Origin of the sequence: Croceicoccus sediminis, from assembly GCF_007570835.1 — a bacterium.
GTDB classification, from domain to species: Bacteria; Pseudomonadota; Alphaproteobacteria; order Sphingomonadales; family Sphingomonadaceae; genus Croceicoccus; species Croceicoccus sediminis.
In genome coordinates this window covers 400331-513577 of sequence record NZ_SUNC01000003.1, presented here as the reverse complement: position 1 = coordinate 513577, position 113247 = coordinate 400331, and the positions used below count along the sequence as shown (strand labels likewise).

Genomic DNA, 113247 nt, shown 5'->3' with positions numbered 1-113247 from the left:
TCGGTGCGCGGGTTGTTGTAACCGTTGTCACCTTCGTCGTCGGGGTTGGCATAGCTTTGCGAAAGCTCTTCCTCGCTTGGCCGTGTGCCGACAGTGGCGTTCACGGTCATGCGCTTGCCGTTGCGGATGATCTCGACCGGGATGCGTGTGCCCGGTTCGACATTCGCGACGATATAGGACAGCGTCTGTTCCGGCGTGATGTCCTTGCCCGCGATGCGCATCACGACGTCACCCGCCTGCAGCCCGGCCTTGGCCGCGGCCTCGCCCGGAACGACAGACTGGATGAATTCGCCCCGGTTGTGGTCGATCCCCAGCGATGCGGCAAGGTCTTCGCTGACGGGCTGGATCTGGATGCCCAGATAGCCACGCTCGATCGCCTCGCCCGCGATCAGCTTGCGCACGATCGGTTCGGCGGTTTCCGCCGGGATGGCAAAGCCGATGCCGACGCTGCCGCCGGTGGGCGAGAAGATGGCGTTGTTGATGCCGATGACGTTGCCGCCCATGTCGAACATCGGGCCGCCCGAATTGCCGCGGTTGATCGCCGCGTCGGTCTGGAGATAGCGGTCGTAGGCCGAACCGGACCCGGTGGCGCGATATACGGCGGAGATGATCCCGCTGGTCACCGTGCCGCCAAGGCCGAAAGGATTGCCGATGGCGATGATCCAGTCACCCACGCGCGCCTGCCGGCTGTCGCCGAAATTCACGAAGGGAAACGGCTTGGCACGCTCGATCTTCAGCACGGCAAGGTCCGACTGCGGATCGGTGCCGATCAGTTCGGCATCATATTCGGTGCCGTCGGTGGTGGTCACCGTGATCGCCTCGATCGTGCCGTTGCGGCCCTGGGCCGAGACGACGTGATTGTTCGTCACGACATAGCCGTCCGCGCTCATGATGAAGCCGGAGCCCAATGACTGCGCTTCACGCGTGGTGGGCTGGCCGCCGGGGCCGCCGAACAGGCCTTCGAAGGGGGTCCCGGCAAACGGGTTCTGCCCGCCGCCGTTCACCTGCACGCGCTGGCGGGTGGAGATGTTGACCACCGCGGGCTGAAGCTGTTCGGTAAGGTCGGCAAAGCTGGCCGGGGCACCGCTGCGCGGCACCACGCGGGCCATCGTCGAATCGTCGTTCTGGGCTACCTGCGCGCCGGCGGGATAGCCGGTGGCCAGCGAAACCGCGGCTCCGCCCAGAAGCAGCGCGGTTGTGAGCGTATAGGCGTAACGCACGTTCTGATTTCCTCTTCACATCATTCCGTCATGGTGCCGCACCCCATCCCGAGGGTCCGGCCAAAGACCGTGCAGGCGGCGGGCCTGCCGGTCCGGCGAGTATGTCCCGCCCCATTCCAGCCGTTCGGGGCTTAACGCGGATTGAATGGGCATTGCCCTTTTTACGCGTTTCGCCCCTTGCGGCTCCCAAACCTGCTCAGCGTCCCGTTCCCCTGAACTGGCGCAGGTATTCGTTGTCGGGCGACAGGATGATCGAGCTGTTGTCGTCCTCGCCCGTGAACACCGCGTCATAACTCTGCATGGCGCGGTAGAAGTCGTAGAAGTTCGGGTCCCGGTTGAAGGCCGCCGCATAAGTCTGCGCGGCCTCGGCCTCGGCCTCGGCGCGGATGATCTGGGCCTGTTTCTGGCCCTGCGCGCGGATCGTGTCCGATTCCTGCTTACGCGCGGTCTGCATCCGGGTGTAGGCGGTTTCCAGCGGGCGTCCGGCGGGAAGGTCGGCGCGCTTGATGCGCACGTCGAGGACCTGCACGCCATATTCGCGCGCTTCCTTGTCGAAGCCTTCCTTGATTTCCTTCATCGCGACGCCGCGTTCGGCGGTCAGCAGCGCCTGGAAACTGCGCGTGCCCAGACGCTGACGCAGGACCGAGTTCAGGATCGGCCGCAGCTGTTCCTCGACCCGCTCGGTCGAACCGGCGGTCTGGACCAGCCTGGTCGGATCGATCACCCGGTAGCGTGCATAGGCATCCACCTCGAGGCGGCGCTGGTCGCGGCTGAGCACTTCCTGACGCTGCATGTCGACGGCAAGGATCTGGCGCGAGACGAAGACGACCCGGTCGATCAGCGGGATGCGGTACCAGATGCCCGCGCCCGAATTGCCGAAATCCTCGTTCGGTCGGTACTTGTTGACGATGGTGAGCGGCTTGCCGTTGCGCAGGATCACGGCCTGCTCGGTCTCGGGCGTGACGAACACGGTCGAAAGCGCGGCGACGACGAAGAGCCCGCCTGCGATGATCCACGCCTTATAACGTTGCCAGACGTGTTCCATCACTGGTCTCCTTCGCTGGAGGAGGACGAGTTCTTGCGGCGCACTTCGGGCAGCGGCAGGTAGGGCACGACGCCGTCGGCTTCGATGATGGTCTTGTCGGTCTGTTTCAGGACACGTTCCATGGTTTCGTAATACATGCGGCGCTTCGTCACTTCAGGCGCGAGGCGGTATTCGTCGTAGACCTTGTTGAAGGCGGTCGCCTCACCCTCTGCGCGGGCGGTGACCTGTTCGGCCCATGCGCGCGCGCGGTTGATGTCGGACTGCGCATCCTGTTGCGCGGCAAGGACTTCGCGGAAAGCATCGACCACGGCTGTCGGCGGGTCGGCCTTCTTGATTTCCACGCCCTGAACGGCAACGCCGGCGCCATAGGCGTCGAGGAACGCCTGCATGCGCGACCGCACGGCCTGTTCGACTTGCGCACGCCCCGAACCGGACAGCGCATCGTCAAGCGTCACTTCCGCGATAGAGGCGCGCATGGCGGCTTCGGCCACTTCCTTCACGGTCTGATCGGGGTTGTCGATCTGGAAGGTGTATTTCTTCAGGTCCTTGATGTTCCAGCGCACGATGTACGACAGGTCGACAAGGTTCTGATCCCCGGTCAGCATCAGCTTCTCGGCCTCGCCCTCGGGGATGGTGTCGGTGCGGATCGAGGTCACGTCCTCGATCTCCACGTTCTGGATCGGCCAGGGCAGCGTGAACTTGAGGCCCGGCCCCATCGTGCGCGAATAACGACCCGCCGTGGTGACGAGCCCTTCTTCCTTCGGCCCGATCTGGTGGACGCCGGAAATCAGCAGCCAGAGCGCGACCACGCCGATTAGGATCAGCGGGGTCCAGCTTTTCCCGCCGGGCGCCTGCGGCATACGCGGAAAACCGCCGCCGCCACCGCCGCCCATGCGGGCCTGCCGGTGTTTGAACAGGTCTTCGATGTTTGCGGCCTTGCGCGGGCCGGAGGCATTTTCCTCCCCGCCCGGAAGCCAGGGGTTGCGCGGCTTGCTGCCCCCCTCGGACACCGGCGGAGGCGTTGCGCCACCGTCCGGTCCCGCACCGTCGTTATCGTCGCCGCCGGGCGCGGAGCCCCACGGGCTCTTACCGGCCATGGCCAAAATGCCGTCCTTCAAGGACCCACCCTTTTTCGTCATGCATCTCTTATAGGTATCGTCACGGGCAAAAACAGGGGGTTCGGCATTGGATTTTTGCGTCAATGGTGCAAGAGGCCCATTGAGGTATCCCGCAAAGGCCGCGGGGAACGCCCATTACCGAGCACAAGGGCCACAATGGCCGACTGGACGCAGCGATGACTTCCGATGAAACCGCAATCCGCAAGGCACTGGAGGCCGCAGCAGGCGACAGGCTCGCCAGCTTCCGGCTGGGCAAGGACGCGACGACGATCGTGCTGGAGGTCGGCGGGCTGGACCAACTGGGCCGTGACAAGCTGGAGATCGCGGTGCGCGGTGCGGTTCGCGGTTTCGACCTGCCGCCGCTGCGCATCGCGCAGATGGCGGAACGCGGCGACGGCCCGCCGCCAAGGCGCGGGCCCCGCATCATCGCGGTGGGTTCGGGCAAGGGCGGCGTGGGCAAGTCGACCGTGTCGGCCAATATCGCCGTCGCGCTGGCGCGCATGGGGGTGAAAGTCGGGCTGGTCGATGCCGACATCTACGGCCCGTCTCAGCCCCGCCTGATGGCGAGCGAGGGCGAACGCCCGCAAGCCAAGGACAAGAAGCTGATTCCCGTCGCCACCCGTTACGGGGTGCCGATGCTGTCGATGGGGCACCTTGCCGAACCGGGTCAGGCCATCGCGTGGCGCGGGCCGATGGCGGGCAATGCGCTGGCGCAGTTGATCGACGCGGAATGGGGCGACGTCGATACGCTGATCGTCGACTTGCCGCCGGGCACCGGCGACGTGCAGCTGACCATGATCCAGCGGTTCAAGCCCGATGGCGCCGTCATCGTTTCCACCCCTCAGGACCTGGCCCTGATGGACGCCACCCGCGCCATCGGCCTGTTCGACAAGGCAGATGTGCCAGTGATCGGGATGGTCGAGAACATGGCCGGGTACGTGTGTCCCCATTGCGGAGAGGAAAGCGATCCTTTCGGCAGCGGCGGCGCCGAAGCGGCGGCAAGGACGATGGGTTACGATTTCCTGGGTCGCATCCCGCTTACCATCGATATCCGCACCGATAGCGACGCGGGCCGTCCGCCTGCCGCCGGTGACGGCCCGGTTGCCGACAGGTTCACCGATATCGCGCGTCAGATCGCCGAAAAGGCGGAGATCGTGGAGACTGCCGGAGCATGAAGGTTTCGCGGCGCAAGCTTCTGATCGGCGCCGCGGCCGGCGGCGGTTTGATCGCGGCCTATGCCCTTTTGCCGCGCGACTATCCGGTGCCGCTTTCGGCCGGAGAGGGTGAGCAGGCCTATAACGCCTGGATCAAGATCAACCGGTCCGGCGTCGTCACCGTCGCCGTCCCGCAGCTGGAAATGGGGCAGGGCATCACGACCCTGCTGCCCCGCATCGCGGCCGAGGAACTGGGCGCCGACTGGCGGCAGGTCGCGGTAGAGCCTGCGGCGATCAGCCCGGCCTATGCCGATCCGGTGCTTGCCGCGCGGTGGGGCGGATTGCGCGATACGTGGCTGCCGTCCTTTGCCGACGATCCCGACGATTTCCTTGCGAAGAACTTCGCCAACCAGACGCGCCTGATGGCAACGGCCGAAGGCACCGCCATCCCCGCCTATGAAATGCCGATCCGCGAAGCGGCTGCCGGGGTGCGCGCGGTTCTGGCCATGGCGGCGGCCGAACGCTGGGGCGTGGCGTTCGAGGAATGCGAGGCCCGCGACGGTTTCATCGTCCACGGCGAAAAGCAGCTGCGCTTTGGCGAACTGGCGGACGAGGCGGCACAGTTTTCCCCGCCCAGCCCGCCGATCCTGCGCCCTGATCCGATGAGCGATGCCTCACCCGATCTTGCCGCCGCGGTCGGCTCTTACCCGCGCCTCGACGGACCGTCCAAGGTCGACGGGTCGTTTCGTTTTGCCGGTGACATCCGCCTGCCCGGCATGGTCTTTGCGGCTATCGCGCACGGCCCTCTCGCCGATTCCGCGCTGGACGTTTTCGACGCGGACGGAGGCAAGGGCGTTACCGGCTATATCGGAAGGGTCGAGGGCGATTCCTGGCTTGCCGCCGTGGGGTCCAGCCAATGGGCCGCCGAAAAGGCGCTGCGCCGGATGAAGCCGCGGTTCAAGACCGGGCGCGGGCTGCCCGACGATGCGACCATTGCCGAAGGGCTTGAACGCGCAGTGGCTGAAGGAACCGCCGAAACGATGTTCGAGCGGGGCGAGACTGATGTCGCGCTGGAAGGGCTGGGCGCGATAGAGGCGCGCTACTCCATCGCGCCTGCGCTGCACGGCACGATCGAAACCGCGACCGCGACCGCGCGGTTTCAGTCCGGCAGGCTGGAAATCTGGGCCCCGTCGCAGGCCCCCGAACAGGCGCGCGAACATGCCGCCGCCGCCGTCGGCCTGCCGGTGGAGGATGTCGTCCTCTATCCCGTGGGCGCGGGCGGCAGTTTCGATGCCCGCCTCGATTGCCGCATTCTGCGCGAAGCCGCCGCGATCGCGCGCGCGTTGGGCCGCCCGGTCCAGCTGACCTATTCGCGCTGGCAGGAACACCTGACCGCTCTGCCGCGCCCGCCCGCCGTGGCGCACGTGAAGGCGATCACCGGCCCGCAGGGGACGATCCACGCATGGCACGGCCGCTTTGCCTGCCAGCCCGGCGCGCGCGAGATGTATGCACGCCTTTTCGAGGACATGACGCCCGAACGCGCGATGGACGCCAGCGAAGGCCAGAACGATCCGGCCAACCTGTTCGGAATGTCTCCGCCCTATGCGATCGACAACGTGCGTATCGAAAGCCTGTCCGCCGATACCGGCCTTCCCGCCGGGCGCTTGCGCGGCAATGCCGAGGCGCGGGCCTGTTTCGTCACCGAAAGCTTTTTCGACGAAGTGGCGGGTGCGGCGGGTGAAGAACCGCTGGCCTATCGCATGGCGATGCTGGGCGGAAATCCCCGCATGGCCGAATGCCTGCAGGGCGCGGCGCAACTGGGCGAATGGGACGGCGGCGGCGAAGGCACGGCGCAAGGCATCGCCTGCTGGCAGATGGTCGATCCCGCAGGCCGCGAAGGCGGCGGCGGGCGCATCGCGGTTGTCGTCAGGGCCCGGCCCGGCGAAAACGGGGTGGAAGTATCGTCCATCGCCGCGTGGTGCGACATCGGGCGCATCCTGCATTACGAAATCGCGCTTCAGCAGATCGAGGGCGGATTGCTGTTCGGCATGAACCAGGCATTGGGCATGGGTGTGTCCTACAAGGGCGGGCTGCCGCAGGAGCAGACGCTGGCCTCGCTCAGGCTTGCCGGGCTGTCACGGCTTCCGGAAATCAGCGTCGGTTTCGCCCAGAACGACGCGCCGCCCTTCGATCCGGGTGAAATCGGCATGGTCGCGGTCGCCCCGGCGATCGCCAATGCCTTGCGTGCGGCCACCGGCACGCGGTTCCGCGACCTGCCGATCCCGCTCGCGCAGACGACACTGGCGCCGATTCCGGCGCCCAGCGAGGCCCCTGCGCCCGAGGCGACAGAGGCAGCGGAAGGGGGCGATGCCGCAGGCGTGCCCGAACCCGAACCGTCGGAGCTTCCCGACGGTACGCTTGCGGAATAGGGAGCGAACATGGACAGTAAACCCGGCACCCCGATGAACCGGCCCGCCGACCACCCCGCAGCGCCGACCGGCAAAGTCGCGGTCCTGCTCGTCAACCTGGGCACGCCCGACGCGCCCGATCCCGGCGCGGTAAAGCGCTATCTCGGCGAATTCCTGTCGGACCGCCGCGTGGTCGAAATTTCCCCGCTCATCTGGCAGCCGATCCTGCGCGGTATCATCCTCAACACCCGTCCGAAGAAGTCCGCCCACGCCTATTCGCAGGTATGGGACGAGGAAGGCTCGCCGCTGGCCGCGATCACCGCGCGCCAGGCAGGGGCGCTTCAGGAACGGCTGGGCGAGGGGGTGAAGGTCGACTGGGCCATGCGGTACGGCAATCCCTCGATCGCGGCGAAAGTGACCGCGCTGAAGGACGAAGGCTACGACCGTATCCTGTTCGCGCCGTTATACCCGCAGTATTCGGGCGCGACGACGGCCACGGCGGTCGATGCGCTGGGCAAGGCGCTGGCCGAAATGCGCTGGCAGCCCGCCGTCCGCACTTTGCCGCCTTACCACGATCACCCGGCCTATATCGCAGCGCTAAAGGACGACATCACGCGCCAGTTGTGGAACACTTCGCCCGCGCCCGATGTCCTTCTACTCAGCTTTCACGGGATGCCCGAACGCACGCTGCACCTGGGCGATCCCTATCACTGCCATTGCCGCAAGACCGCGCGCCTGCTGGCAGCTGCGCTGGCGCCGGAATTTCCGAACATGCGCGTCGACACGACGTTCCAGTCCCGCTTCGGCAAGGCCAAGTGGCTGGAACCTGCGACCGACCTGATGATCGAGGCGGAGGCGAAGGCCGGAACGCGGTCCATGGCCGTGGCGATGCCCGGTTTCTCGGCTGATTGCCTCGAAACGCTGGAGGAAATCGCGCTGCAGGGCCGCGACACGTTCTGCGACAACGGCGGTGAAAACTACGTCGCGCTGACCTGCCTAAACGATACGCAGGCCGGGATGGACATGCTGGAAACGCTGATCCGCACCGAACTGGGCGGCTGGATCTAGACGCGACAAGGGACGATTTTCGCTGAGAGGCCGCCCGAGGGGAAATCCCCTCTTACTCTTCCAGTTCGATGTCCCAGTAGAGCCAGTCCCGCCACGTTTCGTGCAGGTAGTTGGGCGGGAATCCCTTGCCGCGTTCCTGCAGTTGCCAGCTGGTCGGCCTGATCGGCGGAACCTGCAGGGCCATGTGCGCCTGTTTCGGTGTGCGCCCGCCCTTCTTCATGTTGCACGGCGCGCAGGCGGTGACGATGTTTTCCCAGCTGGTGACCCCGCCTAGACGGCGCGGGATGACGTGATCGAAGGTTAGGTGATGCTGGCTGCCGCAGTACTGGCAGGAAAACCGGTCGCGCAGGAACAGGTTGAAGCGCGTGAAGGCGGGAAATTCCGACGGCTTCACATATTGCTTCAATGCGATCACCGACGGGATCTGCATGTCGAGCGAGGGCGAGTGGACCTGCCGATCGTAGCTGGCGACGACATCGACCCGGTCGAGGAAGATCGCCTTGATCGCGGTCTGCCATGGCCAGAGGCTTAGAGGGTAATAGGACAGCGGCGTGTAGTCGGCATTCAGAACCAGAGCCGGGCAATTGTTGAGCTTGCGTGTCGGATCGCCGTCCGCACTCGACAACCTTGCCCTGGATTCTATCAGACCGGACTGGAACATCGCCGTATTCGCCCCCCTGTCAGCCGCGTCATGCCGGCAGGGCCAGGGATACTGCAAACCCCAATGGGGTCGGCAGGGGCACCGCCGTTTCGGTTCGCGCTTTCGCAGGCGAGCATGACCGGTTGATGACGCATCGCATCAGGAAATCAGCATGAAGGGACGATTTGGGCAAGAGGGTCGCGCACAGGCTATCCACAGTCCTGTTCACAGGCTTGTCCGCAGATTGCCCACAGGCTGTTCCACAGCGGCCATGGGCGCTAGATCACGGGGCATGGAGACCGTCACCCGCTTTGCGCCGAGCCCGAACGGACCGCTGCACCTTGGCCATGCGTTTTCCGCGATCGTCGCGCATGACATCGCGCGGGCTAGGGGCGGGCGGTTTCTCGTCAGGATCGAGGATATCGACGGGGCGCGCAGCCGGGCCGAATTTGCCGAGGGTGCGCTGGCCGACCTTGCGTGGCTCGGCCTCGACTGGGACGGCGAAGCGATTCGCCAGTCGGACCGCATTGCCAGCCATGCCGAGGCGCTGGACCGGTTGAAGGGGATGGGGCTGGTCTATCCCTGCACTTGCACCCGCGCCCAGATCGCGGCGGCCGCGGTCGCGACCGGACCCGACGGGCCGGTCTATCCCGGCACCTGCCGTCATGCCGCTATCGATCCCGCTGTGCCCGCCGCGTGGCGGCTCGACATGGCGCAGGCGATGGCGCGCACCGGTCCGCTGACGTGGACCGACGAACTGGCGGGTGAACAGCAGGCGCGGCCCGACCTGTTCGGTGATGTCGTGCTGGCGCGAAAGGATGCGCCGGGCAGCTATCACCTCGCCGTGACCGTCGACGATGCGCGCGACGGGATCACGCTGGTCACGCGTGGGGCGGACCTGTTCGCCTCCACGCACGTGCACCGCCTGCTTCAGGCGCTGCTGGGCCTGCCGGTGCCGCGCTGGCACCACCATGCGCTTCTGGTCGAGGCGGACGGCGAGAAACTGGCCAAGCGGCGCGGCTCGCCCGCGCTTTCGGACCGCCGCGCGGCGGGGCAGGACGGACTGGCACTGGCCGCGGACATCAGGGCGGGGCGTTTCCCCGAAGACCTGTCACTTTCGGGACTCGAAATCTCCACGAAAAACCCCTAACTGGGTAGACATGAAGTACATCCTCATCATCGTGCTCGTGGCCCTTGTCGCCATGGTTGTCGTCTCTTTGGTTCGCGGCATCGTCGCATTCCTGCAAAGCACGAAAATGGATCTCGAGGGCGGTGACGAACGCGTTCAGGAAATGCAGCTTCGCCAGAACCGGGCGATGATTTCGCGCATCAAGTACCAGGCCGCGGCGATCGTTGTCGCGATGGTCCTGCTTGCAATCGCGTCCTGATTTCCACTCCGTGGTAAAGCTCAACAAGATCTACACCCGCACGGGCGATGACGGGACGACGGGGCTCGTCGATGGGTCGCGCCTTCCCAAACACGCCGCGCGCATGGACGCGATCGGCGCGGTTGACGAGGCGAATTCCGCCATCGGCCTTGCCATCGCCGCGCTGGACGCGGGCGAAGTGCATGACGTGCTGACCCGCGTTCAGAACGACCTGTTCGACCTGGGCGCCGATCTGGCGACACCCGGCGAAGACTTCACGCCCGGCGAAATGACCCTGCGCGTTGTGCCCGATCAGGCCGACTGGATCGAAAGCCGTATCGACGCGGCGAACGAGACTATAGAGCCGCTGACCAGCTTCGTCCTTCCGGGCGGGAGCGAGGCTTCGGCCCGGCTTCACGTCGCGCGCGCCACGGTCCGCCGGGCCGAACGCGCGGTCGCCGCACTGGGCGCGGCAGAGCCGGTCAATCCGGCCGCGCTGACATACGTCAATCGCCTGTCGGACCTGCTGTTCGTACTGGCCCGCGGGGCGAACGAGGGCGGGAAGCGCGACATCTTGTGGGTGCCGGGCGCCTCGCGCGGGTAGGACCGGCCCGCCAGTACATCCTTTCAAGGCTGCGAAGCCGGGTCGCAATCGCATCGCTGACACACGTGTCAGGGAACCAGAGCGGCTTGCATCCGTAGGTCAGGCAAGACCGAACGAAAGGAAATACCGATGGCGAAGAACAGTGAACTCGCCCCAGAAAACTTCAACGACGAGCAGCATGACGAAGATGCGCAGGCCCAGACTTTCGCCAATCAGGCGATCGGCCGCGCGGTCAGCAGCTTTGGCACCGAGGACGGCGAAAAGCCCGAAGGTTCGATCACTTCGGACGACGATACCGAAGACCTCGTCGATCACATGAAGCAGATGACGAAGGGCGGCATCGACATGAGCGCCTATCGCGGTGAGCCGAACATGGACGACAATACGTCGAAGTACGGCAAGTCGAACGTCATGAAGGACGAGCCCGGCAACTCCGACAGCTGAGCCGGAACAGCCACTGACCCCCGCTATTGATCGCGGGCGGATATCACGAGGTCGAGCAGGTTGCGCGCAGCTTCCCGTTCGGCCTCGTTTTCGAATGCCTTGTCCAGATCGGGTTCCGCTCCGTTCATGGCCAGCAGCACCCAGATCACGAACCGCTTTGCCGGATCACGCTCCAGCCCGAAATCGACGCGCATCCTCTCCACCCCGGCCTCGCGGGCGGGGGGCGTGATGGCGGTCATGTCGGTCGTGCCGAAATACCGGAGGAGGAGGTCGTCAAACTGCATGACGGGCCCTTATCTCGTTCAGCCGATCAGGGGAACAGCGGCATCGCGCATCAGCCAGATCGCGACGGCGAGGATCATCGACCCGGCGGCGACGGCCCAGGCGACATAGCGCAAGTGCGGCGCATCGGGCGCATCGACCGAATGGGCCTTCATCCGGCTGACGGCGCGGCAGGCGCGCCGTTCCGCGGTAACCGCAAGAAACGCGGCAAGCAGGATGAAGATCGTGGCGATCACACGGGCTAGCCAGGGCGGGTCCAGCTCGCCGAAAAGCGCCTTGAAGGCCAGTCCGATACCGATTGCGGCAAAGGCAGTGCGGATCCAGCCTGCAAAAGTACGCTCGACCGCCATGATCGTGCGGTCTTCCGCCAATTCGTTGCGGTCGAATTTTTGCTGTTCGCTCATCTCAAGGAAACTAACCGGCCAGAACGGTCAAGGGTTCCGAAAAGCCGCACAGCGCCTTAAGCCGCGTCCTCGCCCGCCTCGCGCTTCAGCGAATAGAGCATGTCCAGCGCCTCTCGCGGGGAAAGGGCATCGACGTCGATCCCGCGCAGCGTTTCGCGCAAAGTGTCGCACTGTTCCTCTTGTGCCTCGGCCGCAGCGGCGAACAGCGGCAGGTCGCCCAGTCCCGCGCCCAGCCCGCCGGTTTCGGCGCGGCCCTTTTCCAGCTTGTCGAGGATCGTCTTCGCCCGCGCGATCACCGGTTTCGGCAGGCCCGCCAGCCGCGCGACGGCAAGGCCATAGCTGCGATCGGCAGGCCCTTCGGCCAGTTCGTGCAGCAGGACCAGATCGCCCTTCCATTCGCGCGCACGGGCATGGTGCAGCGACAGCGCATCGCAGGTTTCGGCAAGGCGCGAAAGTTCATGGTAATGCGTCGCGAACAGACAGCGGCAGCGCACGGTTTCGTGCACCGATTCCGCCACGGCCCAGGCCAGCGCCAGCCCGTCGTAGGTACTGGTCCCGCGTCCCACTTCGTCCAGGATGACAAAGCTGCGGTCGGTCGCCTGGCTCAGGATGGCGGCGGTTTCCACCATCTCCACCATGAAGGTCGAACGTCCGCGCGCAAGGTTGTCCGACGCGCCGACGCGGCTGAACAACCGGTCGACGATGCCGATGCTGGCCGCCTCTGCCGGGACGAAACCGCCCGCCTGCGCCAGCAGCACGATCAGCGCGTTCTGGCGCAGGAACGTGGATTTGCCGCCCATGTTCGGGCCGCCGATCAGCCAGAGCCGGTCGCTGTTCGACAAGGCGCAATCGTTCGCGACGAAACGTTCGCCGCCCGCTGCCAGCGCCGCCTCGACCACTGGGTGCCTGCCGCCGGTGACGACAAGAGCGTTGTCATCGCGGATTTCGGGCAGGACCCAGCCGCCCTCTGCCGCGCGCTCTGCTTGCCCTGCGGATACGTCGATGCGGGCCAGCGCCTGCGCGGTGGCGGCGATCGCTTCCTTCGCCTCTACCGTGCGGGCGACGAGTTCCTCGAAGTGCGATTCCTCGGCGGCCAGCGAACGTCCGCCTGCCTCGGCAATGCGGCTTGCCTCTTCATGCAGGGCCAGCGCGTTGAAACGCACCGCGTCCTTCATCGTCTGGCGATGGGTAAAGCCGCTTTCGGCCTCCATCAGCTTGTCCGCGTGGCGCGCGGGCACTTCGATGAAATAGCCCAGCACGCCGTTATGCTTGATCTTCAGCGTCGCGATGCCGGTTTCGTCGCGGTACTTCTGTTCCAGCGCGGCGATCGCGCGGCGCCCGTTCTTCGAAATCATGCGAAGCTCGTCCAGCGCGGCGTCGTACCCTTCGGCGATGAAACCGCCATTGCCGCGCTCGGTCGGCGGAGCGGCGACGAGCGCGCGGGTCAGAAGTTCGCAAAGCGCGCCGTGCCCGGACAAGTGCGGTAAAAGCCGCGTGAAAAGCGCGGGCAGGCTGTCATGCCGGCCCAGAAGGTCGTGCAGCGTCCGCGCTTCGCCCAGACCGTCGCGCAGCTGGCCCAGGTCACGCGGGCTGCCGCGCCCGGCGACGACACGGCCCAGCGCGCGGCCGATATCGGGCAGGGCGCGCAAGGCCCGGCGCAGATCTTCGCGCAGCAGGGCATCTTCGAACAGCCACTCGACCGCCTCCAGCCTTTCGCGGATCGCGCCCGCATCGGCCAGCGGTGCGGACAGATCCTCGGCGAGGAGCCGCGCGCCCGCGCCGGTCAAACAGCGGTCGATGCAGTCGATCAGGCTGCCTTTGCGCATCCCGGTCGACGACTGAACGATCTCAAGGCTGCTGCGCGTCGCCTCGTCCATGGCGAGGTGGCCCTGCGCTTCGCGAAGGCGCGGCGGCAGGACCAGCGGCATCGTCCCGCGCCCGACATGTTCGAGATAGGCGACGAGCCCGCCCGCCGCGGCAAGGTGCGCGCGGCCGAAAACCCCGAACGCATCGAGCGTCGCTACACCGTGCAGGGACTTGAGCCGCGCTTCGCCATCGTCGCTGGAAAATGTGCTGCGCGGGCGTTCTATCGCGTCTGTCGGGGCATCGCCGTAGTTTTCGGGCCAGCCTTCGGGCACAATCACTTCGGCAGGGCCGATCCGTGACAGGGCGGCGGTTACCCCTTCGGGCGCGACGCGTTCGAGCGCCATTTCGCCGGTGGAAATGTCGATCGCGGCAATGCCCACTTCGTCGCGCAGCGGGGCCAGCGCGGCCAGCACGTTGGCGCGGCGCGATTCGAGCAGGGTGTCTTCGGTCAGCGTACCGGCGGTGACGAAGCGGACGATATCGCGCTTGACCAGTGCCTTCGATCCGCTGCGGGCCTTCGCCTCTGCCGGGGTCTCCACCTGCTCTGCAATGGCGACGCGGCAACCGGCGCGGATCAGGCGGGCGAGGTAATTGTCGGCGGAGTGAACCGGCACGCCGCACATCGGCACCGGTTCGCCCGCGTTCTCGCCCCGCGTGGTCAGCGCGATGTCCAGCACGCCGGCAGCCTGCTTCGCGTCGTCGAAGAACAGTTCGAAGAAGTCGCCCATGCGATAGAACAGCAGGCAGTCCCCCGCCTGTTCCTTCAGGCTGAAGTATTGCTGCATCATGGGAGTCGAGCCGCCGGCCATGGGCGGGAGCGTTAGCGTATGGGCCGCCGATTCGGCAAAGCATGTGCGAACGATTGTCCCCGATCCATAAAACCGCGCCTTTGCCCCTATCGCTTATGATAGGAGGCGTTATAGGCGAACCCATATCAGCGATGGCAAGGAGGACGCGGTGTCGGACGAGGAAAACAACACGAGAGCCAGCTTTACCGAGCGCGAGGCCCTGTTTTACCACGAGACGATCCGCCCCGGTAAGATCGAGATCGTCGCGTCGAAGCCCATGGCGACGCAGCGCGACCTGTCGCTTGCCTATTCCCCCGGCGTTGCCGCTCCGGTCGAGGCAATCGCCAGGAACCCCGCGGACGCGGCCCGCTATACCGCGCGTTCCAACCTTGTCGCCGTCATTTCCAACGGCACCGCGATCCTCGGTCTCGGCAATCTCGGCGCGCTGGCGTCGAAGCCGGTGATGGAAGGCAAGTCGGTCCTGTTCAAGCGGTTCGCCGACGTCGATTCCATCGATATCGAGCTCGACACAGAGGATCCCGAAGCCTTCATCAATGCCGTCGCGCTGATGGAGCCGACTTTCGGCGGCATCAACCTTGAAGATATCGCTGCACCTGAATGCTTCATCATCGAGCAGGCCCTGCGCGAAAAGATGAACATCCCGGTGATGCACGATGACCAGCACGGCACCGCGATCATCGCTACGGCCGGGCTCATCAATGCCTGCCACCTGACCGGCCGCAAGATGGACGAGATCAAGATGGTGGTGAACGGCGCGGGCGCCTCGGCGCTGGCGTGTACCGCGCTCATCAAGGCGATGGGTGTGCGCCACGACAACGTAATCGTGTGCGATCGTTCCGGCCCGATCTATCCGGGACGCGAAAACGTCGACCAGTGGAAGAGCGCGCACGCCGTCCCGACCGAGGCGCGCAGCCTTGAAGAGGCGTTGCAGGGCGCCGACGTGTTCCTGGGCCTTTCGGCTGCCGGTGCGCTCAAGCCCGAGTGGGTGCGCAACATGGCCGACAGCCCGATCATCTTCGCGATGGCCAATCCCACGCCCGAAATCACGCCCGACGATGCCCATTCGGTGAGGCCCGACGCGATCGTGGCGACCGGGCGTTCGGACTATCCGAACCAGGTCAACAACGTGCTGGGCTTCCCCTTCATCTTCCGCGGCGCGCTGGACGTCCAGGCCACTGCTATCAACGAGGAAATGAAGATCGCCGCCGCCCGCGCCATCGCCGAACTGGCGCGTGAACGCGTGCCCGAGGAAGTGGCGGCTGCCTATGGTGTGAACCACCAGTTCGGGCGCGACTACATCATCCCTGCGCCTTTCGATCCTCGCCTGATGGAAGTCGTGTCCTCCGCCGTTGCCAAGGCGGCGATGGATTCGGGTGTCGCCAAGGCCCCGATCGCGGACTTCGACGAATATCGCCACCGGCTGAAGGCCCGCCTCAATCCCACGACTTCGGCCCTGACCAGCGTTTACGAACGCGCCAAGGCAAATCCGAAGCGGGTCGTCTTCGCCGAAGCGGAAGAGGAAGTCGTGCTGCGCGCGGCGATCCAGTTCCGCGACTTCGGCTATGGCGAGCCGATCCTTGTCGGCCGCACCGAGAAGGTGAAGCAGCGGCTGAAGGAACTCGGCGTCGAGGACATCGAAAGCTACGAGATCCAGAACTCGGCCCAGAGCGAATACATCCCCGAGATGGTCGATTACCTCTACGAGCGGCTGAAGCGTCGCGGCGCGACGGAACGCGACGTGCGCCGCATGGTCAACCAGGACCGCAACGTCTTTTCCTCGCTGCTGCTGGCGCTGGACAAGGGTGACGCGATGATTTCCGGCCTGACGCGCCCGTTCGCGCAGACCATCAAGGAAGTCGGCCTCGTCCTCGACCAGAAGAAGGACGAAGTGCCCTTCGGCATCCACCTGATGGTGGGCAAGAACTACACCGTGTTCCTTGCCGACACGACGATCAACGAACGGCCCGATTCCAAGATGCTGGCCCACATCGCGAAGGAAACCGCCAAGGTCGCCCAGCGGCTGGGCCACGAACCGCGCGTCGCGTTCCTGTCCTATTCGACCTTCGGCAACCCGCCGGGCCGCTGGCTGGAAAACATCCGAGAGGCTGTGCACATCCTCGATGCCGAGGGCGTGGACTTCGAATACGAAGGCGAAATGGCCCCCGATGCCGCGCTGAACCCCACGGTGATGAAGCTTTATCCCTTCAGCCGCCTGTCCGCGCCGGCCAACGTGCTGGTCATGCCGGGCCTGCAGTCGGCGAACCTGTCGGCAAAGCTGCTGCGCGAACTGGCCGGGGCGACGACGATCGGCCCGATGCTGATCGGCATGGAAAAGCCGGTCCAGATCGCCCCGATGACCGCGATCGCGCCCGACGTCCTGACGCTTGCCGTGCTGGCGGCGGCCGAAGTGGCCGGCTGACCCGCAACGCCGGGCCGACGGCGCGGCGATTCAACGTTTCGCGCCAAGGGGCGTATCTTTCCGACTCGCGGGGCCGACGCGCCCCGCGTTTCCGGGGGGAAATCGCATGAAACGTCTTAAGGTCCTGTCACTCGGCATTGCCGCGTCCGCCGCGCTGCTATCCGGCCCGGCGCTGGCGAAACCGCAAGTCGGCGACATCGTCGCCGGTCTCTACATCTGCACCTTCAAGTCCGGCACTACCGGCCTTCAATCGCAGGCCGCCGCTGCCGCAAGGGAAGCGGGCGGGCGCGTCACGCATGTCTATTCGCGCCTGTTCAGCGGCTTTGCCCTGCGCGCATCGGCGGCAGGCAAGGATCGCATGGTGATGAACCGGGCGCAGGTGTCGTCCTGCGTCGCGGCGCGCTGGGTCGGCCTTCCCGAAGGCGAAAGCCAGACCACGGCGCGTTTCAATCCCGGAAGGCCCGGCGGAGGTGACGGCGGTGGCGGTGGCGGTGGCGGTGGCGGGGGCAAGCCCGACAAGGGCGGCTCGTCCGAAACCGTGCCATGGGGCGTGGCGAAAGTCGGCGTCGGGACGGCCAGCAGCGCCACCGTCTGGGTGCTGGATACCGGCATCGATATGGACAACCCCGATCTGACTGTTTCGCCGAGTACCGCCAATGGCGGTCTCAGCACGTCTTTCCTGACCAGCGATACCCTGGGCGGTCTCGCCTCCGGCCCGTTCAACGTGCCGGACGATTACAACGGCCACGGGACGCACGTGGCTGGAACCATCGGGGCGAAGCAGAATGGTATCGATGTCGTCGGCGTTGCACCGGGGGTGCAGCTGGTCTCGGTCAGGGTGCTCGATTCCGTCGGTGTGGCTCCGGATGCCGTGGTTCTAGACGGGCTCGATTACATCGCGGCCAAAGCCGGCATCGGTGACGTGGTCAACATGAGCCTCAGCGCCGATCCCGGCTCGACCATTCTGAATGCGGCGGTGCTGAACCTTGCGAACAGCGGTGTTTATGTCGTCGTAGCGGCAGGCAACGATTCCATCGACGTCGATGCGAGCGCGGTCTCGCCTGCCAATCAGAACGCCTCGATGCTCTACACCGTATCTGCGATAGACAAGCGGGACCGGATGGCATCGTTCTCGAACTACGGCCTGTCCGTAGATTACGCAGAGCCGGGCGTGGGGATCGTGTCGCTCGCCATTGGTGGCGGCACGGCGAAAAAGGACGGCACGTCGATGGCTGCGCCGCACCTGTCGGGCATTCTGGCCACGACGGGGAACGGCAATGTCGGAGACGGCGGACTGATCAAGGGCGACAAGGACGGCAATCCCGACACGATCGGCGTGCTGCCGTAAAGGCTGACCAAGGTGACGCCGTGTCACCCATTGCAAACCCCGCGCAAGGCATGGCCCGGCGCGGGGTTTTGCTTTTGAGGTGCACGGCGACGATGTCGCCGCGAAAGGGCGACGATCTAGCGCAGGTAATTGACGTAGATGCCGTGGATCAGGCCAGGCAGGAACAGGATGATCGTCAGGATCAGGTTGATCAGGAACGTCTTGCCGATCCCATGCTTGAGCGCAACGCCCAGCGGCGGCAGCAATATCGTGGCAATCAGGGTAATCAGAGCCATCATCGGCATATCTCCTTTACCTGGGACAATCCGGCACCGGCGGGCTTGTTCCTTGGGAGAGGGGTATCGATGCTACGCAAAGGCACTGCGGCCTAGCCGCCATTCCATCGGGATCTCATCACCCTCGTCCGCTTTCAGGCAATTTCGGAATCGCCCGAAAGGCTGGAATTGGGGTGGGAAGCTGACGCGCGACCCTAAAGATTTGGCAATTGTATCTTTTGCAAACACGCTCAGCCCAAAAAGATGAAGAGCACTCCGATCGCAGCCGCAAAGGCCCATAACGATACGAAAAACCAAAACGAGCCAGGCTCATCGGCCTTGCGAATGCCAGACTGTGGCCAGTATGTCGGGGTGCAGCCGTGGTAAAGGCTCTGGCCTATGACTACAGTCGCTAGAATCGATATGGCGCCGCCGAATATATCAGCGTTCGTCATTCCGGCTTTTCCAGCTTGCCCTTGGCGACCTTCTTCAGCCGCTTATCCCCGTGAGGCTCGTCCATAATTCATGGCTATCTTGCTTTGGTAAAGTCCGCAATTGGGTCGTTTGCTGAAATTCCGCTTTTGGGGTGAGGCGTGGCTTAGTCGACCTCGACAATCATGTCGTCGTGTACGGCGTGGACGGCGTCCACACCCTGTTCGGCGTGGAGCTTCAGCTTGGCGCAGGCATTGTGGAGGGCCATCATCATCTGCGCCACTTCGCGCTTGTAGACCTTCTCCTTCATCGGAAACTTGAAATTCGCATCGACGATCAGCCGCAAGAGAGAGCCGCTGCCTTCCGCCGGTTCGATCTCGTAGCGTTCCTGCGTGGAAATGAGCGCGCCGGGGCCTTCGGGCAGCTTGCCGTGAAAGGCATAGACCTTGTTCGCCGCCGCCTCCGTCACGGTGATGTCGAACGTCAGATCGCCAAGGTCGGGGTATGAGGCCAGCACCAGTTCGAACGCGCCTTCGCGCCCGGCGACTTCGCGCACGGTTTCGCCCAGCTGCCGCTTTGCATTGCGCGAGTCGGCAAAGTCGATCAGCGGATAGATCTCGTGTGCCGGGGCATCGATCTCGATCTCGTATTCGAGCGTGACCGGCCCTTCGGGCGCCATCTTCGGTTTGAACCATGCCAGCATCTGTATTCCCCCAAAAAAACAGTCCGGCCAAGGACCCGCCTTATCGGGGTGAGGCCTAGTCCCGATTGCCTAATATTTCCTCTACCCAGTCGGGCACAATGCTGCTTGCCGGGCCAAGCCGGGTTTCGTCGAACCAGTGGCTGCCCTGGCTGCGTTCAAGATTGAGTTCGAGCGTTTCGACCCCCAGCGATTTCGCATCCCGCACGAAACCGGCCGCAGGATAGACCGCGCCCGAAGTGCCGATGGACACGAACAGGTCCGCCTCGCGGATCGCGGTGAAGATTTCGTCCATGCGATAGGGCATTTCCCCGAACCAGACGATGTCGGGGCGCAGCGCGGCCTCTCCGCACTCGGGACAGGCGGGTCGTTCGATCAGTGTCCCGGTCCAGCGCGATCGCACGTCGCAGGCGGTGCACCACGCGTTGAGATGCTCGCCGTGCATGTGAAGCACACGCCGCGCGCCCGCGCGTTCGTGCAAGTCGTCGACGTTCTGCGTGACGATCAGCAGCTCGCCGCTCCATTCCCGGTCCAGCCTTGCCAGCGCATCGTGCGCGGGGTTCGGCTCCTTCGTCTGGATCGCTTCCCTTCGCATGTCGTAGAACCGCAGGACCAGTTCGGGATCACGCTCGAACGCTTCGGGCGTGGCGACGTCTTCTACCCGGTGCTGTTCCCAAAGGCCGCCGCCGTCGCGGAAGGTGTCGATCCCGCTTTCGGCCGAAACCCCGGCGCCGGTCAGGATCACGATGTTGCGGATGCCATTGCTCTTGCCGTTCATGTCCCCCATGAAGCACGCCCGCAATTCAGGGTAAAGACCAGGGGAAGACACAGCGTATGGCACGCATCGGTATCGTCGGATCGCACGGACGCATGGGCGCCGCTCTGGCAGAGGCGATAAAGGCCGCCGGACACGAACATTCGGGCGGGGTCGACCGCGGCGAAGGCGATGTGGCCGAGCTTGCGGGAAAGAGCGACGTATTGGTCGATTTCTCGGCCCCCGCCGCGCTTCAGGCAACGCTGGAGGCGTGTCTTTCGGCACGCATTCCGGTGCTGATCGGGACCACCGGGCTGGAGGACGAACACCACGCCGCCATCGACGAGGCGGCAAAGACCATCCCGGTGCTGCAGACGGGTAATACCTCGCTGGGCGTGACGATGCTGGCGCACCTTGTGAACGAGGCGGCTTCGCGGCTGGGCGACGACTGGGACATCGAGATCGTCGAGATGCACCACCGCATGAAGGTCGATGCGCCCTCGGGCACCGCGAAACTGCTGGGCGAAGCGGCGGCCGAAGGGCGCGGCATCGACCTTGCCGCCAACACCGAAAGCGGGCGCGATGGTATTACCGGCAAGCGCGCGGACGGCGCGATCGGCTTTGCGGCGCTGCGCGGCGGCACGGTGGCGGGAGAACACACCGTCTATTTCGCCGGACCGGAAGAACGGCTGGCCCTGACGCACCTTGCCGAAAACCGCATGATCTTCGCCCGCGGCGCGGTGAAGGGCGCAAGCTGGCTGCTGGAAAAGGACGCGGGCCGCTATACGATGCCGCAAGTGCTGGGGCTCTGACGCTGACGCGATGACCAAGGACGAGATCTTTGAATTCTTCCGCCTTCTGGCAGAAGACAATCCCGAGCCGGAGACCGAGCTGGAATATGGCAATGCCTATCAGCTCGTCGTCGCGGTGGCCTTGTCGGCGCAGGCGACCGACGTCGGCGTCAACAAGGCGACCCGCAAGCTGTTCGCAGAGGTGAAGACCCCGCAGGACATGCTGGACCTGGGCGAAGACGGGCTGAAGGAACACATAAAGACGATCGGCCTGTTCAATTCCAAAGCGAAGAACGTCATCGCGCTGTCGCAGCTTCTGGTCGACGAATATGGCGGCGAAGTGCCGGGCACGCGTGAGGACCTGGTCCGCCTGCCCGGTGTCGGTCGCAAGACGGCCAATGTCGTTTTGAACTGCTGGTTCGGGCAGGAAACGTTCGCGGTCGACACGCATATCTTCCGCGTCGGCAACCGCACCGGCCTTGCCAAGGGCAAGACGCCTGAACAGGTGGAGGCGAAGCTGGAAAAGCGCGTGCCCGCACCGTTTCGCATGGGCGCGCATCACTGGCTGATCCTGCATGGCCGCTACGTCTGCAAGGCGCGCACGCCCGAATGCTGGCGTTGCCCGGTGGTGGACTATTGCAGCTATCGCAAGAAGGTGCTGGAAAAACCGCAGCGGAAGGCGTGATGGCCAAGCGGGAAGCGTAATGGAAACCGAGCGATCCCAGATCATGGACGGCGATCAGGCCGCGCTGCGCACTGCGGCGCGGGGCGATGCGGCGCTGTGCACCGTGGTCGGGCTCGACGGCAGCTTTTCGCGCAGGCTGGGCGCGCAGATCGCCATCCTTCAGGACGGGCGCTGCGTCGGCAGCCTTGCCGACGGGTGCCTCGAACGCGAACTGGCTGCGCAGGCCAACGAGGCGCGGGCACAGGGCAAGCGGCGGATCGTGCGCTATGGCGAAGGCTCGCCCGTCATCGATTTCCGCCTGCCGTGCGGATCGGGTCTCGACATCCTGATCGACCCCGCGCCCGACCGGCGTACCTTGCGCGAAGTGGTGGAGCGGCTGGACGCGCGCGAACCGGCCTCGCTCGCGCTTCCGGTGAATGAGGGTTTCCTGGCGGAACGGCGCTATATTCCGCCGCTCAATCTCACCCTTTTCGGCGAAAGCCTTGAGGCGGGCGAGTTGCAGCGCCTGTCAGAGGCGTTCGGCGTTTCGGCGGCGAAGCTGGTGCCGGGCAAGGGCCTGTCGCTGGGCCAGCGGCCGGATGCGTCGGCCGATGCGTGGACCGCGGTGGTGCTGCTGTTCCACGACCACGAATGGGAAGGACCGATCCTCGACTGGGCGCTCGACACGCCGGCCTTCTACATCGGTGCGATCGGCGGCATGAACACGCGCGAGGTGCGGCGGGCGCAACTGGAAGACCTGGGCCGGGACGAACGGGAAATCGCGAAAGTGCGCAGCCCGGTCGGCCTTATCCCCCATACCCGCGACGCGCGTACGCTGGCGCTTTCGATCCTTGCAGACGTCGTGGCCGAATACGAACGGCTGCGGCCCGAATAACGCCCCCCTTTGCCCCGCCGCGCCACAGGAGAAGTATTCCATGTCCGATATCGTGAAGCTTGAAATAGACGGCGCGTTCGCCATGCTGACCCTGACCCGGCCCGATGCGATGAACGCGCTGGGCGAGGAAGGCGATGGCACCGCGATTGCCGCCGCCTGTGCCGAGATCACGCGCGACAAGGGGGTGCGCGCGGTGATCCTGACGGGCGATGGCAGGGCCTTTTCGGCGGGCGGAGACCTGAAGGCGATGCTGGCGCGCGAGGGCAATTTCGCGGGCGATCCGGCAGACATCCGCGAAGGGTATCGCGGCAACATCCACCTTGCCCTGCGTTCGCTCTACGGCCTTGACGTTCCTGTCGTGGCGGCTGTCAACGGCCCGGCGATTGGCCTCGGCTGCGACCTTGCCTGCCTTGCCGACGTGCGGATCGCATCGACGCGGGCAAAGTTCGGGGTGACGTTCCTGAAGATCGGGCTGGTCCCCGGCGACGGCGGGACGTGGATCCTGCCGCGTGTCATCGGGATGAGCCGCGCGGCAGAGCTGTTCTACACCGGCCGCGTGATCGACGCGGCACAGGCGATGGACTGGGGCCTCGTGTCCCGCGTGGTCGAACCGGACGTGCTGATGGACGAAGCGCGCGCGCTGGCCGAAGAGATCGCGGCCCAGCCCTCGGCGCAGCTGCGCGCGACGAAGGCGATGCTGCGGCAGGGGCAGGCGATGACTTACGACGGCGCGCTGGAACTGGCGGCGTCGACGCAAGGGCTGATGCACCACACGTCAGAGCATGAGGAAGGCGTGCGCGCCGTGCTGGAAAAGCGGGCGCCGAACTTCGGATAGGCGCTGACGGCGCCGGGTCGTTGCCTTCAGAAAAAGCTGAATTCCTCGACGTCGGGGTCTTCCTTGCAGGCGCTCTGCAGGGCGGAAAACTCTTCGTCGGTTAGCGCGGGCTTGTAATTCTTGCCCTCGATCACCGCGTCGCGGAAGGCCTGTTCGCGTTCGGCGGGCATCGGGTGGCTGGCGACCCAGCCGACCCATTCGGGGGAATCGCCGCTTTCCTCTTTCAGGTATTCGAAGAATTCGGCCGTCCCGACGGGCGATATGTCCGCGGCGGCAAGCTGCTTGCGCGAAAACGCGTCGGCCTCCCGCTCTGCGTCGCGCGAATAGCTCATCGACGCGATGCCAAAGATCGAACTGCCCAAATCGGAATTGATCCCGCCCAAAAGGACCGAGAGACCGAACTGGCGCAGCAGGGCCTGCATGACGTGCCGTTCGCGCACGTGGCCGATTTCGTGGCCGACGACACCGGCCAGTTCGTCCGCGCTGTCCGCTTCCTGCAACAGGCCGTTGAAGATCAGCACTTGCCCGCCGGGAAGCGCGACGGCGTTGATCATGTCGACATTGGCGATGCCGACGCGGGTAACGGGGCGGTCGGGGTCGAGATGGTCGACCAGTTTGGCCAGCGCGGCATCGGCCTTGGGCGTGTGGCACAGGCGGTTGCCCAGGTCGCCGATCATGGCATCGCCCATCTTGCGCTCCCAACTAGTGGGAACGCGTGGGCCCAGCCAGGTCGGCGCGGTCAGGACGATGGCGACCAGCGCGGCGCTGATCACTGCGAACAGCGCCGCCGCCTTGGGCAGGCCAAGCCCGTCGATCCACTTGCCGAAGTTCTGGCCGCGGGGCAGGCGATGGGCAAGGTCTTCGGGAACAGGGCCGGTGAAAGACAGGCGGAACCCGTCATCGGCCTTGCGCGAATAGGACCCGTCCATCACCCCGCGTTCGACGAAGATGAGATCGCCCAGCGCGACGTCCATAGTCTCGCCGTCGTCAGCGCGAAGCCGCAGCGTGTCGCCGCCGCTCCACACCGCCACACCCTCGTACCGGCGGGCGCTTATGCCGTCGTACCAGAAGGCGGGGACTTCGCAGGTGCCGTGCATGGCTATCAGATCGCCCCCATGTCGAAGGCGTCCAGCAGACCCTCGCCGTGGCGGGCGCGTTTCGTCGTGGACTGCGTCAGGTCATCGACATTGACTTCGCCAAAGGCCTGCATGTGGATCACGAAGAACTTCCAGTGGCGATAGCCCAGGAACACGAAGCCGAGCCCCAGCGTGAGGACCAGCAGCGCAACGTCGCCAAGGCCCAGCTTGATCCAGTCCTTCGTCTTGGCGTCGAATTCGAATTCCAGGTCGCCCAGCGCCATGTGCCCCACGACCACGCGATAGAACTTGGCAAAATAGATCAGCCAGATGAAACCCAGCACGAAGTAGAACAGCAGAACCGAGACGATGATCGCGGCGAAGAACCCGATGGGCGGGTTTTCGGGGTCGAAGCCGCCGCCGCCGTCGAAATCGATCGCAAAGCCCAGCGCAAGGGCGAACATGGCCCCTGCCGCCACGATGATGGCCAGGAACGGGCTGAGGTAGAACAGCAGGTATCGTTTCATCAGCGGCGAGAAATCCGCGCTGCAGGTAAATTCCATCGGCCCGAAGCTCATCGCGCGCCAGCGCTGGTTCCACAGCGATACCATGGCCCATGGCACGCCAAGCCCGAACGCGAGGTAGCCCAGCGTCGTCTTCCACATGTAGGACCAGCCATAGCGGAAGCCATTGTCGTTGCTGCCTCCGCGAATGCCGCGCCAGTTGGTGCGGCCAAGGCGATAGCGAATGGCGCGAAAGCGCGCGACGCCCATCAGGTAGAAGATCGCCAGCAGCGGGATGACCGTCAGCGTGACACCGATCGCGGTCTCTCCGCGCAGGATCATCGCCTGCGCGACTTGCGTCATCACGATATAGGGCAGGATGAACAGCAGGACGACGACGACGCCGCCCAGGAACAGTTCAAGCCCCGTGCCGGTCCATTCCAGCCGCTCGTCTATGAAGCGCGTCCGGCTCCACAAGTAACGCCTTTCGCGTGCCTTGGCCCAGAACCGGTAGATGCCCAGCGTGACGATGATCAGCAGCAGGTTGGTGAACGCGATCGGCGCGAATTCCCGCCATGTACCATGAAATCCAAAGGCGGATTGCGCCTGATCCTCGTCCATCTTTGTCCCGCGACCCCTGAGTAAACCCGCCGTCATGGTTCCCAGCGCATGGAAGGGAAGTCAAGGCGTGCAGGCTTCTTGTCAGCGGGGCATGAAGATTTCCTCAATCCGGGTGCCACAGGCCGCTGCGTGGCGGGTGAATGCTGGACCGGCGGGCGGGGCGTGTTAGTCATGTGCGCGTGACCGATCCTGCCCATATCGCCTGTATCCTTCTTGCCGCCGGACAAGGGCGGCGTTTTGGCGGCGGCAAGTTGTGTGCCGATCTCGATGGCAGGCCGCTTGGCCTCCACGCGGCGTCGATGCTGGCGGGAATCCCGTTCGGCGCGCACTTGGCGGTCGCCGGGCCGGATGCGCCCGATTTCGGCGGCGCGGGTTTCGCAACGATCGCGCCCGATGCCCCTGCGCCCGCGCTCTCTGCCTCCATCGCGGCAGGCGTTGGGGCGATTGCCGATCGCGGATTTCGCGGCGTGCTGATCGCGCTTGCCGATATGCCCCGCGTTCCGGCCACGCATATCCGCGCGCTTCTTGCGCGGTTCGACGGCGAACTTATTGCCACGCTGGTCGCGGGAAGGGCCCAGCCTCCGGCCCTGTTCGGGCATCGGCATTTCGCCGACCTGACCCGATTGACAGGGGATCGCGGCGCACATTCCCTGCTACGCCATGCACGAAACGTGGAACTTTCCGGCGACGCAGCGTTAGACGTCGATACGCAGGCGGACTTGCAAGGACTGGCATCCGCCCACCACGCACCGAACCCAATTTCGGGAGAATAATTCTGATGACAGGCCAATCCGCGACCATTCCGACAGTGGATGTCAGGCTTACCGTCAATGGTGAGGACAAGACCCTGATCCTCGACACGCGGACCACGCTTCTCGATGCCTTGCGCGAACACTTGCACCTGACGGGTACGAAAAAGGGTTGCGACCATGGCCAGTGCGGGGCCTGCACGGTCCTGGTAAACGGGCGGCGCATCAATTCCTGCCTGTCGCTGGCCGCCATGCACGACGGCGATGATGTGACCACGATCGAAGGGCTCGGCTCGCCCGAAGACATGCACCCGATGCAGGCCGCTTTCGTGAAGCACGACGGGATGCAGTGCGGATATTGCACGCCGGGCCAGATCTGTTCGGCGGTCGCGGCCCTGGCCGAACTGGCCGAAGGGCGGGCCAGCCATGTCACGGACGACCTGTCGACCCCCGCGCTGACCGACATGGAACTGCGTGAGAGGATGAGCGGGAACCTGTGCCGCTGCGCCGCCTATCCCAACATCATCGATGCCATCCGCGAAGTCGCCGGAGAAGGCGCATGAAGACTTTCACATACGACCGCGTGACGAGCGCAGAGGAGGCTCTTGCCAACGGTGCGGGCGCAAGCTTCGTCGCGGGCGGGACCAACCTGCTCGACCATATGAAGCTTCAGATCGTGACGCCGGAACGGTTGGTCGACATCAACCGTGCGGGCATGGACGCGATAGAGACGACGGCCGATGGCGGGCTGAGGATCGGGGCGCTGGTGCGCAATTCCGACCTTGCCGCCGACGCGCGGGTGATCGCTGGCTATCCGGTGCTGGCCCGCGCGATCCTGGCGGGCGCATCGGGCCAGATCCGTAACCGGGCCACGACTGCGGGCAACCTGATGCAGCGCACGCGGTGCCCCTATTTCTACGACACCGCGCTTGCCTGCAACAAGCGTGCGCCCGGTTCGGGCTGCAGCGCACAGGACGGGCACAGCCGCACGCTGGCCGTTATCGGGACCAGCGACTTGTGCCTGTGCCAGAACCCCGGCGACATGGCCGTGGCGCTGCGCGTGCTGGACGCGGTGGTCGAAGTGGCCGGACCGTCGGGCAAGACGCGCACGATCCCGATTGCACAGTTTCACCAGTTGCCCGGCGACACGTTGCCGATCGCGGAATTCGCGCTTGATCCCGGCGAGCTGATTACCGCCGTCACGCTTCCGCCGCCGCCCGGCGGGGCGCATTTCTATCGCAAGGTGCGCGACCGCTCGTCCTATGCCTTTGCGCTCGTCTCCGTCGCTGCGGTTATCCATGGCGACGGCACGGGCCGGATTGCGCTGGGCGGCGTCGCGCCGCGACCCTGGGCCAGCGAAGCTGCCGATGCGGCGATCTCCAAGGGGGCCAGGGCGATTGCCGATGCGCTGTTCGAAGGCGCGCGTCCGCAAGAGGATAACGCATTCAAAATCGATCTCGCCACGCGGACCATTGCCGCCGTGCTCGCCGAAGCGAAGGAGGCCCGCACATGAAGTTCGATGCACCCATCGGCGATACGCCCATCGATAACGGCCGCGTCGTCGGTCGCCCCCATTCGCGCGTCGAAGGCCCGCTGAAAGTCACCGGCCGCGCGACTTATGCCGCCGAATGGCACGAAGACCTGCCGGCCATGCTTTACGGCGCAATCGTCCCCGCGACGATCGCCAAGGGCACGGTCAAGGCGGTAGACCCGCAAGCGGCGCGGCAAAGCCCGGGCGTCGTCGAAGTCCTCACGTTCGAGGACATCGACATCCACGGAACGTCTTCGGGCAGGACCGTGAAGATGGTCGGCGGGCCGGAGGTTCAGCACTATCACCAGGCGCTGGGCATCGTGATCGCAGAGACATTCGAACAGGCCCGCGCCGCAGCGGCGCTGGTCCACTTCGAATACGAGGTCGGGGCCGGAAGCTTCAGCCTCGACGGCGGCCGCGCCGACGCGAAAGTCTGCGGCGCATACGGCGGGCCGGGGGAAACCCGGCTGGGCGATTTCGAGGCCGCGTTCGAAGCGGGCGAGGTCCGCTTCGATGCCGAATATCGCACCGGTGCCCATTCGCCCGCGATGATCGAACCGTTCGCCAGCATCGCGCAGTGGCAGGGCGATGACCTGATGCTCTGGACCTCGAACCAGATGATCGCCGGGACGCGGGGCAGCATGGCGTCGATGCTGCGGCTGGACGAGGAGCGCGTGCGCATCTTCTCGCCCTACGTCGGCGGCGGTTTCGGGGCGAAGCTATGGGCCAATGCCGATGCGATCCTGGCCGCCATCGCCGCGAAAAAGGTCGGCCGCCCGGTCAAGGTCGTCATGCCGCGCGGGCTGATCTTCAACAACACCATCAACCGGCCCGAAACGATCCAGCGATTGCGCATCGCTGCGCGCGCGGACGGCACGATAGAGGCCTTCGGGCACGAGGGGTGGAGCGGGAACGTCAAGGGCGGCAACCCGGAATCGACCGTCATGGCCAGCCGTTCGGTCTATGCCGGGCCGAACCGCCTCATGGCCGATCACATGGCCCATCTCGATCTGCCCGAAGGCAACGCAGTGCGCGCGCCGGGCGATGCGGTGGGCTCCATCGCGGTGGAGATCGCGATGGACGAAATGGCGGAAAAGCTGGGTCTGGACCCCATCGAATTCCGCGTCATCAACGACAGCCAGGTCGATCCCAGCAAGCCGGAAAAGACATTCACCAACCGCCACCTCGTGCGCTGTCTGCGCGACGGGGCCGAACGCTTCGGATGGGGCGACCGCATGGCCCCCGGCACGCGGCGGGACGGCAAATGGCTGATCGGAATGGGCGTTGCGACGGCCTATCGCGCGGCCTTGCGCCACGCATCGGGCGCAGCGGTTCGGCTGGAGACGAACGGGCGCATCACGGTCGAAACCGACATGACCGACATCGGCACCGGCAGCTATACCATCCTGGCCCAGACGGCGGGTGAGATGTTGGGCGTTTCAGTGGACCGTGTCGACGTGCGCCTTGGCGATTCGCGCTTTCCGGTATCGGCGGGTTCTGGCGGGCAGTGGGGCGCGTCCAGTTCGACGTCGGGTCTCTACGTCGCCTGCGTCAACTTGCGCCGTTCGATTGCCGAACGGCTGTCCATGGACGCCGAAAGGGTCGAATTCGAAGGCGGCGAAGTGCGCTCGGGCAACCGTGTCTGTTCGCTGCTGGACGCAGTTGCGGGCGGCCCGGTCGAAGCCGAAGGGAAATTCGATTTCGCGCAAAGCGACACCAAGGCCTTCGGCACTTTCGGCGCGCATTTCGTCGAAGTCGGCGTCGATGCCTATACGGGCGAGGTGCGGGTGCGCCGGATGCTGGCGGTCTGTTCGGCCGGGCGCATCCTCAACCCCGTTTCCGCCCGGTCACAAGTGATCGGCGCGATGACGTGGGGCGTGGGCGCCGCGCTTTCCGAAAAGCTGGAGGTAGACGAACGCTACGGCTGTTTCCTCAACCACGATCTCGCGCTTTACGAAGTGCCGGTCCATGCCGACATCCCGCATCAGGACGTGGTGTTCCTCGACGACCTCGACCCGCACGGCAACCCGATGAAGGCGCACGGCGTGGGCGAATTGGGCCTGTGCGGCGTGGGCGGCGCGATCGCCAACGCGGTCTACAATGCCACCGGCACACGCCTGCGCAAGGTTCCGATGATGGTCGAAGACATCATTCCGCACCTGCCGGAGCCGGTGTGACCGCAAGGGGGATGGAAAGGTTCATTCCCGGCGGGAATGGTGGGCGCGGCAGGGATTGAACCTGCGACCCCACCCGTGTGAAGGGTGTGCTCTACCACTGAGCTACGCGCCCGTTCGCGGGTTACTGGTGGGCCGTGAATCGCCCCCGTCCGCCAACAGAGGCGCGCCTTTGCCAGAGCGCAGGGCGATTGACAAGCGCGTGCTTGAGATTAGAGCCCTCAGACCATGAGCGAAGACGAAAACACGCCCGTAGAGAGCGCCCAGGCCGCAGCCGAAGTCGCGCCCGCCGCGGACGACGTACCGCCCGATCGGCTGGCCATCAGCCCGCGCAGCCCTTTTTTCGATGCTGAAAAGCTTCAGCGCGGCGTCGGTATCCGCTTCAAGGGCGCGGTTCGCACCAATATCGAGGAATATTGCATTTCCGAAGGTTGGGTGCGCGTACAGGCCGGCAAGTCGATGGACCGCAAGGGTAACCCGCTGACCATCAAGCTGAACGGCCCGGTCGAAGCCTGGTACGAAGACCTGGGTGACGAACCACCGGTCGCCAAGGCCTGATCGGAAGGCGACTCATTCGGGCAGGAGCGCGGCGCGCTCCCGCTTGACGAGGCGCAGTAGCCAGTTTCGGAAAACCTGCACGCGTTCGAGCTGGTGCGTATCGCGGTGCGTCACCAGCCAGTAGGTGCGCGTGATCCTTTCCTCCGGGAATACCGGTACCAGTTCGTCGTGCCTGTCGGCGGCAAAACAGTGCAGCACGCCCAGCCCCGCACCGGCAACCACGAGGTTGTGCTGCGCATTGATGCTCGACGATCGCAGCGTCGGTTCAAGCCCCGGATGCAGCCTGTCCAGGTGGCGCAGTTCGGGCATGTGCAAGAGGTCGGGCACATAGCCGACCAGCCGGTGCCCCCGCGAAAGGTCTGACGGTTTTGACGGTGTACCATGCCGCGCCAGATATTCGCGCGAGGCATAGAGCCTGAGCGCATAGTCCATCAGCTTGCCCGCGATGAGCGGCCCCGATCGCGGACGCGACAGCACGATGGCGACGTCTGCCTCTCGCTTGGTAGGGCTTAACAGGCCCGGCGTGACGGCAAGGTCCACGGTCAGCCGCGGATGCGCCTGTGCGAATTCCTCCAGATGCCAGGGCAGGAACGAGGAGGCGAAACCTTCAGGCAGGGCGAGGCGAAGCGTGCCGGTCACGCTCTCCCCGTGTCCTGCTGCAGGTTCGCCTATACCCGATGCCGCGCGCTCCATCGCCTCTGCCCTGACGAGCAGCGCCTCTCCCGCCTCGGTCAGGACTTGTCCCTCGCGCGTCTGTTCGAACAGGCGCTGGCCGAGCGATCGTTCCAGCCGGCGCAGTCGCCGCCCCATCGTCGTGGCGTCGACGCCCGAAGCCTCTGCCGCCGAGGCCAGCTTTCCCGCCCGCGCGATCGCGAGGAAATCCTGAAGGTCGTTCCAGTTCATCGTAGTTCGGCCACGTTACGTCCCAAGCTGCAAAAACGCAGGCTACTGTTGCACAAGTGGTCATTGCCTGCAATTTCGCTTGAGAGTAAATCCGCAGCGAAGGATGGACCGCGGGTGCCTATTTCCGCGGCCACGGCAAGAGAGGATCATCCCCATGCGCCTTATCGATCATTTCATCACTGGCGGCGCTGGCGGCGCGGCAGGCCGCACCAGCGACGTCTACAACCCCTCGACCGGTCAGGTTCAGGCCCAGCTCAAGCTTGGCGATGCGGCCCTGCTCGACAAGGTCGTCGCCACTGCGAAGGAAGTGCAGCCCGCATGGGCCGCGACCAACCCGCAGAAGCGCGCCCGCGTCATGTTCCGGTTCAAGGAACTAATCGAACAGAACATGGACGACCTGGCGCTGATGCTCTCCAACGAGCATGGCAAGGTGATCGACGACGCCAAGGGCGACGTTCAGCGCGGTCTTGAAGTCATCGAATACGCCTGCGGCATTCCGCAGGTGTTGAAGGGCGAATATACGCAGGGCGCAGGTCCGGGCATCGACGTCTATTCCATGCGTCAGCCGCTGGGCATCGGTGCGGGGATCACCCCGTTCAACTTCCCGGCCATGATCCCGATGTGGATGTTCGGCATGGCGATCGCGGTCGGCAACGCCTTCGTGCTGAAGCCGTCGGAGCGTGATCCCTCGGTCCCCAACCGGCTCGCCGAACTTTTCCTTGAAGCGGGTGCGCCCGAGGGCCTGTTGCAGGTCATCCACGGCGACAAGGAAATGGTCGACGCGATTCTCGACCATCCCGATATCGCCGCCGTCAGCTTCGTCGGTTCGTCCGACATCGCGCACTATGTCTACAAGCGCGGCGTTGCCGCCGGCAAGCGCGTCCAGGCCATGGGCGGGGCGAAGAACCACGGCATCATCATGCCCGATGCCGACCTCGACCAGGCGGTCAACGATCTCATGGGCGCGGCCTATGGTTCGGCTGGTGAACGCTGCATGGCGCTGCCCGTCGTCGTTCCCGTCGGTGAAGACACGGCAGAGCGCCTGAAGGAAAAGCTGATCCCGGCGATCGACGCGCTGCGCCCAGGCATCTCCACCGATCCCGAAGCGCACTACGGCCCGGTCGTGACGAAGCAGCACAAGGAAAAGGTCGAGGCCTGGATCCAGAAGGGCGTCGACGAAGGCGCGGAGCTGGTCGTCGACGGTCGCAACTTCTCGCTTCAGGGTTACGAGGAAGGCTTCTTCATCGGCCCGTCGCTGTTCGACCATGTCACCACCGACATGGAAAGCTACAAGGAAGAAATCTTCGGCCCGGTCCTGCAGATGGTCCGCGCCAAGGATTTCGAGGAAGCGCTCTCGCTTCCCAGCCAGCACCAGTACGGCAACGGCGTCGCCATCTTCACCCGCAACGGTCATGCCGCGCGTGAATTCGCCAGCCGTGTCAATGTCGGCATGGTCGGCATCAACGTGCCGATTCCGGTGCCGGTCAGCTATCACAGCTTTGGCGGGTGGAAGCGTTCGGTGTTCGGCGACACGAACCAGTACGGCACCGAAGGCCTGAAGTTCTGGACCAAGATGAAGACCGTGACCCAGCGCTGGCCCGATGGCGGCGGCGACGGTTCGAACGCCTTCGTCATTCCGACAATGGGCTGATCCGGGCGGACTGGCCGCGGTGTCTAAGACGAATTGGTCAGCTATCGGCGGGGACACAACGGGGCTATCAAGCGTTGCGTCCGGTATGACCGGACGAACTGAAAGGTAACGCTGATGCGCTTTGCTTTCCCCGCCGCCGTTGCAGCCGTCTCGCTGCTCGCTCTTGCCGCTTGCGGCGAAACGAGCGCGCCTGACGGCGTCAACACGCAAGACGCCAACGCCGCGACCGACACCGCCGACGTGGCCGTGGCGGCTGCGTCCGAAGAACTCGAAAAATCGATTCCCGCCCCGCTGCGTGGCACTTGGGGCATGGTCGATGCCGATTGCACGTCGCAGGCCGGCGATGCCAAAGGCCTGCTGAAGATCAATTCCAACTCGCTGGTCTTCTATGAAAGCGTCGGCAGGCTGGACCAGGTGATGGAGCGTGAGGCTGACCGGCTGGTCGCGAAATTCGCCTTTACCGGTGAAGGCATGGAATGGTCGCGGACCGAGACGCTGACGCTCGACGGCACGACACTGACCCGATCGACCGATGCGGGCGACGCGCAGGGGCCCTTTACGTACCAGAGGTGTGGCTGATGATCCGTCTTGCACTGCTTGCCGCCCCCGTCCTTCTGGCGGGCTGCGCGACCACGACGACCGAGATGTCGGAGCCAGTTCGCATCGGTGCCGACGGCGCCTGCGATGCATCCGATGCACAGGCGATGCTGGGCATGACCGCTTCGGCCGAGGTGGGTGCGCAGCTGCTGGAGGCTACCGGCGCGCGCACTTTGCGGTGGGCGCCGCCGCGCTCTGCAATGACGATGGATTTCAGGCCCGACCGCCTGACCGTGTCCTACGATGACGATATGAAGATCGACCGGATCAGCTGCGGCTGACCGGGCCGGAGAGAAGAGGATTAGCATGAGCGACCAGTTCGGTCTTAGCGAGGATCAGCTTGCCATCCAGGAGATGGCCCAGCGTTTCACCGCCGACAACATCACCCCCCATGCCGCCGAGTGGGACGAGGACCACGTCTTCCCGCGCGACACGATCAAGCAGGCCGCCGAACTCGGCTTCGCCTCGATCTACGTGTCCGAGGAATCGGGCGGGATCGGGCTCGGCAGGCTGGACTCGGCGCTCATCATGGAGGCGATGGCCTATGGCTGTCCTTCGACCAGCGCTTTCATCTCGATCCACAACATGGCCTCGTGGATGATCGACGCCTATGGCTCGCAGGAGGTGAAGGACCGCTATCTTCCCGACCTGATCACGATGGACCGAATGGCCTCGTACTGCCTCACCGAACCGTCCTCGGGATCGGACGCGGCGGCGCTTCGCACCAAGGCGGTCGACAAGGGCGATCACTGGGAAGTGACCGGTTCGAAGCAGTTCATTTCGGGCGGTGGCGAGAACGAGATCTACGTCACCATGGTCCGCACCGGCGTGGATGGCCCCAAGGGTATTTCCTGCGTCGTGATCGAAAAGGACATGGAAGGCGTGTCCTTCGGCGCGCAGGAAAAGAAGCTGGGTTGGAATTCTCAGCCGACCGCGGCGCTGATCCTCGACAACGTGAAAGTGCCCAAGGCCAACCTCGTCGGGGCAGAGGGGCAGGGCTTTTCGATCGCGATGGCAGGACTTGACGGCGGCCGTCTCAACATCGGTGCCTGTTCGCTGGGCGGTGCACAGCGCGCGCTGGACGAAGCGATCGCCTATACCAAGGATCGCACGCAGTTCGGCAAGGCGATTGCCGATTTCCAGAACACGCAGTTCACGCTGGCCGAAATGGCTGCCGAACTGGAGGCGGCCCGCGCGCTGCTCTACATGGCGGCGGTGAAGGTCACCGAAGGCGCGCCCGACAAGACGCGGTTTGCCGCGATGGCCAAGATGATCGCGACCGAGACCGGATCGAAAGTCGTCGACCGCGCGCTGCAGCTGTTCGGCGGCTACGGCTACCTCAAGGAATACCCGATCGAGAAGCTGCTGCGCGATCTGCGCGTCCACTCGATCCTTGAAGGCACCAACCAGATCATGCGCATGATCGTGGGAAGGGACCTGGTGAAGTCATGACCGAGAACATCCACATTCACCGCCATGGCGCGGTCGGCCACTTGTCGCTCAACCGGCCCAAGGCGATCCATTCGCTGACCCTCGACATGTGCGAGGCGATGATCGCCGCGCTGACCGAGTGGAAGGACGACGATGCCATCAAGGCGGTGATCGTCGATCACGCAGAGGGTCGCGGGTTCTGTGCAGGCGGGGACGTCACCCTGCTGCGCAAGTCCGCGCTTGAGGACGAGGGCGCCAGCGGACGTCACTTCTTCGATGTCGAGTACAAGCTGAACCACCTGATGTTCACGTACCCCAAGCCCATCGTCGCCTTCATGGACGGCATCACGATGGGCGGCGGCGTCGGCATATCGCAGCCTGCGAAGTATCGCGTCGCGACCGAGAACACGAAGTTCGCGATGCCCGAAACCGGCATCGGCCTCATCTGCGACGTCGGCGGCGGCTGGTACCTGTCGCGCCTTCGCGGACGGCTGGGCCAGTTCCTGGGCCTGACCGGCGCGCGGCTGGACGGGGCCGAATGCCTCGCGGTCGACCTTGCGACGCATTACGTGCCGCACGAACGCCTGGCCGAGGCGAAGGCCCGCATCATTTCGCACCCCGACGATATCGAAGGCACGCTCGAAGGGCAGTCCTTCGCCCCGCCGCCCGCGCGGATCAGCGGCAATCTTGAACTGATCGACCGGCTGTTCGCCTCAAACCGGCTGGAAGACATTATCGCCGCGCTTGAAGCGGATGGCGGCGAATGGGCGGGCAAGGAGCTGAAGACGCTTCGTTCGAAAAGCCCCTCGGCCTGCAAGAACGTGCTGAAACAGCTCGAACTGGGCGCCGCGTGCGAAACCTTTGCCGACAACATGGCGCTGGAACTGCGCGGGGCATCGCGCGCCATCACCCGCCACGACTTTTCAGAAGGCGTCCGCGCGCTTCTGGTGGACAAGGACAACAACCCGCAGTGGCAACCCGCCACGCCCGAAGAGGTGAGCGAGGAGAGCGTCGAGAGCCTCTACGCCCCGCTGCCCGCAGACCAGGAATGGAAACCGCTATGAGCTACGAAACGATCCTCACCGAAACGCGCGGCGCGGTCACGCTGATCACGCTGAACCGGCCCAAGTCGCTGAACGCGCTGAACTCGACCGTTCTGGCCGAACTGACCGACGCGTTCGGCAAGTTCGAGGCGGACAAGTCGCAGCTTTGCGCGGTGCTCACCGGCAGCGGCGAAAAGGCCTTTGCCGCGGGCGCAGATATCAAGGAAATGTCGGACAAGCCTGCCGCCGACTTCTACATCGAGGATTTCTTCGCCGGCTGGACCGCCGATATCGTCAAGAAAGTCCGCAAGCCGTGGATCGCGGCCGTCAACGGCTTTGCGCTGGGCGGCGGGTGCGAACTGGCGATGATGGCCGATTTCATCATCGCGGCCGACACGGCGAAGTTCGGGCAGCCCGAAATCAAGCTGGGCGTTGCCCCCGGCATGGGTGGCTCGCAGCGCCTGACCCGCGCGGTCGGCAAGGCGAAGGCCATGGAAATGTGCCTGACGGGCCGCATGATGGACGCCGAGGAAGCCGAACGGTCGGGCCTCGTCACGCGCATCGTGCCGCTGGCCGACCTTGTCGAAGACGCGATGAAGACTGCTACGACCATCGCCTCGATGCCGCCGCTGGCCGCGATGATGAACAAGGAAATGGTCAACACCGCGTTCGAAACCACGCTGGACCAGGGCCTGATCGCCGAACGCCGCATGTTCCAGGTGCTGACCGCGACCGAGGACAAGGCCGAGGGCATGGCCGCTTTCGTCGAAAAGCGCGCGGGCAACTGGAAGGGGCGCTGAGGCGCACCCCTTGAGAGGAAAACAGACATGAAAATCGCATTCATCGGCCTTGGCAACATGGGCGGCGGCATGGCCGCGAACCTGGCCAAGGCAGGGCATGACGTGTCCGCCTTCGACTTGTCCGAAGAGGCACTGGCCCGCGCAAAGGAAAACGGCTGCAAGCCCTTTACCAACGTGCGCGAAGCCGTGGCAGATGCCGAAGCGGTCGTCACCATGCTGCCCAACGGCGCTATCGTGAAATCCGTACTGACGAACGACGTCATCGGCCATGCGCCCAAGGGCGCGCTGATCCTCGATTGCTCCACCATCGACGTCGCCACCGCGCGCGAGATGGTCGAGACCGCGACGGCGGCCGGTTACGAAATGGTCGACGCGCCGGTTTCGGGCGGCATCGCGGCGGCCAATGGCGGGAACCTCACCTTCATGGTCGGCGGCACCGACAGCGCCTTTGCCAAGGCCGAAACCGTGCTCGAACCGATGGCCAAGGCGGTGATCCGCGCTGGCGAGGCGGGGGCCGGACAAGTCGCCAAGATGTGCAACAACATGCTCCTGGCCGCCCACATGATCGGCACGTGCGAGGCGATGAAGCTGGCCGAACGCAATGGCCTCGATCCGCAGACGTTCTACGACATCAGCTCCAAGTCGACCGGATATTGCTGGTCGCTCAATGACTACACCCCGGTTCCGGGTGTCGGCGCGGCCAGCCCGGCCGACAACGATTACGCCGGTGGTTTCGCCGTGGCCCTGATGCTCAAGGACTTGCGCCTTGCCATGGCCGCCGCCGATGCGAGCGATGCGCAGGTGCCGCTGGGCCGCAAGGCAGCCGAAATCTACGAGGAAGCCGACAAGGCCGGTCTGGGCGGCAAGGACTTCGGTTCGATTTTCACGACGCTCTAGAGAGGCTTCAGACCGCTCATTGCAGTCGCTGCGCCCGGCACGCCAAGTCGCCGACTCTCTAATTTCCTTGCGAAATGCGCGCCAAGTCGCCACTTGGCGCGCATAATGCTTCCACAAGTCGTCATCATAGGTCGCCCCAACGTGGGCAAGTCGACCCTGTTCAACAGGTTGGTCGGCAAGAAGCTCGCGCTGGTCGACGACCAGCCGGGTGTGACTCGCGACCGCCGAATCGGCGATGTCGAACTGCTGGGCCTGAAATTCCAGATCGTCGATACCGCTGGCTGGGAGGACGAGGACGCCGCTTCGCTGCCGGGCCGGATGCGCCAGCAGACCGAGGCCGCCCTTGTCGGTGCCGCCGCGGCACTGTTCGTGATCGACAGCAGGGTCGGGCTGACCCCGATGGAAGAGGAAATTGCCCGCTATCTGCAGCGTTCGTCGGTGCCGATCACCGTCGTTGCCAACAAGGCCGAGGGCAAGGCCGGCGACGCAGGCATTTACGAGGCCTTTTCGCTCGGCTTCGGCGATCCCGTGGCGATGAGCGCGGAACACGGTGAAGGCGTTGCCGACCTGTTCGAGGCGCTCTTGCCGATCCTCGAGCCGCTGCAGCCCGAAAAGGAAGAGTTCGAGCCGTTTGAGGACGACGAGGACAGGCCGCTCGGCCCGCTGCAGCTGGCCATCGTGGGCCGCCCCAACGCGGGCAAGTCCACGCTCATCAACCAGTTCCTGCAGGAAGATCGCCTGCTGACCGGGCCGGAAGCCGGGATTACGCGCGATTCGATCGCCATCGACTGGACTTGGCACGACCCGAAAACGGGCGAGGACCGCGCGGTCAAGCTGATCGACACCGCCGGGATGCGCAAGCGCGCGAAAGTGACCGACAAGCTGGAAAGGCTGGCCGTCGCCGATGCACGTCACGCGATCGACTATGCCGAAGTCGTCGTGCTCCTGCTCGATGCGACCAAGGGGCTGGAAGTGCAGGACCTCAAGATCGCGAGCCACGCGATCGAGGAAGGCCGCGCCCTGATCATCGGCATCAACAAGTGGGACGTGGCAGAAGACCCAAGCGGGCTTTTCAACGGCATCCGTGCCGCACTGGAAGAAGGCCTGGCGCAGGCGCGCGGCGTGCCGCTGGTCGCGGTATCGGCGCGGACCGGCAAGGGGCTGGACAACCTGTTGAGCGCCGCGTTCGAAACGCGCGAAATCTGGAACAAGCGCGTGCCTACCGCCGCCTTGAACCGCTGGTTCGACGATGCGATGGGCGCCAATCCGCCGCCAGCACCGGGCGGCAAGCGGATCAAGCTGCGCTATATCACGCAGACCGGCGTGCGCCCGCCGCGCTTCGTGGTCTTCGGCACGCGGCTCGACGACTTGCCCGAATCCTATCGCCGCTATCTCGTCAACGGGCTGCGCCGCGATCTCGGTTTCGGATCGGTGCCGGTGCGCCTGATGCTGCGTAGCCCCAAGAACCCCTTCGCGAAAAACTGAGGCGATGACACACGACGTCATCGTGCTCGGCGCCGGGGCGGCGGGCCTGATGTGCGCTGCCCGCGCGGGGCAGCGCGGACGCCGGGTCGTGCTGATCGAACATGCCGACGCACCGGGGAAGAAGGTCCTGATTTCCGGCGGCGGACGGTGCAATTTCACCAACCTCGATGTCGCGCCCGATCGTTACCTGTCCGCCAATCCGCATTTCGCAAAGTCGGCGCTGGCCCGATATACCGCGCGCGACTTTCTGGCTCTGGTCGAGAGTTATGGCATCGCCTGGCACGAAAAGACGCTGGGCCAGCTGTTCTGTGACGGTTCCGCGCGCCAGATCGTGGACATGTTGCTGGACCAATGCGCGAAAGGCGCGGTCGACCTGCACTGCGGCGAAAGTATTGCCAACGTGCGGCATGGCGAGGGCGGTTTCACGGTTGAAACCCCCGGCGGGACTTACACGGCACCTGCTCTGGTCGTCGCGACCGGCGGGCCGTCTATTCCCAAGATGGGCGCGACGGGCTTTGCCTATGACCTTGCGCGCCAGTTCGGCCTGAAAGTCATCCAGCCGCGCCCCGCGCTGGTCCCGCTGACGCTGGGCGGGGAAGACCTGCTGTTCCGCGAACTGTCGGGCGTTTCGACCGAGGTCGTGGCCGGGGCGGGCAAGGCGAAGTTCCGCGAGGCCGCGCTGTTCACCCATCGCGGCCTGTCCGGCCCCTCGATCCTGCAGGTCTCGTCCTACTGGACCCCCGGCGCGCCGGTGACGGTGGACTTCCTGCCCGACGCGGATGCCGAAATCCTGATCGCGGCAAAGGCCGACAATCCCAGGGCCACGGTGCGATCGACGCTGGGCGCGCTGATGCCCGACCGGCTGGCCGGCGAACTTTCCGACCGCATCGGCATCGCGGTTCCGCTGGGCGACGTAAAGGACAAGGCCCTGCGCACCGCGGGCGAGAAGCTCAAACGCTGGACCTTTCATCCCAACGGCACCGAAGGTTTCGCCAAGGCCGAAGTGACCGTCGGCGGCGTTGCCACGGCGGAGCTTTCGTCGAAGACGATGGAGGCCGGAAAAGTACCAGGACTTTATTTCATCGGAGAGGCCGTGGACGTGACCGGCTGGCTGGGCGGCTACAACTTCCAGTGGGCCTGGGCGAGCGCGGTCGCCTGTGCCGAGGCGCTCTAACCGCTTCCTGCTGCAAAACCGCGCAAAACGGTGCCGAATGCGCATCGGCCTTGCACAATTGGCATAGCGGGCACTGCCGCGCGTACTAGGGTCCGGGGCCAAGGGTTGTCGCATGGCCGGCAGCCAGCGCGCAGGCGTTCAAACCATTTCAAGGCCACCCTACTGGCCCGCCCCTGCATCGGACGCGGGGGCGGGCCTTTTTTGCGCATTGCGGACAGATACGTCCAATCGCGGTTTGACAGGGTCGTACAGGTGGCCAAGCATCGCCGCCTGGCAAGACGCGACGGGACAGGCTGATGACGAACGGAGCGGGTTACACGGACCGGGCCGGATTCAAGAGCTGGTACGTCGTCATCATCTGCATGCTGGCGTACATATTCTCTTTCATCGACCGGCAGATCCTGGCCCTGATGATCGACCCGATCGAACGCGACCTTCAGATCAGCGATACCCAGTTCGGCCTGCTTCACGGCCTTGCCTTCGCGATCTTCTACGCCACCATGGGCATCCCGCTCGCCAGTCTGTCGGACCGGGTGTCGCGCCCGGCGGTGATTTCAGCAGGCATCGCAATCTGGAGCGCGGCGACCGTGTTGAGCGGGTTTACCCGCAGCTTTGCGCAGCTATTCGTGGCGCGCATATTCGTCGGCGCGGGGGAGGCAGCCCTCTCGCCCGCGACTTATTCGCTGATCAGCGATCTTTTCCCGCGCGAAAAGCTGGGCCGGGCGGTTGCCGTCTATTCGATGGGGTCTTTTCTTGGCGTGGGGCTCGCGTTCCTGGCGGGCGGCGCGGTGTCGGCGCTGGTGGGGGAAAGCGGCTCTTTCTCGATGCTGGGCATGGAAATGCGCGCATGGCAGGCGGTGTTCGTGATCGTCGGCGCGCCGGGGTTTCTCCTCGCGCTCGTCATGATCGCGACGGTGCGCGATCCGGGGCGCAGCGGCGCACGGTCCGAAGTCCTGCCGATTTCCGAAGTCCTGCGCCACATGGCGCGGGAAAGGGCGATCTACATCCCGCACATAACCGGGTTCACCTTTGCCGCCGCGGCGCTGTTCGCCGTGCTCGGCTGGGCGCCCGCGGTCCTGATCCGCGGGTTCGACCTGGGGCCGGCACAGGCAGGCGTCTGGCTGGGCGGACTGGCGCTGACCGCCGGGGTTGGCGGCGTGGTGTTCAGCGGCTGGGCCGTCGATGCCCTGACGCGGGCGGGAATGGCCGCCTCTCCTTTCGTGACGGGCATGATCGGCGCGGTCGGAACGCTGCTGTTCGCCGCTGCCTTGCCCTTTGCCGAAACCCTGTATGCCTGTCTTACGATCATGGCGGGTTTGTTGTTCTTCGCCTCGTTTCCCATGCCGCCTTCGACCGCCGTCATGCAGATCGCGGCGCCCCCGGCCATGCGCTCGCGCGTGTCGGCGCTGTTTTTGTGCAGCAATTCGCTGATCGGATCGACGCTGGGCGCGCTTTTGGTCGGCGTGTTCAACGATACCCTGTTCGGCGGTGCCGGAGTCGCTCTTTCGCTGGGCCTCGTGGCGGGAGGGGCGGCCATGCTGTCCGCGATCATCCTGGCCTTCGGGTGCAGGCCCTTTGCACGTTCTTTCGCCTGAGGGCGCGATTGCTGCGGATTTCGGACCCCGCGTTCCGATAGCGAATAGAGGGGCATCGGGCCCGGCTGCATAAAGCTTCCCGACAAGGAACCAAGGGGATTGCAATGCGGGTTGCCGTACTGGGCGGAGGACATGGTTGTTATGCCGCAGCCGTAGAGATGAGCGAGCGGGGTTTCGAAACCTGGTTCTGGCGCCGTGATGCAAAGGCTTTCGGCCCGGTTCTCGAGAACGGAGCGATCCGGGTGAAGGACTTCAAGGGCACGCGCGAAGTCGTGGTGGCCCATCCGACCACGTCGCTGGAAGAGGCGATCACGAATGCCCAGCTGATCGTCATCCCTTTGCCCGCCACCACGCACGACGACTTGGCCCGCCAGTGCGCGCCGTACTGGAAAGACGGTCAGGTCGTGTTCCTGCCGCCCGGCACGCTCGGTTCGCTGGTCTTTGCGAGGGCGGCAAAGGATGCGGGCAATACTGCCGACGTGACTTTCGCGGAAACCGGCACGCTGCCCTATCTCGTGCGCAAGCACGGCCCGGCCGACATCGTGGTCAGCGTCTATGCCACCCGCCTGCCGACCGGCGTCTTTCCGGCGAAGAACGCAGGCCATGCTTTTGAAGTGCTGAAACAGGCATATCCCTCGGTCGAGCCGATCGAGGACGCGCTGTCGGGCGGGTTGATGAATGCCGGGCCGATCATCCATCCCCCGCTCATCCTGATGAACGCAGGGCCCCTAGAGCATTTTCCTTCGTGGGACATTCACAATGAAGGGACGCAGCCTTCGATCCGGGCGGTCACCACCGCGCTGGACAACGAACGTATCGCCGTTCGCGAGGCGCTGGGTTATGGCGCGCCGCACTTTCCGCTGGCCGATCACTACGCGGCCGACGGCGACGAATGGATGTATGGCCGCGCCGCGCACGAAAAGCTGACCGACAGCGGCGACTGGCGCGAGAAGATCGACCTGCACACGCATCGCTACATGCTGGAGGACACGCGCCTCGGCCTTTCGATGATCGTGTCCATCGGTCGCTGGGCGGGCTGTCCGACCCCGGTTGCATCGGGTCTTCTGGCCGTCGCCAGCGCGGTGACGGGCAGGGACCTCTACGCAGAGGGGCGGACGCTGGAAAGCTTCGGTCTCGACGGTCTTGACCGCGCGGGGATGGACAAGTTCCTTGCCGAAGGGTTCTGAGATGACGGGCGGCGGTGACAAGACCAAGGGTCTGGTCGCGGCAGTCGGCGCAGGCCGGATGGGCCGGGGCATCGCCATCGCCTTTGCGGCAACCGGCCGTGACGTGGCGCTCGTCGACGTGAAACCGAGAGAGCCCGAGGCGGCAGCCGCGCTGCGCAAGAACGCGATGGACGAGATCGAACGCGACCTCGACTTTCTCGTCAGGCTCGGCCTGCTGGACGACAAGGGCGCAAGGAAAGCGGCAGGCCATGTCCGCTTCGCCGACAGGGACGCAGCTCCCGCGATCTTGGCGCAAAGCGCGATCGTGTTCGAAGGCGTTCCCGAAACGCTGGATGCAAAGCGCGCCGCCTTCGCCTTCGTTTGCCAGTACGTGCCAGACGATTGCATCATCACTTCCACCACGTCCACGATCGACCCGGAAGAACTGATCGGCTTCGTGGACAGGCCTTCGCGCTTCCTCAACGCGCACTGGTTGAACCCGGCCTACCTGATGCCGCTGGTCGAACTCGCCCCGGCGACGGTCACCGATGAAGATGTTGTCGGCAGGACACGGGCGATCCTGTCGGCAGCAGGCAAAGTGCCGATCGTGTGCCGCGGGGCGCCGGGTTATATCGTGCCGCGCATCCAGGCCCTTGCCATGAACGAGGCAGCGCGCATCGTCGAGGAAGGCGTCGCCAGTGCAGAGGACGTGGACCTTGCCGTGCGGACCGGTTTCGGCATTCGCTTCGCGGTCCTGGGCCTGCTCGAATTCATCGACTGGGGCGGCGGCGACATTCTGTATCATGCCAGCGATTTCCTTTCGGAAAAGGTCGATCCGGCCCGTTTCAAAGCGCCTGAGATCGTTGTCGACAACATGCGCGAAGACCGGCGCGGCCTGCGCGACGGCAAGGGTTTCTACGACTACGCAGGTATCGATGCCGATGCCTATCGGGCGCAGCGCCTGTCGGAGTTCGTCGAGATGCTTCGTTTGCGCGACTTGGTTCCCCCGTTCGCGCAAGGGGACGCCGACTGATGTTGGCCGAGCGGCTGGCCGAAATCGTGGGCCCGGGCAACGCCTTTGCCCCCGACATGATCGAGCCCCGCTATCTCGAGGACGAGACCGCAGGGGCGAGCGGCCGGCCATCGGGACTGGTCCGCCCGGCCACGACCGGGGAACTGTCGCAGGTCATCGCCCTGTGCCACGAAAACGGATGGCCGGTGGTGGTCCAGGGCGGAAGGACGGGCATGACGCGCGGGGCATTGCCGCGTGACGGCGAGCTGATCGTCTCGCTCGAAGGGATGAACGCAATCACGGACATCGACCCGGTTGCCGGAACACTGGTCGCCGGGGCGGGCGTCCCGCTGGAGACCGCGCAGAGAGCGGCGGCAGATGCCGGGTGGCAGCTGGCGGTGGATATCGGTTCGCGTGGCAGCTGCACGATCGGCGGGATGATCGCCACGAATGCGGGCGGCACGCAGGTTTATCGCAGCGGCATGATGCGCGAACAGGTGCTCGGGCTGGAGGCGGTCATGGCCGACGGGACGGTGATCTCGTCGATGCAGCCGATGATCAAGAACAATGCAGGATACGACCTCAAGCAATTGCTAATCGGAAGCGAGGGCACGCTCGGCATTGTCACGCGGGCGCTCCTGCGCTTGCGGCCCGCCGTGTCCGGGCACGAAACGGCGCTTTGCGGTCTGCCGGACTATGGTGCGGTCTTGAACCTGCTGAGCGTTCTGGAAAGGCGCTGTCCGGGCAAGATTGCCGCGTTCGAAGTGATGTGGCGCAATTTCTTCGACGCGGCGGTCGCACCGGGCGCATTGCCCGATCCTTTCGACCGGAAGCACGAATTCTACGTCCTTGTCGAGACCGAGGGGTTCGAGGACGGCGTGCTGCCTGCGACGCTTGCCCTGGCGCTGGAAACCGGGACGATCGAGGACGCGCTCGTCGCGCGGTCGGGCACCGATCGGGACCGGTTCTGGGCCTATCGCGACCATATCGGGGAAATCACCCGTTCGATGGCAGTCGTCGAACCGTTCGACGTCGGCGCACCGCTCGCGCGGCTAGGAACCCTTGTCGCAAGGATCGAGCGTGAATTCGCCGAACGCCTGCCTGGCTGCCGGTCGGTCTTTTTCGGTCACATCGCCGACGGCAACCTGCATGTCGCGATCGAACTGGGAAGCGAGGACCAGAGGATCGTTTCCGAACGCATCGTCTATGACGCGGTGCGCAAAGTCGGCGGTACGGTTTCTGCCGAACACGGCATCGGCATATTGAAACGCGACTGGCTCAGCCATTCTAGAAGCGAGGCCGAGATTGCGATGATGCGCCGCCTTCGCGCGGCTTTCGATCCCGGCGGCATCCTGAACCCCGGCCGTATTTTCGAACAGGAGAAACCTGCATGATCAATCCAATCCGCGGGCTGGCTGCGGCCGGAATCTTGGCACTTGCCGCGCTTGCCGTCCCGCAACCGGCGCTTCACGCGGCGGACGGCGCGGCAAAGATGCCATCGGGCGAGGCGCTGTTTCGCGGGCGGGCCTGCGCTGCGTGCCATTCGGTCAAGCCCGGGCAGAACCGGGCGGGGCCGTCGCTTGCCGGGATCGTCGGGCAGCCGGTCGCGGCGGCGAAAGGATACAGCTATTCCCCCGCGCTGAAGCAGGCGGGCGGCAAGTGGGACGAAAAGAAGCTCGACGCGTGGCTTGCCGATCCCAAGGCTGTCGTGCCGGGCACGAAGATGGTCACAAAGGTTCCGTCGGCGCAGGACCGTGCGGCTATCATCGCCTATCTCAAGGCGAACTGATTATCCCACCCTTCGCGTGCGAAGGGTCTCGGACGGGCTGCAACCGTACTGCTGGCGATAATATTGCGCATAGCGGCCGAAATTCACGATCCCGCAGTCGAGCATCTGTTCGGTCACGCTCGCCTGCGGATCTCCGGTCGACAACGCATTGTGCAGCCGTTCCAATCGGTGTCGGCGAACGTATTCGACCGGGGTCATGCCCAGGAACTGCTTGAAGCCGTTCTGCAGGCTGCGCACGCTGACGCCGATCCGGACGGCGAGGTCTGCCACCGATATGCTGTCGTCGAGGGAATCGTGGATGATTTCACGCGCGCGGCGCACGTGCCAGGGGGCCAGATCGTTGCCGCGAAGGGCGATCTGTTCCGAATAGGTGTTGCAGTAGTGGTTGAGCAGCATTTCCACCATCAGCATCGCGTATTGCCGCTGGGTATTGGCGTTGGCCATGAGACCGGGGCCCATTTCGGACTGCATGATCAGGTGTGACAGGAGGTTGCGCCAGACTTGCGGCAATTCGCGCCCGCGTTCGCTGTCGCTGAAGAACTCGACCGGCCGATTGACCGGGATGTGCAGGCACTGCGTCAGGTAATCCTCGAAGGCACTTGCCGCGATCCTGACGGTCAGGTGGCGGCATTCCTTCGACATCCGGATGCGGGTGCTCTTCCCGGGACAGGTGATGTAGAGGTTGTCGGGCCGGATAAAGCCTTCGACGCCGTTGGACCGGACAGAGGTCGATCCCTGTAGCGAGGCGTGGATCAGGAAATGCGAATCGAGATCGATCGGATCGATCGTGACTTCCGATCCGTACTGGATGTCGACCAGTTGCGCGCGGGCGAAATTGAAGCAGGCCAGCTTGACCGACATGGCGGCAGGATTGCGCATGTCCATGCCGTGCGGTGCCAGTCTTCTGCCGACGAAATCAATGACTTCGTCAGGGTCGCTGGACTGGAACGTCCGCACTGGACGCCCCGAGTTTTCCTGGCTTTGTTGAAGCAAGTGACCCCCTTTCGCCCGTTTGCGGGCTGCTCGCGTCCGTGCCTTCTTCCTTTGACTTTTTTTTGTAAGAGATGCTGGATTAGCTGAATTGTCAAGTAATTCCAGAATCGTGCGCCTGGCCGCAAAAGGCGGGCCGAAACCTGCCAAATGCGTACCCTTGCTACGCGTTCTGAATAGCGGACGGCGTTGCCGGGCCCATACTCTACGCCAGTGAATTACGCATTTTCCGGAGAGTTTATGTCCGAAGTCATCGACGATCAGCGCAGCCATCTTTCGCCGGCCGCGAAGCAGTTCGTGTCCAGCCCGCTCAAGATGCTCATCGACGGTGAGTGGGTGGATTCGCAAAGTGGCCGCACCATCGCGGTCACCGACCCGGCGACCGGCAGGGAAATCACGACCGTCCCGGCTGGCTCTTCCGCGGACGTCGACCGCGCCGTTGCGGCCGCCCGCCGCGCATTCGAAGGCAGCTGGGCCGCGGTGCGCCCCGTTGCGCGCGAAAGGATGCTGCTCAAGCTGGCCGACTTGCTGGAGTCTGCCGCGGACGAGTTCGCGGAGCTCGAAACGCTGGATAACGGCAAGATCCTGATGATGTCGCGCCATGCCGATCTCAATCTTGCGATCGATTCGCTGCGCTACATGGCAGGCGCTGCGACCAAGATCGAGGGCACGACCATCGACCCGTCGTTCGCCTATGTTCCTGACATGCGTTTCACGTCCTATACGCTGCGCGAACCGGTCGGCGTCGTTGGCCAGATCATCCCCTGGAACTTCCCGCTGGTCATGGCAGTGTGGAAGATCGCGCCTGCGCTGGCTGCCGGTTGCACCGTCGTGCTCAAGCCTGCGGAAGACACGCCCATCACCGCGCTCCGCCTTGGCCAGCTGATCGCGGAGGCCGGGATTCCGGGCGGCGTCGTCAACATCGTGACCGGCGATGCGGAACCGGGCCAGGCGCTGGTCGATCATCCGGGCGTCGACAAGATCGCCTTCACCGGATCGACCGAAGTGGGCAAGATCATCCAGCAGCGCGCGGCCGCAACGATGAAGCGCCTCTCGCTCGAACTGGGCGGCAAGTCGCCTGTCGTCATCCTCAAGGATGCGGACGTGAACATGGCGATCGCGGGCGCGGCCCAGGCGATCTTCTTCAACCACGGGCAGGTCTGCACGGCAGGTTCGCGCCTGTTCCTCGATCGCAGCATCTACGACGCGGTCATCGACGGACTGGCGCAGGTCGCCGATGGTTTCAAGGTCGGTTCCGGTTTCGATCCCGACGTGCAGATGGGGCCGCTGGTTTCGGCGGCGCAGCGTTCACGCGTGCAGGGCTATCTCGACAAGGGCGCGTCCGAGGGCGGGCGGCTGGTCACTGGCGGAGGGACGATCGAGGGCGCCGGTCACTTCCTGCGCCCGGCGGTTTTCGCCGACGTCACGCCCGACATGACGATTTATCGCGAGGAGATCTTCGGCCCGGTCCTTGCCGCGACGCCTTTCGACGATCCAGCAGAAGCCATGAAGCTCGCCAACGACACCAGCTATGGCCTGGGCGCCAGCATCTGGACCAATGACCTGCAGCAGGCGAACCGGTTCATTCGCGGCATGAAGGCGGGTAGCGTCTGGGTAAATGCACACAACCTGCTCGATCCGGCTGTGCCGTTCGGCGGTTATCGCATGTCGGGTTACGGGCGTGAGCTGGGTCATGCGGTCCGCGATCTCTACACCGAATCGAAGTCGGTAACGATGGCCCTCTCCTGAGGCTCCCCACCATCGAAGCCCGAAAGGGGCGCGTTCCGTACAGGGACGCGCCCCTTTCTTGTCTGCGCGCCCGTCCTTCGCACCATGGCAGGTTCGGTCGCAGCCATCGGGTCACGGCCAACCCTGTCATTTTTCCTACACAAGACGAACAATCGCTTCGCAATGCGGATAGCTGGCCGCCGCTGCTGATGACAGCTTCCGATACCAAGGTCGGCAAGAAAAAGACCGCCGCAATCGCAGGGCTACGTTCTCACGGTTCTCAAGGGGGTATCTATGATCAATTCCAAATCGTGGTCGGGCCGGATTGCGGCCTGTCTCGCCGCTTCGTGCGCCATTGCCGGTTTCGCCACGCCCTCGCTCGCCCAAGATAGCGAAGCGGAAGAAAACGGTCTCGAGGTCATCACCGTCACGGCGCGCAAGCAGACCGAGGATCTCCAGTCGACCCCGATCTCGATCACCGCGTTCAGCGCCGAACGGCTTGAGGCGCAGGGCATCACCCAGGTCAACCGCATCCAGGACTTCACGCCGAACCTGACGTTTGCGAACATCCCGTCGAACAGCGGTATCGCGTCGAACGCTGCGGTCTATATCCGCGGCATCGGCCAGAACGACTTCGCCCCCACGGTGGAACCGGGCGTGGGTATCTATATCGACGGCGTCTATCTTGGCCGCACCGCGGGCGGCGTCTTCGACCTGATCGACGTTGCCTCGGTCGAAGTGTTGCGCGGGCCGCAGGGCACGCTGTTTGGACGGAACACGATCGGCGGAGCGATCAACATCACCACGATTCAGCCCGACGACATGCTGCAAGGCAAGTTCGACCTGAAATACGGGACGGACAACCTGGTCGTGGCGCGCGGCATGGTTTCGGGCCCGCTGACCGATAGTCTCTTTGCCAAGATCAGCGCCGGGATCACCAGCCAGGACGGCTATGTCGATGCGCCCGCGCTGGGCACGAAATTCGGCAACCGCGATTCCAAAACGGTGCGCGGCGCCCTGCGCTTTGCGCCGTCCGGCAGCCCGATCGACGTGACGCTGGCTGCCGACTATTCGCGCGACAAGAGCCACGGCGCGCCGGTCGTTATCACTGGTATCGACGAGACGGCGATGGGCAGCTTCGTCACGCTTCAGAATCTGATCGCGTCGGGCATGACCAGCCCCTTCTTCTGCCTTCAGGCCGACCAGATCGCCAACACGGGCTGCTATAACGCCCGCCTTTTCAGCGACGACACGAACTATTCGACCACGGATACGTTCTCCGACCTCGAAATCTGGTCGGCCTCGCTCACCATCGGGTATGACCTTGCCGACGACATCGAGTTCAAGTCGATCAGCGCACTTCGCCGGATCAACGGGAAATTCGCCCAGGACCGCGATGGGTCCAACCTCGCCATCAACGAGGTTTACGATGACTTCTCACAAAAGCAGTTCAGCCAAGAATTCCAGATCGTCGGCACGGCGCTGGACGATCGGCTCAACTGGGTCACCGGCCTCTACTATTTCGAAGAAAGCGGCGGCGACATCAATCCGATCGACTTCCTCGTCGTCAGTGCCCAGTCGGGCGGCTATTACGACTACGAGAACTGGGCCGCTTTCGTGCAGCTCGGCTTCGAAGTGGTCGATGGCCTGACCGTCACGGGCGGCCTGCGCTATACCGACGACAAGAAGACGTACCTTCCCGACCAGTACGTGATCGACACGCTGGAGCCGTTTCTCGTCCTGCCCGCCGGCACGCGCCTTGCCCCTTACGAGGACGCCAAGACGCGGGTGAAGAAATGGACCCCCATGATCAACCTGTCGTGGGAAGCGACGCCGGACTTCATGGTCTATGCGACCTATTCCGAAGGGTTCAAGGGCGGCGGCTATACGCAGCGCGTGTTCCCGCCCGAACCCTCGCTGCCCAGTTTCGAGCCGGAGACGGTCAAGTCCTACGAGGCGGGTTTCAAGCTCATGGCGCTGGGCAATTCGGTCCGTCTGAACGGTGCCGGTTTCTATACCGACTACAACCAGATGCAGCTGCTGGTTGCCGATTCCACGCGTGTCGGACCGTTCATCACCAACGCCGGCAAAGCGCGTATCCAGGGACTGGAACTGGAAACCAACATCGCACCGGGCGGCGGCCTGCGCATCAACGGCGCGGTTGGCCTGACCGATGCGAAATTCAAGGAACTGGACGCCGGGGTGCAGGGCCTGACCCTCGATTCCGAATTCGTTTACGTATCGAAATGGACGTTGAGCGCATCGGCCGAAAAGGAATTCTATCTCGGCACTTCGGGGATGATCACGCCGCACGTCGACTGGTCGTACCGCTCCGGCTTCTTCACCAACGCCAACGGCATCAACACGCCCGAACTCTATCAGCCCGGTTACAGCGTGTTCAACGCGAACCTGCGCTGGGAGGACGAGGACGAACAACTCAGCGTGACGCTTGGCGTCGACAACATCGCCGACAAGAAGTTCCGCACCTTTGGCGACTACCAGCCCTCGTTTGGCTTCTACATGCAGGCGTTCGATCGCGGGCGTCAGTATTACGCCAAGCTCGGGTATTCGTTCTGATGCCGGGCGGTATGCCGGGACTGGCCCTGTCGCGCCGGGCCTTGATGGGAAGGATGGCCGTCTGTGCCGCCCTTTCCGGCATGGCCACGGCCGCGCGCGCGGCCGAGGCGGGCGTCGCGACCCTTGCGCCGCAAGTGCGCTCGACCGCTGCGCTGATGCACGTGGCATTCCCGCATGAACGGCTCGACGCTCAGTTTTATGCCCGTGTCGCGCTCGACTATCTGGCGGGGATCGAGGGCACGCCCGCTTCGGACGAGCATGAACGCGGGCTCGCGCTCCTAGATGGCTCGCACATCGCGCCCTTTGCCAACCTGCCCTGGCCGATACAGCGTTCGATGGTCGCGAAATACGACCAGGAGCCGTTCTTCAAGATGCTGCTGATGCGCGGCGCAGAGCTGATCTACCGCGACAAGAAGGTCTGGGACATGGTCGGGTACGAAGGCTCCTCGCTCGAATACGGCGGATACCTGCACCGCGGCTTTGACGACATCGACTGGCTTCCGGCGACCGGAGACGTGAATTGACGACTTATTCGCTCGACGACAGCTCGGTCTTCGTCGTCATCGGTTCGGGCGCCGGAGGCGGCGTCCTTTCGAACGAACTTGCGCAGAAGGGGCACAACGTGATCTGCCTCGAGGCCGGGCCCCGGCTCGGCTTCGGCGACATCGTCAATGACGAGGCCGAGATGTTTGGCAAGCTCACGTGGCTCGACCCGCGCATGGCGACGGGCAAGCCGGACCCCAACTTCCCGGTCTGGAACTGCAAGACGGTGGGCGGCACGACGATGCACTGGACCGGCGCCTGCCCCCGGTTCGAGCCCTATGAAATGCAGGCCCGGACCACGTATGGCGAAATGTCCGACACGACGCTGGTCGACTGGCCCATGCCGCCCGAAGCGATCGCGCCGTGGTACGACAAGGCCGAAATCCGCATGGGCGTGACCGGGACCCAAGGCTATCCGCACCTGCCGCCGGGCAACAACTACAAGGTGCTGGAAGCCGGCGCGCGAAAGTGCGGCTATAGCGACATCGACACCCACAACATGGCGATCAATTCGATCGATCGGGACAACCGTCCATCCTGCCATCAGCTCGGCTTTTGCACGTCGGGCTGTGCGGTCGGGGCGAAATGGTCGACGCTTTACACCGAGATTCCGGCAGCGGAGGAAACCGGCCGTTTCGAACTGCGCCCTGGCGCCATGGTCGTGGCCATCGAAATGGACGACGACAACCGCGTATCGGGCGTGACCTATCTGCAGGACGGCAAGCGTATCACGCAAAAAGTGCGCGCCGTGGCGGTGGCGGGCAACGTGGTCGAGACGACCCGGCTCCTGCTCAACAACAAGAGCGAGCGGCATCCCGACGGCCTTGCCAATTCGAGCGGGCTGGTGGGCCGCAACTACATGCGCCACTTCACGATCCAGGTCATGGGCGTGATGCCGGGCAAAGTGAACTTTCACCGCCAGACGCACCTTGCCGGTGTCGTGCGCGATGAACGCAAGCATGATCCGTCACGCGGATTTGCGGGCGGGTTCTTGATCTCTACCGTGCCCTTTACGCCGGAGATACTGGCCAAGAACATGCTGGTTGGCGGCTGGGGCCGCGATCTCACCTCGGTCCTCGACAAGTACGACCAGCTGGCGGGCATGCTGCTGACCGGCGAGGATCCGCCGCAGCTTTCCAATCGGATCACGCTGCACCCGGAAGCACGCGACGATTACGGCCTGCCGGTCCCCGTCATCCATTACGAGGACCATCCCAACACGATCGCGATGAAGGAATATGCCTGGAAGGTCGGGCGGCGTATCTACGAATCCCTGGGGGCGGAACAGGTGGTGGAAATGGGCGACTACATTCCCGCGACCCACAACATGGGCACCGCGCGGATGGGCGACGATCCGACGCAAAGCGTCTGCACCCCCTTCGGGCGCACGCACGACGTGGAGAACCTGTTCATTTCCGACGGTAGCCTGTTCCCTACTGCGGGCGGCTGCAACCCGACCCTGACGATCGTTGCCCTGGCGCTACGCCAGGCGGAGCATATCGACGGCGAAATCCGTGCGGGCAGGCTTTGACGCGTTCAGCCCGCTTCGGCCAAGCGCGCGTTGATCAGGGCGCGCAGGGCCGGGGGTGAGGGCGGCTTGATCATCCGGCTCGCCCCGATCCGCTCTGCCGCGGCCTTGGTTTCGGGGGTGTCTTCGGCGGTCAGCAGGATCGCGGGCGGGTGCACGCCCCATTTCGCGCAGAGCCGATCATAGGCAGCATCGCCGGTCAGCCCGTCGTCGAGGCGATAATCCAGCACCAGCAGATCGGGCGCGGCAGGCAGATCGATCCCTTCGGGTCCGGTCGCGGAATGGACCTCAAAACCCCACCTTTCCAAAAGTGCGGTCACCGCGCCGAGGCCGCCTGCGTCGTTGTCGATGCACACCACTTCGCGCCGGTCGGCGGCAGGGGCGGGGCTGCCCGGCTTGCTGACGGGGCGAGTGGTCTCTCCGGCCTCCACCAGCGGCAGGCGGAAGCGGAACGACGTGCCCCGGCCAACGGTAGAGCGGGTCCTGACCTCGGTGCCCAGCATGGCCGCGATCCGGCGCACGATGGCCAAGCCAAGGCCCAGCCCCTCGTCGCTCCCGCGTTCGCCCAGCCGGGTGAATTCCTCGAAAATGCGGGGCACGTCTTCTTCCGCGATGCCGCGGCCCTGGTCGGCTACGACGATCTCGGCCATGTCCCCGCGCTTGCGAGCGGCGACGAGGATGCGGCCTTCGTCGGTATAGCGCACGGCATTGGTTACGAAGTTCTGCAGAACCGACATGAACAGGCCCCTGTCGGTGCATATCCAGAGGCCCGACCGGCGTACGATCAGGCCAAGGCCCTTGGCCTCTGCCTGAAGCGCGAATTCGTTCTCGATCTCGGCGAACGCGGTGTCGAGCGAGAAGCGTTCCGGTTCCACTTGCGCCTTGCCGCCATCGAGGCGGGAGATGTCGAGCAGGGCGCGTAGCAGCCGGTCTGCCGTTTCGATCGATCGGTCGATCTGGGCCAGCAGCGTCGCCTCGTTCGCGCGCTTGGGGCCGATTTCTTCTGAAAGCGCGCTGGCGAACAGGCGGGCGGCGTTCATCGGTTGCACTAGATCGTGGCTGGCGGCGGCAAGGAAGCGGGTCTTTGACTTCGTCGCGGCCTCCAGCGCGCGGTTCGCTTCTACCAGCTGCAGCGTGCGTTCGCGCACTTTTGCTTCCAGCGCGGCCTCTGCCTCGCGGTCAGCGGTAATGTCGGTGTAGCTGGTGACATAGCCGCCACCCGGCGCGGCATTGCCGAGGATGCGCAGCACGCGCCCGTCGGGCAGTTCGCGCTCGGTCGAATGGCGGCGGCCCGCGCGCAAGTGGTGGAGCCGTTTCGATACCTCGTGCTCGACCGCGGCTTCTTCGTGGCCCAGCTGGCGCATGTTGAACCGGATCAGGTCGGCGATGGGGCGTCCCACCTCGACCAGTTCGGCAGGCAGGTCGAACATTTCGCGATAGCGGTTGTTCCACGCCACCAGCCTCTGTTCGGCGTCGACCACCGAAATGCCCTGGTCGATATTCTCGATCGCGATCTGCAAAAGGTCCGATCCGAACTGCAGGCGCTGGCTCGTTTCGTCGAACATGGCGACGACGTGTTCGATGCTGACGGGTTCGCCTTCCAGCGTGGACTGAATCAGCGCGCGTGCGGAAGAACTGCCGATGATCGAGGAGATCATGCGTTCGGACATGTCGATCAACGGGTCGTCGGGTTCGTCCGCGTCGTGATAGGGACGCGCGGTGACGAGGCGCAGGCGGTTCAGCGCATCGCGCGCCGTGCTGGCGCCCATGAACTGTTCGAGCAGCAGGCGGAAATCGGCGACGCGGGTGTTGGTGGCAATGCGCGAGCGGCCAAGGTCTGCCTCTGACTGGTCGATGAAGGCGACCGATTGCACACGGTCCAGCAAGTTGGGTTCTGCCGCGAAGCTGAAGACCACGAACAGGAGCAGGTTTGCAGATAGCGAGAGGACTACGCCCGAAACCAGCGGGTCCGATCCCAGTACGGGAGGCACGATGTGCGGGCCGAAGACCGGCATCGCCAGCAGCATCAGCCACATCGCGAAACCGCCGGTCAGCCCCGCGATCATCCCTGCCCGGTTGGCCTTGCGCCAGTAGAAGCCGAGCAGCAGTCCCGGCGCGAACTGGGCCGCTCCTGCAAAGGCGATCTCGCCAAGGCCCGCGAGCGTCGCCCCGCTGCCCACCGAGCGGTGATAGGCATAAGCGAGCGCCAGCAGCACCGCGATGACGAGGCGGCGCACGTTGATCAGCGCGTTGCCGATCATCTGGTGTTCGCCGCGGCGCCGGATCTGGCTGCGGAAGAACAGGGGCACGATCAGGTCGTTGGTAATCATGCTCGACAGCGCGATGCTGGTGACGATGATCATGCCCGTCGCCGCCGAAAAGCCGCCGATGAAGGCCAGCAGCGCCAGCCAGTCGGCCCCGAACGTCATCGGCAGCTGCAACATGTGCATGTCGGCCGGCGCGCTCGCCGGAAGCAGCGCCTTGCCCGCGATCAGCACCGGCAGGACGCAAAGCGAGACGATCACCAGGTAGGCGGGGAACAGCCAGCGTGCGGTGCCGACAAGGCGGCTTTCGCGCGCCTCGACCACGAGCATGTGGAACTGGCGCGGCAGGCACAGGACCGCCATGGCGCCAAGGAACGTCATGACGACGAACCGCGCGTCGAGCTGCGCGGTCGAGAACGTCGATTCGAGGGCCTGTGTCACGGTGCCGCCGGGCACTTGCCGCGTTAAAAGAACGAAGGCGAAGACCGCCACGGTGACCAGCGCGACGAGCTTTACCAGCGCCTCGAACGCGATGGCGATGACGACGCCGCGGTTCTGCTGTGTCAGGTCGATCCGGCCGGTGCCGAACAGCATCGCGAAAGCGGCCATCGCACCTGCCACGGTGATCGGCACTTCCTCTCCGCGCAGCAGGCCCATCAGTTCGGGCGACAGCGCGGTCATCGTCTGGCTGACCGATTTCAGCTGCAGCGCCATGTAGGGCAGGGCGCCGAACAGGGCGATGATCGTGACCATCGCGGCGACCCATGCGCTTTTGCCGTAACGGGCCGAAAGGAAGTCGGCGATGGACGTCGAATGCTGCGTCTTGCCGGTCTGCAGCACGCGGGCGACAAAGCCGCCGAAGACGGTGAACATCAGGATCGGGCCAAGGTAGATCGGCACGAACTGCCACCCGCCCGTCGCCGCCGTGCCGACCGCGCCGTAGAACGTCCAGCTGGTGCAATAGACCGCAAGGCTGAGCCCGAAGATCGTGCGTTTGTGCCGGCTTGCGAACGCGGCCATGCGGTCGTCGTCGCCCAGATGCGCGACGAGAAAGAGCAGTGCGCCGTAAAGCACCGCGAGCATGGGCATGACGAGTAGCGACATGGGCGTTCCGGCAAGTCCCCTCGATCCAGAAGAGGCGTTCTAGGATAAAGTTCGCCGCGCACAAAGCACGGGCCAATAAATAGCGGGGACGACAGCTGATGCCGCCGCCCCCGCCGAGGGACCCCCAGGAGGGGGGAGCCTTTTGGCGCAGTGCCCTTAGTGGGCGTGCGCGTCGCCTGCACCGCGCGGCACGCGGATCGATTCGACCAGGCGGCCGATCTCTGCCGGGGCCGGCGCAGTCATCTTCATGACCACGATCGCAACGATGAAGTTCAGCACCATGCCGATCACGCCAATGCCTTCGGGCGAGATGCCGAACAACCAGTTGTCGGCATTGTTCGCGGCCGGGTTCCACAGCTTGAAGTAAGCGATGTAGAGGAACGTGAAGCCAAGCCCCGTGACCATCCCCGCAATCGCGCCTTCCTTGTTCATCGTCTTGGAGAAGATGCCCATGAAGATCGCCGGGAACAGCGATGCCGCCGCCAGACCGAAGGCGAAGGCCACGACCTGCGCCACCCAGCCCGGAGGATAGATGCCGAGGATACCGGCGACCACGATGGCGCAGGTTGCCGCGACGCGAGCTGCAAGCAGCTCTCCTTTTTCCGAGATGTTCGGCTTGAAGGTTGACTTCAGGAGATCATGGCTGACCGCCGTGGAGATCACCAGCAACAGGCCCGCCGCCGTCGAGAGCGCGGCGGCAAGACCACCGGCAGCGACAAGAGCGATGACCCAGCCGGGCAGGTTCGCGATCTCAGGGTTCGCAAGAACCATGATGTCGCGGTCGACGTAGACTTCGTTGGCGCTTTCATCGTTCGGCGCGTTGGCAAGCAGACGCTCACCGTTCTGTCCGGTTTCGCCGGTATATTCGGGCGATCCGGCAAAGGCGTCGCCCGATGCGACCTGCATCACGCCATCCCCGTTCTTGTCCTGGAAGGCGATGAGGTTGTTCTTCTCCCAGTTCGTGAACCAGCCCGGAGCTTCCGAATAGGCGGTCTGGTTGACCGTATCGTTGAAGTTCAGGCGAGCGAACGCCGCGACCGCAGGGGCCGTGGTGTAAAGCAGCGCGATGAAGATCAGCGCCCAGCCAGCCGAACGACGCGCGTCCGATGCCTTGGGAACGGTGAAGAAGCGGACGATGACGTGCGGCAGGCCTGCCGTACCGATCATCAGCGCCGCGGTGATGCAGAACACGTCGATCATCGACTTCGAACTGGACGTGTATTCGGCAAAGCCCATCGCCTGAAGCGACGAATCGAGCTTCTGCAGAACGTACATCCCGGACCCGTCGTTCACCGTCGAACCCAGGCCCAGCTGCGGGATCGGGTTGCCGGTGACCAGCATCGAGATGAAGAACGCCGGGACCATGTAGGCGAAGATCAGGACGCAGTATTGCGCCACCTGAGTATAGGTGATGCCCTTCATCCCGCCCAGCACGGCATAGACGAAGACGATGCACATGCCGATGATGACGCCCAGTTCGACCGAAACGTCGAGGAAGCGGGAAAAGACGATCCCGACCCCGCGCATCTGGCCCGCGATATAAGTGAAACTGATGAAGATCAGGCAGATCACCGCCACCGTGCGCGCGACCTTGGAATAATAGCGTGTGCCGATGAAGTCGGGCACCGTGAACTGGCCGAACTTGCGCAGGTAGGGCGCAAGCAAGAGTGCCAGCATCACGTAGCCGCCCGTCCAGCCCATGAGATAGACCGAACCGTCATAGCCCATGAAGGCGATGAGACCGGCCATCGAAATGAACGAGGCCGCGCTCATCCAGTCGGCCGCCGTTGCCATGCCGTTTACGATCGGATGGACACCGCCGCCGGCCACGTAGAATTCCTTCGTCGAACCGGCCCGCGTCCAGATGGCGATGCCGATGTACAGCGCGAAGCTGATGCCGACGAAGAGATAGATCAGGTTTTGTGTAGACATCTGCCCCTCCTCAATCGTCGAGATCGAATTGGCGTTCGATCTTCTTCATCTTCCATGCGTAGTAGAAGATCAGCACGACGAAGACGTAGATCGAACCCTGTTGCGCAAACCAGAAACCGAGCGGGAAACCGCCGATCATGAACTGGTCGAGAAAATCGCGCAGCAGGATGCCGAAGCCGAACGACACGATGAACCAGATGGACATCAGTGTGATGAGCAGGCGGATATTCTTTTTCCAGTACGCCCCCGCCGATGCGGACGTATCGGGTTGTTCTTCGGACATGGCGTCCTCCCCTCTTGTGGTCGTTGCAAGACCGCAAAACCGTCTATGCGGACGATCAAACGTTACAGAGGGGCGGCCAAGCGCACACGCGCGACATTAGTCGTATGGGTGTTGAAGCAGGCGGCAGGCGCCCTATCGGCGCAGGATATCGCCCAAAGTCGGGCCGCTGTTGCGCAGCGCAAGCTGGGCGATCAGCAATTCGCCGCAGGCCAGCGCGTCGATTAGCCCGTCGTGCCCGCGATAGGCCGGAAGCCCGTATTGCGCGCGCAGCTTGGCAAGGCGAAGGCCGTCCGCCGCGCGGGGGCGAGGGAACCAGCGGTTTTCAAGCGCCATCGTGCACACGAAGGGGGCGATGAAAGGCGTGCCGTAGACCCGCCTGCACGCGGCATCGAGAAAGCCGGTCTCGATCTCGGCAAAATGGGCGACGAGCACCTTTCCCGCAAGGAGCGGCAGAAGCTCTGCAAGTGCCGCTTCCTCGTCCAGCGCGTCCTTCAACGCCTCGTCGGTGATGCGGTGGATGACGACACTTGCCTCCGACAAGGCGGCGGGCGGGCGGATGCGGATGCGTTTCCCGGTCCCGGCGAAGATCCGGTCGTGGCGCATCGAAACGAACCCGGCCTCAAGCAACGCGCTGTGATCGAAATCCAGCCCGTCAGTTTCGAGGTCGATCGCGATCAGGTCGAGGTCTTCGACCGGCGTCGCGAAGGCGGGGTGGCCCGCATCGTAGAAATCGCGCAGCGGACCTTCGGGCGCGGCCCGGCGCGCGGCTTCGAACCGCCGGGAAAAGCGCCAGGCACCAAAAGGCGGCACCATCATGTCACTCCGCCCGCGAACTGGCTGCGCAGCTTGTCCAGCTGGTCGCGGATCAGCCGAAAGGCGTCGCGCAGATGCTCCCGGTCAAAGCGAGAGAGGATGGCCGGATCGAGCTTGTTCGACGGGGCCTCGCCGCGGGCGATCTGCTCCGCCTGATGGCGAAAGCGCACGTCGCGCACGAATTCGAAGCAGGCGGCAAGATCGCGGGCGGCATCGCGCGACATCGATTCGCAGGCCGCGGCGCCCGCCAGACGCTCTGCCGTATTGGTGGCGACCAGCTTTCTGGCCAGTGCGTGGGTGCGGGCAATGTCGACGATGGGTGCGATGGCCTGAGTCTTGAGGTCCAGAACCCGGCCTTCGTCGGCATCGTCCTGAAGCAGGAAGTTGCGGAAAAAACCCAGCGGCACACGTGTCGTCGCGGCGGCGCGGGCGATGAAGGACAGGAATATCCCGTTTTTTGCAGCAGCGGCGAAGACTTCGCGCCGCAGCCCGTCGACCAGCGATTTTTCGCCAGACAAGGCGCGCATGTCGAAGAATATCGTGCTCTCCAGCACCGCTTGCGGGTTGGGGCTTTCGATCCAGCCACGAAAGATCGTGGCCCATTCGTCGGCGGTGCGGCGATAGGTCGGATTGGTCGCCATGATGTTGCCGGGGCAATAGCGATAGCCCGCCGCGTTCAGCCCGTCGCACAAGTGGCGTGCCAGTTCGGCGAAATAGGCGTCATGCCGCGCAGAATCGTATCCCTCGCCAAGGATGAATCCATTGTCCTGGTCCGACCCCAGCGCCTGTTCCGACCGGGCGAGCGAGCCAAAGCAGACCAGCGCATAAGGAACTGGCGGCGGGCCCAGTTTTTCCTCGCCCAGCTCCAGAATTCGGCAATGTGCCCCTTCGCCGATGGTCGACACATAGCGCGAGACATGGTCGGCATCGACGCCTGCCGCGACAAGGCCCGTCAGCGCCTGCGGAAGCTGCGATGTGGCATCGGCGACCTGTCCCGAATTCGCGGCGGCCGAAATGGCCTTGGCAATGTGCAGCGCGTTCGATCCCAGCCGGGACAGGATGTCGTTGGACGAGACGATCGCCACCACGTCGCCTGCCGGGTCGAGGATCGGCAGGTGGTGGATCTGCCGTTCGGCCATGGTGATCAGCGCGGTGAGGATCGGCGTATCGGGAGAGGCGGTAACCGGATCGGCGGTCATGATAGCGCTCAACGGGCTCGACAGGTCCAGCCCGGCGCCCAGCACGCGGCGGCGCAAGTCCTTGTCGGTGACGATCCCCACCAGCCTGCCGCCCGCACAGATCGGCAGGGTGGATACGTCCTCCTGCGTCATCAGCGTCGCCGCCTGCGACACCGTCATCGCCGGATCGCCGGTGACGATGCCGGTGCGGCGCACCAGCGATCCGATCGCGGCATGGGCACCCAGCGTGTCCGCCGATCCTTCGCGGCCCATGCCGGTCTGTCGCATCCGGTCCACCGCGCGGCGCAGGCGGGCGGCTTCGTCCACTTCGAAAAAGGCGCGGAATTCGGGGTGCCCGCTTACCGTGGCAAGAAACGCGGGCTTGGCGATGCGGTAGACCAGCGAATCTTCCAGCGCGACCGCCTCGTTCTGGGCCGAACCGTTGCGAAGCAGGGAGGGGTATCCGAAGCATCCGCCTTCGCCCAGCCGGGCGTTGAGATCACTGCCGCCCAGCCGCAGTTCCACGGCACCCGAACGGACGACCGAAAACCACGCGTTTTCTTCGCCCGCCGTCGTGATCGTCGTCCCGCGCCGGTAGTATCGCACCTCCAGCGCGCGGATCAGCGCGGCCAGTTCCGCATTCGACAGGCCGCCGAAGGGCGGGTGCTGCCGAAGGAATTCGGCGATTTCCAGGGTTTCGGGCGCATCATCCATGGCTTGTCGGGCAATGTTACTCCTCGGCAAGGCCCGGTGCCACTGCGACTTAGGTCGAGAGCGGGGCGGGCCGTGACAATGTCGGAGAGAAATTGTGCACCTGCTCAAAATCCCTCGCTTTTGTGTAAATTACCTATATCACCCGCGCAGCGTAGGGTTTCAGGGGCTTTCAGGGGGTTTTCGATTGGCTTACGAGCGCCTTTCCGCGCACGATGTCCGCGCCGGTGAACGGTGGCGCGGTATGGCGTTCGGGCGCATCCAGTCCGGTCCCTTTGCCGGGCGGGTGATCTCCGTCGTCGAATTTTCCGAAACCGGCTGCCGCATCCGCGACCACGAAATGACGTGCGAGCCGGGTGATGTCTTTCACCTCATGCTCGAAGACGTCGGGCCGATGGTGGCCGACGTGCGCTGGAAGAACGGGGCCTTCTTCGGTGTCTCGTTCCGCGTGCCCCTGCGCACGGTCGTACTCAATCATTTGCGCGACGAAACCAGCAAGCCCTTGCAGGACCGGATGGCGCGCCTGATGGACCGCGGGCCGAAGCTTTAGGGCACCGCGACGATCCCCCCTGTTGCAACCGCGAGATTTGCGCTAGCCCGATGGACGAAACCAATGGCCGGCCATAGCGCCCAGCAACGGAAATCGTTCGCCTTTCCATGACCGAAACGCTCGCAATCACGCTTGTCCAGTGCAACCAGCTGGTCGGGGACATCACTGCCAACGCCGATGCCATGCTGGCCGCGCGCGAACGGGCGGCCCGGATGGAAAGCGATCTCGTCGTCTTTCCCGAAATGAACCTCATCGGCTATCCGCCCGAAGATCTGGTCCAGAAGCCCGCCCTGATCGAACGCGCGGCAGCGGAACTGGAGCGGCTGGCCAAGGCGACGGAGAAAGACGGGCCGGCCATGCTGGTCGGGTCGGTCTTCGTGCGCGACGGCGCGCTGCACAACGGGGTCGCGCTGCTCGACGGGGGGCGCATCACCGCGACGCGGTTCAAGCACGAACTTCCCAATTACGGCACATTCGACGAGGCGCGCCTGTTCAGCCCCGGCGACTTGCCCGATCCGGTCCTGTTCCGCGGCGTCATGCTGGGCCTGCCGATCTGCGAGGATATCTGGCACCCGGCCGTTTGCCGCCATCTTGCCGAACAGGGTGCGCAGATCTTCGTGTGCGTCAACGGCAGCCCCTACGAGATCGAGAAGGACGTGCTTCGCATCGAGGGCGTGGCCAAGCGCCGCGCGATCGATACCGGCGTGCCGATGGCCTACCTGAACCGCGTGGGCGGGCAGGACGAACTGGCGTTCGACGGGGCGAGCTTCGTCATCAACGGCGACGGTACGCTTGCCGCCCAGCTTCCCGACTGGGAAGAGGTCGAGGTCACGACCCGCTGGATCAAAGGCAAGAACGGCTGGTCCTGCGTGCCGGGCGCGCTGCACCGACTGGCCGACCATCCCGAGGACATTTATTGCGCGATGGTCGTGGGCCTTCGCGACTATGTCGACAAGAACGGCTTTCCCGGCATCGTGCTGGGCCTGTCGGGCGGGATCGACAGCGCGATCTGCGCCGCGATCGCCGCCGATGCGCTTGGGCCGGACCGGGTCTGGTGCGTCATGCTGCCCAGCCGCTTCACCAGCCAGGAAAGCCTGGACGATGCCGCCGAATGCGCGCGGATGATCGGGTGCCGGTTGTCCACCATCCCGATCCAGCCCGCCGTCGCCGGTTTCGACGAAATGCTGGCCGACGATTTTGCCGACATGAACGTCGACATCACCGAAGAGAACATCCAGTCGCGCATTCGCGGCGTGACGCTGATGGCGTTGTCGAACAAGTTCGGCCCGATGCTGGTCACCACCGGCAACAAGAGCGAGATGAGCGTCGGCTATGCCACGATCTATGGCGACATGTCGGGCGGCTACAATCCGCTGAAGGATGCATACAAGACGACGGTGTTCCGCGTTTCGGAATGGCGCAACCATCACAAGCCGAAGATCGGCCTGGGCCCTGCCGGGCCGGTCATCCCGCAGAACATCATCGACAAGCCGCCCAGCGCGGAACTGCGCCCCGATCAGAAGGACAGCGATTCGCTGCCGCCATACGACGTGCTCGACGGAATCCTGCTGGGACTGGTGGAGCATGAAAAGAGTGTCGACCAGCTGGTCGGCGAGGGGTTCGACCGCGACACCGTGATCCGCATCGAACGCCTGCTCCACGTCGCCGAATACAAGCGGCGGCAGGCCCCGCCGGGCGTAAAGCTGGGCGCGCGCAATTTCGGGCGCGACCGGCGCTATCCGATCACGCACCGGTTCCGTTCGGCGTGAGGGCGCTCGCCGCCTTAGCTTGCGCGGCGCTGGCCGCCTGCGGGCCTGCGCTGCCCGAACCGGAAGAGCGTGAGCATCCGATGAGCGATCCGCGCGCCGCAGCCGAAGGCCGCATCATTGACGAGTTTCCCGAGCCTGCCGACCCCTGGCCCGAAACCATTCGCGGCCAATGGCGACTGGCCGGGGTGGACGGCCAGCCGTTCGATGCCGACTATGGCGTGGCCATTTCGATCGGGCAGGACCGGATCGAATTCGACAACTGTCAACAGATCGCGTGGAATTACACTTACGAAGCGGGCAAGATCACGACGCAGCGCACGCCCGCGATCACCATCGATATTGCGCCCAAACCGCTGCCCTGCACCGCGCCCCTGCCGCCCGAACTGGCCGGCATGGTCACGGCCATCGACGCGGCAAGCGAAGCGCAGCGGACGCCGGAAAAAGGCGTTCGACTATCGGGCGGCTCTCATTCGGTGACGTTGTTCAGCCAGTAAGCGGGCCGTGTTTCGTCAGTGCCGCAAGGCGGCGCGCGGCGTGATGGCTTCGGAAAAATCGGACAGTTCCGGGTGGCCCTCCCACGACAGGGGAATGGCGCGTTTGCGGCGCATGTCGTCGTCCAGCGTATAAAGCTTGGCCAGGACGCTGCGGGCGGACCAGATGTGTTCGGGCCGGCAACTGGTGATGCGGGTGGTGACGTGCGATTCGTCGCAAGTCGCGCATTGGTATCCTTCGCGGACATATTCGAACGGAATTGAGCCGGTATCGTAATTCGCAACGAATGCCTGCGAAGGATCGCTCATGATCCGTTTCGCCTGGCCCCACGTCCTGCAGCGGGGGCACCACCGGACCTGTGTCGTTCCAACCATCCGCACCTCTTGTTTTTATGTTTCTTTTATTGTGTCCGAGGCAGGTGTCCGGCCTGCCCTGTAGGGCATTATGCTGCGCAGCATGGTCCCCGGCAAGTCTCATTAATGCAGAATTAACCATGCGCCCCGCGACCGTCCGGCAAATCGGCCCTTTTCCCTCCGGTTTCCGGCACTATAGCGGGCGGCATGACGATTACGCGCTTCGCTCCTTCGCCCACCGGGCTTCTTCACGTCGGCAACATTCGTACGGCGCTGCACAACTTCCTGCTGGCCAAGGCCGCCGGGGGGCGTTTCCTGTTGCGGATCGACGATACCGATGCCGAACGATCGAAAGAGGAATATGTGGATGCGATCCGCAAGGACCTGGCCTGGCTGGGCCTGACCGTCGATGGCGAGGAACGCCAGTCGCAGCGACTGACTGTCTACGAGGAGGCGTTCGAAAAGCTGAAGGCGTCGGGCCGCGTCTATCGCTGCTATGAAACGTCGCAGGAACTGGAACTGCGCCGCAAGGTGCTGCTGGGCCGGGGTCTGCCGCCGATCTACGACCGTGCGGCGCTGAACCTGACCGAGGCGGACCATGCCGCGAAAGAGGCCGAAGGCATCGCTCCGCACTGGCGCTTCCTGATCGACCGCGACCAAGAGATCGCATGGGACGACGGCATTCGTGGGCCGGTCAGGTTCGAGGGCGACCGGCTGTCCGACCCGGTGATCCGCCGCGCCGACGGATCGTGGCTCTACATGCTGCCCAGCGCGGTGGACGACATCGCTATGGGCGTGACCGATGTTCTGCGCGGGGAGGATCACGTTTCGAACACCGCGGTCCAGGTGCAGATGTTCACCGCGCTTGGCGCGACACCGCCGCGTTTCGCGCACGAGGCGCTGCTGACCGGGAGCGAGGGCAAGCTGTCGAAGCGGCTGGGGTCGATGGGCGTCGAGCATTTTCGCGAACAGGGGCTGGAGCCGATGGCGATCAACTCGCTGCTCGCCCGCATCGGCACGTCGCAGCCGATCGTGGCCGAACCGTCGATGGAGGCGCTGGCCGCCGGGTTCGACCTCGCCACTTTCGGACGCGCGCCCGCGCGTTTCGACGAAGCGGAACTGTTGCGGCTCAATGCCCAGATCGTGCACGGCATGGATTATGCGCAGGTCGCGGGACTTCTGCCCGAAGGCATGGACGAGGCCGCGTGGCTGGCCGTGCGCCCGAACCTTGAGAAGGCGAGCGAGGCGCACGAATGGTGGCAGGTCATCGCAGGCGACGTGACGCGCCCCGATATGCCCGACGATGACCGCGCCTTCATCGCCATGGCCGCCGATGCCGCCGAGGCGATGGCATGGGACGATGCGGCGTGGAAGACGCTGACCCAGAACCTGAAGGACGCGACAGGCCGCAAGGGCAAGGCCCTGTTCCTGCCCCTGCGCCAGGCGTTGACCGGCATGGACCACGGGCCGGACATGAACACGCTGCTGCCGCTGATCGGCAAGAATCGCGCCGTGGCAAGGCTGCGCGCCGCCGCGTGAAGGCGAGTGCATGAGCGCTTGCGAATCCCCATGCGATAAAGGCAGCCGATCGGTCACCTGACACCTGCGCCGGGCGGAGAATGTGGCAATCGCTTCGCGGAAAATGGCTTTTTTGTGGCGACAGGATTAACGGTTCGTCGCACAATGGGCTCCCGTCGGCAGCACAGTGCCGCACCTAACGGTTATTGTTAATGTGCCAGCAAGGGCGGGGTGAACAACGACATTTTCGCGTTCATGCGTGGCCTTTCGCCGCGCGTTTTTTCGAAGAGGGGTTAAAATTTTTCGGCAGCCCGACAGGCCATCAGGGGGACGGCGGCTTCATGTCACCGTGCAGATGCGAGGGTCGGGCCGAGCAATTTTAGGAGTATGATGATGAAAACCGTTTCCAAGACTTCGAAGGCCCTGCTGCTTGCAGCCACGCTGGCCGTCCCGGCCACCGGCGCATTTGCACAGCAGGTCACCGATTCGTCGGCGAATGGCGTCCTTGCGACCGTTAATGCCGATCGCCTTCCCAGCCGCGCCGAAATGACCGAAGGTCCCGAGGTCGAAGGCATCATTTCCGCCCGTTCGGGCGACCGCATGCAGGTGACCGCATCGGACGGCACCCGCACCGTCATCACCATCGACGATGAAACCGAGATCAAGAGCAAGGGCGGCTTCCTTGGCCTGTCGAGCAAGGAACGTGCGGCCTCGTCGCTGTTCAACGGCCTGCCGGTCAAGGTGAAGACCATGCAGTACGCCAACGTGCTGGTTGCCGACGAAATTCGTTTCAGCAACGACGATCTTGAAACCGCGGCGATGATTTTCAACGGCACCGACCAGCGTTTTGCCCAGAACGAAGCCGCCACCGAGGCCCTGCGCGGCCGCATGGGCGACATCGACAAGTACAACATCAAGTCGACGACCAACGTTTATTTCGACACCGGCCGCTGGAACCTGTCGCCCGAAGCCGAGGCAGAGCTGTGCACCGCTGCTTCGCAGGCCGAGAGCATGGACAATGCCCTGCTGCTCGTCGTCGGTTACACCGATGCCGACGGTAGCCAGGACTACAACCAGGAGCTGAGCGAGAAGCGTGCCGGCCGCGTCGTCAACTACCTGCAGCAGGCCTGCGGCTGGAAGCCGTACCGCATGCTGACGCCGACCGGTATGTCCGAAGCCGATCCGGCCGCCGACAACGAGACTGAGTACGGCAAGGCACAGAACCGCCGCGTCGCGGTGAACGTGCTGGTCAGCAAGGGTCTCGACGGCCTTTGATCGTGACCGGGGCGGGCCACGGGCCTGCCCCGCGCCATGACGCCAACATATGAACGGGGCGGGATGTGACAGGAATTGCCTGTCCGTCCCGCCCCGTTTTCGTGTGTGCGTCAGGCGGCAATCAGGCCGCCGCTTCCTCCGTCGCTTCGACCGCTTCGAGTAGTTTCTTCTCAAGCGACTTCAGGCGGGCTTCGCTGGTGATCTTGTCTCCGATCAGATCGGTAACGTAGAACGTGTCGGCCGCCCGCTCGCCATAATTGGTGACATGGGCCGAATTCACGATCGTCTTCGCCTCGAACAGGGCGCGTGACAGGCGGTTCAACAGGGCCGGGCGGTCGCGCGCGTTCACTTCGACGACCGTGAACTTGTTCGATGCATCGTTGTCGAAATTGACGCGCGGGCGCACGTCGAAGGCATGGGCGCGGCTGCGCGCGGTGGGGCGGGCGGCCAGTTGCGGCACCAGCTTCACCTTGTTCGCCAGGGCATCCTCGATCCCCTTGACCAGCCGCTGCATCTGGTTGTCTTCCATGAAGGGGCGGCCCAGCGGGTCCTGCACCAGGAAGTTGTCGACGGCCAGGCCATTGCGTGTCGTGTGGATGCGTGCGTCGATGATGTTGCCGCCCGCCAAGTGGATCGCGCCGCAGATGCGCGAAAACAGTCCGGGGTGGTCGGCGGACATCGCGGTGACCAGCGTTGCGCCGCGCGCGGCGTAGTACTGCGTGTCGATCGACAGGGGCTGTTTGCCCATCGCGTCCATCTGGCGCAGGTTCGAGGCGATGACGTCCTCGGCCTCCGCGATCCAGTAGGACGGCTGCATCTTCTTGCCGAATTTCTCCACCAGCGCGCCGCCGTCTTCGAGAATGTCGGTGACGAGCTGTTTCTTCATCTCGATCCGAGTATCGCGCCCGTGGACCTTGTGGCCGAGGCGAATGCGTTCTTCCGCCGCGAAGTAGAGATCGGACAGCAATTGCCCCTTCCAGCTGTTCCACGTGCCGGGGCCAACCGCACCGATGTCGACCACGGTCAGGATCAGCAGCTGGCGCAGCCGTTCGAGCGACTGAACCACTTCGACGAAATCGATGATCGTCTTGTGGTCGGCCAGGTCGCGCTTGAACGCGGTCGCGCTCATCAGGAGGTGATGGCGGACCAGCCAGGCGACCAGTTCGGTCTCGGTCTCGTCCAGCCCCAGACGCGGGCAGACCTTTTCGGCCAGCTCCGCGCCCAGGACCGAATGATCGCCCCCACGGCCCTTGGCGATGTCGTGCATCAGCGTCGCGACATAGAGCGCGCGGCGATGCTTCAGTTTGGGCAGCAGCTGCGTCGACAGGGGATGGGTGTCATTCATCTCCCCGCTCTCGATCCGGGCGAGGGTGCCGATGGCGCGGATCGTGTGCTCGTCCACCGTATAGTGGTGGTACATATCGAACTGCATCTGCGCGACGACGCGCCCGAATTCGGGCATGATCCGGCCGAACACGCCCGCCTCGTTCATCCAGCGAAGGGCCAGTTCGGGATTGTCGTGGCTGGCCAGCAGGTCGAGGAACAGGGCATTGGCCTTGGCATCGTTGCGAACCGCCTTGTCGATCAGCACGGCGTCGCGGTCGGCGGCGCGCAACGCCTCGGGGTGGACCTCGACCCCTTCCTGGTTGGCGAGGGTGAAGATTTCGACCATCCGCTTCGGGTCCTTCTGGAAGAAGGTGTCGCTGGGGATATTGATCCGCCCGCCCGAAATCTCGAACCCCTTGATCGTACGCTTCCGCTCTCGCAGGCGTGACAGGATGTTGCGGCTGGCCCGCTTGGCGAACTGCTCGTCCAGCTGGGCCAGGAACACGCCGGTCAACGATCCGACACGTTTGGCCTGGAGGAAGTAGAACCGCATGAAGCGTTCCACCGCGCTCTTGCCCGGACGGTCGACGAAATTCATCCGTTCGGACACTTCGCGCTGAAGGTCGAAGGTCAGGCGGTCTTCCTCGCGCCCGGTGATCATGTGCATGTGGCACCGGACGGCGAGGAAGAAGTTCTCCGCCCGGCGAAACGCGCGGTATTCCGATTGCGACAACAGCCCCGCGCCGACCAGTTCCGACGCGCTTTGCACGCGGTGGATGTACTTGCCGATCCAGTAGAGCGTGTGCAGGTCGCGCAGGCCGCCCTTGCCTTCCTTCACGTTGGGTTCGACGACATAGCGCGAATCGCCCATGCGCTTGTGGCGCGCGTCGCGTTCCTCCAGCTTGTCGGCGACGAACTGGCGCTCAGTGCCCTTGACCACTTCTTTCCAGAACCGGTCCCGCGCTTCGTCGTAAAGGTCTTGGTCGCCCCACAGGAAGCGCGATTCCAGAAGGGCGGTGCGGATGGTCAGGTCCTGTTTCGCCATGCGGACCATGTCATCCAGCGTGCGGCTGGAATGGCCGACTTTGAGGCCCAGGTCCCACAGGTAATACAGCATCGCCTCGGCCACCTGTTCGCACCAGGCGGTGTTCTTCATGGGCGTGATGAACCCGATGTCGACGTCGGACTGCGGCGCCATTTCGCCGCGCCCGTATCCGCCGACCGCCACGATCGACAGGCGCTCCCCGCTCGACCGGTTGGCCAGCGGATAGACGTGGGTGATCACGTGGTCGTGAATGATGCGAATCAACTGGTCGATCAGGAAGGACTGCGCCGCGGCCGCCTTGTGCCCGGCAGCGGGCTCTTCCATCAGGCGATCGGCGATTTCCTCGCGGCCCTTGTCGAGCGCGCCGCGCAGCAGCTTCACGATCGGCTTGCGGTCGAACGTGTCCATGCCCTCGACAAGTTCGTCGAGCCTGGCGACGACCTTGCGGCGATCGATGATGGCACGCTGGTTCGGGATGCGCGGTGCGGCCAAGTCTGTTCCTTCCTTCACGCGCGGCCAACCCGCGCGTCTGTTCCTTGGGTCTTATATGGGCAGCGTCACGGCGCAAGGGAACCGGCAGCCGACGTTACGCGATGACCTTTGTTCAGCCCCCTACCATCGCAATGCTCCCTGTGCCAAAAGCGCGCGCAATACGCCGGGGTTCCTGCCGGCCAAGACGGAAAGTTGTAGTCAATTGCTGGAAATGCTTGCTGCCGCCGCTCAGACGGCAAACGCCCCGATCCACTGGGCCGATCTTGGGCTGAGGCCGGGAATCGACCTCGGCTTCTTCACGCTGCGCTTTTATTCGCTGGCCTATCTGGCCGGTATCGTCATGGGCTACTGGCACCTGACCCGGATGCTGAAACAGCCCGGTGCGCCGATGGCGCAGCGTCATGCCGAAGACCTGTTCTTCTGGTGTACGCTGGGCATCATCCTTGGCGGGCGGCTCGGCTATGCCACGTTCTACGAACCCTCGCTCTGGGCCCATCCGGACCAGCTGGTGCAGCTGTGGAACGGGGGGATGAGCTTCCACGGCGGGGTCATGGGCGTGCTTCTGGCGATCGCGTGGGTCGCGTGGCGCAACAAGCTCAATTTCATCCGCATGTGCGACTACATCTCGGTCAACGTCGCCTTCGGGATGCTGTTCGGGCGGCTTGCCAACTTCATCAACGGTGAACTGTGGGGCCGCCCCACCGACGTTGCCTGGGGCATGGTCTTCCCCCGCGCCGGACCGCTGCCGCGCCATCCCAGCCAGCTCTACGAAGCCGGGCTGGAAGGGCTCGCCATGATCGTCATCATGCTCTCGCTCTTCTGGTTCACGCGGGCGCGCTATCGCCCCGGTTTCCTTGTCGGCGTCTTCACCGCAGGGATCGCGCTGGCCCGTTTCACGGTCGAATTCTTCCGCGAACCCGATGCCCAGCTTGCCGAATTCGCGGCCAGCACCGGCCTGTCGATGGGCCAGTGGCTGACCCTGCCGATGATCGCGGTGGGCGTGGGTATCGTCATCTGGTCGCTGATGCGCCCCGCCATCGGGCAGGCCAAGGCTCCGGCTGCCGATCGGGCCGCCGATCCGGCCTGAGGGGCGGGTCATGGCCAGGCGCGACCTTTCGGACCATTTCGCCGACCTGATTCGCAATTTCGGGCCGATCCCGCTTGCCCAGTACATGGCAGAGGCGAACGCCCACTATTACAGCGCGCGCGACCCGCTGGGCGCGGCGGGCGATTTCATCACCGCGCCCGAAATCAGCCAGATGTTCGGAGAGATGATCGGCGGCTGGCTGGCCGATTTCCGTGCAAGGGGCGTGGCCGCGGGCCTGCCCGACGCGGCGGCTGCGACCTATGTCGAACTGGGGCCGGGGCGCGGCACGCTGGCGCGCGATGCGCTGCGCGTGCTGGGCATGACGGGCGGGGTGCCGCGCGTGCATCTTGTCGAAGGATCGCCTGCCTTGCGCGGCGCGCAGGGCGACCTGCTGGCGGGCGCGACGTTCCACGACGACGTTTCGACCCTGCCCGAAGACCGGCCGCTGCTGATCGTCGCCAACGAATTCTTCGATGCCCTGCCGATCCGGCAACTGGTGCGAACGGCCGAAGGATGGCGCGAGATGACGGTGGCGCTGGCGGGCGACCGATTCGTGCCCGCGCCTGGTGACAAGCCGATGGACGCCGCGGTTCCGCCGGACCTGCGTGACAGCGCCGAGGGCACTTTGATCGAGACCTGCCCCGCCGCAACGGCGATCATGCGGGACCTCGCCGAACGTGTCGCAAGGCAGGGCGGGGCGATTCTCGCCATCGATTACGGCCACCTTGGCCCACGCACCGGCTCGACGTTCCAGGCCGTGGCCCGCCACGAACGGGCCGATCCCTTCGAAAAGCCGGGAACCGCGGACCTTACCGCCCACGTCGATTTCGCCGCCCTGGCCGAGGCGGCGCGTGCCGGCGGGCTAGTCGTGGACGGCATGGCGGGGCAGGGGCCGTTCCTGATGGCGCTGGGCATCGGACAGCGCGCAAGTGCGCTGGCACGCGCGAATCCGGCGGCGGCAGGCGACGTTCTGGCGGCGCTCAAACGGCTGGTGGACCCCGATGCCATGGGCGATCTGTTCAAGGTTATCGCCCTTCGCAGCGCCGCATGGCCCGAAGGTGCAGGCTTCGCAGATGCGGAAACAGCGTAAAATGCCTGTTGGAAATTTCGCGTACCGTGTCTATGAGGCGCGCCAAGACGGGTCCTGCGCGGGGCGAATTGCCTCGTGCTGTCACGATTCCGTTCGGGTCCGGAGGCGGGCAGCTTTCCGGAAAGTCTGAAAACCTTCCTGCCCGGTATTCGCCGGGCGGCCAGATCAGGGATGGCCACGCATGGCAGAGGCTACGATCGACAACACCGCGGTTGCGGATGGCGATGAAGGTGGCGTTCGTCGCCGCGATTTCATCGAAATCGCTGCGGTAAGCTTCGGAGGCGTGGGCGCGCTCGCGACGCTCTATCCCCTCATCAGCCAGATGGCGCCGTCCAAGGACGTGCTCGCCGAAAGCTCGACCGATGTGGACATCTCCGCGATCCAGCCCGGCCAGGCCGTGAAGGCCGTCTTCCGCAAGCAGCCGCTTTTCGTGCGCCGCCTGACGGAAAAGGAAATGGCAGAGGCGAACGCCGTGGATATCTCCACGCTGCGCGATCCGGCAACACTGGCCGAAATGACCAAGGAAGGGCATGAAGACATGCTCATCACCATGGGCGTTTGCACCCACCTCGGCTGCGTTCCGCTGGGCGCGGGCGAAGGCGAAGTGAAGGGCGAATTCGGCGGCTATTTCTGCCCGTGCCACGGCTCGCACTACGATACCGCTGCACGCATCCGGAAGGGTCCCGCTCCGTTGAACCTGCAGGTTCCGGAATACGAGTACACCTCCGATACCACCGTCACAGTCGGCTGAGGATAAGAGACGATGAGCTTCCCCTGGGCGAACCAATACCAGCCGACGAACCCGTTCATGCGGTGGATGGACGAGAAGCTGCCGCTTCCCCGTTTCGTCTACAACGCCGTCGGTGCCGGATACCCGGTCCCGCGTAACCTGAATTACTGGTGGAACTTCGGCGTTCTCGCCGGCTTCTGCCTGATGATCCAGATCGTCACCGGCATCATCCTTGCCATGCACTATGCGCCCAACGCGCTGGTCGCATTCGATTCGACCGAGCACATCATGCGCGACGTCAACTGGGGCTGGATGATGCGCTATGCCCACGCGAACGGCGCGTCCGCGTTCTTCGTCGTGGTCTACATCCACATCTTCCGCGGCTTCCTGTTCTCCTCGTACAAGGCGCCGCGTGAAATGATCTGGCTGCTGGGCGTGGTGATCTTCCTGCTGATGATGGCCACCGCCTTCATGGGCTACGTGCTGCCGTGGGGCCAGATGTCCTTCTGGGGCGCCAAGGTCATCACCGGCCTGTTCGGCGCGATCCCGCTGGTCGGCGAACCGCTTCAGATCTGGCTGCTCGGCGGTTTCGCCCCCGACAACGCCGCGCTGAATCGCTTCTTCTCGCTGCACTTCCTGCTGCCCTTCGTGATCCTGGGCGTGGTCATCCTCCACATCTGGGCGCTGCACATCCCGGGTTCGTCGAACCCCACGGGCGTCGAAGTGAAGCAGGAATCGGACACGGTTCCGTTCCACCCCTACTACACCGCGAAGGACGGTTTCGGGCTTGCCGCGTTCCTCGTGATCTACACCGCGTTCGTGTTCTTCATGCCGAACGCGCTGGGTCACCCGGATAATTACATCCCGGCCAACCCGCTCTCGACCCCGGCGCACATCGTTCCCGAATGGTACTTCTGGCCGTTCTACGCGATCCTGCGCGCCTTCACGTTCGACTTCTTCTTCGTGCCCGCAAAGCTGCTCGGCGTGCTTGCGATGTTCGCAGCCATCCTGGTCTGGTTCTTCCTGCCCTGGCTCGACAACTCGCCGGTCCGTTCGTCGCGGTATCGCCCGCTGATGCGCAAGTTCTGGTGGTTCGGTTTCGTGCCCGCCATGGCCGCGCTGTTCTACCTGGGCGGTGCCCCGGCCGAAGAACCCTACGTCATGTTCAGCCAGCTGGCTTCCGCGTACTACTTTGCGCACTTCCTGATCATCCTGCCCATCGTGTCGATGATCGAGAAGACGAAGCCTCTGCCGAACTCAATCACTGAAGCTGTGCTCGCCAAGAACGGCGCAGCAGCAGCCGAATAACCGGCCGGAATAGGGAAACAGACAAATGGTCCGTCTTATCGGTATCCTCGTCGGCATCTTCTTCAGCGGCTGGCTCCTCGTGACTCTCGCGGTCGGTTTCTTCACCTGGGCGAGCGAGCCCAAGGTGGAGACGGCAGAGCACGTCTTCCACAAACATCCCAAGGCGCTGCACCTTGCCAGCGACGGTCCCTTCGGCCACTTCGACCTTCAGCAGGTCCAGCGTGGCTACAAGGTCTACAAGGAAGTCTGCTCGGCCTGCCATTCGCTGCGCCACGTCGCTTTCCGCGATCTGGAACAGCTGGGCTACACCGAAGCGCAGGTTAAGGCCGAGGCCGCGACCTGGATGGTTCCGGGAATCGATCCGGTGACGGGCGAGGACACGATGCGTCCGGGCCTGCCGACCGATTACTTCCCCAAGCCGTACCCCAACGACGTCGCCGCACGCGCCGCGAACAACAACGCGATCCCGCCGGATCTTTCGCTGATGGCGAAGGCTCGTCACGACGGTGCCGCCTATGTCTATTCGCTGCTGACCGGCTATCAGGAACAGCCCGCGGCCCTGCTCGAGGAATTCCCCGAGGCGAAGACCCCGGACGGCCTGCACTACAACCCGTACTTCGCAAACCTGAACCTCGCCATGGCACCGCCGCTGTCCGACGGGCAGGTGGACTTCGACGACGGATCGCCGAACGATCTCGATGCGCTGGGGCACGACGTGGCCGCGTTCCTGGTGTGGACGGCAGAGCCGACGCTGACCAAGCGTAACGCGACGGGCTGGCCGGTGGTGCTGTTCCTCGTCTTCCTGACGGTTCTGGCCTACCTTGCCTATCGCAATGTCTGGCGGAACAAGGAGCACTGAGCTTCCTGACGCGAAAGCGAACACGAAAAGGGCCGCCGGATCGAACCGGCGGCCCTTTTTCTTTGCGCTGTTCCTGCCTGGCGCGGCGCCGTCTCGTTCAGCGCGTGCGAATTCCGAAGATCTCTTCCGCGATAATCCCGTCGTTGCCATAGATGTTCTGGCTTCCGGTAACCGCATGGCAAAGCACTTCGGCCCCCGCGATACCCGCATCCTCCAGGTGCCCGCCCATCGCGCGATAGGGTTCATCGTTGAGGTGCGCGACAAGGTCCTCGACCGTTTCCCATCGTTCGAAGACGAGGATCGTGTCCGGCCTGTCGGGATAGATCGCCCAGTCGTAGGCAAGGCAGCCCTTCTCGGTGAGGGCGGCATCGATAAGCGCAGTCGCGCTCAACACCGTGGGTGCGGCGTCGCCTTCCATCCGGATCCAGCCCGCGACGATTACCTGCATCACTTCTCTCCCACTTTCGCACCCGCACCTGCGGGCCCTTCAGCGTGCTAGCGCGGCAGGCAGGGGAGAGAAAACTGGCGTAAAGAGAAGGGGGCGATGCAAGAAGGCGTTGACGAAATGGCCCCAGCAATGGCAAGCGCAACGCCGCACGCGATGAGCGGGTATAGCATAGTGGTAATGCTCTAGCCTTCCAAGCTAGCTAGAGGGGTTCGATTCCCCTTACCCGCTCCAATCTTTCCGAACGATCAGCCGGCCTATTCGTCCTGCACCAGCCCCGCGCCGCGCAGGAAGAATTCGACGCGAAAGGCGATGCCCGCCTCGTCGACGATACCTTTCATACCGTGCGTGATCGCCTGGTTCTGCATATCGGCGACCATCAGACCCTGGAACATGTCGGCCAGTTCCGACGGGTTTCCCGTGAACCGTACCCCTTCGTCTTCCCATTTACGCAACGCCTCCTCGATCGCGTTGCGGCTGCGCTGTGCGGTGGTGGAAAAGAACTTGCGGGCGAAATCCTCATCGCGGATCGAATGGGCGATGACGATCCGGACAAGCGCCACCGCCTCGGGATCCAGGTGCAAGCGGTAAAGTTCGTGCGCGATTCGCGACAGGGCGGTCGCGGCGTCGGGTTCTTCCGAAGCGATCTGGCGCACGATGTCCTCTCCGGACGTGACTTTGGCAAAGACCACGGCGTCCAGCAGGCCGTCCTTGTTGCCGAAAAGCTTGTAGATCGTGGACAGCGAGCCGCCCGCCTTGTCGACCACGTCGCCAAGCGTCGTCTGCTCGTATCCCTTTGAAATAAACAGCTCGCGGGCGGCATCGAGAACCGCCTGTCGGCGTTTGTCGAGCCTGCAGGTTTCGGAAATCTTATTCATCGGCTGGAAATCTTCTTCGAATCGTCTTGCTGCTGCAACGTGTAATGCCTATTACACCTTCGCAACTGCACAATACCTTTGAAAGCCCTTTCGTCATGAGAGCCCTTCTGGCCGGCGCCATCGCCTTGCTCCTCACCGCATGTTCTTCCGCCGACGAGGCCGCTGCCCCTGCCGCGGTTCCCGTCCGTACGATCACGGTCGAGAAAACCACTCTGCCGAACGTGATCGAATTGCCCGGTCGTGTCGAGCCTGTGCGAACAGCCGAAGTGCGCGCCCGCGTGACCGGCATCGTGCAGCGCAGGCTTTACGAGGAAGGCACCTGGGTCAGCGCCGGACAGCCGCTGTTCCGCATCGATCCGCGCGAACTGCGCGCCAGTTACGCCCAGACGCAGGCCAGTCTTCAGCGTGCGCGGTCGACCGCGGCCAATGCCCGCGCCGTCGTCGATCGCTATCGCCCGCTGGTCGACGAAGACGCGATCAGCGCGCAGGAATACGACGCCGCGGTCGCCGCCGCCCGGCAGGCCGAAGCCAGCGTTGCCGAAATCCGCGCCCAGCTGGACGCGGCAAGCCTGCAGCTTGGCTATACCACCGTCCGTGCCCCGATTTCCGGCCGCGCCGGCCGCGCGCAGGTTACCGAAGGCGCGCTGGTCAGCCAGGCGGAAGGCACGCTACTGACGAAGATCGAGCAGACCGAACGCGTCTATGTGACGTTCAACCAGTCGGCGAGCGAGCTTCTGGCCGTGCGCAACGGGATCGATTCAGGCGACATCGACTACAAGGAAGGCGAGCTTGTCGAAGTGCGCCTGACGTTCTCCGACGGGGAGGAATACGACGTCCCCGGCTATATCGACTTCCTCGCCTACTCGGTCGACGAGGAAACAGGCACTGTCGAACTGCGCGCGGAGTTTCCCAATGGCAACGGCGTCCTGCTGCCCGGCGAATTCGTGCGGGCCCGCATCCTCGTCGGCTCGATCGCCAACGGCATCGCCGTTCCCCAACGCGCGGTGCAGGTCAATCAGAACGGCGGTTCGGTCTTTGTCATCGATGCCGATGGCCTGGCCCAGCTACGTCCGATCCAGCTCGGCACGATGATCGGGGAGCGGTGGGTGGTGAAAAGCGGCCTGAAGGAAGGCGATGTCGTCATCGTCTCCAATCTCCAGAAGATCCGCCCGGGCGCGCCGGTAAAGCCGGTTGAAGCCCCGGTCGGCAACAAGAAGCCTGCCGCAAAGGCGACCAAGCCCGAAGACGCCGCACCCGCCGGGGCGCAATAAGCCATGGCCCGTTTCTTCATCGACCGGCCCATTTTCGCCTGGGTCGTATCGCTCGGCATCCTGCTGGCGGGCGTCCTTGCGTTGCGCACTTTGCCGGTGGAACAATATCCGCAGGTCGCGCCGCCTTCACTGACGATCTCGGTCGTCTATCCCGGCGCCGATGCCGAAACGCTGGAAAGCAACGTTACCCAGGTGATCGAGCAGCAACTGAACGGGGTGGAGGGCTTCCTCTACATGTCCTCTTCCAGTCTTTCGAACGGCACGGCCAGCATCACCCTGACGTTCGAGGCGGGGACCGACATCGATATCGCGCAGACCGACGTACAGAATCGGCTCTCCACGGTTGAGGCGCGCCTGCCCGAAGCGGTGCGTCAACAGGGCATCAGCGTGCGTCAGGCCGAAACCGGCTTCCTGATGATCGTCGCACTCACGTCCGAAAACCCGGACATGACGGCGACCAACCTTGGCAATATCGCCTCGGAGCGTGTCGTCGACGAATTGCGCCGGGTGAACGGCGTGGGCGACGTGATGCTGTTCGGTTCGCAATATGCCATGCGCATCTGGCTCGATCCGCAGAAGCTGGCATCGTACGACCTGGCGCCGGCCCAGGTCCTGGCCGCGGTGCGCGAACAGAACTCGCAGAACGCCAGCGGCGCGATCGGCGACCTGCCAACGGTCGAGGGGCAGCAGATTACCGCGACAATCTCCTCCCAAGGACGGTTCAGCACGGTCGAGGAGTTCGAGAACATCATCCTTCGCGCCAATACCGGCGGTGCCGTCGTGCGGCTTGCCGATGTGGCGAAAGTCGAACTGGGCGCGCAGGACTATTCCGTCTCGACCGAATGGAACGGTAAACCCATGGCCGGCATGGCCGTGCAGCTTGCCACGGGGGCCAACGCGCTGGACGCGGCGGCGGGGGTAAAGGCGCGCCTTGCCGAACTGGAAAACGCGCTTCCTCCCGGTGTCAGCTGGGCCATCCCCTACGACACCACGCCGTTCGTACAGGCCTCGATCGAGGAAGTAATCAAGACGCTGATCGAGGCGATGATCCTCGTCTTCCTCGTCATGTACCTGTTCCTGCAATCGTGGCGGGCCACGGTGATCCCCGCGCTCGTCGTTCCGATCGCACTGGCTGGGGCCTGCCTTGGACTGTGGCTGTTCGGCTTTACGATCAACGTGCTGTCGCTGTTCGGCATGGTGCTGGCGATCGGCATCCTGGTCGACGACGCCATCGTCGTGATCGAAAACGTCGAGCGGATCATGCGCGAGGAAGGGCTTGGTCCGCTACAGGCGACGCGCAAGGCGATGGATCAGATCACCGGCGCGATCGTCGGCATCACGCTCGTGCTTGTCGCGGTGTTCCTGCCGATGGCGTTCTTTCCGGGATCGACCGGCGGCATCTACCGCCAGTTCTCGGTCACGCTGGCGATCTCGATCTTCTTTTCCGCGGTTCTTGCCCTTTCGCTGACGCCCGCGCTCTGCGCCACGCTGCTGAAGGCAGATGACCACGGGGGCGAAGGCCTGTCCGACACGCCGCCGCAGGGTGAGGGATGGCGCGGCAGGCTGGCCGTACTGCAATGGCGCGCCAAGCGCCTGCTGGGCCGGTTCAACGTCTGGTTCGACAAGATGACCGGCAAGTACGTCGGCGCGAACGACCGGATCCTTGCTGCCCCGATGCGGGCGCTGGCCGTGTTCCTGGCGTTGGGCGCGGTGACGCTGCTGCTGTTCATGCGCCTGCCGACCGCGTTTCTTCCCAACGAGGACCAGGGCTACCTCATCTCCATGGTCCAGTCCGCGCCCGGCTCCACGCAGGAGCGACTGAACGAATCGATCGAACCGATGGAAGCGTTCTGGACGGCGCAGGAGGAGACCCAAGACATCATCGTCGTGCGGGGCTTCAGCTTTTTCGGCCAGGGGCAGAGCAACGCGATAATGTTCACGACCTTCAAGGACTGGAGCGAGCGGACCGCGAGCGAAAGCAGCGCCGAATCGCTGATGGCCAAGGCCACCGGCGTGTTCTCCCAACTTGAGAACGGGATCGCCTTCGTCATCCAGCCACCGCCGATCCCGGCGCTTGGCGAGGCCAGCGGATTCACGATGAAGATCGAGGACCGCGCCGGCCTTGGCCGCGAGGCGCTGCTCGACGCGCGCAACCAGCTGTTGGGCATGGCATCGCAAAGCCCGCTGATCGCGAACCTGCGTCCGGAGGAACAGGGCGACAGCCCGACGCTCGACATCGACATCGACCGGCTGCAGGCGCGTGCTTTGGGGCTGTCGATGACCGACGTGAACAACGCGCTGTCGATCAACTTCGGTTCGGCATACGCCAATGATTTCAACTACAACGGTCGGGTCCTGCGTGTCCTGATCCAGGCCGATGCATCCCATCGCATGACGCCCGAAGACGTGCTGGCCCTGCGCATTCCGAACGCGTCGGGCGAACTGGTGCCGTTCGGCGCATTCGCAGACGTGGAATGGTCGGCCGCCCCCGTCAGCCTGGCGCGGTACAACGGATATCCGGCGATGACGCTGTCGGGCATGGCGGCGCCGGGCGAATCCTCGGGCGCGGCGCTCGCCGAAATGGAACGGCTGGCATCGCAGCTCCCCACCGGTATCGATTTCGAATGGACCGGCGTGTCGTTCGAGGAAAAGCAGGCCGGGGGCCAGATCGGCATGTTGCTTGGCCTTTCGGTGGTGGTCGTCTTCCTGCTGCTTGCCGCGCTTTACGAAAGCTGGTCGGTGCCGCTGGCGGTCCTGCTCATCGTGCCGATGGGGGTTCTGGGCGGCGTGCTGTTTTCGATGGCGCGCGGTCTTTCGGCGGACGTTTATTTCAACGTCGGCCTGATCACGATCATCGGGCTTGCCGCGAAAAACGCGATCCTGATCGTGGAATTCGCGATCGAGGAAGAGGCAGAGGGCAAGTCGCGGATCGATGCGGTGAAATCTGCGGCGCGCCTGCGCCTTCGGCCGATCATCATGACCTCGCTCGCCTTTACCATGGGCATGGTCCCGCTCGTCCTTGCCAGCGGCGCAGGTGCGGCCAGCCGCATCGCGGTTGGCACCGGCGTGATGGGCGGCATGATCGCGGCCACCGCGATCGGCATCTTCATCATCCCCGTGCTTTATCTGATCGTCCGCAGGAAGCTGAGCAGGAAAAAGCCGCACGCGGCGGGCCATCTGAACGAACCGGCGGCGGACGGAAAGGACCCGGCATGACGATCCGCGCAAAGGGCGGCCTGCTGCTTGCCGCCGCCACGCTGGCCCTGTCGGGCTGTGCAAACTTCGCCCCCGATCACGTGCGGCCCGAATTGTCGAGCGCGCCTGCCTATGGCGGCGATCTGGCGCCTGACGGGTCGGTTACCGCGTCGCAGCTTTCGTATCGGGACTGGTTCACCGACCCCCGGCTCGACGCGCTGATCGCCAGCGCCCTCGCCAATAACCGCGATCTGGTCGCCGCGACCGCCCGGATCGAACAGGCCCGCGCGCAATATCGCATCCAGCGCAGCGACCGGCTGCCCGGAGTCGTGGCCGACGGCAGTGCGACGCGCACGCGATCGGGGACGGCGAATTTGGGCGGTCCGGACAGCGCGTCCAATACCTTCAACCGTTATGACGTGGGCGTGGGGGTCACCGGCTTCGAGCTCGATTTCTGGGGCCGGGTGGCCAACCTGTCTGAGGCAGCGCGGGCGCAATACCTGTCCACCGTCGCCGCGCAGCGTTCGTTCTACCTCTCGCTGGTGCGCGATACCGCGAACACCTATTTCGCGATTCTCGAAACCGAAGAACAGATCGCCCTCGCCGAGGCGACCGCGCAAAGCAGGCGCGAGGGGCTGCGTATCGCAAAGCGCAGGCTCGATGCCGGAGTCACTTCGGCCCTGCCGTTCCGCCAGGCGGAAACCCTTCTGACGCAGGCGGAACAGCAACTGGCGAGCGAAAAACTGGCTGCGGCACAGCTTCGCAACCAGCTGGCCGTGCTGGTCGGCGGGACGATCCCCGCCGACCTTCCCGAAGGCCGTGCGCTGACCCAACAGCTCGATGCGGGGCGGCTGGACGCGGGTCTGCCGTCCGATCTCCTGCTCGCCCGTCCCGACATCGTCGCGGCGGAAGAACAGCTTCGCGTAGCGCGGGCCAATATCGGCGCGGCGCGGGCGGCGTTTTTCCCAACGATCTCGCTCACCGGCAGGGCCGGGTTCGGTTCGAGCGACCTGGGCGACCTGTTTTCATCGGACAACCTGGGGTGGAGCTTTGGGCCCAGCATCTCGCTGCCGATCTTCGACTTCGGCGCGCGCGAGGCGAACCTCGACTTCGCCAGGGCGCTGGAAGTGGAGGAAGTGGCTAACTACGACCTTGCCGTGCAGAACGCCTTTCGCGAAGTCGCCGACGCGCTGGCCGCGCGACGCTATCTTGCCGAACAGGTCGCAACGCTGGACCGTGCCGTAACCGCACAGGAAAAGATCGCCCGCATCGCCCGCCTGCGATACCGCGAAGGTGTGGCCGACTATCTCGAAGTGCTGGATGCCGAACGCAACCTTTTCGAAGCGCGCCAGACCCTGATCGCGACGCGCCGGGCCGAATTGCAGAACCGCGCGACGCTCTTCGTGGCGCTGGGCGGAGGGTTCGGAGCACTGCCCGCGGACGAAGGACCGCTCGGTGACTGAACGAATGTTCCTGTGGCTGAAACCGCGTAGCTGTTGCCTTCGGGAAAGATAGGCGCGATCAAAGGGTTGGGAGGGGACTTCCCTCCTTTGTGACGCGTGGAACGCGGAGGCCGTTCACGAACTGCGCTGTCGCAAGGCGCGCGATGCCGGGCCGTTTGCCTTTTCGGCAAGGACGGTTTCGGTGTCGCGCGTCATTGCCACGGAGACGCGGCGGCGGCTGACCTGTTGCAGCCGACCGCCGCGCCCATCCCCTAATGCCGAAATGCATCATCCTTTCGTGCGGGGTGCCACAGAACCGGCTTCTGAGGCAGAACCTGTCCGTGCTAATGCAGACTGCGGGGCCAACCGGTTGCCGCCGCGCAATGTTCTTGGACGGGGCAAGATGCGATGATGCGTAACGAACACGAGCTGCGAAAATCGGTCGTTGCCGAAATGCACTTGCGGCGCTGGCCGCAGTTGCAGCCGGGCATGACCGTGATCCAGATCCTGCGGCAGGTCGCCGCCGAGGACCGTGATGCCGAGCAGGATGCGCTCAGCCGCCTGCCCGATGGTGCCGGTGTGCAGCCGTCTCCCAATCCGCGCCATGTTCAGGGCACGTTGGGCGAAGGGGTCGCCTTCGGTTGGGAACGCCATAGCGAGGCAAGTGCGACGACGCTGTTCATCTCGCGCGGGGCGGAGGCGGCGCTCGACCCGCAAGGCGACGCCGCGGTGGCCCGCGCGCTGGACTGGGCCGACGGCCTGCCGGGAAAGATCGTTCGCGCCACCCGCATCGCCATCGTTGCCGACACGGGCGAGGCCGATGACCTGCTGCCCCGTTTTGCCTTCGAACCGCTCGATCTCGTCAGCTGCCGGATCGCAGGCGGGGCGCGGATCTGGTCGGACTTTCGCTTGCGCGAAGACGGGTTCGGCGCGGTGCTGGTGGCGGCGAACGCTCTTCCGCCGGGCGACTTGTCGCGCACGGTCCAGCGGCTTCAGGAACTGGGCAATTATCGCAATATGGCGCTGCTCGGCCTGCCCGTGGCGCAGGCGGGGTGGAAGGTTCTGGACGCGATCGAGGCGGAACTGGCCAGCCTTGGCGCCCGCGTCGCACGCAGCGACGTCTCGGACGACGAACTGCTGAAGCAGGTGACCGACCTGTCGATGCAGTTGATGACGCAGACCGCGTCTTCCGATTTCCGCCTCAGCGCGACAGAGGCCTACGCCGTTCTGGTGGAGGAGCGGCTAGAAGACTTGTGTATCGAGCCGGTGCCCGGTTTCCAGTCGCTGGCCGATTTCACCCAGCGCCGCTTCCTGCCCGCGATCCGCACTTGTGCCGCGCATCGGCGGCGGGCCGAAACGCTGGCGGCGCGCACGGCGCAGTTCGTGTCGCTGTTCCGGACGCGGGTGGAAACGCGGATCGAGAACCAGAACGGGCGGCTGCTCCATTCGATGGAGAAGTCGATTTCGACGCAGCTACGCCTGCAGCACCTTGTCGAGGGGCTCTCGGTCGTGGCGCTGAGCTATTATGGCATCAGCCTCCTCGCCTATATGCTGAAAGGCGCCGAAAAGCTGGATCACGACATTCCCTCGGGCGTGATCATCGCCGTCCTGACCCCGTTTGTCGTGGCCGCGATGTGGCTGGGCATCCGGTCGATGAAGCACCGCATCCTGCACCGCGACTAGGGCCGTCAGGTCACCGCCATGTTGTCGATCAGCCGCGTGCCGCCGATGCGTGCCGCAACGAACAGGCGGGTATCGTCTCCCGGTTCGTCCAACAGTTCGATCGACGCGGCATCGCGCAGTTCGGCATAGTCGATACTGTCGAACCCGCCCGACAGCAGCCGCGCCTTCAGTTCTTCCAGCACACCTGCGGCCGGATCGCCGATTGCCAGCTTTTCGATCGCATCGCGCATGGCACCGGGCAGGACGGCCGCCGCGGCGCGCTGCCCCGGCGAAAGATAGGCATTGCGCGAAGACATGGCGAGGCCGTCCTTCTCGCGCACGATGGGCACGCCGATGATTGCCGCTGGCATGGGGGCATAGAGGTCGAGATCCCGTGCCATGCGGCGGATGACGGCCAGTTGCTGCCAGTCCTTTTCGCCGAAAAGAGCGATATCGGGCGCGACCTGGTTGAAAAGCTTGCAAACCACGGTCGCCACGCCGTCGAAGTGGCCGGGCCGGTCCGCACCGCAAAGCCCCGCGCTTACGCCCTCTACCGAAATGTTCGAGGCATAGCCTTCGGGATACATCTCTTCCCGTTCGGGCGCCCACAAAAGGTCCACGCCTTCGGAGATCAAAAGCTCGCTGTCCCGCTCCAGCTGCCGGGGATAGGCGTCAAGATCCTCGTTCGGGCCGAACTGCTTCGGGTTCACGAAGATCGACACGGCAACGATTTCCGCCAGTTCGCGCGCGCGTCTTACCAGTGTCAGGTGACCGTCGTGCAAGGCCCCCATCGTGGGCACCAGCGCCAGTCTTGCCCCCCTGCCGGCGGCACGGCGCAGGGCGGCGGTCGTCTCCCGTAGTGGATTGAGCGCGCGGATCGTTTGCATGAACTTCAGCCCTTCCGGTAAACTGCCCGCAAGCTGTAGCGTCCGCCCGCCGTTGGGCAACCCGGCAATGCCGGCGGCGCACTATTGAATGCGAGGACAGATGACCAATCCGCACAAGATCGTGTTCGCGAACGAGAAGGGTGGAACCGGCAAGTCGACCACTGCCGTCCATGTCGCGGTGGCCCTTGCCTATCAGGGTGCGAAAGTCGGGGCGATCGACCTCGATCCGCGTCAGCGCACCTTCTATCGCTACTTTGAAAACCGGCTGGAAACCGAAAAACGCCGCGAAATCGAACTTCCCGGCGCTGCGGTCGGCGTGTTCGGCGGGCCGAGCATCGAGGTGCTGGACGACATGGTCGCGGAAATCAGCGAGGGGCTGGATTTCCTGATCTTCGACACGCCGGGCCGCGACGACAAGTATGCCCGCCACGTGGCGACACAGGCCGATACGCTGGTCACGCCCCTGAACGACAGTTTCGTCGACTTCGACCTCATCGGGCAAGTCGATGCCGAAACGTTCAAGGTCAAGAAGCTGTCGTTCTATGCCGAACTGATCTGGGAAGCCCGCAAGAAGCGCGGCCTTGCCACCGTCAACGAAGGCAAGCGCGAGATGGACTGGATCGTGCTCAGGAACCGCGTCCAGCATGTCGAGGCGCGCAATATGCGCCGCATCGACGAGGCACTGACCGAACTGTCGCGCCGTGTCGGTTTCCGCGTCGCACCGGGCCTGTCGGAACGCGTCATCTACCGCGAGCTGTTCCCTTCGGGTCTCACCCTGCTCGACAAGGGGCACCTGGGCGATCTTGCTACCAGCCACCTCGTCGCGCGGCAGGAACTGCGCGCGCTGGTCAAGGGGCTGAACCTGCCGATGCCTGCCGCCACGCCCGGACAGGGCAAGGCCGATGCCGTGGATCAGGCAGCATGATGAAGTTCGTCATCCTCGTCCTGGTGGCGGGGATTGCCTTCCGAATGCTGTTCGGAACCTGGCCCTGGCAGATGTTCGCCGAATCCGAGAAGAGCCAGAGACGCGCGCAGGCCCGCACTTTGCTGGGCGTTTCGCGCGATGCGAGCGCGGAGGACATCCTCTCCGCACATCGCCGCGCGATCAAGAACGCGCACCCCGATCGCGGGGGATCGAGCGACGCGGTCCATGCGCTCGACGATGCGCGTGACTTGCTGCTGGAACAAAGTCGGCGCAAAAACGAATTATAGGTAGTGGCGTTCCGGCGCGGCGGACTGCCGTGTAGGACGGCCACCGTACCATCACGACCGAAAGGCCATCCATGACCCATACCTTCGACCCGACCGTCCTGCGCGAATACGACATTCGGGGAATTATCGGAGAGACGCTCGGCCCTGACGACGCCCGTGCCATCGGGCGCAGCTTCGGCACGTTGCTGCGCCGCGCCGGGGGCAGCAGGGTGGCCATCGGGTATGACGGGCGCGTATCCTCGCCCATGCTGGAACACGCGCTGTGCGAAGGGCTGACCGCTACGGGATGCGATGTCGTGCGTGTCGGCATGGGGCCGACGCCGATGCTGTATTACGCAGAGGCGTCAGCCGAAGATGTGGATGGCGGCATTCAGATAACTGGCAGCCACAATCCCCCCAATTACAATGGCTTCAAGATGGTATTTCAGGGGCGGCCGTTTTTCGGGGCCGACATCCTCGAGATCGGGGCCATGGCCGCCGCCGGGGACTGGATCGACGGGGCCGGTTCGGTCGAGAGCCGCGAGATCATGGCCGAATATATCGAGCGTCTGCTCGAACCCATCATCGGCCTCGACGCTGCCGGGAAGGATCGGCTGTCCACTCTTCGGATCGGTTGGGACGCGGGGAACGGCGCGGCGGGGCCGGCCATCGAAGACCTGGTCGCCAAGCTCCCAGGGGAGCACTTCACCCTCTTTACCGAGGTCGACGGGAATTTTCCTAATCATCATCCTGATCCTACCGAGGAGAAGAATCTCGCGGATCTCAGGGCACTTGTCGCGGAGAAGAACCTCGACTTCGGACTGGCTTTCGACGGCGACGGCGACCGCATCGGTGCGATCGACGGGGAAGGGCGCGTCATCTGGGGTGACCAGCTCCTGATGATCTATGCCGAGGATCTCCTCAAACTCGTCCCCGGCTCCACCATCATAGCGGACGTGAAGGCCAGCCGGGCGCTGTACGACCAGATCGCCGCGCATGGCGGCAAGCCGCTGATGTGGAAGACCGGCCACTCGCTAATCAAATCCAAAATGAAGGAAACTGGTGCGCCGCTGGCCGGAGAGATGAGCGGGCACGTCTTTTTCAAGCACGAATACTACGGTTTCGACGATGCGCTTTACGCCGGTGTCCGCCTGATGGTCGCCAGCGCGCGGCTGGAAAAGTCGGTTACGCAGCTGCGCGGCGAGATGCCGGACATGATCAACACCCCCGAAATGCGCTTTCAGGTCGATGAAAGTCGCAAGTTCGCGGTCATCGACGAAGTGAAGGAACGGCTTGCCGACAGCCCCGACGACGTCAACGCAACCGATGGCGTTCGCGTCACCAACGACGACGGCTGGTGGCTACTGCGCGCGTCGAACACGCAGGACGTCCTGGTGGCCCGCGCGGAAAGCGACAGCGAGGCCGGGCTCGAACGCCTGATGGCGCAGATCGATGACCAACTGGCGAAATCGGGCCTCGAACGCGGGCCGCAGGCCTCTCATTGAGATCGTTCACTTCGCGCGGACCTGAATAGTGATTCGGGTCCGCGTGCAGCGTCCGGTCCTTGGCAAGCGCGTTTTTTGGCTAAATCGTTCAGTACTTTAGTCCAACATGAAAAATGATTCAGGTTCTAAGTCCCTGAACCGTCACGTTAATTGATACTGTTGCAAAAAAGGAAACCTCACTAGCGAATTTTGCAGTTGCGAGATGGTGCGCTGCAGTGCACAAAGAACCTGCCTTTCAGGCATCCTCTCCCAAAACTTAATGGCCCGGTCGGCTTGTCCACCGGGCCTTTTTCTTTGCCTGCAAACCTTTGCGGCACTCATTGCCCGATTCGTTCGTTAAGGTGGGACGATGGCGATTCCCGGCAGCATAGAGACATGGTTCGAGGGCCGCGGATGGCGTGTCCGCCGTCATCAGGCCGAGATGCTGGAGGCGGACGATGCAGGGCAGAGCGCGCTGCTGACCGCCGATACCGGTGCGGGCAAGACGCTGGCCGGTTTTCTGCCGACCCTTGCCGCGTTCAGCCCCGAACGGCTTGACGGCAATACGCCCGACGACGGGCTCCATACGCTTTACGTATCCCCGCTCAAGGCGCTGGCCACCGATGTGAGGCGCAACCTGCTCGTACCGATCGAGGAGATGGACCTCCCGATCCGCGTGGAAAGCCGGACGGGCGACACGCCGTCTCAGCGTAAGGCGCGTCAACGCGTAAAACCGCCACATGTCCTGCTGACCACGCCCGAATCGCTGTCGCTGCTGCTGTCCTATCCCGAAAGCTTCACGATGTTCGCCGGGTTGAAGCGTATCGTGATCGACGAAATCCATGCCTTCGCCACCGGGAAACGCGGCGACCTGCTGGCGCTGTCGCTCGCCCGGCTGGAGGCGATCGCCCCCGACATGCGCCGGATCGGCCTGTCCGCGACGGTGTCCGATCCCGAACAATACCGCGAATGGCTGGCCCCTTGGGGCGACATCGACGCCGTCTCTCATGTCATCGGCGAACCCGGTGCCGATCCGGTCATCGAAATACTGCTGCCCGAAGGCGAGCGCGTGCCTTGGGGCGGCCATGCCGCGGCATGGGCTGTGCCGCAGCTTTACGAGGAAATCCGGCGCAACAAGACGACGCTGATCTTCACCAACACGCGGTTCCTGGCCGAATATATCTTCCAGCTGCTGTGGGACGTAAACGAGGACGTCCTGCCTATCGGCATCCATCACGGCTCGCTTTCGGTAGAGGCGCGGCGCAAGGTCGAAGGGGCGATGGCGCGCGGGGAATTGCGGGCGCTGGTCGCGACGGCCAGCCTCGATCTCGGCGTTGACTGGGGCGACATCGACTGCGTGGTGCAGATGGGCGCGCCCAAGGGCTCATCCCGCCTTTTGCAACGTGTCGGCCGCGCCAACCACCGGCTCGACCAGCCCAGCCGCGCCATCCTCGTTCCCGGCAACAGATTCGAGTTCCTGGAGGCGCAATCGGCCAAGGACGCTGTCGAAGAAGGTGTGCGCGATGGTGAGGATTTCCGACCCGGCAGCCTCGACGTCCTGGCCCAGCACGTCATGGGCTGCGCCTGTGCCGCGCCTTTCCGCGAAAGTGATCTGCTGCGCGAAATCCGTTCGTGCCAACCCTATGCCTGGGTGGACGAACGCGTGTTCGATCGCGTCGTCAACTTCGTCGCCGATGGTGGTTACGCCCTTCGCGCCTATGACCGGTTCAAGCGGATTACGCGCGAACCGGACGGGGAAGGGGGCTTCGTCTGGCGCCTGTCTCACCCCGAACAGGCCGCGCGGCACCGGTTGAACGCAGGCATCATCATCGATGGCGAGATGCTCACCGTACGGTTTCGCAACGGGCGCTCGCTCGGCAAAGTGGAAGAACGCTTTGCCGCTGCGCTGCGCCCGGGCGACACCTTCCAGTTTGCCGGTATCAGCCTTGAGGTCGAAAGCCTGAAGGAGAGCGAGGTCATCGTGCGCGGATCGAAGAAATCCGCGATGATCCCATCCTATGGCGGGGCAAGGATGCCGTTGACGACGCACTTGGCCGAACGTGTTCGCGAGATGCTGGTCGACCGGGCGGGTTGGTCCCGCTTTCCCGACGACGTGCGCGAATGGCTGGAGGTGCAGGACTGGCGCTCGCACCTGCCGGGGCCGGGCGAGCTGCTGGTCGAAAGTTTCCCGCATGCCAAGCGCGAGTACAGCGTGTTCTATACGTTCGAAGGGTGGAACGCGAATCAGTCACTGGGCATGCTGATCACGCGGCGGATGGAGGACAGGGGGCTTTCGCCAATGGGTTTCGTGGCGAACGATTACTCGCTTGCCGTCTGGGGCCTCAAACCGATCGAGGATCCGGCCTCGCTGCTGTCGCCCGATATCCTTGCCCATGAATTCGTCGAATGGGTGCAGGAATCGCACCTGCTGCGCCGCGCTTTTCGAGAGGCGGCGGTGATCGGAGGGCTGGTCGAGCGGCAGCAGCCGGGTAAGCGCAAGACCGGCAAGCAGGTCACCTTTTCGACCGACCTGATTTACGACGTACTGAAGAAGTACGAGCCCGACCATGTCCTGATCGAGGCGGCATGGGCCGAGGCGCGCACGCGAATGACCGATATCGGCAGGCTTGCCGGTGTGCTGGACCGCGCGGCCGAGCAGACCGTGCACGTCCGGCTGGAGCGGGTCAGCCCGCTTGCCGTGCCGGTCATGGTGGTCATCGGGCGGGAGACCCTTCCGGCAGGATCGGCCGACGACGAACTCCTGCTTGAGGCAGAGACGCTAGGCGGCGTTGCCATGCGGCCTGATGATCCGGGCAGGTAGGAGATGGGCGCTGTCTGGCGCTTGGTGCCGCATGCGACAAGAAACAAACCTGTCACGCAACGAAAAAGGGCGGACCTTGCGGCCCGCCCCTGATCTGGTTTCCCCTGATGCGTGCCTTACTGGGAACGCGTCGTGGGGTTCACGTCCTTGGGACCAGCGCCGAATTCGCGGAACTGTTCGTTGCCGACGAAGCCGAACTTGGTGGCGCCCGAGGTCTTGATGATCCGCAGGACCTGTGCCGAGAGGTCGTAGCTCGCGAACTCTTCCGGCTGGAACTGGAGTTCCGGTTCGACCGGAAGTGCCAGCGACTGCTGAAGCGTTGCGACGAGCTGACCCTCGTTCAGCGGGGTGCCGTTCCAGAGGATCTGGCCGTCCTGAGTGAGCACGACCTTGTTCTTGATCGGGTTCACATCGACGTTCTGCGGAACGTCGCTGGGGGCCGGGAGGTCGATGTTGACCGCGTGGGTCGCGACCGGGATCGTGATGATGAACATGATGAGGAGAACGAGCATGACGTCGATAAGCGGCGTCGTGTTCATTTCCATCATCGGCGAGCCATCATCGCTGCCGCCTGACATTGCCATTGAATGTCTCCTTTATCTTGCTTGCCGCGATCAGGCGTTCGGATCGACCGGGGTCGAAATGAAGCCCACCGTCGGGTAGCCCGCGGACTGGATCTGGTAGATCGTACCGGCAACACACTTCCACGGCGTGTTGACGTCGCCACGGACGTGAACCTGCGGAATCTTGTCCGGATCGTCGACCAGGGCGTCGGGGCCGCCGGCACGTTCGATGATCGCATCGAGGCGATTGAACGAACGGTCGTAAAGCTCTTCCGAGCTTACCGGAGTGGCACCGAGGTAGATGCGGCATTCGCCAGTACGGCTTGCGCCCGCATAGCCTGGTTCACCGGGGCTGATGCCGTTGGCATCGGTTGCGGTGATCGAAACGACCAGGTTCTCGACCTTGTCCTTGGATTCCTCGGACGCGAATACCGGCATATCCATCTGTTCGATCGACTGGATCGCGACGGGAACCGCGATCAGGAAGATGATCAGAAGCACCAGCATCACGTCGACGAGCGGCGTGGTGTTGATGTCGGACATCGGGGCTTCGTCGCCACCGGATCCCATCGCTATCGCCATTGTCTCATCCTATCTCGTAATTGCTCTTGCGACTGCCCGGAGCGTTCCGGGCCGACTTTCCGCCGGAGCGGAAAATCCGTGCCTGGCGAGGTTGCCCCCGCCAGGCAAAACGGATGCTTACTTCTTGACCTGTGCGCCAGCAGCGGTCGTCGCCGGAGCAGGCTTCTTGGCAGGAGCAGCGGCAACGGCCGGCTTCACGGCACCCTTCGAGTTGATGTTCGCGAGAACGTCAGTCGAGAAGCCCGAGAGCTGCGCGGCGATCTTCTTGTTGCGAGCCTGCAGGTAGTTGTAGGCAAGCACGGCCGGAACTGCGACGAGCAGGCCGAGCGCGGTCATGATCAGTGCTTCACCGACCGGACCTGCGACCTTGTCGATCGAGGCCGAACCGGCGATGCCGATGGCGATCAGTGCGCGGTAGATACCGACAACCGTACCGAACAGACCGATGAACGGCGAAGTCGCACCGACGGTCGCGAGGAAGGGCAGGCCGCCAGCGAGCTTGGCGTTGATGGCTGCTTCCGAGCGAGCGAGCGAGCCGTGGAGCCAGTCGTGGGCTTCGAGGCTGTCGGTCATCTTGGCGTGCTGTTCTTCAGCGGCGATGCCGTCGTCGACGATCTGGCGATAGGCCGAGTTCTTTTCGAGCTTCGTTGCGCCTTCGCGCAGCGAGCCTGCACGCCAGAACGTGTTGCGAACTTCGCTGGTCTGACGCAGGATCTTGTTCTGTTCGAGCCACTTGGTGAACAGGATGTAGAAAGAACCGAACGACATGACGCCCAGGATGGCGACGGTGGCGTAGGCGATGAAACCGCCCTGTTCCAGAGCTTCGGCGAAACCGAATTTGTTCTGCGGGGCCTCGGCGGCCGCGGCCATGATTTCGATGAGCATTACGGGATATCCTTCAACAAAATTGGCTTGATAGCTTTAAATCGTGGGGTGGTATCGGGCCCGAGGGATGAGCCCGCACCGTCATTAGTTGAGCTGGTAGACGATCGTGGTGCTCCACTGCGCCGAAACCGGGTTGCCGGCATCGTTCAGTGCCGGATTGAACCGGGCGTAGCGCTGGATGTCCTTGCACGCAGCATCGTCGAGGGTCGAGGAACCGCTGGAGCTGGTCACCGAGCAAGCCGATGCACGACCGTCGGGGCCGACCGTAACGCGAACGCCAACGCGGCCTTCTTCCTCGTTACGGATTGCACGGCTCGGGTAGTTCTCGATGATACGACGCGTCCAGCGCTGGTAGTTATCAGGCGAGACACCACGGGCCTTCGACGGCGCAGCAGGCGGCGGCGGCGGGGCCGGCGGCGGCACCCTCAGCACCGGCGGGGCCGGCGGCGGGATGTTCGGTATCGTCTGGATCTGCGGAGCGGGCCGCGTGATCGAGACGGCCGGCGGCGGAGCCACAGGCGGGGGCGGCTGCACTGGCACATTTTCGGGCGGCGGCGGCGGCGGCGGTGGCGGCGGCGGCGGCGGCTCGGAAATGTTGACCGCGGTCACTGTCTCTTTCACCTTCTCGATCGCCTCATAGGCGAGCCCGGTGACAAGAGCATAGAGAACCGCGATGTGAATCAGCGCAACGATGATAATCGCGGCAATCTTGTTACCGCTCATCTGTTGGTCAGCGTAGGCCATTCAGACGGATCACTCCAATAAACTTACAGGCTTGCCCTTGCAGGCGCACCCTCACAAACGCACGACCCGGCACAGCAATGCCGAACCGCGTCGCCCCATTTTTTCCACCCTGCCGGAAGTTCCGGGATACACGCTGCCGGCAACTCGGGAAATTCGCATTGCGAAAAAACCTTACCGTTGAACGCGCATTCGAATGTGGCCGGATCACTGCCCAGCCCCTTTTTTTCGGATTGTTAGCGAGCTTGAGCCCTGCGTGCAATTCCTTTGTCGATTAAGGACCGATTCACGAACTTTCTCGTTTGATGGTTTAGTTCGTGCAAATTGCAGTGTGCCGTACTTGTTCCGAGGGGGCGGGCATGCGCGACCTGATACAATGGTGAGGTAATATGACAATCGTGAAGGCACGCAAATTCGTACCCGTCCTGGCTGCCGCCATGCTGGCCGGCGCTGGCGCGTGCGCTTCCGTGCCGCAGGCCGCAACCGCGCAGACGGCAACCGATTCGCGGGCCCTGATGCCCTATGCGGACATGGCCGACCTTGCCACGAATGCGCAGATGGTCGCGGTGGTGAAAGTCAGGAAGGCGGTCGAGCTTGACGCCGACCGCACCGGCCCTGTCCGGCAGGGCTGGACCCGCGCCTATGTCGAGGCCGATACGCAGAGCCTGCTTTCGGGCAACGCCCCGATCGGGGCCAAGGTGAAGTACCTTGCCGACATCCCGCTCGACGCGAAGGGCCGGATGGCGAAGATCAAGAAGCGCACGATGGTCCTGTTCGCGCGGCCCGTGCCGGGCAAGCCGGGCGAGGTGCAGTTGGTCGCGCCCGATGCGCAGGTCCCGATCGAGATCGTGGGTGATGCGCGGTTGCGCACGCTGCTGGGCGAGATCGTCGCCGATGCCGGTGCGCCCGTTGTAACCGGGGTGCGCGATGCGCTGCACACGCCGGGCAACCTTGCCGGAGAGGGCGAGACGCAGATCTTCCTTGCGACCGAGGACGGTGCGCCCGCCTCTATCGCGGTGATCCGCAGTCCGAACCATCCCGTGCGCTGGGGCCTTTCGACCGGCGAGCTGATCGATCATGGCGCCCGCCCGCCGGAAAGGGACACGCTCACGTGGTACCGCCTGGCCTGCGCGCTTCCCGCGCAGCTTCCGGCGTCGGCGCAGATCGCGACCGACCCCTCGCTGCGCAGCGAGGCGGCGCGCGATTACGCCGTCGTGATCGAGCAGCTTGGTCCTTGCGGGCGCAAGCGGGTCTTCTGACCCCGCCCTTGCAACATTTCGTTGCGCGCAAGGGTTGCGTTCTGGCCATTTAGTTGCGCTCGCCTCTGGCCAAGTGCCTTCGTCTCGCTTAACGGGCGCGGCGAACAGCAAGAGACGAGACCGTGAGCGAAGCGATGAAGACCGAGCCCCTGCGCCTGGCCCTGGCGGGCCTTGGCACCGTCGGTGCGGGCGTGATCCGCCTGATCGAGACCAATGCCGCCCTGATTGAACGGCGTTGCGGCCGCCCGCTGCGAATCGTTGCCGTCAGCGCGCGCGATCGCGGCAAGGACCGCGGCGTGGACCTGTCGGGCTATGCCTGGGAAGACGACATGACCGCGCTGCCCCAGCGTGACGACGTCGATGTCGTGGTCGAACTGGTCGGCGGGTCGGACGGTCCGGCCCTGACCCTGGCGCGCAAGACGGTCGAAAGCGGCAAGGCCTTCGTCACCGCCAACAAGGCGATGATCGCGCACCACGGCCTCGGCCTTGCGCGCGACGCCGAAAGTGCGGGCGTGCCGGTGCGTTTCGAAGCGGCGGTCGCGGGCGGCATCCCGGTCATCAAGGGCCTGCGCGAAGGCGCTGCCGCGAACGAGATCGAGCGCGTCTACGGCATCCTCAACGGCACCTGCAATTACATCCTGTCCACGATGGAGGACACCGGCGCCGACTTCGCCGACGTCCTCTCCGAAGCGCAGGCGATGGGCTATGCCGAGGCGGACCCGACTTTCGACATCGACGGCATCGATGCCGCGCACAAGCTCTCGATCCTCGCCTCGATCGCGTTCGGAACCGAGCTCGACTTCGGCGCGGTCACGACCGACGGCATCCGCAGGGTCCTGAGCGCCGACATCGCGCAGGCCGATTCGCTGGGCTATGTCATTCGCCTGCTCGGCATGGCGCGGGTGGAGCCGAGCGCGGACGGCGTGAAGCACCTGTTCCAGCGCGTGCATCCCTATCTGGTGCCCAAGGATCACCCGCTGGCCCATGTCGACGGCGCAACCAACGCGGTCGTCGCCGAAGGCAATTTCGTGGGTCGCCTGCTGTTTCAGGGCGCGGGCGCGGGCGATGGTCCGACGGCCAGCGCGGTCGTGGCCGACATCATCGACATCGCGCGTCTGTGGGAAAGCGAGAACGAGATCGACCCGCCGTTCTCCATCCCCGTCAGCGAGCTTGATGCCAACGTTCCGGCCGAAACCGGCAATCACAGGGGCAAGGCCTACCTGCGCTTCATGGTCAAGGACCGGCCGGGCGTCCTGGCGGAACTGACCGCGGCCATGCGCGACGCCAATGTCTCGATCGAGAGCCTGATCCAGAAGGGCGCGAAGGATTCGGGTGCCGACGACGGTTCGGTCATGGTCGCCATGGTCACGCACGAGGGCGAGGAGGGCTGTGTCACCCGCGCGCTCGAACTTCTGGCCGATAGCGACAGCGTCACGGCAGAACCGCTAGTGATGCACATCCTGCGCCAGTAACCTCGATCCTGCCGCGAGACTGCAATACCGTGGACCTATTTCGCGAACGACGGCAGCCGCGTCCATCTCGACAATGCGGGGGGCGGCGGCTAGATCTTCGCACCTGCAAAACCTGACCACGATCCTTCTGGGGGAAACCAAGTGCCTAAAGCCAGTGACGTTCTCGATCGCGTCCTCGTCCTAGAAATGGTCCGCGTGACCGAAGCGGCGGCCATCGCGGCCTCCTATCTCATCGGTCGCGGTGACGAGAAGGCGGCCGATGCCGCCGCGGTCGAAGCGATGCGCAAGGCTTTCGACGAGCTCTACATGGACGGCACCGTCGTCATCGGCGAGGGTGAGCGCGACGAGGCCCCTATGCTCTATATCGGCGAAAAGGTCGGCGGAGCTGTCGGCAAGGGGCCGAAGATCGACATCGCGCTCGACCCGCTGGAAGGCACGACGATCACGGCCAAGGCCGGTCCCAACGCACTGGCCGTTCTGGCCGCGGCCGAAGAGGGTTGCCTGCTGAACGCGCCCGACGTCTACATGCAGAAGATCGCGATCGGCCCCGGCTATCCCGAAGGCACGATCGACCTGACCAAGAGCCCGGGCGACAACGTGCGCTCGCTGGCTGCGGCCAAGGGCGTCGAACCGCACCAGATCATCGCCTGCGTACTCGACAGGCCCCGCCATGCCGAAATGATCGCGGAACTGCGCGAACTGGGCTGCGGCATCATCCTGATCCCCGACGGCGACGTCGCCGGAGTCATCGCCACGACCGACCCGGACACCACGATCGACATCTACATGGGTTCGGGCGGCGCGCCGGAAGGCGTCCTGGCCTGTGCCGCGTTGCGCTGTGTCGGCGGGCAGTTCCAGGGCAAGCTGCTGTTCCGCAACGATGACGAACGTGCCCGCGCGCGCAAGTGGGGCATCGAGGATCTCGATCGCATCTACAAGCTCGACGATCTGGCCAAGGGCGACTGCATCTTTGCCGCAACCGGCGTGACCGACGGTTCGCTGCTCGACGGGGTGAAGCACCTGAAGGGTGGCAAGTACACGACAGAGAGCGTCGTGATGCGCGCATCGTCGGGTACGGTCCGCTGGGTTCGCGGCGAACACCACACGACCGACTGATTTCATGACCGCTATCCGGGCGTGAGAGCGGGGAGATGTTTCCCGCTTTCGCCCCGGGTCGGCGCGTGGCGCAGTCCGGTGCGGCGTTCCAGGCGCATTCTTGCGCCGCCGCGCGACCCAATGCGGTACGCGGCGGCGGCTTAGTCCACCGGTTGGGGCACGGGCATTGTTGCATTTGCGGGACTCACCGCTAAGGCCGGTCCCCACGGGGAATCGGCACATTTCGGGAGTCGTTTGATGAAGATCATGTCGGGCAACGCCAACCTACCGCTGGCGCGCGCCATTGCAGCATACCTTGAAATTCCGCTGACCGACGCATCGGTGCGCCGTTTCGCGGACGAGGAAATCTTCGTCGAAATCCATGAGAACGTGCGCGGCGAGGATGTCTTTATCGTCCAGTCGACAAGCTTTCCGGCCAACGACAACCTGATGGAACTGCTGATTGGCATCGACGCCTTGAAGCGCGCATCGGCCAAGCGCATCACCGCGGTCGTTCCCTACTTCGGCTATGCCCGCCAGGACCGTAAGCCCGGGCCGCGCACGCCGATTTCGGCCAAGCTGGTCGCCGACATCATCACCCGCGCTGGCGCCGACCGCGTGCTGGCGGTTGATCTGCACGCAGGGCAGATCCAGGGCTTCTTCGATATCCCGACCGACAACCTCTATGCCGCGCCCGCGATGGCGGCCGACATTCAGGCCCGCTACGGCGATCAGGACCTGATGGTCGTCTCGCCCGACGTGGGCGGCGTGGTCCGCGCCCGCGCGCTGGCCAAGCGGCTCGACAATGCGCCTCTCGCCATTGTCGACAAGCGCCGCGACCGTCCCGGCGAATCGGAGGTCATGAATATCATCGGTGAAGTGGCGGGCCGCCACTGCATCCTGATCGACGACATCATCGATTCGGGCGGCACGCTGTGCAACGCGGCGCAGGCCCTGCTCGACCAGGGGGCCAAGTCGGTCGTCGCCTACATCACTCACGGCGTCCTTTCGGGCGGCGCGGTGGCCAAGGTGTCGAATTCGGCGCTGACCGAGCTGGTCATCACCGACACGATCCAGCCGACCGATGCGGCCAAGGAATCGGACAAGATCCGCGTCCTTTCCATCGCGACCCTGATTGGCGAGGCGATCCGCCGCATCGCCGACGAAAGCTCGGTTTCCTCGCTGTTCGATTGACGATCACGCCGCGCTTTCCCGAAGAGGGAGAGCCGGCGCAAATCGCTTGACCGGCGGGCACGCTACGGCGAGTGCGGGTGCATGGACCTGAAGGACGATATCGCGCTCGCGCAGCGCCTCGCCGATGCGGCTGGCCATGCCATCCGCCCGCATTTTCGCAACATCGTCGACCCTGAACGCAAGGGCGATGCCTCGCCCGTGACCGTCGCCGACCGCGAGGCGGAAAAGGCGATGCGCGCGATCCTTGGCGCTGCCCGCCCAGACGACGGCATTATCGGTGAGGAGTACGGCAGCGAACGCGGCGAAGCGCGCCGGCAGTGGGTTCTGGACCCAATCGACGGCACGGCAGGGTTTCTGGCCGGACGCCCGATTTTCGGCACGCTGATCGCGCTGATGGTTGATGGATGGCCGGTGCTGGGCATTATCGACCAGCCGATCGCGAACGAACGCTGGGTCGGCGCGGCGGGGCTGCCGACGCTGCTGAACGGAGCGGAAGTGCGCTGCCGCCCCTGCCGCGAACTGGCGGAGGCGACGCTGGCCACCACCGGCCCGCACTATTTCGACGATCACCAGGGCGAACACTTCATGGGTCTGGCCGCCAAGACCGACCATCGCCGCATGGTCATGGGCGGGGACTGCTACAACTACGCCATGCTCGCCTCGGGCCAGCTCGACATCGTGTGCGAGGCAGGATTGAAGCTCCACGACTATGCCGCGCTGATCCCGGTGGTCGAGGGCGCGGGCGGCACGATGGCAGACTGGAACGGAGAGCCGCTCCACGCAGGAAGCGACGGCCATGTCATCGCGCTGGGCGATCCGGCGCGGCTCGACGACGTGGTCGAGGCGCTGGCCTGCCACCATTGAGCCGGGCGGCCATGCGCAAGTCGCTGTTTCTCTATGGCACCCTGATGGGCCATGCCGATACGCCGATGGCGCGCTTCGTGCAGGAACGCGTCGTCTCCTCGCTGGAGGCAGATGCACCGGGTAAGCTGCTTGCCATTCCATCGGCCAAGGGCTGGTTCCCCGCGCTGGTTCCGGGGCATGGGCGGGTGAAGGGCGTGCTCGCCGATCTGGAGCTGACGCGGGCCGATCTCATGAAGCTCGACCGGTACGAGGGCCGCGAATATCGCCGGATCGTCCTGCGCGTGCGGACTTCGGAAGGGATGTCGTCGGCGCAAGGGTGGGTCTGGACCGTTCCGCCTTCGGAAGAATCTGTCCTGATCGAAAGCGGCGACTTCATGGCCTGGGTGAAGAAGACCGGCCTGCCGATCCTTTCGCAGCGCAACGGCACCTGATCGCGTCCCCTGCGTTGAAGGGGCATGACCGACAAGAATGAACAGGACGCACCCACCGTCGTCATCACCGGCGGCGGGGCAGGCATAGGACGCGGCACCGCGCTGCATTTCGCAGGCAAGGGCTGGAAAGTCGCCGCGCTGGACAAGGACGGCGAGGCGCTGGCCGAACTATCGGCCCTGCTGCCCGGGGACCGCCTGCTGGCGATCGAATGCGACGTGGGCAAGGAACAGGCGGTCGCCGATGCCTTTGCGCGGATTGGCGAATGGACCGGCGGACTGGACCTTCTGGTCAACAATGCCGGTATCGCCGATCCGAAATCGGGCCCGCTCGAAAACATGACGCTGGAGGCGTGGCAGGGTTGGATCGATGCCAGCCTGACATCGGCATTCCTGTGCAGCCGCGCGGCGGTCGGCATGCTGAGGAAGCGTGCACCGTCAGCCATCGTCAACGTGACGTCCAGCCGCGCGGTCCAGTCGGAACCTGACACTTATGCCTATGCCGCGGCCAAGGGCGGGCTTTTCGCGCTGACCCATGCACTGGCGGTGTCGTTGGGGCCGGACATTCGCGTCAACGCTGTCGCGCCCGGCTGGATCGAGACCGGCCCGTGGCAGAAGGAATCCGACCGCAGCGATCCTGACCATTCGAAACGCGCAAAACAGCAGCATCCGGTGGGACGAATCGGTCGGGTGGAGGACATCGCCGAGGCCATCGACTGGCTTTCCGGCGAGGGATCGGGCTTCGTGACGGGGCAGCAGATCGTCATCGATGGCGGGATGACCCGCCTGATGCAGTACGATGCGTGACTTTTCTTCGCATATGCGGCGAGAATTAGGCAAACCTTAACCCTGTGGGGGCAGGGTGTTTTCAACCTGCAAGGAGGGAACAGGGTCCAAGTCGAATGATGATTTCGTTCTACAAATCTCTGGTGCCCGGCGCGCTCTTTTCCTGGATCGTGTCGATGGTGCTGATGAACGGTGGTACGACCGGTGGTGCGCTGTACGTGCACCGCCTGACCGTCTATTCGGTGGCCTTCCCGTTTTCGTGGATGCTGTTCATCGGCGGCACGGGGCTTGCCTGGTTCATCCTATATTCGATGGATTAGAACGCGCTGCGCCACGCAGCGCTTGCCAAATCGCGCCACGTTCTGTAGGCGCGCGCTCTTCAACGACACGTGATTCACCGCCGGCCTGGCTGAAAGGGCTGCCAGGGCTGGTTTGGACGTGTCTTCTGACAAGGAGATGAAAATGCCCAAGCTCAAGACGAAGAGCGGTGTGAAGAAGCGCTTCAAGATCACCGCCAACGGCAAGGTCAAGCACGGCGTCGCCGGCAAGCGCCACCGCCTCATCAGCCACAACGGCAAGTACATCCGCCAGAACCGCGGCACCACCGTGATCAGCGACGCAGACGCGAAGACGATCAAGAAGTGGGCGCCCTACGGGCTGAACTGAGGAGTAGCGACAGATGGCACGTATCAAGAGGGGTGTTACCACCCGCACCAAGCACAAGCGTCTTCTGGAGCAGGCCAAGGGTTACCGCGGCCGCCGCAAGAACACGATCCGCGTTGCACGTCAGGCCGTCGAAAAGGCCGGCCAGTACGCGTACCGCGACCGCAAGGTTAAGAAGCGGAACTTCCGCGCCCTGTGGATTCAGCGCATCAACGCCGCTGTCCGCGCCGAAGGCCTGACCTATTCGCAGTTCATGCACGGCGCGAAGCTCGCCGGCATCGAACTGGACCGCAAGGTCATGGCCGACCTCGCGATGAACGAAAGCGCCGCTTTCGGTGCGATCATCGCCCAGGCGAAGAAGGCTCTCCCGGCCTAAGCCAGACAGCGCCTTCGGGTACGAAAAAGCCCGCCGGTTCCATGATGGAGCCGGCGGGCTTTTCGTTTGTCGGTCGCTGGCTCAGTCCAGCATGGATGCCGGAACCTTGCCGCCGTTCCTGGCAAGACCGTTCATTACCGCCTTGTGCAACGCGATGTTCTCTTCCGCCTTGCCCGAATAGTCGGTGTCGCCCAGTTCGTGGGCCAGTTCCTTGCGGTTCTCATAGCTGGGATCGATCCCGACCAGCTTCATCAGGTCGACGATAGAGGTCCGCCAGTTGAGGCGGTCGGCCCCGTCCATCGCGGACAGCTGCCTTTCGACATCGACATCGGACATCACGCCGGCATTGTTGGTCGTTGCCGTGGGCGAAGGCATGCCGCCGGGCGGGGTCGTGCGAATGTTGCCGTCGGGGGTTACTTGCGGGTCGCGATCGGCCTTCTTCTTGCCGAAGATAGCGTCCTTGATCTTGCCGAAAATGCTCATGGATCGAATTCCTTGTCGCTTGCGGCCCTTCGCAAAGGGCGTGTCGTTGCCCGATCAGCGGTCCTGAGGCGTGCTTGTTCCCGGCAATGCGACAGGGCGTGACAATTGCGTGCCGCCCCTTGCCCTTGTCGGTTCGCTGCGGGATAGAAGCGGCGAGCAATCCATTTCGGTGACAGGAAGAATGATGGGCCCTTTTGACGGAATTCTCGGCCAGCTTGGCGAACATGGCGATGTTGCCAACATGGCGCAGAAGCTGGGCATCGATCCGAAGATGGCCGAAGTGGCGATCGCGGCACTGGGGCAGGCGCATGCTCAGCCGGGCGATACGGTTGAACTCGCATCCAGGAAGACCGGCATGGATACGGGCGTCCTGATGCAGATCGTTCAGATGATCGGCGGTGAAGGATCGCTTGGCGAATTCGCCCGAATGCTCGACAGTCCTCAGGCCCAGAGTGTGCTCAAGATGCTGGACCGTGACGGTGACGGCAATCCGCTTGACGACATCGCGGGCATGGCGTCCGGCTTCTTCGGCAAAAAATAAGCCCTACGCGGCTTACTCCCCGGATATCCGCGACATGAGCGACATTGCCCTCTCCCTCCTCGTCCTTGGCGTCATCGCGATGTGCGTGGGGGCCTGGCTCGCCTGGAAAAAGGGCGACAGGAAACGCGCCGGGCTGATGCTCGTGCTTGCCGTCGTCATGGCGCTCAACGTCGGGATATGGACGATTCCAGGCCCGTCGGAAACGACACTGGCCGAAGAGGCGCGGGACTAGACCTTTACGTCCATCCCGCCCTTGAACAGGCCAAGCGCGCGGCCCTGAACGGGCTGTTTATCGAACGGGGTGTTGCCCGCCTGCGCTTCCATCCGGTCCGAATCGACGATCCACGGCCGGTCGGGATCGACGATCGCGATGTCCGCTTCCAGCCCTTGTTCCAGCCGTCCGGCCGGAACGCCAAGGATCGCGGCGGGATTGGCGCAGAGCAGTTGCGCCATCCGGTTCATGTCGATGACACCATCACGCACCAGTTGCAGCGTCAGCGGCAGCAGCGTTTCGGCCCCCGCCATGCCCGGCGCAGCATCGGCAAACGGCAGGCGCTTGTCTTCCGGCCCGCGCGGGTCGTGGCCACTGGCGACAACATCGATGGTGCCGTCGGCCAGCGCGGCCAGGACGGCCTGACGGTCGCTTTCGGCGCGCAGGGGCGGGGACAGGCGTGCAAAAGTCAGAAATCCGTTCACCGCGATGTCGGACAGCATGAAGTGGGCAGGCGTCACGCCGCAGGTGACGCGCAGGCCGCGATCCTTCGCCTTGCGCACGATGTCGAGCGCAGCGGCGGTGGTGACCTGCCGGATGTGCAGATGCGCGCCCGCCATCTCGGCCAGCGTGACATCGCGCATGACGGCCAGTGCCTCTGCCTCTGCCGGGGCGCTGGCAAGGCCGAGGCGGGTCGCGGTCTCACCATCGGTGGCTACCGCACCGCCGGCGATCCCGTCGTCTTCCGCGTGCGAGATGAAGGGCAGGCCCAGCATCGCGGCATATTGCAGGACGCGCAGCATGACGCCCGAATCGGCGATCCACTTGCGGCCGGATGACACGGCCTTGGCGCCTGCGTCTTTCATCAGGCCGAGTTCGGGCAATTCGCTGCCTTCCAGCCCGCGCGTTGCCGCGGCGATGGGATGGACCCAGAAGTCGGGCTTGCCGAAGCTTGCCGCGAAACGGACGCGCGCCGGATAGTCCAGTGGCGGCGGCTGATCGGGCATCAGCGCTGCGCGCGTGATGCCGCCGAAATGAAACGCGGGCTTGTCGATCTCGAACACGCCGAGGTCGATGATGCCGGGCATGACGATCTTGCCTTTGGCATCGACCGTACGGTCACCCTCGCTGGCCGAAATGTCGCCCACCGCGACGATCCGGTCGCCTTCGCAGCGGATTGCGCCGGTCGCGGGCTCTCCCGATCCGGTCAGCAGTTTGCCGCCGGTGATCGTCAGGGGTGCCATCGGTTTCACGAAAGCGGCTCCCATCCTTCGACACCGCGCGCGCGGCGGGTCAGCACGTCGAGACAGGCCATGCGGATCGCGACGCCCATCTCGACTTGGGTGGTGATGGCACTGCGCTCGATCATGTCGGCGACGTCGCTGTCGATCTCGACCCCGCGGTTCATAGGGCCGGGATGCATGACCAGCGCATGGGGCGCCGCGCGCTGCAACCGGGTCTGCGTCAGGCCGTAAAGGTGGCGATATTCGCGTGCCGACGGGATGAAGGGCCCGCTCATCCGTTCGTTCTGAAGGCGCAGCATCATGACGACGTCGACGCCGTCGACGGCTTCGTCGAAATTGGTGTAGGCCGACACGCGCATCTGTTCGATGGCCGCCGGCATCAACGCGGGCGGCGCGCAGACGCGCACGTCCGCGCCCAGCGCGGTGAGCAGCAGCATGTTCGAACGCGCGACGCGGCTGTGCAGGATATCGCCGGAGATCGCGACCTTGAGGCCGGTGAATTCGTCGCTGCCGCGCGTGCGCATCCATTGCCGCATGGTCAGCGCGTCGAGCAGGGCCTGGGTCGGGTGTTCGTGCCGCCCGTCGCCGGCGTTCAGCACCGGGCAGTCGACCTTGTCGCCGATCAGCCGGACCGCGCCGGAACTGGCATGGCGGATGACGATGGCATCGGCGCGCATCGCGTTCAGCGTCGTCGCCGTGTCGATCAGGGTCTCGCCCTTCTTCACGCTCGACTGCGCGGCGTGCATGTTGACGACGTCCGCGCCCAGCCGCTTGCCCGCGATTTCGAAGGACAGGAGCGTCCGGGTCGAGTTTTCGAAGAAGGCGTTGATGATGGTCAGGCCCGCCAGCGTGTCGACATGCTTCGTCGGCTGACGGTTGAGGGCGACCCACTGCTCCGCCTCGTCCAGCAGGTACAGGATCTGCCACGGGGCCAGTTCGGAAATGCCGGTGAGGTCCTTGTGGGGAAACGCCAGGCCACCGGCGGGGTAGCGGGTGGAGGAAGAAGGGGGCGTGTCGCTCATCTCGGGAACCGTGCCCTATTCACCTTCGCGCGATTGGGCAAGCGTGCGTGCGCCAAACTCTCACCGTTTTTGTCCTTTGCCCTTTTGCCGCGCGGTAACTAGCTTGGCAACGATACACCGGTTTCAGGAAATCAAATGTCGTTTGCCCGCAAGGTCTGGAAGTTCCTCGTCGCGATCAAGGACGGGCTCGTCCTGCTCCTTCTCCTGCTGTTTTTCGCCGCGCTCTACGCCGCGTTGAGCTTTCGCCCGACGCCCGCTTCGGTAAAGGAAGGCGCGCTACTCGTCACGCTGGACGGCGTGGTGGTGGAAGAGCCGCAGCGCGTCGACCCGCTGGCGTTGATCGTGCCGATGCAGGCGGCCACGCGCGAACACCGCGCCGCCGACGTGATTCGCGCGATCGAGGGCGCGGCGGGCGACGACAAGATCAAGGCCGTGGCGCTCGATCTCGATTATTTCCTCGGGGCGGGGCAAGTGACGCTGTCCGACATCGGCCGCGCGATGGACAAGGTGCGCGCCGCGGACAAGCCGGTGCTGGTCCACGCCATCGCCTATTCCGCCGACAGCGCGCAACTTGCCGCGCATGCGAGCGAGGTATGGATGGACCCGATGGGCGGCGCGCTGCTGGCAGGGCCGGGCGGGACCTACCTGTTCTGGGGAGATGCCGCCGACAAGTATGGCGTCAACGTCCACGTCTACCGCGCGGGGCGTTATAAAAGCGCAGTCGAACCCTATACCCGCAGCTCGTTTTCGGACGATGCGCGGCAGGACATCGGGGGCGCGCTCGATTCGCTGTGGGATCAGTGGCGCGGCGAAGTCGCGCGGGCGCGCCCGGCTGCAAAGCTCGACAAGCTGATTTCCGATCCTGCTGGCGCCATCGCCGACGCGGGCGGCGATCCGGCAGAGGCGGCGGTGGCCAGCGGACTGGTCGACAAGCTGGGCAGCCGCCAGGATTTCGGCGCGCAGGTCGCCACCATCGCGGGCGCGGACGACGAAATGCCCGACGATCCCTCTGCATTTGCGCATACCAGCTACGAGACATGGCTGAAGGCGCGGCCGGCCGAGACGTCGGGCAAGACGATCGGGGTGGTGACGATTGCGGGCACCATTGTCGATGGCAGCGCCGGTCCGGGCACTGCGGGCGGGGACCGGATTGCCGAAATTCTCGACGATGCGCTGGACGACGATCTGGCCGCGCTGGTGGTGCGAGTCGATTCGCCCGGCGGGTCGGTCACCGCGTCCGAAGTCATCCGCCAGTCGATCCTGCGCCACAAGGAAGCGGGCATCCCGGTCGTCGTTTCGATGGGCAACATCGCGGCCAGCGGCGGGTACTGGGTATCGACGCCGGGCGATGCGATCTTTGCCGAACCGTCGACCATCACCGGATCGATCGGCGTTTTCGCGACCATCCCCTCGTTCGAGGGCACGTTGAACCGCTTTTCGGTTCGCACCGATTCGCTGGGGACGACGCCGCTTTCGGGTCAGCCCGACATTTTTGGCGGCATCTCCGAACAGATGGACGCGGTCCTGCAGGCGCAGATCACGCAGTCCTACGACATGTTCCTTGATCTGGTGCAGGCGTCGCGGAAGGTCGACCGCGCCAAGACGCTGACTTTCGCGGAAGGGCGCACCTGGACCGGCGGCACGGCGCGGCAGGTCGGCCTTGTCGATCGGCTGGGCGGACTGGACGATGCGCTGGAATACGCCGCGAAAGAAGCCGGGCTCGACGAAGGCGACTGGCACGCCCGCTTCCTCCAGGAAAAGCCCGATGCCTTCGCGATGTTCCTGCAGGACCTGACGGCGCCGCAAGAGGAATCGGTGCGCATCGGCCTTGCCGAAGTGCTGGTCGCGCGCCGCAATGCGCAGCTATCGTCGGTGGTGGAGGACGTGGAGGCGATGATGGCGCGTCCATCCATACAGGCGCGGTGCACGACTTGTCCGGTTCCAGCGCGCCTGCTTTCGGTAGAGGCGGATACCCCGCGCTGGTTACGCGCGGCCCAGGCGCTTTTCGCGAACTGATCGGCAGTTAATCGAGTGGAGGCGGCGTTTCAATCGGGTTGCCGCCGGGGTCGGCGATGTCCGGCGCCGGTTCGGTCACTTCGCCGGGGCCCGGCGTCGGATCGATCTGCGGCTGTTCGTCGGGGGTGATCACCGGCGGCGTCTCTGGCGGCGCTACGGGTTCGATCGTGTCGGGCTTGGGATCTGGATTGCTGGCCATGGCGATAAAACGCACGGAAGGGCCGCAGTATCCCGTGGCGCTTGCGCTTTGCGTGGGGCTTCGATAGAGGCGCGCGAGCCGATTTTTCATGCCGCTTGGCAGGTGAAGGTCGCCGCGGGCGTGGCGGAACTGGTAGACGCGCCAGATTTAGGTTCTGGTATCGCAAGATGTGGGGGTTCGAGTCCCTTCGCCCGCACCAGACCGAAACGGCGGTAGACCGGGGCCAGTCACGTGGCAGATCCGACTACGCCAGACGAGAGAGATACCCCTAGAAGGGATACCAATGCAGATTTCCGAAACCAAGAACGACGGCCTGGCCCGTGCCTACGCCGTAACCATTCCCGCTTCCGAGATCGATTCGCGCGTCAACGACGAGATCAAGCGTATCGCACCCCAGGTCCGCATGCCGGGCTTCCGTCCGGGCAAGGTGCCTGCGAATCTCGTGAAGAAGATGCACGGCGAGGCGATCCACGCCGATGCGCTGCAGAAGGCCGTCCGCGAAAGCGTCGACAAGGTCATGACCGAAAACAAGCTGCGTCCCGCGATGCAGCCGTCGGTCACGCTGGGCGAAAGCTACGAGCAGGGCAAGGACGCCGAAGTCACTGTCGAACTCGAAGTCCTTCCCGAGATCGAGGCTCCCGAGCTTGACGGTCTGAAGCTTGAAAAGCTGGTCGTGCCCGTCACCGACGCACAGGTCGACGAGGCGCTGGAAAAGCTGGCCGAGCAGCAGAAGTCCTTCAAGAAGGCCGCCAAGACCAAGAAGGCCGCCGAGGGCGACCAGCTGATCATCGATTTCGTCGGTAAGCTCGACGGCGTCGAATTCGACGGCGGCAAGGCCGAAGACGCGGCGCTGGAAATCGGTTCGGGCCGTTTCATCCCGGGCTTCGAAGAACAGCTCGTCGGCGCGAAGACCGGTGACGAAAAGACCATCACCGTGACCTTCCCCGAAGACTATCCGGCCGAAAACCTCAAGGGCAAGGAAGCGACCTTCGACATCACCGTCAAGGAAGTGAAGGTCCCGTCCGAAACCAAGATCGACGAGGAATTCGCGACCAACCTCGGTCTCGACAGCCTCGACAAGCTGAAAGAGCTTCTGAAGGGCCAGTTGGAGCAGGAGACCGCCGGTCTTACCCGCACCCAGATGAAGCGCTCGCTGCTCGACACGCTGGCCGCCGGTCACGATTTCGCCGTTCCGCCGACGATGGTGGACGCCGAATTCCAGCAGATCTGGGCCCAGCTTGAGCAGGAAGCCGCTCGCGAGGAAGATCCCGAAGCCGCGATGAAGGAAATCGAGGCCGAGAAGGACGACTACAAGCGCATTGCAGAGCGTCGCGTGCGCCTTGGCTTGCTGCTTTCGGAAATCGGCCAGAAGAATGGCGTCGAAGTATCGCAGCAGGAAATGCAGATGCTGATGATGCAGGCTGCCCAGCAGTATCGTCCGGAAGACCGTGAACGGTTCATGGAATACGTCCAGAACGAACCGATGGCTGCCGCCCAGCTGCGCGCTCCGCTTTACGAGGACAAGGTCGTCGACTTCCTGTTCGACAAGGCCGACGTCACCGAACGCGAAGTGACCAAGGACGAGCTGCAGGCCGCGATCGAGGCCGAAGAAGGCGCCGAAGCGGAAGCCAAGCCCGCCAAGAAGAAGCCCGCCGCCAAGAAGAAGGCAGCCGCCAAGAAGGCCGACGCCGAAGGCGACAAGGCCGCGGACGAAAAGCCCGCTGCCAAGAAGGCCCCGGCGAAGAAGGCACCGGCCAAGAAGGCTGCGGCCAAGGACGAGGGCGACAAGAAAGCCCCCGCCAAGAAGGCACCGGCCAAGAAGGCCGCCGCGAAGAAGGCTCCCGCCAAGAAGGCGAAGGCCGACTAAGCGCTGCGCCATTGGCGACAGGATCAAAGGGCCGGGGAAGGTACATGCCTTCTCCGGCCCTTTCCTTTTGCGGCCCGCTCCGGTGCGGCAGCAGGTGGCCCTGAAGTCAGGGAATAAACGATCGCCGTGGCCGGTAACGTGCTGCCCTGATACGACTTATCCCGACAGGGACGAATCCCCTTGAACATACCGGGCCTAGTGGCGACATAGGGCGGGCAACATCATGAGGACCTCCATGCTCGACCTGTTTGGCACCCGCTCCGAATCCGCCCAGGGTAAATTCGATATCGATCCCGCAACCGGTGCCCTCGTGCCCGTCGTCGTCGAGCAGACGAGCCGCGGCGAACGCAGCTTCGACATCTTCTCGCGCCTGCTGCGCGAACGCATTGTGTTCGTGACCGGCCAGGTGGAGGACACCATGGCCTCGCTCATCGTGGCGCAGCTGCTGTTTCTCGAATCGGAAGACAGCACCAAGGACATCTCGATGTACATCAACTCGCCGGGCGGTGTCGTCACGGCGGGCATGGCGATCCATGACACCATGCAGTACATCAAGCCGCGCGTTTCCACCGTGTGCATCGGCCAGGCCGCATCGATGGGCAGCTTCCTGCTCGCCGCGGGCGAACCGGGCATGCGCATCGCGCTTCCCAATGCCCGCATCATGATCCACCAGCCTTCGGGCGGTGCGCGCGGCATGGCATCGGACATCGAGATTCAGGCCCGCGAAATCCTTCGCATCCGCCGCCGGATGAACGACCTTTATGTCAAGTACACCGGCAAGGATCTCGAAACGATCGAGAAGGCGATGGACCGCGACACCTTCCTTGAAGCCGACGAGGCCAAGGAATTCGGGCTGGTCGACAAGGTCTTCGTGAGCCGGACCGACGCCGAAAGCGGCGAAGGCTGACCAGGCTTAACCTCACGGTTCAGGCGCGCGGCGCCACCTGTCCCGAATGGGGGCAGGGGCGCGGCCTCGTATGATTAACCGCTTCGACAGGGCGTTGCAGTTATGCACCTTGTGTCGGAGCACTTTTGCGTAATGGTTGATTCTCGACCATGCGCGCGTAAATTCGATAATGTCGTCCGAGTCCGGACGCTTCAGGATGGAATATGACCAAAGTCAGTGGAACTGACAGCAAGAGCACTCTCTATTGCAGCTTCTGCGGCAAGTCGCAGCACGAGGTGCGTAAGCTGATCGCGGGGCCGACCGTCTTCATCTGTGATGAATGCGTCGAGCTTTGCAACGACATCATCCGCGAGGAAACGAAGGCCGGTATCGCCGGTAAGAAGGATGGCGGCGTGCCGCCTCCGTCGGAAATCTTCGCGACCTTGAACGATTACGTCATCGGCCAGGACCGCGCGAAACGCGTGCTCTCGGTGGCTGTGCATAACCACTACAAGCGGTTGAAGCACGCGGGCAAATCGAACGACGTCGAATTGGCGAAGTCGAACATCCTGCTGGTCGGCCCGACTGGTTCGGGCAAGACGCTGCTGGCCCAGACGCTGGCACGCACGTTCGATGTTCCGTTCACGATGGCCGACGCCACCACGCTGACCGAGGCCGGTTACGTTGGTGAAGACGTCGAGAACATCATCCTGAAACTGCTGCAGTCCAGCGACTACAACGTCGAGAAGGCGCAGCACGGGATCGTCTACATCGACGAGATCGACAAGATCACCCGCAAGGCCGAAAACCCCTCGATCACGCGCGACGTGTCGGGCGAGGGTGTGCAGCAGGCCCTGCTGAAGCTGATGGAAGGCACCACCGCCTCCGTCCCGCCGCAGGGTGGGCGCAAGCATCCGCAGCAGGAATTCCTGCAGGTGGACACGACGAACATCCTGTTCATCTGCGGCGGCGCTTTCGCGGGTCTCGAAAAGCTGATCTCGGATCGTCTTCAGAAGCGTTCGATCGGTTTCGGCGCCCATGTCGCCGATCCGGAAAAGCGCCAGATCGGCGAACTGCTTTCGAAGGCGGAACCCGAAGACCTGCTGAAATTCGGCCTGATCCCCGAATTCGTCGGCCGTCTGCCGGTCATCGCCACGCTGGAAGACCTCGACGTCGCGGCGCTGGTGAAGATCCTGAGCGAGCCGAAGAACGCGCTGGTCAAGCAGTACCAGAAGCTGTTCGAGCTTGAGGACGTTGTCCTGACCTTCACCGACGACGCACTTGAGGCGGTTGCCAAGAAGGCGATCAAGCGCAAGACCGGCGCACGCGGCCTTCGCTCGATCGTCGAGGCGATCCTGCTCGACACGATGTTCGACCTGCCGACGCTGGAAGGCGTATCGGAAGTCGTCGTCGACAAGGACGTGGTCGAGGGCCGCAAGGAACCCGTTCAGGTCCACAAGGGCAAGGAAGCCGCGGCCTGACCGGCTGACCAAAGCTTCGCGTAAAAACACGAACGGCGCGTCCCATCGGGGCGCGCCGTTTGCGTTTGGGCGGCAATGGCGGTGTTACTTGCCCTTGGCTTCCAGAAGTTCGCTGACCGTCACGACCTTCAGCCCCTTTTCGGCCAGGCCGTCGAGGATCAGCGGCAAGGCCGCGCGGCTGTTGTCGTCACCTGCATCGAGCGCGTGAAGCATGATGATCGAGCCCGGCCCCGACTGCGCGACGATGGCGTTGGCGAGCGCTTCGGGCGGTGCCTCCCGCTTTCCGTTGTCGGACACGTTCCACATGACCAGCTTGTAGTCGGCCGAATGCAGTTCCCACAAAAGCCCGACCGAACGAATGCCGTATGGCGGGCGGAACAGGTTCGGATTTTCGACGCCCGCATCGCGCAGCAGCTTGTCCGTCTGCATTATTTCCGCCTGGTGGAACGACTGCGTCCGGTCCTCCATCACCTGGTTCGAATAGCCGAGGTTGCCCACCTCATGCCCCGCGGCAAGCAGTCGCTTTGTCGCGGGGATGGCGTTCGCCACCTTTTGGCCCGACAGGAAGAAGGTTGCCTTGGCATCGCGGCTTGCCAGAACGGGCAGGACTTCGTTGACCGTGCCCTCGTCAGGCCCGTCCGAAAACGTCAGCGCGACGACATTGCGCGTGGTCTGCACGCTGCACACGGAATCGAAAATGGCGTTGAAACAACGCAGCGATGCCAGGTTCACGAATATCGTCAAAAGGCATGCGATAATGCCTATGACGACCCCCACGCGCAGCGCGATATTCTTGATACGGTCGCTTTTCATATCCCCCCTTGTTCCGGGAAAAGCCTGCCGGAACGGGGATTAACTTACGTTAGAGCCTGACCCGCCGCAAGACGATGGCAGCATTTGTCATGACCTTGCCCCGTCAAACGACGTGATCGTGGTGCAGGGCGCAGGCCTCGGCATTGGTTTCGAGCTGGATCGTCGCGTGTTCGATGCCGAACTTGTCGTGCAGGCGTTCGGCCACTTCGTGCAGGAACACGTCGCCCGGATGACCGGCAGGCATGACGAGATGCGCGGTCAGTGCGGTCTCGGTCGTGCTCATCGGCCAGATGTGGAGATCGTGCACACTGCTGACACCCGGCAGTCCGGCGAGGTCTTCGCGCACCGAAGCCTCGTCGATGCCGTCGGGAACGGCGTGGAGGCCCATTTTTACGCTGTCCTTCAAGAGGCCCCAGGTGCCCACAGCAATAATCGCCACGATGACGAGCGATGTGACGGGATCGATCCATGCCATCCCC

Annotated in this window: 104 protein-coding genes and 3 tRNA genes (2 of these 107 only partly in view); 72 read left to right on the top strand and 35 right to left on the bottom strand. The window is 64.4% G+C overall.

Features of this window, described 5'->3' with window-relative positions; all coding sequences use genetic code 11:
• The 3 genes from FAX90_RS13055 to hflK form a co-directional block, all read right to left on the bottom strand.
• On the bottom strand, positions 1 to 1220 hold the 5' portion of the coding sequence (locus tag FAX90_RS13055; protein WP_205700689.1) for a Do family serine endopeptidase. The gene continues 316 nt to the left of window position 1, outside the view; 1220 of the gene's 1536 nt are visible here — the first part of the coding sequence; it begins with the start codon at positions 1218 to 1220; its stop codon lies beyond the left edge, outside the window.
• 196 nt (positions 1221 to 1416) lie between these two features.
• Positions 1417 to 2265, bottom strand: a complete 849-nt coding sequence (gene hflC, locus FAX90_RS13050) for a protease modulator HflC (RefSeq protein ID WP_144097819.1) — start codon at positions 2263 to 2265, stop codon at positions 1417 to 1419.
• Entirely contained in the window at positions 2265 to 3362 is a 1098-nt protein-coding gene (gene hflK / locus FAX90_RS13045) for a protease modulator HflK (protein ID WP_144097888.1), read from the bottom strand. Before hflK ends, hflC begins: the two co-directional genes overlap by 1 nt.
• A 398-nt stretch (positions 3363 to 3760) precedes the next feature.
• Between hflK and FAX90_RS13040 the strand changes: the two genes are divergently transcribed.
• Genes FAX90_RS13040 through hemH form a run of 3 tightly spaced genes read left to right on the top strand, consistent with a single transcriptional unit; the run spans position 3761 to position 8013 of the window.
• Complete coding sequence (locus FAX90_RS13040) at positions 3761 to 4558, top strand: Mrp/NBP35 family ATP-binding protein (protein WP_240704911.1); 798 nt, start codon at positions 3761 to 3763, stop codon at positions 4556 to 4558.
• Complete coding sequence (locus FAX90_RS13035) at positions 4555 to 6966, top strand: xanthine dehydrogenase family protein molybdopterin-binding subunit (RefSeq protein WP_144097817.1); 2412 nt, start codon at positions 4555 to 4557, stop codon at positions 6964 to 6966. The genes FAX90_RS13040 and FAX90_RS13035 overlap by 4 nt, the downstream gene beginning before the upstream one ends.
• Before the next feature lie 9 nt (positions 6967 to 6975).
• Entirely contained in the window at positions 6976 to 8013 is a 1038-nt protein-coding gene (gene hemH, locus FAX90_RS13030) for a ferrochelatase (protein WP_240704900.1), read from the top strand.
• A 52-nt stretch (positions 8014 to 8065) separates the two neighbouring features.
• Here hemH and FAX90_RS13025 read toward each other — a convergent pair whose 3' ends face one another.
• Positions 8066 to 8674: an HNH endonuclease gene (locus FAX90_RS13025; RefSeq protein WP_144097816.1), complete on the bottom strand. Its 609-nt coding sequence runs from the start codon at positions 8672 to 8674 to the stop codon at positions 8066 to 8068.
• A gap of 271 nt (positions 8675 to 8945) precedes the next feature.
• On the opposite strand from FAX90_RS13025, the gene gluQRS reads away from it, so the two are divergent.
• The 4 genes from gluQRS to FAX90_RS13005 all read left to right on the top strand — a co-directional run bounded on the left by gluQRS (position 8946) and on the right by FAX90_RS13005 (position 11068).
• Positions 8946 to 9803, top strand: a complete 858-nt coding sequence (gene gluQRS / locus FAX90_RS13020) for a tRNA glutamyl-Q(34) synthetase GluQRS (protein WP_144097815.1) — start codon at positions 8946 to 8948, stop codon at positions 9801 to 9803.
• Positions 9804 to 9813: 10 nt separating this feature from the next.
• Positions 9814 to 10041 (top strand): hypothetical protein, encoded by a 228-nt coding sequence (locus tag FAX90_RS13015; protein ID WP_144097814.1) that lies wholly within the window; start codon positions 9814 to 9816, stop codon positions 10039 to 10041.
• Between the two features lie 10 nt (positions 10042 to 10051).
• The gene (locus tag FAX90_RS13010; RefSeq protein ID WP_144097813.1) at positions 10052 to 10624 is read left to right on the top strand and encodes a cob(I)yrinic acid a,c-diamide adenosyltransferase; all 573 of its coding nucleotides are present in this window, start codon (positions 10052 to 10054) and stop codon (positions 10622 to 10624) included.
• Positions 10625 to 10753: 129 nt separating this feature from the next.
• Complete coding sequence (locus tag FAX90_RS13005) at positions 10754 to 11068, top strand: hypothetical protein (RefSeq protein WP_144097812.1); 315 nt, start codon at positions 10754 to 10756, stop codon at positions 11066 to 11068.
• Between the two features lie 23 nt (positions 11069 to 11091).
• Here the strand turns inward: FAX90_RS13005 and FAX90_RS13000 are convergent, their stop codons facing one another.
• The 3 genes from FAX90_RS13000 to mutS are packed head-to-tail and all read right to left on the bottom strand — an operon-like array spanning position 11092 to position 14429.
• Positions 11092 to 11352 carry a hypothetical protein gene (locus FAX90_RS13000; protein WP_144097811.1) on the bottom strand — a complete coding sequence of 87 codons (261 nt, stop codon included), beginning with the start codon at positions 11350 to 11352 and terminating at the stop codon, positions 11092 to 11094.
• An 18-nt stretch (positions 11353 to 11370) separates the two neighbouring features.
• Complete coding sequence (locus tag FAX90_RS12995) at positions 11371 to 11754, bottom strand: YidH family protein (RefSeq protein ID WP_144097810.1); 384 nt, start codon at positions 11752 to 11754, stop codon at positions 11371 to 11373.
• Positions 11755 to 11810: 56 nt separating this feature from the next.
• On the bottom strand, positions 11811 to 14429 hold the full coding sequence (gene mutS / locus FAX90_RS12990) for a DNA mismatch repair protein MutS (protein ID WP_240704899.1): 2619 nt from the start codon (positions 14427 to 14429) through the stop codon (positions 11811 to 11813).
• Between the two features lie 148 nt (positions 14430 to 14577).
• On the opposite strand from mutS, the gene FAX90_RS12985 reads away from it, so the two are divergent.
• On the top strand, positions 14578 to 16848 hold the full coding sequence (locus FAX90_RS12985) for an NADP-dependent malic enzyme (protein WP_144097809.1): 2271 nt from the start codon (positions 14578 to 14580) through the stop codon (positions 16846 to 16848).
• 106 nt (positions 16849 to 16954) lie between these two features.
• Complete coding sequence (locus tag FAX90_RS12980) at positions 16955 to 18196, top strand: S8 family serine peptidase (protein ID WP_144097808.1); 1242 nt, start codon at positions 16955 to 16957, stop codon at positions 18194 to 18196.
• Between the two features lie 116 nt (positions 18197 to 18312).
• On the opposite strand, the gene FAX90_RS12975 is transcribed toward FAX90_RS12980, so the two are convergent.
• The 3 genes from FAX90_RS12975 to FAX90_RS12965 all read right to left on the bottom strand — a co-directional run bounded on the left by FAX90_RS12975 (position 18313) and on the right by FAX90_RS12965 (position 20369).
• Positions 18313 to 18474 carry a YqaE/Pmp3 family membrane protein gene (locus FAX90_RS12975; RefSeq protein ID WP_276612349.1) on the bottom strand — a complete coding sequence of 54 codons (162 nt, stop codon included), beginning with the start codon at positions 18472 to 18474 and terminating at the stop codon, positions 18313 to 18315.
• A 574-nt stretch (positions 18475 to 19048) separates the two neighbouring features.
• Entirely contained in the window at positions 19049 to 19585 is a 537-nt protein-coding gene (locus tag FAX90_RS12970) for an SRPBCC family protein (RefSeq protein WP_144097806.1), read from the bottom strand.
• Between the two features lie 55 nt (positions 19586 to 19640).
• A complete protein-coding gene (locus tag FAX90_RS12965) occupies positions 19641 to 20369 on the bottom strand; it encodes an NAD-dependent deacylase (RefSeq protein WP_420810978.1) in 729 nt (242 codons plus the stop codon).
• Positions 20370 to 20416: 47 nt separating this feature from the next.
• Between FAX90_RS12965 and dapB the strand changes: the two genes are divergently transcribed.
• Genes dapB through FAX90_RS12945 form a run of 4 tightly spaced genes read left to right on the top strand, consistent with a single transcriptional unit; the run spans position 20417 to position 23521 of the window.
• Positions 20417 to 21148, top strand: coding sequence for a 4-hydroxy-tetrahydrodipicolinate reductase (dapB, locus tag FAX90_RS12960; protein ID WP_144097805.1), 732 nt, complete (start codon positions 20417 to 20419; stop codon positions 21146 to 21148).
• Between the two features lie 10 nt (positions 21149 to 21158).
• Positions 21159 to 21812 carry an endonuclease III gene (gene nth / locus FAX90_RS12955; RefSeq protein WP_144097804.1) on the top strand — a complete coding sequence of 218 codons (654 nt, stop codon included), beginning with the start codon at positions 21159 to 21161 and terminating at the stop codon, positions 21810 to 21812.
• Positions 21813 to 21831: 19 nt separating this feature from the next.
• Positions 21832 to 22686 carry an XdhC family protein gene (locus tag FAX90_RS12950; RefSeq protein WP_170234974.1) on the top strand — a complete coding sequence of 285 codons (855 nt, stop codon included), beginning with the start codon at positions 21832 to 21834 and terminating at the stop codon, positions 22684 to 22686.
• 40 nt (positions 22687 to 22726) lie between these two features.
• On the top strand, positions 22727 to 23521 hold the full coding sequence (locus FAX90_RS12945) for a crotonase/enoyl-CoA hydratase family protein (protein ID WP_144097802.1): 795 nt from the start codon (positions 22727 to 22729) through the stop codon (positions 23519 to 23521).
• Positions 23522 to 23547: 26 nt separating this feature from the next.
• Here the strand turns inward: FAX90_RS12945 and FAX90_RS12940 are convergent, their stop codons facing one another.
• Positions 23548 to 24618, bottom strand: a complete 1071-nt coding sequence (locus FAX90_RS12940; protein WP_144097801.1) for a M48 family metallopeptidase — start codon at positions 24616 to 24618, stop codon at positions 23548 to 23550.
• Positions 24619 to 24623: 5 nt separating this feature from the next.
• Complete coding sequence (locus FAX90_RS12935; RefSeq protein WP_144097800.1) at positions 24624 to 25721, bottom strand: YjgN family protein; 1098 nt, start codon at positions 25719 to 25721, stop codon at positions 24624 to 24626.
• A gap of 179 nt (positions 25722 to 25900) precedes the next feature.
• Here FAX90_RS12935 and FAX90_RS12930 point away from each other — a divergent pair, with 179 nt between their 5' ends.
• Genes FAX90_RS12930 through FAX90_RS12915 form a run of 4 tightly spaced genes read left to right on the top strand, consistent with a single transcriptional unit; the run spans position 25901 to position 30178 of the window.
• The gene (locus tag FAX90_RS12930) at positions 25901 to 26494 is read left to right on the top strand and encodes a nucleotidyltransferase family protein (protein WP_170234973.1); all 594 of its coding nucleotides are present in this window, start codon (positions 25901 to 25903) and stop codon (positions 26492 to 26494) included.
• Positions 26495 to 26499: 5 nt separating this feature from the next.
• On the top strand, positions 26500 to 27033 hold the full coding sequence (locus FAX90_RS12925; RefSeq protein WP_144097798.1) for a 2Fe-2S iron-sulfur cluster-binding protein: 534 nt from the start codon (positions 26500 to 26502) through the stop codon (positions 27031 to 27033).
• A complete protein-coding gene (locus FAX90_RS12920; protein ID WP_144097797.1) occupies positions 27030 to 27983 on the top strand; it encodes an FAD binding domain-containing protein in 954 nt (317 codons plus the stop codon). Before FAX90_RS12925 ends, FAX90_RS12920 begins: the two co-directional genes overlap by 4 nt.
• A complete protein-coding gene (locus tag FAX90_RS12915; RefSeq protein WP_144097796.1) occupies positions 27980 to 30178 on the top strand; it encodes a xanthine dehydrogenase family protein molybdopterin-binding subunit in 2199 nt (732 codons plus the stop codon). The genes FAX90_RS12920 and FAX90_RS12915 overlap by 4 nt, the downstream gene beginning before the upstream one ends.
• Before the next feature lie 37 nt (positions 30179 to 30215).
• On the opposite strand, the gene FAX90_RS12910 is transcribed toward FAX90_RS12915, so the two are convergent.
• Positions 30216 to 30290 (bottom strand) — tRNA-Val (locus FAX90_RS12910).
• A gap of 113 nt (positions 30291 to 30403) precedes the next feature.
• On the opposite strand from FAX90_RS12910, the gene FAX90_RS12905 reads away from it, so the two are divergent.
• The gene (locus FAX90_RS12905; protein WP_144097795.1) at positions 30404 to 30733 is read left to right on the top strand and encodes a DUF3297 family protein; all 330 of its coding nucleotides are present in this window, start codon (positions 30404 to 30406) and stop codon (positions 30731 to 30733) included.
• Between the two features lie 12 nt (positions 30734 to 30745).
• On the opposite strand, the gene FAX90_RS12900 is transcribed toward FAX90_RS12905, so the two are convergent.
• On the bottom strand, positions 30746 to 31636 hold the full coding sequence (locus FAX90_RS12900; protein ID WP_144097794.1) for a LysR family transcriptional regulator: 891 nt from the start codon (positions 31634 to 31636) through the stop codon (positions 30746 to 30748).
• 154 nt (positions 31637 to 31790) lie between these two features.
• On the opposite strand from FAX90_RS12900, the gene FAX90_RS12895 reads away from it, so the two are divergent.
• From FAX90_RS12895 to FAX90_RS12830, 14 genes are all read left to right on the top strand, one after another.
• A complete protein-coding gene (locus tag FAX90_RS12895) occupies positions 31791 to 33287 on the top strand; it encodes a CoA-acylating methylmalonate-semialdehyde dehydrogenase (protein ID WP_144097793.1) in 1497 nt (498 codons plus the stop codon).
• Positions 33288 to 33401: 114 nt separating this feature from the next.
• Entirely contained in the window at positions 33402 to 33866 is a 465-nt protein-coding gene (locus tag FAX90_RS12890) for a hypothetical protein (protein WP_144097792.1), read from the top strand.
• A complete protein-coding gene (locus tag FAX90_RS12885) occupies positions 33866 to 34165 on the top strand; it encodes an I78 family peptidase inhibitor (protein ID WP_170234972.1) in 300 nt (99 codons plus the stop codon). The genes FAX90_RS12890 and FAX90_RS12885 overlap by 1 nt, the downstream gene beginning before the upstream one ends.
• Before the next feature lie 25 nt (positions 34166 to 34190).
• Positions 34191 to 35336: an acyl-CoA dehydrogenase family protein gene (locus FAX90_RS12880; protein ID WP_144097791.1), complete on the top strand. Its 1146-nt coding sequence runs from the start codon at positions 34191 to 34193 to the stop codon at positions 35334 to 35336.
• Positions 35333 to 36379 (top strand): enoyl-CoA hydratase/isomerase family protein, encoded by a 1047-nt coding sequence (locus FAX90_RS12875; protein WP_144097790.1) that lies wholly within the window; start codon positions 35333 to 35335, stop codon positions 36377 to 36379. The genes FAX90_RS12880 and FAX90_RS12875 overlap by 4 nt, the downstream gene beginning before the upstream one ends.
• Positions 36376 to 37158 carry an enoyl-CoA hydratase-related protein gene (locus tag FAX90_RS12870; protein ID WP_144097789.1) on the top strand — a complete coding sequence of 261 codons (783 nt, stop codon included), beginning with the start codon at positions 36376 to 36378 and terminating at the stop codon, positions 37156 to 37158. Before FAX90_RS12875 ends, FAX90_RS12870 begins: the two co-directional genes overlap by 4 nt.
• A gap of 27 nt (positions 37159 to 37185) precedes the next feature.
• Entirely contained in the window at positions 37186 to 38055 is an 870-nt protein-coding gene (gene mmsB / locus FAX90_RS12865) for a 3-hydroxyisobutyrate dehydrogenase (protein WP_144097788.1), read from the top strand.
• Positions 38056 to 38160: 105 nt separating this feature from the next.
• Positions 38161 to 39540: a ribosome biogenesis GTPase Der gene (gene der / locus FAX90_RS12860; RefSeq protein ID WP_144097787.1), complete on the top strand. Its 1380-nt coding sequence runs from the start codon at positions 38161 to 38163 to the stop codon at positions 39538 to 39540.
• 4 nt (positions 39541 to 39544) lie between these two features.
• Complete coding sequence (locus FAX90_RS12855) at positions 39545 to 40714, top strand: BaiN/RdsA family NAD(P)/FAD-dependent oxidoreductase (protein WP_144097786.1); 1170 nt, start codon at positions 39545 to 39547, stop codon at positions 40712 to 40714.
• Positions 40715 to 41010: 296 nt separating this feature from the next.
• Positions 41011 to 42309, top strand: coding sequence for a spinster family MFS transporter (locus tag FAX90_RS12850; protein WP_205700688.1), 1299 nt, complete (start codon positions 41011 to 41013; stop codon positions 42307 to 42309).
• 104 nt (positions 42310 to 42413) lie between these two features.
• Positions 42414 to 43496 carry an NAD/NADP octopine/nopaline dehydrogenase family protein gene (locus FAX90_RS12845; RefSeq protein ID WP_144097785.1) on the top strand — a complete coding sequence of 361 codons (1083 nt, stop codon included), beginning with the start codon at positions 42414 to 42416 and terminating at the stop codon, positions 43494 to 43496.
• A 1-nt stretch (position 43497) separates the two neighbouring features.
• Complete coding sequence (locus tag FAX90_RS12840) at positions 43498 to 44508, top strand: 3-hydroxybutyryl-CoA dehydrogenase (protein WP_144097784.1); 1011 nt, start codon at positions 43498 to 43500, stop codon at positions 44506 to 44508.
• Positions 44508 to 45881 carry an FAD-binding oxidoreductase gene (locus FAX90_RS12835; protein WP_144097783.1) on the top strand — a complete coding sequence of 458 codons (1374 nt, stop codon included), beginning with the start codon at positions 44508 to 44510 and terminating at the stop codon, positions 45879 to 45881. Before FAX90_RS12840 ends, FAX90_RS12835 begins: the two co-directional genes overlap by 1 nt.
• Positions 45878 to 46276, top strand: a complete 399-nt coding sequence (locus FAX90_RS12830; RefSeq protein ID WP_144097782.1) for a c-type cytochrome — start codon at positions 45878 to 45880, stop codon at positions 46274 to 46276. Before FAX90_RS12835 ends, FAX90_RS12830 begins: the two co-directional genes overlap by 4 nt.
• Here FAX90_RS12830 and FAX90_RS12825 read toward each other — a convergent pair whose 3' ends face one another.
• Positions 46277 to 47233 (bottom strand): AraC family transcriptional regulator, encoded by a 957-nt coding sequence (locus tag FAX90_RS12825; protein ID WP_240704898.1) that lies wholly within the window; start codon positions 47231 to 47233, stop codon positions 46277 to 46279.
• 273 nt (positions 47234 to 47506) lie between these two features.
• On the opposite strand from FAX90_RS12825, the gene FAX90_RS12820 reads away from it, so the two are divergent.
• The 4 genes from FAX90_RS12820 to FAX90_RS12805 all read left to right on the top strand — a co-directional run bounded on the left by FAX90_RS12820 (position 47507) and on the right by FAX90_RS12805 (position 53645).
• Positions 47507 to 49015: an aldehyde dehydrogenase family protein gene (locus tag FAX90_RS12820; RefSeq protein WP_144097780.1), complete on the top strand. Its 1509-nt coding sequence runs from the start codon at positions 47507 to 47509 to the stop codon at positions 49013 to 49015.
• Between the two features lie 273 nt (positions 49016 to 49288).
• On the top strand, positions 49289 to 51571 hold the full coding sequence (locus tag FAX90_RS12815) for a TonB-dependent receptor (RefSeq protein ID WP_144097779.1): 2283 nt from the start codon (positions 49289 to 49291) through the stop codon (positions 51569 to 51571).
• A 53-nt stretch (positions 51572 to 51624) separates the two neighbouring features.
• Entirely contained in the window at positions 51625 to 52095 is a 471-nt protein-coding gene (locus FAX90_RS12810; RefSeq protein ID WP_205700687.1) for a hypothetical protein, read from the top strand.
• Positions 52092 to 53645, top strand: coding sequence for a GMC family oxidoreductase (locus tag FAX90_RS12805; protein ID WP_144097777.1), 1554 nt, complete (start codon positions 52092 to 52094; stop codon positions 53643 to 53645). The genes FAX90_RS12810 and FAX90_RS12805 overlap by 4 nt, the downstream gene beginning before the upstream one ends.
• Before the next feature lie 5 nt (positions 53646 to 53650).
• On the opposite strand, the gene FAX90_RS12800 is transcribed toward FAX90_RS12805, so the two are convergent.
• The 5 genes from FAX90_RS12800 to FAX90_RS12780 all read right to left on the bottom strand — a co-directional run bounded on the left by FAX90_RS12800 (position 53651) and on the right by FAX90_RS12780 (position 61930).
• Positions 53651 to 57010, bottom strand: coding sequence for a hybrid sensor histidine kinase/response regulator (locus tag FAX90_RS12800; protein WP_144097776.1), 3360 nt, complete (start codon positions 57008 to 57010; stop codon positions 53651 to 53653).
• A 156-nt stretch (positions 57011 to 57166) separates the two neighbouring features.
• Positions 57167 to 58942 (bottom strand): sodium:solute symporter family protein, encoded by a 1776-nt coding sequence (locus FAX90_RS12795; protein WP_144097775.1) that lies wholly within the window; start codon positions 58940 to 58942, stop codon positions 57167 to 57169.
• Positions 58943 to 58952: 10 nt separating this feature from the next.
• Positions 58953 to 59225 (bottom strand): DUF4212 domain-containing protein, encoded by a 273-nt coding sequence (locus FAX90_RS12790; RefSeq protein ID WP_144097774.1) that lies wholly within the window; start codon positions 59223 to 59225, stop codon positions 58953 to 58955.
• 132 nt (positions 59226 to 59357) lie between these two features.
• A complete protein-coding gene (locus tag FAX90_RS12785) occupies positions 59358 to 60041 on the bottom strand; it encodes an exonuclease domain-containing protein (RefSeq protein WP_144097773.1) in 684 nt (227 codons plus the stop codon).
• The gene (locus FAX90_RS12780) at positions 60038 to 61930 is read right to left on the bottom strand and encodes a DUF294 nucleotidyltransferase-like domain-containing protein (protein WP_144097772.1); all 1893 of its coding nucleotides are present in this window, start codon (positions 61928 to 61930) and stop codon (positions 60038 to 60040) included. The genes FAX90_RS12785 and FAX90_RS12780 overlap by 4 nt, the downstream gene beginning before the upstream one ends.
• Positions 61931 to 62114: 184 nt before the next feature.
• Here FAX90_RS12780 and FAX90_RS12775 point away from each other — a divergent pair, with 184 nt between their 5' ends.
• From FAX90_RS12775 to FAX90_RS12765, 3 genes are all read left to right on the top strand, one after another.
• Positions 62115 to 62477, top strand: coding sequence for a hypothetical protein (locus FAX90_RS12775; RefSeq protein ID WP_144097771.1), 363 nt, complete (start codon positions 62115 to 62117; stop codon positions 62475 to 62477).
• A 107-nt stretch (positions 62478 to 62584) separates the two neighbouring features.
• Complete coding sequence (locus tag FAX90_RS12770) at positions 62585 to 64246, top strand: NAD+ synthase (RefSeq protein ID WP_144097770.1); 1662 nt, start codon at positions 62585 to 62587, stop codon at positions 64244 to 64246.
• A complete protein-coding gene (locus tag FAX90_RS12765; RefSeq protein ID WP_144097769.1) occupies positions 64243 to 64740 on the top strand; it encodes a hypothetical protein in 498 nt (165 codons plus the stop codon). The genes FAX90_RS12770 and FAX90_RS12765 overlap by 4 nt, the downstream gene beginning before the upstream one ends.
• A 15-nt stretch (positions 64741 to 64755) precedes the next feature.
• On the opposite strand, the gene FAX90_RS12760 is transcribed toward FAX90_RS12765, so the two are convergent.
• A complete protein-coding gene (locus FAX90_RS12760) occupies positions 64756 to 65046 on the bottom strand; it encodes a hypothetical protein (RefSeq protein WP_144097768.1) in 291 nt (96 codons plus the stop codon).
• A gap of 252 nt (positions 65047 to 65298) precedes the next feature.
• On the opposite strand from FAX90_RS12760, the gene gltX reads away from it, so the two are divergent.
• Both gltX and FAX90_RS12750 read left to right on the top strand, forming a co-directional pair.
• Complete coding sequence (gene gltX, locus FAX90_RS12755; protein ID WP_144097767.1) at positions 65299 to 66630, top strand: glutamate--tRNA ligase; 1332 nt, start codon at positions 65299 to 65301, stop codon at positions 66628 to 66630.
• A gap of 372 nt (positions 66631 to 67002) precedes the next feature.
• Entirely contained in the window at positions 67003 to 67884 is an 882-nt protein-coding gene (locus tag FAX90_RS12750; protein WP_144097766.1) for an OmpA family protein, read from the top strand.
• 121 nt (positions 67885 to 68005) lie between these two features.
• On the opposite strand, the gene FAX90_RS12745 is transcribed toward FAX90_RS12750, so the two are convergent.
• On the bottom strand, positions 68006 to 70747 hold the full coding sequence (locus FAX90_RS12745) for a [protein-PII] uridylyltransferase (RefSeq protein ID WP_144097765.1): 2742 nt from the start codon (positions 70745 to 70747) through the stop codon (positions 68006 to 68008).
• Between the two features lie 211 nt (positions 70748 to 70958).
• Between FAX90_RS12745 and lgt the strand changes: the two genes are divergently transcribed.
• The 5 genes from lgt to FAX90_RS12720 all read left to right on the top strand — a co-directional run bounded on the left by lgt (position 70959) and on the right by FAX90_RS12720 (position 75821).
• Positions 70959 to 71834, top strand: coding sequence for a prolipoprotein diacylglyceryl transferase (gene lgt / locus FAX90_RS12740; protein ID WP_144097764.1), 876 nt, complete (start codon positions 70959 to 70961; stop codon positions 71832 to 71834).
• Positions 71835 to 71844: 10 nt separating this feature from the next.
• Positions 71845 to 72924 carry a class I SAM-dependent methyltransferase gene (locus FAX90_RS12735; protein WP_240704897.1) on the top strand — a complete coding sequence of 360 codons (1080 nt, stop codon included), beginning with the start codon at positions 71845 to 71847 and terminating at the stop codon, positions 72922 to 72924.
• A 181-nt stretch (positions 72925 to 73105) separates the two neighbouring features.
• Positions 73106 to 73675 (top strand): ubiquinol-cytochrome c reductase iron-sulfur subunit, encoded by a 570-nt coding sequence (petA, locus tag FAX90_RS12730; RefSeq protein ID WP_144097763.1) that lies wholly within the window; start codon positions 73106 to 73108, stop codon positions 73673 to 73675.
• Positions 73676 to 73687: 12 nt separating this feature from the next.
• Positions 73688 to 74962: a cytochrome b gene (locus FAX90_RS12725; RefSeq protein WP_144097762.1), complete on the top strand. Its 1275-nt coding sequence runs from the start codon at positions 73688 to 73690 to the stop codon at positions 74960 to 74962.
• Positions 74963 to 74987: 25 nt separating this feature from the next.
• Positions 74988 to 75821, top strand: a complete 834-nt coding sequence (locus FAX90_RS12720; RefSeq protein WP_144097761.1) for a cytochrome c1 — start codon at positions 74988 to 74990, stop codon at positions 75819 to 75821.
• A gap of 97 nt (positions 75822 to 75918) precedes the next feature.
• Here the strand turns inward: FAX90_RS12720 and FAX90_RS12715 are convergent, their stop codons facing one another.
• Positions 75919 to 76269 carry a putative quinol monooxygenase gene (locus tag FAX90_RS12715; RefSeq protein WP_144097760.1) on the bottom strand — a complete coding sequence of 117 codons (351 nt, stop codon included), beginning with the start codon at positions 76267 to 76269 and terminating at the stop codon, positions 75919 to 75921.
• Between the two features lie 157 nt (positions 76270 to 76426).
• Here FAX90_RS12715 and FAX90_RS12710 point away from each other — a divergent pair.
• Positions 76427 to 76500: transfer RNA gene (locus FAX90_RS12710), tRNA-Gly, on the top strand.
• Positions 76501 to 76523: 23 nt separating this feature from the next.
• On the opposite strand, the gene FAX90_RS12705 is transcribed toward FAX90_RS12710, so the two are convergent.
• The gene (locus FAX90_RS12705; protein WP_144097759.1) at positions 76524 to 77144 is read right to left on the bottom strand and encodes a TetR/AcrR family transcriptional regulator; all 621 of its coding nucleotides are present in this window, start codon (positions 77142 to 77144) and stop codon (positions 76524 to 76526) included.
• 95 nt (positions 77145 to 77239) lie between these two features.
• Between FAX90_RS12705 and FAX90_RS12700 the strand changes: the two genes are divergently transcribed.
• The 4 genes from FAX90_RS12700 to FAX90_RS12685 all read left to right on the top strand — a co-directional run bounded on the left by FAX90_RS12700 (position 77240) and on the right by FAX90_RS12685 (position 84735).
• Positions 77240 to 78415, top strand: a complete 1176-nt coding sequence (locus FAX90_RS12700; protein WP_144097758.1) for an efflux RND transporter periplasmic adaptor subunit — start codon at positions 77240 to 77242, stop codon at positions 78413 to 78415.
• Positions 78416 to 78418: 3 nt separating this feature from the next.
• A complete protein-coding gene (locus FAX90_RS12695) occupies positions 78419 to 81631 on the top strand; it encodes an efflux RND transporter permease subunit (RefSeq protein ID WP_144097757.1) in 3213 nt (1070 codons plus the stop codon).
• On the top strand, positions 81628 to 83073 hold the full coding sequence (locus FAX90_RS12690; RefSeq protein WP_144097756.1) for an efflux transporter outer membrane subunit: 1446 nt from the start codon (positions 81628 to 81630) through the stop codon (positions 83071 to 83073). Before FAX90_RS12695 ends, FAX90_RS12690 begins: the two co-directional genes overlap by 4 nt.
• Positions 83074 to 83460: 387 nt before the next feature.
• Positions 83461 to 84735, top strand: coding sequence for a DUF3422 domain-containing protein (locus FAX90_RS12685; RefSeq protein ID WP_338080284.1), 1275 nt, complete (start codon positions 83461 to 83463; stop codon positions 84733 to 84735).
• Between the two features lie 5 nt (positions 84736 to 84740).
• On the opposite strand, the gene panC is transcribed toward FAX90_RS12685, so the two are convergent.
• Positions 84741 to 85601 carry a pantoate--beta-alanine ligase gene (gene panC / locus FAX90_RS12680; protein WP_144097755.1) on the bottom strand — a complete coding sequence of 287 codons (861 nt, stop codon included), beginning with the start codon at positions 85599 to 85601 and terminating at the stop codon, positions 84741 to 84743.
• Between the two features lie 100 nt (positions 85602 to 85701).
• On the opposite strand from panC, the gene FAX90_RS12675 reads away from it, so the two are divergent.
• From FAX90_RS12675 to FAX90_RS12660, 4 genes are all read left to right on the top strand, one after another.
• The gene (locus FAX90_RS12675; RefSeq protein ID WP_240704896.1) at positions 85702 to 86526 is read left to right on the top strand and encodes a division plane positioning ATPase MipZ; all 825 of its coding nucleotides are present in this window, start codon (positions 85702 to 85704) and stop codon (positions 86524 to 86526) included.
• Positions 86523 to 86813, top strand: a complete 291-nt coding sequence (locus FAX90_RS12670; RefSeq protein ID WP_240704895.1) for a J domain-containing protein — start codon at positions 86523 to 86525, stop codon at positions 86811 to 86813. The genes FAX90_RS12675 and FAX90_RS12670 overlap by 4 nt, the downstream gene beginning before the upstream one ends.
• A 71-nt stretch (positions 86814 to 86884) precedes the next feature.
• Complete coding sequence (gene pgmG / locus FAX90_RS12665; RefSeq protein WP_144097753.1) at positions 86885 to 88297, top strand: phosphoglucomutase/phosphomannomutase PgmG; 1413 nt, start codon at positions 86885 to 86887, stop codon at positions 88295 to 88297.
• Between the two features lie 349 nt (positions 88298 to 88646).
• Positions 88647 to 91097, top strand: a complete 2451-nt coding sequence (locus tag FAX90_RS12660) for a ligase-associated DNA damage response DEXH box helicase (protein ID WP_144097752.1) — start codon at positions 88647 to 88649, stop codon at positions 91095 to 91097.
• A 116-nt stretch (positions 91098 to 91213) separates the two neighbouring features.
• Here FAX90_RS12660 and FAX90_RS12655 read toward each other — a convergent pair whose 3' ends face one another.
• The 4 genes from FAX90_RS12655 to FAX90_RS12640 all read right to left on the bottom strand — a co-directional run bounded on the left by FAX90_RS12655 (position 91214) and on the right by FAX90_RS12640 (position 93871).
• Complete coding sequence (locus tag FAX90_RS12655; RefSeq protein ID WP_144097751.1) at positions 91214 to 91681, bottom strand: ExbD/TolR family protein; 468 nt, start codon at positions 91679 to 91681, stop codon at positions 91214 to 91216.
• Positions 91682 to 91711: 30 nt separating this feature from the next.
• Positions 91712 to 92242 carry an ExbD/TolR family protein gene (locus FAX90_RS12650; protein WP_144097750.1) on the bottom strand — a complete coding sequence of 177 codons (531 nt, stop codon included), beginning with the start codon at positions 92240 to 92242 and terminating at the stop codon, positions 91712 to 91714.
• Positions 92243 to 92359: 117 nt separating this feature from the next.
• Positions 92360 to 93127, bottom strand: a complete 768-nt coding sequence (locus FAX90_RS12645) for a MotA/TolQ/ExbB proton channel family protein (RefSeq protein ID WP_144097749.1) — start codon at positions 93125 to 93127, stop codon at positions 92360 to 92362.
• An 84-nt stretch (positions 93128 to 93211) separates the two neighbouring features.
• Positions 93212 to 93871: an energy transducer TonB gene (locus FAX90_RS12640; protein ID WP_144097748.1), complete on the bottom strand. Its 660-nt coding sequence runs from the start codon at positions 93869 to 93871 to the stop codon at positions 93212 to 93214.
• Positions 93872 to 94266: 395 nt separating this feature from the next.
• Between FAX90_RS12640 and FAX90_RS12635 the strand changes: the two genes are divergently transcribed.
• The 10 genes from FAX90_RS12635 (at position 94267) to rplT (ending at position 102005) form a co-directional block, all read left to right on the top strand.
• Positions 94267 to 95127, top strand: coding sequence for a hypothetical protein (locus FAX90_RS12635; RefSeq protein WP_144097747.1), 861 nt, complete (start codon positions 94267 to 94269; stop codon positions 95125 to 95127).
• A gap of 134 nt (positions 95128 to 95261) precedes the next feature.
• Positions 95262 to 96599, top strand: a complete 1338-nt coding sequence (locus tag FAX90_RS12630) for a homoserine dehydrogenase (protein WP_144097746.1) — start codon at positions 95262 to 95264, stop codon at positions 96597 to 96599.
• A gap of 141 nt (positions 96600 to 96740) precedes the next feature.
• On the top strand, positions 96741 to 97715 hold the full coding sequence (glpX, locus tag FAX90_RS12625; RefSeq protein ID WP_144097745.1) for a class II fructose-bisphosphatase: 975 nt from the start codon (positions 96741 to 96743) through the stop codon (positions 97713 to 97715).
• Positions 97716 to 97952: 237 nt separating this feature from the next.
• On the top strand, positions 97953 to 98888 hold the full coding sequence (locus FAX90_RS12620) for a ribose-phosphate pyrophosphokinase (protein ID WP_144097744.1): 936 nt from the start codon (positions 97953 to 97955) through the stop codon (positions 98886 to 98888).
• A gap of 81 nt (positions 98889 to 98969) precedes the next feature.
• The gene (locus FAX90_RS12615) at positions 98970 to 99752 is read left to right on the top strand and encodes an inositol monophosphatase family protein (protein WP_144097743.1); all 783 of its coding nucleotides are present in this window, start codon (positions 98970 to 98972) and stop codon (positions 99750 to 99752) included.
• 11 nt (positions 99753 to 99763) lie between these two features.
• Complete coding sequence (locus FAX90_RS12610) at positions 99764 to 100183, top strand: gamma-glutamylcyclotransferase family protein (RefSeq protein WP_144097742.1); 420 nt, start codon at positions 99764 to 99766, stop codon at positions 100181 to 100183.
• Between the two features lie 24 nt (positions 100184 to 100207).
• Positions 100208 to 100987 carry an SDR family NAD(P)-dependent oxidoreductase gene (locus tag FAX90_RS12605; protein ID WP_144097741.1) on the top strand — a complete coding sequence of 260 codons (780 nt, stop codon included), beginning with the start codon at positions 100208 to 100210 and terminating at the stop codon, positions 100985 to 100987.
• Positions 100988 to 101082: 95 nt separating this feature from the next.
• The gene (locus FAX90_RS12600; protein WP_144097740.1) at positions 101083 to 101286 is read left to right on the top strand and encodes a hypothetical protein; all 204 of its coding nucleotides are present in this window, start codon (positions 101083 to 101085) and stop codon (positions 101284 to 101286) included.
• A gap of 142 nt (positions 101287 to 101428) precedes the next feature.
• Positions 101429 to 101632 (top strand): 50S ribosomal protein L35, encoded by a 204-nt coding sequence (gene rpmI / locus FAX90_RS12595; RefSeq protein WP_066766972.1) that lies wholly within the window; start codon positions 101429 to 101431, stop codon positions 101630 to 101632.
• A gap of 13 nt (positions 101633 to 101645) precedes the next feature.
• A complete protein-coding gene (rplT, locus tag FAX90_RS12590; protein WP_144097739.1) occupies positions 101646 to 102005 on the top strand; it encodes a 50S ribosomal protein L20 in 360 nt (119 codons plus the stop codon).
• An 81-nt stretch (positions 102006 to 102086) separates the two neighbouring features.
• On the opposite strand, the gene FAX90_RS12585 is transcribed toward rplT, so the two are convergent.
• The gene (locus FAX90_RS12585; protein WP_144097738.1) at positions 102087 to 102488 is read right to left on the bottom strand and encodes a DUF3597 domain-containing protein; all 402 of its coding nucleotides are present in this window, start codon (positions 102486 to 102488) and stop codon (positions 102087 to 102089) included.
• 181 nt (positions 102489 to 102669) lie between these two features.
• Here FAX90_RS12585 and FAX90_RS12580 point away from each other — a divergent pair, with 181 nt between their 5' ends.
• Positions 102670 to 103029: a hypothetical protein gene (locus FAX90_RS12580; protein WP_420810977.1), complete on the top strand. Its 360-nt coding sequence runs from the start codon at positions 102670 to 102672 to the stop codon at positions 103027 to 103029.
• A 34-nt stretch (positions 103030 to 103063) separates the two neighbouring features.
• Complete coding sequence (locus FAX90_RS12575; protein WP_144097737.1) at positions 103064 to 103261, top strand: hypothetical protein; 198 nt, start codon at positions 103064 to 103066, stop codon at positions 103259 to 103261.
• Here FAX90_RS12575 and FAX90_RS12570 read toward each other — a convergent pair.
• Positions 103258 to 104484: a dihydroorotase gene (locus tag FAX90_RS12570; protein ID WP_144097878.1), complete on the bottom strand. Its 1227-nt coding sequence runs from the start codon at positions 104482 to 104484 to the stop codon at positions 103258 to 103260. The two genes, FAX90_RS12575 and FAX90_RS12570, sit on opposite strands and share 4 nt — an antisense overlap.
• 5 nt (positions 104485 to 104489) lie before the next feature.
• A complete protein-coding gene (locus FAX90_RS12565) occupies positions 104490 to 105506 on the bottom strand; it encodes an aspartate carbamoyltransferase catalytic subunit (RefSeq protein ID WP_144097736.1) in 1017 nt (338 codons plus the stop codon).
• 135 nt (positions 105507 to 105641) lie between these two features.
• Here FAX90_RS12565 and sppA point away from each other — a divergent pair, with 135 nt between their 5' ends.
• Entirely contained in the window at positions 105642 to 107522 is a 1881-nt protein-coding gene (gene sppA / locus FAX90_RS12560) for a signal peptide peptidase SppA (protein ID WP_144097735.1), read from the top strand.
• A gap of 7 nt (positions 107523 to 107529) precedes the next feature.
• Here the strand turns inward: sppA and FAX90_RS12555 are convergent, their stop codons facing one another.
• Positions 107530 to 107811 (bottom strand): hypothetical protein, encoded by a 282-nt coding sequence (locus FAX90_RS12555; RefSeq protein ID WP_205700686.1) that lies wholly within the window; start codon positions 107809 to 107811, stop codon positions 107530 to 107532.
• Positions 107812 to 107835: 24 nt separating this feature from the next.
• On the opposite strand from FAX90_RS12555, the gene FAX90_RS12550 reads away from it, so the two are divergent.
• The 4 genes from FAX90_RS12550 to clpX all read left to right on the top strand — a co-directional run bounded on the left by FAX90_RS12550 (position 107836) and on the right by clpX (position 111955).
• A tRNA-Leu gene (locus FAX90_RS12550) sits at positions 107836 to 107920 on the top strand.
• Positions 107921 to 108004: 84 nt separating this feature from the next.
• A complete protein-coding gene (tig, locus tag FAX90_RS12545; RefSeq protein ID WP_144097733.1) occupies positions 108005 to 109588 on the top strand; it encodes a trigger factor in 1584 nt (527 codons plus the stop codon).
• A 235-nt stretch (positions 109589 to 109823) separates the two neighbouring features.
• On the top strand, positions 109824 to 110495 hold the full coding sequence (clpP, locus tag FAX90_RS12540; RefSeq protein ID WP_144097877.1) for an ATP-dependent Clp endopeptidase proteolytic subunit ClpP: 672 nt from the start codon (positions 109824 to 109826) through the stop codon (positions 110493 to 110495).
• Positions 110496 to 110698: 203 nt separating this feature from the next.
• Positions 110699 to 111955 (top strand): ATP-dependent Clp protease ATP-binding subunit ClpX, encoded by a 1257-nt coding sequence (gene clpX / locus FAX90_RS12535; protein WP_144097732.1) that lies wholly within the window; start codon positions 110699 to 110701, stop codon positions 111953 to 111955.
• A gap of 84 nt (positions 111956 to 112039) precedes the next feature.
• On the opposite strand, the gene FAX90_RS12530 is transcribed toward clpX, so the two are convergent.
• Both FAX90_RS12530 and FAX90_RS12525 read right to left on the bottom strand, forming a co-directional pair.
• Entirely contained in the window at positions 112040 to 112768 is a 729-nt protein-coding gene (locus FAX90_RS12530; RefSeq protein WP_144097731.1) for a polysaccharide deacetylase family protein, read from the bottom strand.
• Positions 112769 to 112871: 103 nt separating this feature from the next.
• Positions 112872 to 113247: the final stretch of a cation diffusion facilitator family transporter gene (locus FAX90_RS12525; RefSeq protein WP_144097730.1), read on the bottom strand. It continues 557 nt past the right edge of the window; 376 of the gene's 933 nt are visible here — the last part of the coding sequence; the start codon falls outside the window, past its right edge; its stop codon occupies positions 112872 to 112874.

Bases quoted from the DNA above. Each gene is read 5' to 3' on its own strand.
- hflC (WP_144097819.1), bottom strand. From the start codon at position 2,265: ATGGAACACGTCTGGCAACGTTATAAGGCGTGGATCATCGCAGGCGGG.
- hflK (WP_144097888.1), bottom strand. From the start codon at position 3,362: ATGGCCGGTAAGAGCCCGTGGGGCTCCGCGCCCGGCGGCGACGATAAC.
- FAX90_RS13040 (WP_240704911.1), top strand. From the start codon at position 3,761: ATGGCGGAACGCGGCGACGGCCCGCCGCCAAGGCGCGGGCCCCGCATC.
- FAX90_RS13035 (WP_144097817.1), top strand. From the start codon at position 4,555: ATGAAGGTTTCGCGGCGCAAGCTTCTGATCGGCGCCGCGGCCGGCGGC.
- hemH (WP_240704900.1), top strand. From the start codon at position 6,976: ATGGACAGTAAACCCGGCACCCCGATGAACCGGCCCGCCGACCACCCC.
- FAX90_RS13025 (WP_144097816.1), bottom strand. From the start codon at position 8,674: ATGTTCCAGTCCGGTCTGATAGAATCCAGGGCAAGGTTGTCGAGTGCG.
- gluQRS (WP_144097815.1), top strand. From the start codon at position 8,946: ATGGAGACCGTCACCCGCTTTGCGCCGAGCCCGAACGGACCGCTGCAC.
- FAX90_RS13015 (WP_144097814.1), top strand. From the start codon at position 9,814: ATGAAGTACATCCTCATCATCGTGCTCGTGGCCCTTGTCGCCATGGTT.
- FAX90_RS13005 (WP_144097812.1), top strand. From the start codon at position 10,754: ATGGCGAAGAACAGTGAACTCGCCCCAGAAAACTTCAACGACGAGCAG.
- FAX90_RS13000 (WP_144097811.1), bottom strand. From the start codon at position 11,352: ATGCAGTTTGACGACCTCCTCCTCCGGTATTTCGGCACGACCGACATG.
- FAX90_RS12995 (WP_144097810.1), bottom strand. From the start codon at position 11,754: ATGAGCGAACAGCAAAAATTCGACCGCAACGAATTGGCGGAAGACCGC.
- mutS (WP_240704899.1), bottom strand. From the start codon at position 14,429: ATGGCCGGCGGCTCGACTCCCATGATGCAGCAATACTTCAGCCTGAAG.
- FAX90_RS12980 (WP_144097808.1), top strand. From the start codon at position 16,955: ATGAAACGTCTTAAGGTCCTGTCACTCGGCATTGCCGCGTCCGCCGCG.
- FAX90_RS12975 (WP_276612349.1), bottom strand. From the start codon at position 18,474: ATGATGGCTCTGATTACCCTGATTGCCACGATATTGCTGCCGCCGCTG.
- FAX90_RS12970 (WP_144097806.1), bottom strand. From the start codon at position 19,585: ATGCTGGCATGGTTCAAACCGAAGATGGCGCCCGAAGGGCCGGTCACG.
- FAX90_RS12965 (WP_420810978.1), bottom strand. From the start codon at position 20,369: ATGGGGGACATGAACGGCAAGAGCAATGGCATCCGCAACATCGTGATC.
- dapB (WP_144097805.1), top strand. From the start codon at position 20,417: ATGGCACGCATCGGTATCGTCGGATCGCACGGACGCATGGGCGCCGCT.
- nth (WP_144097804.1), top strand. From the start codon at position 21,159: ATGACCAAGGACGAGATCTTTGAATTCTTCCGCCTTCTGGCAGAAGAC.
- FAX90_RS12950 (WP_170234974.1), top strand. From the start codon at position 21,832: ATGGAAACCGAGCGATCCCAGATCATGGACGGCGATCAGGCCGCGCTG.
- FAX90_RS12945 (WP_144097802.1), top strand. From the start codon at position 22,727: ATGTCCGATATCGTGAAGCTTGAAATAGACGGCGCGTTCGCCATGCTG.
- FAX90_RS12940 (WP_144097801.1), bottom strand. From the start codon at position 24,618: ATGCACGGCACCTGCGAAGTCCCCGCCTTCTGGTACGACGGCATAAGC.
- FAX90_RS12935 (WP_144097800.1), bottom strand. From the start codon at position 25,721: ATGGACGAGGATCAGGCGCAATCCGCCTTTGGATTTCATGGTACATGG.
- FAX90_RS12925 (WP_144097798.1), top strand. From the start codon at position 26,500: ATGACAGGCCAATCCGCGACCATTCCGACAGTGGATGTCAGGCTTACC.
- FAX90_RS12920 (WP_144097797.1), top strand. From the start codon at position 27,030: ATGAAGACTTTCACATACGACCGCGTGACGAGCGCAGAGGAGGCTCTT.
- FAX90_RS12915 (WP_144097796.1), top strand. From the start codon at position 27,980: ATGAAGTTCGATGCACCCATCGGCGATACGCCCATCGATAACGGCCGC.
- FAX90_RS12905 (WP_144097795.1), top strand. From the start codon at position 30,404: ATGAGCGAAGACGAAAACACGCCCGTAGAGAGCGCCCAGGCCGCAGCC.
- FAX90_RS12900 (WP_144097794.1), bottom strand. From the start codon at position 31,636: ATGAACTGGAACGACCTTCAGGATTTCCTCGCGATCGCGCGGGCGGGA.
- FAX90_RS12895 (WP_144097793.1), top strand. From the start codon at position 31,791: ATGCGCCTTATCGATCATTTCATCACTGGCGGCGCTGGCGGCGCGGCA.
- FAX90_RS12890 (WP_144097792.1), top strand. From the start codon at position 33,402: ATGCGCTTTGCTTTCCCCGCCGCCGTTGCAGCCGTCTCGCTGCTCGCT.
- FAX90_RS12885 (WP_170234972.1), top strand. From the start codon at position 33,866: ATGATCCGTCTTGCACTGCTTGCCGCCCCCGTCCTTCTGGCGGGCTGC.
- FAX90_RS12880 (WP_144097791.1), top strand. From the start codon at position 34,191: ATGAGCGACCAGTTCGGTCTTAGCGAGGATCAGCTTGCCATCCAGGAG.
- FAX90_RS12875 (WP_144097790.1), top strand. From the start codon at position 35,333: ATGACCGAGAACATCCACATTCACCGCCATGGCGCGGTCGGCCACTTG.
- FAX90_RS12870 (WP_144097789.1), top strand. From the start codon at position 36,376: ATGAGCTACGAAACGATCCTCACCGAAACGCGCGGCGCGGTCACGCTG.
- mmsB (WP_144097788.1), top strand. From the start codon at position 37,186: ATGAAAATCGCATTCATCGGCCTTGGCAACATGGGCGGCGGCATGGCC.
- der (WP_144097787.1), top strand. From the start codon at position 38,161: ATGCTTCCACAAGTCGTCATCATAGGTCGCCCCAACGTGGGCAAGTCG.
- FAX90_RS12855 (WP_144097786.1), top strand. From the start codon at position 39,545: ATGACACACGACGTCATCGTGCTCGGCGCCGGGGCGGCGGGCCTGATG.
- FAX90_RS12850 (WP_205700688.1), top strand. From the start codon at position 41,011: ATGACGAACGGAGCGGGTTACACGGACCGGGCCGGATTCAAGAGCTGG.
- FAX90_RS12845 (WP_144097785.1), top strand. From the start codon at position 42,414: ATGCGGGTTGCCGTACTGGGCGGAGGACATGGTTGTTATGCCGCAGCC.
- FAX90_RS12840 (WP_144097784.1), top strand. From the start codon at position 43,498: ATGACGGGCGGCGGTGACAAGACCAAGGGTCTGGTCGCGGCAGTCGGC.
- FAX90_RS12835 (WP_144097783.1), top strand. From the start codon at position 44,508: ATGTTGGCCGAGCGGCTGGCCGAAATCGTGGGCCCGGGCAACGCCTTT.
- FAX90_RS12830 (WP_144097782.1), top strand. From the start codon at position 45,878: ATGATCAATCCAATCCGCGGGCTGGCTGCGGCCGGAATCTTGGCACTT.
- FAX90_RS12820 (WP_144097780.1), top strand. From the start codon at position 47,507: ATGTCCGAAGTCATCGACGATCAGCGCAGCCATCTTTCGCCGGCCGCG.
- FAX90_RS12815 (WP_144097779.1), top strand. From the start codon at position 49,289: ATGATCAATTCCAAATCGTGGTCGGGCCGGATTGCGGCCTGTCTCGCC.
- FAX90_RS12810 (WP_205700687.1), top strand. From the start codon at position 51,625: ATGGCCGTCTGTGCCGCCCTTTCCGGCATGGCCACGGCCGCGCGCGCG.
- FAX90_RS12800 (WP_144097776.1), bottom strand. From the start codon at position 57,010: ATGTCGCTACTCGTCATGCCCATGCTCGCGGTGCTTTACGGCGCACTG.
- FAX90_RS12795 (WP_144097775.1), bottom strand. From the start codon at position 58,942: ATGTCTACACAAAACCTGATCTATCTCTTCGTCGGCATCAGCTTCGCG.
- FAX90_RS12790 (WP_144097774.1), bottom strand. From the start codon at position 59,225: ATGTCCGAAGAACAACCCGATACGTCCGCATCGGCGGGGGCGTACTGG.
- FAX90_RS12785 (WP_144097773.1), bottom strand. From the start codon at position 60,041: ATGATGGTGCCGCCTTTTGGTGCCTGGCGCTTTTCCCGGCGGTTCGAA.
- FAX90_RS12780 (WP_144097772.1), bottom strand. From the start codon at position 61,930: ATGGATGATGCGCCCGAAACCCTGGAAATCGCCGAATTCCTTCGGCAG.
- FAX90_RS12770 (WP_144097770.1), top strand. From the start codon at position 62,585: ATGACCGAAACGCTCGCAATCACGCTTGTCCAGTGCAACCAGCTGGTC.
- FAX90_RS12760 (WP_144097768.1), bottom strand. From the start codon at position 65,046: ATGAGCGATCCTTCGCAGGCATTCGTTGCGAATTACGATACCGGCTCA.
- gltX (WP_144097767.1), top strand. From the start codon at position 65,299: ATGACGATTACGCGCTTCGCTCCTTCGCCCACCGGGCTTCTTCACGTC.
- FAX90_RS12750 (WP_144097766.1), top strand. From the start codon at position 67,003: ATGAAAACCGTTTCCAAGACTTCGAAGGCCCTGCTGCTTGCAGCCACG.
- lgt (WP_144097764.1), top strand. From the start codon at position 70,959: ATGCTTGCTGCCGCCGCTCAGACGGCAAACGCCCCGATCCACTGGGCC.
- FAX90_RS12735 (WP_240704897.1), top strand. From the start codon at position 71,845: ATGGCCAGGCGCGACCTTTCGGACCATTTCGCCGACCTGATTCGCAAT.
- petA (WP_144097763.1), top strand. From the start codon at position 73,106: ATGGCAGAGGCTACGATCGACAACACCGCGGTTGCGGATGGCGATGAA.
- FAX90_RS12725 (WP_144097762.1), top strand. From the start codon at position 73,688: ATGAGCTTCCCCTGGGCGAACCAATACCAGCCGACGAACCCGTTCATG.
- FAX90_RS12720 (WP_144097761.1), top strand. From the start codon at position 74,988: ATGGTCCGTCTTATCGGTATCCTCGTCGGCATCTTCTTCAGCGGCTGG.
- FAX90_RS12715 (WP_144097760.1), bottom strand. From the start codon at position 76,269: ATGCAGGTAATCGTCGCGGGCTGGATCCGGATGGAAGGCGACGCCGCA.
- FAX90_RS12705 (WP_144097759.1), bottom strand. From the start codon at position 77,144: ATGAATAAGATTTCCGAAACCTGCAGGCTCGACAAACGCCGACAGGCG.
- FAX90_RS12700 (WP_144097758.1), top strand. From the start codon at position 77,240: ATGAGAGCCCTTCTGGCCGGCGCCATCGCCTTGCTCCTCACCGCATGT.
- FAX90_RS12695 (WP_144097757.1), top strand. From the start codon at position 78,419: ATGGCCCGTTTCTTCATCGACCGGCCCATTTTCGCCTGGGTCGTATCG.
- FAX90_RS12690 (WP_144097756.1), top strand. From the start codon at position 81,628: ATGACGATCCGCGCAAAGGGCGGCCTGCTGCTTGCCGCCGCCACGCTG.
- FAX90_RS12685 (WP_338080284.1), top strand. From the start codon at position 83,461: ATGATGCGTAACGAACACGAGCTGCGAAAATCGGTCGTTGCCGAAATG.
- panC (WP_144097755.1), bottom strand. From the start codon at position 85,601: ATGCAAACGATCCGCGCGCTCAATCCACTACGGGAGACGACCGCCGCC.
- FAX90_RS12675 (WP_240704896.1), top strand. From the start codon at position 85,702: ATGACCAATCCGCACAAGATCGTGTTCGCGAACGAGAAGGGTGGAACC.
- FAX90_RS12670 (WP_240704895.1), top strand. From the start codon at position 86,523: ATGATGAAGTTCGTCATCCTCGTCCTGGTGGCGGGGATTGCCTTCCGA.
- pgmG (WP_144097753.1), top strand. From the start codon at position 86,885: ATGACCCATACCTTCGACCCGACCGTCCTGCGCGAATACGACATTCGG.
- FAX90_RS12660 (WP_144097752.1), top strand. From the start codon at position 88,647: ATGGCGATTCCCGGCAGCATAGAGACATGGTTCGAGGGCCGCGGATGG.
- FAX90_RS12655 (WP_144097751.1), bottom strand. From the start codon at position 91,681: ATGGCAATGTCAGGCGGCAGCGATGATGGCTCGCCGATGATGGAAATG.
- FAX90_RS12650 (WP_144097750.1), bottom strand. From the start codon at position 92,242: ATGGCGATAGCGATGGGATCCGGTGGCGACGAAGCCCCGATGTCCGAC.
- FAX90_RS12645 (WP_144097749.1), bottom strand. From the start codon at position 93,127: ATGCTCATCGAAATCATGGCCGCGGCCGCCGAGGCCCCGCAGAACAAA.
- FAX90_RS12640 (WP_144097748.1), bottom strand. From the start codon at position 93,871: ATGGCCTACGCTGACCAACAGATGAGCGGTAACAAGATTGCCGCGATT.
- FAX90_RS12630 (WP_144097746.1), top strand. From the start codon at position 95,262: ATGAAGACCGAGCCCCTGCGCCTGGCCCTGGCGGGCCTTGGCACCGTC.
- FAX90_RS12620 (WP_144097744.1), top strand. From the start codon at position 97,953: ATGAAGATCATGTCGGGCAACGCCAACCTACCGCTGGCGCGCGCCATT.
- FAX90_RS12615 (WP_144097743.1), top strand. From the start codon at position 98,970: ATGGACCTGAAGGACGATATCGCGCTCGCGCAGCGCCTCGCCGATGCG.
- FAX90_RS12610 (WP_144097742.1), top strand. From the start codon at position 99,764: ATGCGCAAGTCGCTGTTTCTCTATGGCACCCTGATGGGCCATGCCGAT.
- FAX90_RS12605 (WP_144097741.1), top strand. From the start codon at position 100,208: ATGACCGACAAGAATGAACAGGACGCACCCACCGTCGTCATCACCGGC.
- FAX90_RS12600 (WP_144097740.1), top strand. From the start codon at position 101,083: ATGATGATTTCGTTCTACAAATCTCTGGTGCCCGGCGCGCTCTTTTCC.
- rpmI (WP_066766972.1), top strand. From the start codon at position 101,429: ATGCCCAAGCTCAAGACGAAGAGCGGTGTGAAGAAGCGCTTCAAGATC.
- rplT (WP_144097739.1), top strand. From the start codon at position 101,646: ATGGCACGTATCAAGAGGGGTGTTACCACCCGCACCAAGCACAAGCGT.
- FAX90_RS12585 (WP_144097738.1), bottom strand. From the start codon at position 102,488: ATGAGCATTTTCGGCAAGATCAAGGACGCTATCTTCGGCAAGAAGAAG.
- FAX90_RS12580 (WP_420810977.1), top strand. From the start codon at position 102,670: ATGATGGGCCCTTTTGACGGAATTCTCGGCCAGCTTGGCGAACATGGC.
- FAX90_RS12575 (WP_144097737.1), top strand. From the start codon at position 103,064: ATGAGCGACATTGCCCTCTCCCTCCTCGTCCTTGGCGTCATCGCGATG.
- FAX90_RS12570 (WP_144097878.1), bottom strand. From the start codon at position 104,484: ATGGCACCCCTGACGATCACCGGCGGCAAACTGCTGACCGGATCGGGA.
- FAX90_RS12565 (WP_144097736.1), bottom strand. From the start codon at position 105,506: ATGAGCGACACGCCCCCTTCTTCCTCCACCCGCTACCCCGCCGGTGGC.
- sppA (WP_144097735.1), top strand. From the start codon at position 105,642: ATGTCGTTTGCCCGCAAGGTCTGGAAGTTCCTCGTCGCGATCAAGGAC.
- FAX90_RS12555 (WP_205700686.1), bottom strand. From the start codon at position 107,811: ATGAAAAATCGGCTCGCGCGCCTCTATCGAAGCCCCACGCAAAGCGCA.
- tig (WP_144097733.1), top strand. From the start codon at position 108,005: ATGCAGATTTCCGAAACCAAGAACGACGGCCTGGCCCGTGCCTACGCC.
- clpP (WP_144097877.1), top strand. From the start codon at position 109,824: ATGCTCGACCTGTTTGGCACCCGCTCCGAATCCGCCCAGGGTAAATTC.
- clpX (WP_144097732.1), top strand. From the start codon at position 110,699: ATGACCAAAGTCAGTGGAACTGACAGCAAGAGCACTCTCTATTGCAGC.
- FAX90_RS12530 (WP_144097731.1), bottom strand. From the start codon at position 112,768: ATGAAAAGCGACCGTATCAAGAATATCGCGCTGCGCGTGGGGGTCGTC.